The organism is Terriglobus sp. RCC_193 (genome assembly GCF_041355105.1).
Taxonomy (GTDB): domain Bacteria; phylum Acidobacteriota; class Terriglobia; order Terriglobales; family Acidobacteriaceae; genus Terriglobus.
The window spans coordinates 1339302-1454644 of record NZ_JBFUPK010000002.1 but is presented as its reverse complement, the minus strand read 5'-3'; the positions used below and the strand labels follow the sequence as shown (position 1 = coordinate 1454644).

At 58.5% G+C, this 115343-nt stretch carries 102 protein-coding genes and 2 tRNA genes (1 of these 104 only partly in view); 48 read left to right on the top strand and 56 right to left on the bottom strand.

Going from position 1 to position 115343, the window contains the following annotated elements; translation table 11 throughout:
- Positions 1–297 precede the first annotated feature (297 nt).
- Positions 298–777, top strand: a complete 480-nt coding sequence (locus tag AB6729_RS14855) for a GAF domain-containing protein (protein WP_371082409.1) — start codon at positions 298–300, stop codon at positions 775–777.
- Here AB6729_RS14855 and AB6729_RS14850 read toward each other — a convergent pair.
- From AB6729_RS14850 to AB6729_RS14840, 3 genes are all read right to left on the bottom strand, one after another.
- The gene (locus AB6729_RS14850) at positions 762–1049 is read right to left on the bottom strand and encodes a CHY zinc finger protein (RefSeq protein WP_371082408.1); all 288 of its coding nucleotides are present in this window, start codon (positions 1047–1049) and stop codon (positions 762–764) included. The two genes, AB6729_RS14855 and AB6729_RS14850, sit on opposite strands and share 16 nt — an antisense overlap.
- Positions 1050–1143: 94 nt before the next feature.
- Positions 1144–3795 (bottom strand): ADOP family duplicated permease, encoded by a 2652-nt coding sequence (locus AB6729_RS14845; RefSeq protein WP_371082407.1) that lies wholly within the window; start codon positions 3793–3795, stop codon positions 1144–1146.
- Positions 3792–4145, bottom strand: a complete 354-nt coding sequence (locus AB6729_RS14840; RefSeq protein WP_371082406.1) for a PadR family transcriptional regulator — start codon at positions 4143–4145, stop codon at positions 3792–3794. Before AB6729_RS14840 ends, AB6729_RS14845 begins: the two co-directional genes overlap by 4 nt.
- A gap of 448 nt (positions 4146–4593) precedes the next feature.
- On the opposite strand from AB6729_RS14840, the gene AB6729_RS14835 reads away from it, so the two are divergent.
- The 3 genes from AB6729_RS14835 to AB6729_RS14825 all read left to right on the top strand — a co-directional run bounded on the left by AB6729_RS14835 (position 4594) and on the right by AB6729_RS14825 (position 7841).
- Complete coding sequence (locus AB6729_RS14835; RefSeq protein ID WP_371082405.1) at positions 4594–6252, top strand: sensor histidine kinase; 1659 nt, start codon at positions 4594–4596, stop codon at positions 6250–6252.
- Positions 6249–6929: a winged helix-turn-helix domain-containing protein gene (locus AB6729_RS14830; RefSeq protein ID WP_371082404.1), complete on the top strand. Its 681-nt coding sequence runs from the start codon at positions 6249–6251 to the stop codon at positions 6927–6929. Before AB6729_RS14835 ends, AB6729_RS14830 begins: the two co-directional genes overlap by 4 nt.
- A 72-nt stretch (positions 6930–7001) precedes the next feature.
- Positions 7002–7841, top strand: coding sequence for a TIGR03435 family protein (locus AB6729_RS14825; RefSeq protein WP_371082403.1), 840 nt, complete (start codon positions 7002–7004; stop codon positions 7839–7841).
- A gap of 338 nt (positions 7842–8179) precedes the next feature.
- Here the strand turns inward: AB6729_RS14825 and AB6729_RS14820 are convergent, their stop codons facing one another.
- The 8 genes from AB6729_RS14820 to coaD all read right to left on the bottom strand — a co-directional run bounded on the left by AB6729_RS14820 (position 8180) and on the right by coaD (position 15312).
- Positions 8180–8794, bottom strand: coding sequence for a hypothetical protein (locus tag AB6729_RS14820; protein ID WP_371082402.1), 615 nt, complete (start codon positions 8792–8794; stop codon positions 8180–8182).
- A gap of 193 nt (positions 8795–8987) precedes the next feature.
- The gene (locus AB6729_RS14815; RefSeq protein ID WP_371082401.1) at positions 8988–9788 is read right to left on the bottom strand and encodes a hypothetical protein; all 801 of its coding nucleotides are present in this window, start codon (positions 9786–9788) and stop codon (positions 8988–8990) included.
- Positions 9766–10557, bottom strand: a complete 792-nt coding sequence (locus tag AB6729_RS14810) for an ABC transporter permease subunit (protein WP_371082400.1) — start codon at positions 10555–10557, stop codon at positions 9766–9768. The genes AB6729_RS14815 and AB6729_RS14810 overlap by 23 nt, the downstream gene beginning before the upstream one ends.
- Complete coding sequence (locus tag AB6729_RS14805) at positions 10554–11444, bottom strand: ABC transporter ATP-binding protein (protein ID WP_371082399.1); 891 nt, start codon at positions 11442–11444, stop codon at positions 10554–10556. Before AB6729_RS14805 ends, AB6729_RS14810 begins: the two co-directional genes overlap by 4 nt.
- A gap of 2 nt (positions 11445–11446) precedes the next feature.
- Positions 11447–11788, bottom strand: coding sequence for a GntR family transcriptional regulator (locus AB6729_RS14800; RefSeq protein ID WP_371082398.1), 342 nt, complete (start codon positions 11786–11788; stop codon positions 11447–11449).
- 586 nt (positions 11789–12374) lie between these two features.
- Positions 12375–13508, bottom strand: coding sequence for a mannose-1-phosphate guanylyltransferase (locus AB6729_RS14795; RefSeq protein WP_371082397.1), 1134 nt, complete (start codon positions 13506–13508; stop codon positions 12375–12377).
- A gap of 16 nt (positions 13509–13524) precedes the next feature.
- The gene (locus AB6729_RS14790) at positions 13525–14736 is read right to left on the bottom strand and encodes a pyridoxal phosphate-dependent aminotransferase (protein WP_371082396.1); all 1212 of its coding nucleotides are present in this window, start codon (positions 14734–14736) and stop codon (positions 13525–13527) included.
- A gap of 48 nt (positions 14737–14784) precedes the next feature.
- A complete protein-coding gene (gene coaD, locus AB6729_RS14785; protein ID WP_371082395.1) occupies positions 14785–15312 on the bottom strand; it encodes a pantetheine-phosphate adenylyltransferase in 528 nt (175 codons plus the stop codon).
- Positions 15313–15351: 39 nt separating this feature from the next.
- On the opposite strand from coaD, the gene AB6729_RS14780 reads away from it, so the two are divergent.
- Positions 15352–15582 carry a hypothetical protein gene (locus tag AB6729_RS14780; RefSeq protein WP_371082394.1) on the top strand — a complete coding sequence of 77 codons (231 nt, stop codon included), beginning with the start codon at positions 15352–15354 and terminating at the stop codon, positions 15580–15582.
- On the top strand, positions 15579–15869 hold the full coding sequence (locus AB6729_RS14775; protein WP_371082393.1) for a type II toxin-antitoxin system RelE/ParE family toxin: 291 nt from the start codon (positions 15579–15581) through the stop codon (positions 15867–15869). Before AB6729_RS14780 ends, AB6729_RS14775 begins: the two co-directional genes overlap by 4 nt.
- 49 nt (positions 15870–15918) lie before the next feature.
- On the opposite strand, the gene recA is transcribed toward AB6729_RS14775, so the two are convergent.
- Positions 15919–17028 (bottom strand): recombinase RecA, encoded by a 1110-nt coding sequence (gene recA / locus AB6729_RS14770; protein WP_371082392.1) that lies wholly within the window; start codon positions 17026–17028, stop codon positions 15919–15921.
- A 101-nt stretch (positions 17029–17129) separates the two neighbouring features.
- Between recA and AB6729_RS14765 the strand changes: the two genes are divergently transcribed.
- Together AB6729_RS14765 and AB6729_RS14760 are read left to right on the top strand one after the other, a co-directional pair.
- Entirely contained in the window at positions 17130–18581 is a 1452-nt protein-coding gene (locus AB6729_RS14765) for a phosphoglucomutase/phosphomannomutase family protein (RefSeq protein WP_371082391.1), read from the top strand.
- Between the two features lie 3 nt (positions 18582–18584).
- Positions 18585–19253, top strand: a complete 669-nt coding sequence (locus tag AB6729_RS14760) for an HAD-IA family hydrolase (RefSeq protein ID WP_371082390.1) — start codon at positions 18585–18587, stop codon at positions 19251–19253.
- 62 nt (positions 19254–19315) lie between these two features.
- On the opposite strand, the gene kdsB is transcribed toward AB6729_RS14760, so the two are convergent.
- Entirely contained in the window at positions 19316–20059 is a 744-nt protein-coding gene (gene kdsB, locus AB6729_RS14755) for a 3-deoxy-manno-octulosonate cytidylyltransferase (RefSeq protein WP_371082389.1), read from the bottom strand.
- A 119-nt stretch (positions 20060–20178) separates the two neighbouring features.
- Here kdsB and AB6729_RS14750 point away from each other — a divergent pair.
- Positions 20179–20255: transfer RNA gene (locus AB6729_RS14750), tRNA-Met, on the top strand.
- Positions 20256–20295: 40 nt separating this feature from the next.
- A complete protein-coding gene (locus AB6729_RS14745; protein ID WP_371082388.1) occupies positions 20296–21252 on the top strand; it encodes a TIGR00730 family Rossman fold protein in 957 nt (318 codons plus the stop codon).
- A 421-nt stretch (positions 21253–21673) separates the two neighbouring features.
- Here the strand turns inward: AB6729_RS14745 and AB6729_RS14740 are convergent, their stop codons facing one another.
- Complete coding sequence (locus AB6729_RS14740; RefSeq protein WP_371082387.1) at positions 21674–22588, bottom strand: alpha/beta fold hydrolase; 915 nt, start codon at positions 22586–22588, stop codon at positions 21674–21676.
- A gap of 54 nt (positions 22589–22642) precedes the next feature.
- Positions 22643–23164, bottom strand: coding sequence for a hypothetical protein (locus tag AB6729_RS14735; protein ID WP_371082386.1), 522 nt, complete (start codon positions 23162–23164; stop codon positions 22643–22645).
- 47 nt (positions 23165–23211) lie between these two features.
- On the opposite strand from AB6729_RS14735, the gene AB6729_RS14730 reads away from it, so the two are divergent.
- Entirely contained in the window at positions 23212–24393 is a 1182-nt protein-coding gene (locus AB6729_RS14730; protein WP_371082385.1) for a glycosyltransferase, read from the top strand.
- On the opposite strand, the gene AB6729_RS14725 is transcribed toward AB6729_RS14730, so the two are convergent.
- Positions 24390–25508, bottom strand: a complete 1119-nt coding sequence (locus AB6729_RS14725) for a hypothetical protein (protein WP_371082384.1) — start codon at positions 25506–25508, stop codon at positions 24390–24392. The genes AB6729_RS14730 and AB6729_RS14725 overlap by 4 nt on opposite strands.
- Before the next feature lie 86 nt (positions 25509–25594).
- Between AB6729_RS14725 and AB6729_RS14720 the strand changes: the two genes are divergently transcribed.
- Positions 25595–27547 (top strand): ABC-F family ATP-binding cassette domain-containing protein, encoded by a 1953-nt coding sequence (locus tag AB6729_RS14720; RefSeq protein WP_371082383.1) that lies wholly within the window; start codon positions 25595–25597, stop codon positions 27545–27547.
- Here AB6729_RS14720 and AB6729_RS14715 read toward each other — a convergent pair.
- Positions 27544–29343: a TonB-dependent receptor plug domain-containing protein gene (locus AB6729_RS14715; RefSeq protein ID WP_371082382.1), complete on the bottom strand. Its 1800-nt coding sequence runs from the start codon at positions 29341–29343 to the stop codon at positions 27544–27546. The genes AB6729_RS14720 and AB6729_RS14715 overlap by 4 nt on opposite strands.
- Positions 29344–29393: 50 nt before the next feature.
- Between AB6729_RS14715 and AB6729_RS14710 the strand changes: the two genes are divergently transcribed.
- From AB6729_RS14710 to gluQRS, 4 genes are all read left to right on the top strand, one after another.
- On the top strand, positions 29394–30398 hold the full coding sequence (locus AB6729_RS14710) for a lysostaphin resistance A-like protein (RefSeq protein ID WP_371082381.1): 1005 nt from the start codon (positions 29394–29396) through the stop codon (positions 30396–30398).
- 37 nt (positions 30399–30435) lie between these two features.
- Positions 30436–33234, top strand: coding sequence for a phosphoenolpyruvate carboxylase (locus AB6729_RS14705; RefSeq protein WP_371082380.1), 2799 nt, complete (start codon positions 30436–30438; stop codon positions 33232–33234).
- 118 nt (positions 33235–33352) lie between these two features.
- Positions 33353–34252 carry a hypothetical protein gene (locus AB6729_RS14700; protein ID WP_371082379.1) on the top strand — a complete coding sequence of 300 codons (900 nt, stop codon included), beginning with the start codon at positions 33353–33355 and terminating at the stop codon, positions 34250–34252.
- 60 nt (positions 34253–34312) lie between these two features.
- Positions 34313–35161, top strand: a complete 849-nt coding sequence (gene gluQRS, locus AB6729_RS14695) for a tRNA glutamyl-Q(34) synthetase GluQRS (protein ID WP_371082378.1) — start codon at positions 34313–34315, stop codon at positions 35159–35161.
- A 267-nt stretch (positions 35162–35428) separates the two neighbouring features.
- Here gluQRS and AB6729_RS14690 read toward each other — a convergent pair.
- From AB6729_RS14690 to AB6729_RS14680, 3 genes are all read right to left on the bottom strand, one after another.
- Positions 35429–35505 (bottom strand) — tRNA-Pro (locus AB6729_RS14690).
- Between the two features lie 157 nt (positions 35506–35662).
- On the bottom strand, positions 35663–37294 hold the full coding sequence (locus AB6729_RS14685) for a hypothetical protein (protein ID WP_371082377.1): 1632 nt from the start codon (positions 37292–37294) through the stop codon (positions 35663–35665).
- A gap of 139 nt (positions 37295–37433) precedes the next feature.
- Positions 37434–42023 carry an Ig-like domain repeat protein gene (locus AB6729_RS14680; protein WP_371082376.1) on the bottom strand — a complete coding sequence of 1530 codons (4590 nt, stop codon included), beginning with the start codon at positions 42021–42023 and terminating at the stop codon, positions 37434–37436.
- Between the two features lie 392 nt (positions 42024–42415).
- On the opposite strand from AB6729_RS14680, the gene AB6729_RS14675 reads away from it, so the two are divergent.
- The gene (locus tag AB6729_RS14675) at positions 42416–42814 is read left to right on the top strand and encodes a Rid family detoxifying hydrolase (RefSeq protein ID WP_371082375.1); all 399 of its coding nucleotides are present in this window, start codon (positions 42416–42418) and stop codon (positions 42812–42814) included.
- Positions 42815–42887: 73 nt separating this feature from the next.
- The gene (msrB, locus tag AB6729_RS14670; RefSeq protein WP_371082374.1) at positions 42888–43325 is read left to right on the top strand and encodes a peptide-methionine (R)-S-oxide reductase MsrB; all 438 of its coding nucleotides are present in this window, start codon (positions 42888–42890) and stop codon (positions 43323–43325) included.
- A gap of 58 nt (positions 43326–43383) precedes the next feature.
- On the opposite strand, the gene AB6729_RS14665 is transcribed toward msrB, so the two are convergent.
- On the bottom strand, positions 43384–43857 hold the full coding sequence (locus tag AB6729_RS14665; protein WP_371082373.1) for a DinB family protein: 474 nt from the start codon (positions 43855–43857) through the stop codon (positions 43384–43386).
- A gap of 33 nt (positions 43858–43890) precedes the next feature.
- Between AB6729_RS14665 and AB6729_RS14660 the strand changes: the two genes are divergently transcribed.
- Positions 43891–45186, top strand: coding sequence for an ArnT family glycosyltransferase (locus AB6729_RS14660; RefSeq protein ID WP_371082372.1), 1296 nt, complete (start codon positions 43891–43893; stop codon positions 45184–45186).
- Between the two features lie 234 nt (positions 45187–45420).
- Here the strand turns inward: AB6729_RS14660 and AB6729_RS14655 are convergent, their stop codons facing one another.
- Complete coding sequence (locus tag AB6729_RS14655) at positions 45421–45888, bottom strand: GatB/YqeY domain-containing protein (protein ID WP_371082371.1); 468 nt, start codon at positions 45886–45888, stop codon at positions 45421–45423.
- A 96-nt stretch (positions 45889–45984) separates the two neighbouring features.
- Between AB6729_RS14655 and AB6729_RS14650 the strand changes: the two genes are divergently transcribed.
- Positions 45985–47157 carry an alanine--glyoxylate aminotransferase family protein gene (locus tag AB6729_RS14650; protein ID WP_371082370.1) on the top strand — a complete coding sequence of 391 codons (1173 nt, stop codon included), beginning with the start codon at positions 45985–45987 and terminating at the stop codon, positions 47155–47157.
- Between the two features lie 73 nt (positions 47158–47230).
- Here the strand turns inward: AB6729_RS14650 and AB6729_RS14645 are convergent, their stop codons facing one another.
- Both AB6729_RS14645 and AB6729_RS14640 read right to left on the bottom strand, forming a co-directional pair.
- Positions 47231–47662: a GIY-YIG nuclease family protein gene (locus tag AB6729_RS14645; protein WP_371082369.1), complete on the bottom strand. Its 432-nt coding sequence runs from the start codon at positions 47660–47662 to the stop codon at positions 47231–47233.
- Positions 47663–47764: 102 nt separating this feature from the next.
- Entirely contained in the window at positions 47765–48574 is an 810-nt protein-coding gene (locus AB6729_RS14640) for a hypothetical protein (RefSeq protein ID WP_371082368.1), read from the bottom strand.
- 161 nt (positions 48575–48735) lie between these two features.
- Here AB6729_RS14640 and AB6729_RS14635 point away from each other — a divergent pair, with 161 nt between their 5' ends.
- Together AB6729_RS14635 and AB6729_RS14630 are read left to right on the top strand one after the other, a co-directional pair.
- Entirely contained in the window at positions 48736–49632 is an 897-nt protein-coding gene (locus AB6729_RS14635) for a DUF2076 domain-containing protein (protein WP_371082367.1), read from the top strand.
- A 651-nt stretch (positions 49633–50283) separates the two neighbouring features.
- Positions 50284–51168 carry an EamA family transporter gene (locus tag AB6729_RS14630; protein WP_371082366.1) on the top strand — a complete coding sequence of 295 codons (885 nt, stop codon included), beginning with the start codon at positions 50284–50286 and terminating at the stop codon, positions 51166–51168.
- 34 nt (positions 51169–51202) lie between these two features.
- Here AB6729_RS14630 and AB6729_RS14625 read toward each other — a convergent pair whose 3' ends face one another.
- Positions 51203–52948 (bottom strand): oleate hydratase, encoded by a 1746-nt coding sequence (locus AB6729_RS14625; protein ID WP_371082365.1) that lies wholly within the window; start codon positions 52946–52948, stop codon positions 51203–51205.
- 843 nt (positions 52949–53791) lie between these two features.
- Between AB6729_RS14625 and AB6729_RS14620 the strand changes: the two genes are divergently transcribed.
- Positions 53792–54280, top strand: a complete 489-nt coding sequence (locus AB6729_RS14620) for a hypothetical protein (protein WP_371082364.1) — start codon at positions 53792–53794, stop codon at positions 54278–54280.
- A 5-nt stretch (positions 54281–54285) separates the two neighbouring features.
- On the opposite strand, the gene AB6729_RS14615 is transcribed toward AB6729_RS14620, so the two are convergent.
- Positions 54286–55311 (bottom strand): hypothetical protein, encoded by a 1026-nt coding sequence (locus tag AB6729_RS14615; protein ID WP_371082363.1) that lies wholly within the window; start codon positions 55309–55311, stop codon positions 54286–54288.
- Between AB6729_RS14615 and AB6729_RS14610 the strand changes: the two genes are divergently transcribed.
- The 7 genes from AB6729_RS14610 (at position 55310) to AB6729_RS14580 (ending at position 61955) form a co-directional block, all read left to right on the top strand.
- Positions 55310–56002: a response regulator gene (locus AB6729_RS14610; protein ID WP_371082362.1), complete on the top strand. Its 693-nt coding sequence runs from the start codon at positions 55310–55312 to the stop codon at positions 56000–56002. The two genes, AB6729_RS14615 and AB6729_RS14610, sit on opposite strands and share 2 nt — an antisense overlap.
- A gap of 64 nt (positions 56003–56066) precedes the next feature.
- Positions 56067–56765 carry a response regulator gene (locus tag AB6729_RS14605; RefSeq protein WP_371082627.1) on the top strand — a complete coding sequence of 233 codons (699 nt, stop codon included), beginning with the start codon at positions 56067–56069 and terminating at the stop codon, positions 56763–56765.
- Positions 56766–57172: 407 nt separating this feature from the next.
- Positions 57173–58072 (top strand): signal recognition particle-docking protein FtsY, encoded by a 900-nt coding sequence (gene ftsY / locus AB6729_RS14600; protein WP_371082626.1) that lies wholly within the window; start codon positions 57173–57175, stop codon positions 58070–58072.
- A 216-nt stretch (positions 58073–58288) separates the two neighbouring features.
- Positions 58289–58483 carry a hypothetical protein gene (locus AB6729_RS14595; RefSeq protein WP_371082360.1) on the top strand — a complete coding sequence of 65 codons (195 nt, stop codon included), beginning with the start codon at positions 58289–58291 and terminating at the stop codon, positions 58481–58483.
- Between the two features lie 36 nt (positions 58484–58519).
- Complete coding sequence (ribD, locus tag AB6729_RS14590) at positions 58520–59740, top strand: bifunctional diaminohydroxyphosphoribosylaminopyrimidine deaminase/5-amino-6-(5-phosphoribosylamino)uracil reductase RibD (protein ID WP_371082359.1); 1221 nt, start codon at positions 58520–58522, stop codon at positions 59738–59740.
- 9 nt (positions 59741–59749) lie between these two features.
- Positions 59750–60415 carry a riboflavin synthase gene (locus tag AB6729_RS14585; RefSeq protein WP_371082358.1) on the top strand — a complete coding sequence of 222 codons (666 nt, stop codon included), beginning with the start codon at positions 59750–59752 and terminating at the stop codon, positions 60413–60415.
- 49 nt (positions 60416–60464) lie between these two features.
- The gene (locus tag AB6729_RS14580; RefSeq protein WP_371082357.1) at positions 60465–61955 is read left to right on the top strand and encodes an alginate export family protein; all 1491 of its coding nucleotides are present in this window, start codon (positions 60465–60467) and stop codon (positions 61953–61955) included.
- Between the two features lie 13 nt (positions 61956–61968).
- Here the strand turns inward: AB6729_RS14580 and AB6729_RS14575 are convergent, their stop codons facing one another.
- Genes AB6729_RS14575 through AB6729_RS14555 form a run of 5 tightly spaced genes read right to left on the bottom strand, consistent with a single transcriptional unit; the run spans position 61969 to position 65315 of the window.
- Positions 61969–63333, bottom strand: coding sequence for a phosphatase PAP2 family protein (locus tag AB6729_RS14575; protein ID WP_371082356.1), 1365 nt, complete (start codon positions 63331–63333; stop codon positions 61969–61971).
- Between the two features lie 38 nt (positions 63334–63371).
- Positions 63372–64010, bottom strand: coding sequence for a thymidine kinase (locus tag AB6729_RS14570; RefSeq protein WP_371082355.1), 639 nt, complete (start codon positions 64008–64010; stop codon positions 63372–63374).
- A 51-nt stretch (positions 64011–64061) separates the two neighbouring features.
- A complete protein-coding gene (locus AB6729_RS14565) occupies positions 64062–64544 on the bottom strand; it encodes a cupin domain-containing protein (RefSeq protein WP_371082354.1) in 483 nt (160 codons plus the stop codon).
- 21 nt (positions 64545–64565) lie between these two features.
- On the bottom strand, positions 64566–64967 hold the full coding sequence (locus AB6729_RS14560) for a VOC family protein (RefSeq protein WP_371082353.1): 402 nt from the start codon (positions 64965–64967) through the stop codon (positions 64566–64568).
- A 9-nt stretch (positions 64968–64976) separates the two neighbouring features.
- Positions 64977–65315 (bottom strand): YbjQ family protein, encoded by a 339-nt coding sequence (locus AB6729_RS14555; RefSeq protein WP_371082351.1) that lies wholly within the window; start codon positions 65313–65315, stop codon positions 64977–64979.
- A gap of 66 nt (positions 65316–65381) precedes the next feature.
- Between AB6729_RS14555 and AB6729_RS14550 the strand changes: the two genes are divergently transcribed.
- Genes AB6729_RS14550 through AB6729_RS14540 form a run of 3 tightly spaced genes read left to right on the top strand, consistent with a single transcriptional unit; the run spans position 65382 to position 68426 of the window.
- Positions 65382–65717, top strand: coding sequence for a hypothetical protein (locus AB6729_RS14550; protein WP_371082349.1), 336 nt, complete (start codon positions 65382–65384; stop codon positions 65715–65717).
- Positions 65718–65773: 56 nt separating this feature from the next.
- Positions 65774–67924 carry a PQQ-binding-like beta-propeller repeat protein gene (locus tag AB6729_RS14545; protein ID WP_371082348.1) on the top strand — a complete coding sequence of 717 codons (2151 nt, stop codon included), beginning with the start codon at positions 65774–65776 and terminating at the stop codon, positions 67922–67924.
- 52 nt (positions 67925–67976) lie between these two features.
- Positions 67977–68426, top strand: coding sequence for a hypothetical protein (locus AB6729_RS14540; RefSeq protein WP_371082347.1), 450 nt, complete (start codon positions 67977–67979; stop codon positions 68424–68426).
- Between the two features lie 35 nt (positions 68427–68461).
- On the opposite strand, the gene AB6729_RS14535 is transcribed toward AB6729_RS14540, so the two are convergent.
- From AB6729_RS14535 to AB6729_RS14490, 10 genes are all read right to left on the bottom strand, one after another.
- The gene (locus tag AB6729_RS14535) at positions 68462–69889 is read right to left on the bottom strand and encodes a PepSY-associated TM helix domain-containing protein (RefSeq protein WP_371082346.1); all 1428 of its coding nucleotides are present in this window, start codon (positions 69887–69889) and stop codon (positions 68462–68464) included.
- A 73-nt stretch (positions 69890–69962) separates the two neighbouring features.
- On the bottom strand, positions 69963–70349 hold the full coding sequence (locus AB6729_RS14530; protein ID WP_371082345.1) for a DUF2946 family protein: 387 nt from the start codon (positions 70347–70349) through the stop codon (positions 69963–69965).
- Between the two features lie 164 nt (positions 70350–70513).
- On the bottom strand, positions 70514–71959 hold the full coding sequence (locus AB6729_RS14525; RefSeq protein ID WP_371082344.1) for a DEAD/DEAH box helicase: 1446 nt from the start codon (positions 71957–71959) through the stop codon (positions 70514–70516).
- A 1052-nt stretch (positions 71960–73011) separates the two neighbouring features.
- The gene (gene murI, locus AB6729_RS14520; RefSeq protein WP_371082343.1) at positions 73012–73899 is read right to left on the bottom strand and encodes a glutamate racemase; all 888 of its coding nucleotides are present in this window, start codon (positions 73897–73899) and stop codon (positions 73012–73014) included.
- A gap of 219 nt (positions 73900–74118) precedes the next feature.
- Complete coding sequence (locus AB6729_RS14515) at positions 74119–74790, bottom strand: GerMN domain-containing protein (RefSeq protein ID WP_371082342.1); 672 nt, start codon at positions 74788–74790, stop codon at positions 74119–74121.
- On the bottom strand, positions 74787–75593 hold the full coding sequence (locus tag AB6729_RS14510) for an N-acetylmuramoyl-L-alanine amidase (RefSeq protein ID WP_371082341.1): 807 nt from the start codon (positions 75591–75593) through the stop codon (positions 74787–74789). Before AB6729_RS14510 ends, AB6729_RS14515 begins: the two co-directional genes overlap by 4 nt.
- A gap of 332 nt (positions 75594–75925) precedes the next feature.
- A complete protein-coding gene (locus AB6729_RS14505; protein WP_371082340.1) occupies positions 75926–77035 on the bottom strand; it encodes a VWA domain-containing protein in 1110 nt (369 codons plus the stop codon).
- Entirely contained in the window at positions 77019–78050 is a 1032-nt protein-coding gene (locus AB6729_RS14500) for a VWA domain-containing protein (RefSeq protein WP_371082339.1), read from the bottom strand. The genes AB6729_RS14505 and AB6729_RS14500 overlap by 17 nt, the downstream gene beginning before the upstream one ends.
- A 22-nt stretch (positions 78051–78072) precedes the next feature.
- Positions 78073–79404 (bottom strand): hypothetical protein, encoded by a 1332-nt coding sequence (locus AB6729_RS14495; protein WP_371082338.1) that lies wholly within the window; start codon positions 79402–79404, stop codon positions 78073–78075.
- 55 nt (positions 79405–79459) lie between these two features.
- Positions 79460–81034 (bottom strand): DHA2 family efflux MFS transporter permease subunit, encoded by a 1575-nt coding sequence (locus AB6729_RS14490; RefSeq protein WP_371082337.1) that lies wholly within the window; start codon positions 81032–81034, stop codon positions 79460–79462.
- A gap of 137 nt (positions 81035–81171) precedes the next feature.
- Here AB6729_RS14490 and AB6729_RS14485 point away from each other — a divergent pair, with 137 nt between their 5' ends.
- The 3 genes from AB6729_RS14485 to AB6729_RS14475 all read left to right on the top strand — a co-directional run bounded on the left by AB6729_RS14485 (position 81172) and on the right by AB6729_RS14475 (position 85199).
- Positions 81172–82614, top strand: a complete 1443-nt coding sequence (locus AB6729_RS14485; RefSeq protein WP_371082336.1) for a DUF1015 domain-containing protein — start codon at positions 81172–81174, stop codon at positions 82612–82614.
- A 302-nt stretch (positions 82615–82916) separates the two neighbouring features.
- The gene (gene tsaE / locus AB6729_RS14480) at positions 82917–83354 is read left to right on the top strand and encodes a tRNA (adenosine(37)-N6)-threonylcarbamoyltransferase complex ATPase subunit type 1 TsaE (RefSeq protein WP_371082335.1); all 438 of its coding nucleotides are present in this window, start codon (positions 82917–82919) and stop codon (positions 83352–83354) included.
- A 39-nt stretch (positions 83355–83393) separates the two neighbouring features.
- A complete protein-coding gene (locus AB6729_RS14475) occupies positions 83394–85199 on the top strand; it encodes an ABC-F family ATP-binding cassette domain-containing protein (RefSeq protein WP_371082334.1) in 1806 nt (601 codons plus the stop codon).
- Here the strand turns inward: AB6729_RS14475 and AB6729_RS14470 are convergent, their stop codons facing one another.
- The 9 genes from AB6729_RS14470 to AB6729_RS14430 all read right to left on the bottom strand — a co-directional run bounded on the left by AB6729_RS14470 (position 85200) and on the right by AB6729_RS14430 (position 95299).
- On the bottom strand, positions 85200–85415 hold the full coding sequence (locus AB6729_RS14470; protein ID WP_371082333.1) for a hypothetical protein: 216 nt from the start codon (positions 85413–85415) through the stop codon (positions 85200–85202).
- Positions 85412–86680 carry an amidohydrolase family protein gene (locus tag AB6729_RS14465; protein WP_371082332.1) on the bottom strand — a complete coding sequence of 423 codons (1269 nt, stop codon included), beginning with the start codon at positions 86678–86680 and terminating at the stop codon, positions 85412–85414. Before AB6729_RS14465 ends, AB6729_RS14470 begins: the two co-directional genes overlap by 4 nt.
- A gap of 339 nt (positions 86681–87019) precedes the next feature.
- Positions 87020–88132 carry a dGTP triphosphohydrolase gene (gene dgt, locus AB6729_RS14460; protein WP_371082331.1) on the bottom strand — a complete coding sequence of 371 codons (1113 nt, stop codon included), beginning with the start codon at positions 88130–88132 and terminating at the stop codon, positions 87020–87022.
- Between the two features lie 47 nt (positions 88133–88179).
- A complete protein-coding gene (locus AB6729_RS14455) occupies positions 88180–90246 on the bottom strand; it encodes a tetratricopeptide repeat protein (RefSeq protein ID WP_371082330.1) in 2067 nt (688 codons plus the stop codon).
- A 196-nt stretch (positions 90247–90442) separates the two neighbouring features.
- Entirely contained in the window at positions 90443–92023 is a 1581-nt protein-coding gene (gene purH, locus AB6729_RS14450; RefSeq protein WP_371082329.1) for a bifunctional phosphoribosylaminoimidazolecarboxamide formyltransferase/IMP cyclohydrolase, read from the bottom strand.
- On the bottom strand, positions 92016–92369 hold the full coding sequence (locus AB6729_RS14445) for a DUF86 domain-containing protein (protein ID WP_371082328.1): 354 nt from the start codon (positions 92367–92369) through the stop codon (positions 92016–92018). Before AB6729_RS14445 ends, purH begins: the two co-directional genes overlap by 8 nt.
- Positions 92359–92673, bottom strand: a complete 315-nt coding sequence (locus tag AB6729_RS14440; protein WP_371082327.1) for a nucleotidyltransferase family protein — start codon at positions 92671–92673, stop codon at positions 92359–92361. The genes AB6729_RS14445 and AB6729_RS14440 overlap by 11 nt, the downstream gene beginning before the upstream one ends.
- A 29-nt stretch (positions 92674–92702) precedes the next feature.
- The gene (locus AB6729_RS14435) at positions 92703–93608 is read right to left on the bottom strand and encodes a dihydroorotate dehydrogenase (RefSeq protein WP_371082326.1); all 906 of its coding nucleotides are present in this window, start codon (positions 93606–93608) and stop codon (positions 92703–92705) included.
- Between the two features lie 11 nt (positions 93609–93619).
- A complete protein-coding gene (locus AB6729_RS14430) occupies positions 93620–95299 on the bottom strand; it encodes an alkaline phosphatase family protein (RefSeq protein ID WP_371082325.1) in 1680 nt (559 codons plus the stop codon).
- Between the two features lie 565 nt (positions 95300–95864).
- On the opposite strand from AB6729_RS14430, the gene serS reads away from it, so the two are divergent.
- From serS to AB6729_RS14400, 6 genes are all read left to right on the top strand, one after another.
- The gene (gene serS / locus AB6729_RS14425) at positions 95865–97184 is read left to right on the top strand and encodes a serine--tRNA ligase (RefSeq protein WP_371082324.1); all 1320 of its coding nucleotides are present in this window, start codon (positions 95865–95867) and stop codon (positions 97182–97184) included.
- Between the two features lie 4 nt (positions 97185–97188).
- Positions 97189–97569, top strand: a complete 381-nt coding sequence (locus AB6729_RS14420; RefSeq protein ID WP_371082323.1) for a hypothetical protein — start codon at positions 97189–97191, stop codon at positions 97567–97569.
- 169 nt (positions 97570–97738) lie between these two features.
- The gene (locus AB6729_RS14415) at positions 97739–98410 is read left to right on the top strand and encodes an outer membrane lipoprotein carrier protein LolA (protein WP_371082322.1); all 672 of its coding nucleotides are present in this window, start codon (positions 97739–97741) and stop codon (positions 98408–98410) included.
- 129 nt (positions 98411–98539) lie between these two features.
- Positions 98540–99310 carry an RNA polymerase sigma factor gene (locus AB6729_RS14410; RefSeq protein ID WP_371082321.1) on the top strand — a complete coding sequence of 257 codons (771 nt, stop codon included), beginning with the start codon at positions 98540–98542 and terminating at the stop codon, positions 99308–99310.
- A gap of 164 nt (positions 99311–99474) precedes the next feature.
- The gene (locus AB6729_RS14405) at positions 99475–100440 is read left to right on the top strand and encodes a HEAT repeat domain-containing protein (protein ID WP_371082320.1); all 966 of its coding nucleotides are present in this window, start codon (positions 99475–99477) and stop codon (positions 100438–100440) included.
- Positions 100427–101365: a PDZ domain-containing protein gene (locus AB6729_RS14400; protein WP_371082319.1), complete on the top strand. Its 939-nt coding sequence runs from the start codon at positions 100427–100429 to the stop codon at positions 101363–101365. Before AB6729_RS14405 ends, AB6729_RS14400 begins: the two co-directional genes overlap by 14 nt.
- A gap of 187 nt (positions 101366–101552) precedes the next feature.
- Here the strand turns inward: AB6729_RS14400 and AB6729_RS14395 are convergent, their stop codons facing one another.
- Positions 101553–103145, bottom strand: a complete 1593-nt coding sequence (locus AB6729_RS14395; protein ID WP_371082318.1) for a DHA2 family efflux MFS transporter permease subunit — start codon at positions 103143–103145, stop codon at positions 101553–101555.
- 39 nt (positions 103146–103184) lie between these two features.
- Here AB6729_RS14395 and AB6729_RS14390 point away from each other — a divergent pair, with 39 nt between their 5' ends.
- Positions 103185–103682, top strand: coding sequence for a MarR family winged helix-turn-helix transcriptional regulator (locus AB6729_RS14390; protein ID WP_371082317.1), 498 nt, complete (start codon positions 103185–103187; stop codon positions 103680–103682).
- A gap of 34 nt (positions 103683–103716) precedes the next feature.
- Positions 103717–104949 carry a threonine ammonia-lyase gene (locus AB6729_RS14385; RefSeq protein WP_371082316.1) on the top strand — a complete coding sequence of 411 codons (1233 nt, stop codon included), beginning with the start codon at positions 103717–103719 and terminating at the stop codon, positions 104947–104949.
- A 102-nt stretch (positions 104950–105051) separates the two neighbouring features.
- Here the strand turns inward: AB6729_RS14385 and AB6729_RS14380 are convergent, their stop codons facing one another.
- A complete protein-coding gene (locus tag AB6729_RS14380; protein ID WP_371082315.1) occupies positions 105052–105852 on the bottom strand; it encodes an SDR family oxidoreductase in 801 nt (266 codons plus the stop codon).
- Positions 105853–105877: 25 nt separating this feature from the next.
- Positions 105878–106363, bottom strand: a complete 486-nt coding sequence (locus AB6729_RS14375; RefSeq protein ID WP_371082314.1) for a MarR family winged helix-turn-helix transcriptional regulator — start codon at positions 106361–106363, stop codon at positions 105878–105880.
- Positions 106364–106490: 127 nt separating this feature from the next.
- Between AB6729_RS14375 and AB6729_RS14370 the strand changes: the two genes are divergently transcribed.
- From AB6729_RS14370 to AB6729_RS14360, 3 genes are all read left to right on the top strand, one after another.
- The gene (locus AB6729_RS14370; protein WP_371082313.1) at positions 106491–107126 is read left to right on the top strand and encodes an RNA polymerase sigma factor; all 636 of its coding nucleotides are present in this window, start codon (positions 106491–106493) and stop codon (positions 107124–107126) included.
- 129 nt (positions 107127–107255) lie between these two features.
- Positions 107256–108848 (top strand): phosphoglycerate dehydrogenase, encoded by a 1593-nt coding sequence (gene serA, locus AB6729_RS14365; RefSeq protein WP_371082312.1) that lies wholly within the window; start codon positions 107256–107258, stop codon positions 108846–108848.
- Between the two features lie 24 nt (positions 108849–108872).
- Positions 108873–109193, top strand: a complete 321-nt coding sequence (locus AB6729_RS14360; RefSeq protein ID WP_371082311.1) for an FmdB family zinc ribbon protein — start codon at positions 108873–108875, stop codon at positions 109191–109193.
- 215 nt (positions 109194–109408) lie between these two features.
- Here AB6729_RS14360 and AB6729_RS14355 read toward each other — a convergent pair whose 3' ends face one another.
- From AB6729_RS14355 to gatB, 3 genes are all read right to left on the bottom strand, one after another.
- On the bottom strand, positions 109409–109783 hold the full coding sequence (locus AB6729_RS14355) for a DUF6496 domain-containing protein (protein WP_371082310.1): 375 nt from the start codon (positions 109781–109783) through the stop codon (positions 109409–109411).
- 52 nt (positions 109784–109835) lie between these two features.
- The gene (locus AB6729_RS14350) at positions 109836–111323 is read right to left on the bottom strand and encodes a hypothetical protein (RefSeq protein ID WP_371082309.1); all 1488 of its coding nucleotides are present in this window, start codon (positions 111321–111323) and stop codon (positions 109836–109838) included.
- Positions 111324–111574: 251 nt separating this feature from the next.
- Positions 111575–113056, bottom strand: a complete 1482-nt coding sequence (gatB, locus tag AB6729_RS14345; RefSeq protein WP_371082308.1) for an Asp-tRNA(Asn)/Glu-tRNA(Gln) amidotransferase subunit GatB — start codon at positions 113054–113056, stop codon at positions 111575–111577.
- Positions 113057–113380: 324 nt separating this feature from the next.
- On the opposite strand from gatB, the gene mfd reads away from it, so the two are divergent.
- Positions 113381–115343: the 5' portion of a transcription-repair coupling factor gene (gene mfd, locus AB6729_RS14340; RefSeq protein ID WP_371082307.1), read on the top strand. 1664 nt of this gene lie beyond the right edge of the window; 1963 of the gene's 3627 nt are visible here — the first part of the coding sequence; it begins with the start codon at positions 113381–113383; its stop codon lies off the right edge, out of view.

The window sequence follows — 115343 nt, the reverse complement described above, 5'->3', positions numbered from 1 at the left end:
CATTCTGCCCCTGAGCTTGTCGAAGGGGAAGAATCCCAACACATTCTCCCGCGACGACACAGAGTCAAAGTTCCTTCCAACAATCCGCTCCATTCGCGCAAAAGCGGAAATCAGCTCAAAAGCGGAAATTAGCGCAAAAACGCAAAAGCGCAAATCAGGGGAAATCAGCGAAGCTCATACGATTCGAAGAATCGTCATCCTGAGCGAAACGAAGTGAAGTCGAAGGACCTGCATTCTTCTCTGCCCGCTACGACGCACCGGGAACACGAAACAACCACAAGAGCGCACAATAAATCCATGATCCTCTACACCGGCATCCTCGCAGAGATCGCCGCCTTCGCCACCACCGCCCCATCGCTTGAATCCCTGCAGAACTTCATCGTCGACATCATTCCGTCACGCCTGCCCCACTACAACTGGACCGGCTTCTACATGCTCGACCCCAATGACGCGGAGATGCTTGTCCTCGGCCCCTTCCGCGGCGCACCCACGGAACACACACGCATCCCCATCCATCAAGGCATTTGCGGAGCCGCCGTCGCGCAGAATCAGACCGTCATCGTAGACGACGTTCACTCCGACCCGCGTTATCTCGCCTGCTCCATTGAAACCAAATCTGAGATCGTCGTTCCCATCCACGCCCACGGCAAAGTCATCGGTGAAATCGACATCGACAGCCACGACGCCGCAGCCTTCACCGCCGCCGACCGTGACTTCCTCGAAGAATGCGCCACAATCATCGGCAGCTTCATCGAGCGCACTCAAACTTCAAAATAAAAGTGATAGTGGTTCCGGCAACCGGGATTGAACGCAGCCTCACAGCGCGGACACCGGTTGTCGCACTCCATATACTCGTGGATGGTCAACTCATCCCCACACACGCCGCATAGTACGGCACGCGTATCCCACTGCGAACGCGGCCACACCACAATCGCATGACCAGCAACTTCCTCATGGCAATCCTTGCAGGCGAAGTAAACACCGCAGCAAGCCATACGAATCGCAATCACATCGCGCGATGAGTGATAGTGAACGCAGCGAGTCTGCATATCCACCTCAACACCGCGCACCTGCACTCCGAAAACATCCACGCAATCTATCGCAACACATTCACGAAAGATTTGCTTAACCAGAACTTCCTTATTACTCCATCCGCAAAGCCTGCATCGGTTCAATGCGTGAAGCCCGCCACGCAGGCACCAGGCACGCACACATCGCCACCACCAGCAGCGTCGCAACCACACCGAACAGCACCACCGGATCAAGCGGCTTCGTCGCAAACAACATCGTCTGCAACACGCGCGTCACTGCAAAACTCGCCACCATCCCCAGACCAAGCCCGAACAGTGCCGGCTTCATACCATCCAGCAGCATCTGTGTTAGCAACTGCTCGCGCTGCGCACCCAGCGCCATCCGAATGCCAAGCTCCTGCGTCCGCTGCACTGTCAGGTACGACAGCACGCCATACAAACCCACCGAAGCCAGCAACAACGACAACACCGCAAACGCCAGCACCAGCGCAGCACTCAGGCTCTGATTCCCCAGTGACTCGCCGACCACCTGATCCATCGTCCGCACGTCCGCCACCGGCAATCCTGCATCCAGCGCTGCAATCTGCTTCTGCACCGGCAGCGCAAACTGTAGCGAATCATACTGGGTGCGCACTGCCAGCGTTGCTCCACTCATCGTTCCATCCAGCAGCGGGAAGTACATCATCGGTCGCGCTTCCTTACCCACCTGGTAGATCACATCGCCCACCACGCCCACGATCTCGTAATCCGTTGCGTCCGGCTTGCCTTTCAGCGCATGTGCCGCCACATGCAGATGTCTGCTGATCGCATCCTCGCCCGGAAAATAACGATCGGCCAACTGCTTACTCACAATCACCTTGTACGCACGCTCCAACCGATCCTGGTTCGTAAAGAAGCGCCCACGCACCAACGGAATTCCCAACCCCGTGAAGTACCCGGGATCAGCCCATCGCACCAATCCAACTTGTATGGGTGCACCCGCCTGAAGAGGAGGATGCTCCTTCACCGTGAACACAAAGTCGCCCCAGTAACCGGCAGCAGGAACGGTATTCCCCAGCGCAACTCCCTTCACTCCTGGTAACGCACGCACACGCTCCAGCAAAGATTCCTGAAACGAGTTCACCTTCTCAGGCGTGTCATACTGCTTCTCCGGCAGGCTGTAACGAAGCGTCAGCACGTTTTTCGTCACACAACCAACATCCGTCGTCCGCAGCTTCAGAAAGCTCTTGCCCAGCAGTCCCGCCGCTACCAGCAGTACCACCGTAATCGCAATCTCCGCAGTCAGCATCCACTTGCGCAACGCCGTGCGTCCAATGCTGCCGCCTCCCGTGCGCGTGGAACTCTGCATCGCACTCAGCATCGACTTGTCCGTAGACGACAACGCGGGAACCAGCCCTGCCACCAGCGCTGCAACACACACCAGCGCGCAGGCAAAAGCAATCACGGTCCCATCCAGATGAATGCTCTGTACAGTGGGTAGATCCTTCCATGCATGCGCAAGGATCTGGGTTGCCAGCACGGACAACGCCACGCCAAGCGTGCCACCGGCTATGCAGATCAGCACGCTCTCCGTCATCTGTTCGCGGATCAATGCAGCACGCTGCGCACCCAACGCACTGCGAATGGCAACCTCGCGCTGCCGTGCAGCGCCACGCGCCACCAGCAGGTTCGACACATTCAAACAGCCGATCAGCAACATACATGCCACCGCGCCCAGCATCAGTTGCAGCGGCTGTTTCACATCGCCCGTTACATCCTCATGCATGGGTCGCATTTCCACCAGGTCATGCACCGGCTCATCAGGATACGCAAGGTGAAGCTGCATCTGCACCGCCTGCACCTGCGCCACCGCACTCGCCAGCGACACGCCATCCTTCATCCGCGCGATCACCTGGCTCTGGTGGTAGTCGTGGTGTTGCAGTGTCTCTCCCATATCGCCCTGATACGGAACCCACAACACGATCCCGGCATCTGGATACCGAAACCACGACGGCAACACACCCACCACCGTATACGGCTTATCATCCAGGTGAATCTGACGACCCACAATCGCTGCATCGCCGCCAAATCGCCGCTGATACACACTCCACGTCAACATTACTGAAGTGGTGCCCGGCTTGTCCTCTGCCTCTGTGAACCAGCGTCCCACCGCAGGCTGCACACCCAGCACACGCATCAGGTTCCATGATCCTGCGGCAGCACGCACTGACTCCGGTAATTCACCACGCTCGCCTGTCAGGTTGTAACCCGCGCCACGCGTGACGGCCATATCTTCAAAGCCATGCGTCTTCGATCGCCAATCGTAAAAATCCGCGGGAGACACCGGGTTGTATCCCGGCTTGGCAGGAGGCACGCCATCCTTCGTGCGGTCCTCATACAACATCACCAGCTTGTCTGGATCATGAAACGGCAGCGGGCGCAGCAATACCGAACGCGCAATCGTGAACAGGGATGTCGCTGCACCAATGCACAATGCCACCACCAGCACGGCAAGGAACGAAAACCCCGGCGTACGTCGCAGTGTGCGACTCGCGAACTTCACATCACGCGCAAGACTCGTCAACGGTTGAAATGAGTTCTGCGCCCACAACGATTCACGCACCTTCTCCCTGCTGCCCAGCTTCACATGAGCCTGTCGTCGCGCCTCTTCCTCAGACATGCCGCGCGCCACATTGTCCGCCGTCTCCTCATTCAGGAACGACGTCATCTCTTCCTGCAACTCCGCATCGGAACGCTTGCGACGAAAGAACCGGAACCAGCTCATTGCGCACCTCCCTCTTCGCCCATCACCAACCCAATCGCGCGAGTCATCTGCCGCCACCGCGTCACTTCGCGCACCAGTTGCTTACGCCCTTCTGCCGTCATCTTGTAGAACTTCGCCTTGCGATTGTTCTCACTCACACCCCAATACGAAGAAACCCAGCGACGATCCTCCAGCCGATGCAGCGCCGGATACAGCGAGCCCTGTTCCACTTCCAACACATCTTCTGATGTGTGTTCAATCACCTTGGCAATGGTGTGCCCATGCGCATCGCCGCCCACCAGCGTCCGCAGAATCATCATGTCCAGCGTCCCCTTTAACATCTCGCTGTCCACCTGGTTCTTCTTCGCCATCGCCAACTCTCCCCTCGAATTCCTATGGGAATGAATACTACACCACTCGAACTTCTATGGGAATCAATACACCACTCGAATTTCTACGGGAATAAATACACCACTTGAATTTCTACGGAAAAGAGAAAACTGCGGGATCATTTAAAACCGTCGACGCAGTCATTCTGAGCGCAGCGAAGAATCCCAACGAACTCTCGCAGTAGCGAAATTATCGAACCCTCTCAGCCACAACTCCGGGTGCCCCAGGTTCGCGAAGCTAACCTGGGCCGAGCGGCAAAGCCGCTCTCATCGTGCGAAGCACGACCACGCGAAGCGTCGAGAACGGTACGAAGTACTCGGAAGGGCAGGGCTTCAGCCCTGCCGTAAAAGGCCGCGAAGCCAGGGGGTTTAGCCCCTGAGGGAATGCCATCCTTGTGTCTCATCCACCCCATCGCTACAATCCACGTCCATGCACCTTCGTTTCGGCTTTCGGACTCTCATCGCCATCTGCGTTACGCTCGCGATACTCCTCGGCGTCGTCGCATTTGTGCAGTACCGATGGTCAAAACGCGTGCTCACCGCGGATCTACAGCGCGAACGCGAACACCTCGACCTCTCCGCTTCACTCTTTGCCTCGCGTTTTAATCGCAACATCGCAGACGCCGTCAGCTTCCTTCAGAACGACGCGCAAACCGCATGGACCACAAACGCGCCGCTGCCATCTCTTCCGAGGCTGGTAAAAGATCTCTATCTCATCGACGCTTCCGGCGCACGGCCCCGCGTTCTGCACGCCAACAGTTCCGGCACATTCACGGCCGTAGCAACACCCGACTGGATGCATCCCGAAGAATGCACCGCCACCATCTCTCAGCAACCACTCGCCATTACAACGCCTCTGTTTCAACCCGTTGTCGAAAAAACGAAACAAGGTCAAAGCCTATTCCGTATCTCGCGTGCCAACCATTGCTTCATCGCATTACTCGATGAAGACTTCATCAGGACCACGCTCATTCCAAAACTCCTTCCGGAGACCTTCGGCAAATCCTCCATGAACGACTACGATTTCGCCATCGTCCCGCGCCATCGCGACGCACAGCGAATCTACGGCCCGAAGATCACACCGGATTTGCGTAAGCCCTTCTTCGCCGTGTCACTGCGAAACTTTCCTCTCATACCAGGACGTCCAACCAACGCACCAACCCCTCCCGGCAGAATCATCCAGCGCTATCAAATTCAAACCGAAGACCGCGTCGTACCGCGTCTTCCTGCTCTGCCAAACGACGGCATATGGGAATTGCAGATCGCACATCGCGGTCTGCCACTCGCCGCTGCCTTCCGTCACCAGCGTCGACAGGAACTCCTGCTCCTTGTCGCTGCAGAATTTCTTCTCGGCACATCCATCATCCTTCTTGTCCTAAGCGCATATCGCATGCAACGCGCCGCAGAACAACGTATGCAATTCGTCGCGGCCGTCTCGCATGAACTGCGCACTCCCGTTTCGTCCATTTCCATGCTTTCGCGCAATCAGGCTGACGGCCTCGTCTCCGGCACAGACAAGGTCACGCAATACGGCGAACTCATCCATCAGCAATCACGTCGCCTCAGCGAAATGATCGAGCAAACGCTTCAATACGCTGGCATCCACTCCAACCTCGGCACAGCAACACGCGCACCGATCAACATCGCAAACATCATCACCACCGTTCTATCGACACACCACGACGAACTCATGCGCGCACAATTCCAGGTCGAGCAGGGCATCCCCAACAATCTTCCAACGATTCAAGGCGATGCCAACTTACTCCGCATGGCCATCGACAACCTGCTGACAAACGCAATCAAATACGCCGCCAGTGGCCACTGGATCGGCATTCAGGCCGAATACTCCACAAACAAGCACGCAATCCTCATACATATCTCCGACCACGGCCCCGGCATCGAAGCCGCTGATCGCGAACATCTGTTCGAGCCTTTCTACCGCGGCCAGTCTGCTGCGGAAACAAACATCCCCGGCTCCGGTATCGGCCTCAGCCTCGTACGCTCCGCAGCCGAAGCGCACGGTGGTTCCGTCACCGTAGCAAGCACACCCGGACAAGGCAGCACCTTCACTCTGAGAATCCCCGCATGACACGCATCCTCTTCATCGAAGACGAGCACGCCTTCGCCATCGGCCTCATCGACCGCCTGCACGCAGACGCCTATGAAGTGCAATGGGAAAGCAACGGCAACACAGGCCAACAGGCCGCCAGCGCAAACGCCTTTGACCTCATCCTGCTCGACGTTTCACTCCCCGGCAAAAACGGCTTCGACATCTGCCGCGATCTGCGAAAGAGCAACATCACCACGCCCGTGCTCATGCTCACCGCACGTGGCGAAGTCATCGACCGCGTACTCGGCCTCAAACTCGGCGCAGACGACTACGTGCAGAAGAACTGCGAACCCATCGAACTTATGGCACGCATTGAAGCCCTGCTTCGTCGATCGCAACCTTCCGCAACATCACCAGACACCACAATCCTCGGTGACATCCGTATCGACTTCCGTCAACATGAGGTCACACGCGCGGGCACTGCAGTAGCACTCACACCCATCGAATTTCGATTGCTTAAGTACCTTAACCAACATCGCGGCAACATCATCACCCGCGAAGAGCTATTGGAGAACGTCTGGTCCGCAGACGGCAGCATGCTCAGCCGCACCGTCGATGTGCATGTCGCAGGCCTGCGCAAAAAGATCGAAGAAGACCCGCGTTATCCGCGCTTCCTGCTTACGATCAAAGGCGCCGGGTACAAACTCGCCCTCTGACCCCACCGCGCCTTTACATTCCTTACATACAATTTGCACGCCTGACCTGCACATCGCGTCACAATCAGGCTCATGAAATTCCTTTTGGCCCTTCCGCTCGTACTCGTCGCATCGTTCGCAGTGGCAACAGCACAACAGCCCCAGAGCAACCTCTCATTCGAAGTCGCGTCCATCCGCCCCGGCGTTGATGCAGATGCGGAGATGATTGCAATCCGCATGAACGCCGAACGTTCCATGATCCACTACGTCAACGTCTCCCTGCGCGACATGATCCGCGTCGCTTACAACATCAAGGAATTTCAGGTCACCGGCCCGGATTGGATTCGCAACCGGTTCAACATTGAAGCGAAGTACCCTGCCGGAGCCACAGAAGATCAAGTACCAGAGATGTTGCAGTCTCTATTGCGCGACCGCTTCAAACTCCAGTTCCATAGCGAAACAAAAGAACACGCCGTCTTCGCATTGGTCGTCGGCAAGAACGGCCCAAAGCTCAAGCCATCCGAAGTCAAAACAACGGACTACCCCGACAGCCCCAACCGCCGTCCCGGCACACCCGTACGCGGCGACATCCAGATCATGGGCAGCCCCACCGGCATGCACTTGAAAGGCCCCGCCATCACCCTCAGCCGTCTCTGCGAAACGCTCTCCATGTTTGTCGATCAACCCGTCGTAGACCAGACCGGCCTGCAGCAGCGTTACGACATCGACCTCACCTTCATGCCCGACAACATGCGCATGCGTGGTGGCCCCGGCGGCCCAGGCCAGGGAGCCGACGGAGGCGCAGATACACATGAACCACGCATCACTCTCTTCGAAGCAGTGCAGGATCTCGGCCTCAAACTCGAACCACGCAAAGCCCCGCTGCAGATGCTCATCGTCGACCACATCGAAAAAACACCAACGGAAAACTGAATGAGGAACGCGTTGCTATGAAACTAATCCTCGCAACAGCACTGCTACTCTCATTGCCGCCTCACCGAATGCCATACCCCACAGCAGACAGCGACACCACTCACCAAATGTCTCTCGAAGTCGCAGTCCAGAACGTCTCCGTAAAAATCACCTTGCAGAATCCGATCTTCCGATTCGCCGAAAGATATCTATCTCCAGGACCCAACACACAAACGATCTCGCGCACACTATCGCGCGTCTGTCTTTTTATGTTCCATAGCCTCAACGGCCCGCAGACTGAAGTTAGCAACTGCAGCAGGATTCGAATTCGGTCGCATATACAAAGTACCCAGCACCTCTCACGCTTCGGGTGTCTGATCCCGCAGACGAAAGACAATCAACCCCGGCTGCACCTCTTTCGCAGACAACAGATTGAAACCGCCGGTCTGCCTGCGTAACTCCATCTGCGCCTCGGCTGTGGCACCTTCAGCATTGTTCGGCAACGCATCTTCCAGCGCGGAATCATTCGCCTGGTTAAACGCAGCCAACCACCGATACAACAGGTGCCCCGCAGCACTATCCGGAATCAGCCCCGCCTGTTCTCCAAAACGAGGCAGATGCACAATCAACGTCGCATGCACATTGCTGATGCGCCCCTTCCTCGCAGGCACTGGAGCATCCCCCGCATCACCCAGCACAATCGTGTCCACCTGCGAAGGATCGTCATCCTCATCATCGTCCGCATGGGCAGCACTTGAAGGAGCACCACCAGTAGTGCGCGCGGCACTGCCACCTTCGTCATCGCGAAAATGCTTCGCCCTGCCATGCCCCAGCCCCATGCCCACCATCGACAGAACACCGCCGGCAATCATCACAGCCAGCAGCACCGCAGAAGGCCGCATCGGCTGCCGAGCCATCACAGAGAAGCTCGGCACACTACGAGGACGCGACGTTGTAACCACCGGCGGCTGCATAGGGCAATCAACTCCTCCGGCGCGCATCACGGCATCCGCGCCATCATGGCCCAGTGTAGCTGCCGCTCACCACTCCGCCATGCGCGTCAGTCACCAAGGCCAGGAACCTCGTGCTTGCAAGGACCAATCTGGGCATCACGCAAAGGAACCAATCACTTCCCTCAAGCTGACATATGAGGATTAGCGTGGGTCGTCACGCCTCGCGTCTTTTTACAAGTTGGCAGGTGACCCACAATAAAACGGCCGATGCACCGCAACAGGCCGTTAAACCAAGCCACGGTACCGACCAGTTGGATAGTTGGGAAATGGGATCAATGCTTGCTGTTGCACTCATAACCTCAAACACGTTCCAACCTTTGAGCGTATGCGCTTTGTAACTCAGAAATACAACGCTGAGAAGGCAGAGTCCAACGACGGCTGCCGTAAACTCGCCGGTAAATATCTCAGACAGCAGGAGCCCGAATGTGACAACAACCAGGCCAGCTACACCCATCACCCCGCCGAAGAATAAAGCCTGCGACAAAGGATAGGTTTGACCAACGAGTCCCGACGAGACGGAAATCAGAACCGCAGGCAGGACTCCGAGGACGATGGCTTCCAAGCATGTGATGCAAGCCCGGACCAAGAATACATGGGCTTTTTTCATCGGCAATCCCAGGGTGAAGAGGCCAGCGCCAGAGGCCGTTTCACGTGACAGGCCGCCGAGCGTTAGGACGAAAGCGCCCAGAATCCATAGGCCCTGCAGGGCATAGTGAAACAGTCCGCTCCATACATAAGCTGAATAAGCTAAGGGCTTGTCAGGAAAGCGCGTGTTGTATCGGGCAAGGAAGCTTGGGCTGGACGCCACAGCATACGAGACGAGCGCAGCAAGAAGGACGAGCGCCGCCGCGAAGCGACCCCTCGTCTCTCTCCAGTACCTCCAGAAGAGAGCCGTCGTAGGCGATGAGAAGTCGATCTGCACGACTGACGCTTCAGTAATCAATGCGATCTCCATAGGAAGCCGTCAGCAGTAAAAACAATCCGGTTAGTCCCCATGCACACGCCACAGCCACCCACGGAAAGGAACCCCACGTGATTTGCCATGGTCCGGCCATAGCATGCCCCACGTCGAAGTACTGCAACCACGTGGTCGTATGGGAATCGCGCTGATTCTGCATGTAATCCTGCAGCAGTAGATACGGAACGCCGAGAACAACCAGGGTGACGAGCAACGAGGTGTAATTACCCGGCACAAGCGAATAACAAAGGTTCCCCATTGCAATCAAGATCACCCCTGCCGCGACCATAAGAATCGTGTGCAGCATCAGTTGACCCAATGAGTAGTCTTGATGGATGATCTTCGAGCCAACGATGATCACGATCAGTGCGAACAACGCAACGGCGATTGCCTCGATCAACGCCACGGCAAGCCTGGAGAATAACCATCGGCGTCGACTTACCGGAAGCCCCAGGCTGAAGAGGATAGTGCCATTGCTTCTCTCGCGAACCAGCCCTCCGAATGCGAACAGCAACGCAAAGAGCGACCAGACCTGCTGAAGATAGTTGTCGTATAGATAGTGCCAGAGGTACCAGCTGAAATGGTTGATGCCTAATGGCATCCAGGCGAAATGGTAGCCTTTCGGGTCGGACAGTTCGTGCGACCACATCGTTACCAACCACGCGTGCTGCTGAAGATAGAACGTGCAGACAATCGTCACCGCTACCAGTCCCGCGAAAAAGCGCATCCTGGTTTCGATCCACGCTTTATAGAGCAGCATCCTCATGGGCGCACCTTCACCTTCTCAAGAAACACCTCTTTCAACGTCAGAGGCAGGACATCAACACTCCCTGCCCGTAACATCCGAACATGCTCCAGAATCGACTCGACATGGTCACTCGCCACCAAGGTGACTGTACGTCCCTCAATGCGCGCTCTCTCGATGCCAGGCAGTCTGAAGTCACGTTCCTCCATTGGCTCCGGAAAGACCGCTTGGATATGTTTGTACGTCTCTTTCACTTCATCGGTGGGAGCGTCAAGAACTAGTTGACCTCGGTTTATCATCAGAACGTGATCAGCTATCTGCTCCACTTCGCCGATCTGGTGAGATGAAAAGAACACGGTGGTTCCTTGAGCGGCGAGCGACACAACAATCTCGAGCACGTCTTCAATAGCGACCGGATCCAAACCCTCAGTAGGCTCATCAAGGATGAGGAGTTTGCATCCCCGCGCAAAGCCTAAGAGAAGCGCCAACTTTGTACGCATACCCTTTGAAAGCTGCCGGACTTTGCGATCGAGCGGCAATTCAAAGCGATCAAGAAGCTCCTTTTCAAATCGAACATCCCACGTCGGGAAGAAGGCGCGAGTAAAGCGGATCAACTCGGCAACCGTCATGTAGTCATAGAGGCGTTTGTCTTCGGCAACAAAGGCTACCTTCTGGCGGATTTTCAGACTGTCGGCTTCATCGGTAATGGAGTGACCGAAGATACGTCCATGACCGGAAGTCGGGTGAATCATGCCCAGAAGCATCTTGATCGTGGAACTCTTACCCGCACCGTTCTGGCCCAGAAAGGCGCACACAGCTCCTTCTGAGACGGAAAGATTCAGGCCCCGCACAGCCTGATGCGTGCCATAGGTTTTTTGTAGATGCTGCGTTTCGATGACGTAGGCCAAGATTATCTCCTCTGAAACTGATGTGCTAACGCCGCCTCAACCAGGCGACGAATCTCTCCTTCGCGCAGCCCTTGCTCCCTCAGCTTGTCTACGAACTCCTGAGTGAGTTGTTGCGCATCCCGTATTCCGCTCGTCTTTGCCTTTCGCTTACTTTCAGAAACAAACGCGCCGAGGCCGTGACGAATCTCGAGCGCTCCTTCGCTTTCAAGCTCCCTGTAAACCTTGATGATCGTGTTTGGATTAATCACCAACTTCTCAGCAAGGCTGCGAATGCCGGGGAGTTGATCTCCGGGCATGAGGCCACCTGTCTCAATCGCATGGCGAATCTGTTCTTTCAACTGCACGTAGATCGGAATGCCTGAGGCCGGATTGGGTTTTCTAAACACTGTGATAATGATATAGCACAGTGATACTCGGGCAGACAACCATTCAGTGTTAGGGAAGAGTCATGTCCTGATAAACGATAGGGACTGCCCCGAGACTGAGATAACGAAACCAGCTTCGCAAGGCGAAGCTCCAACGCGCAAAGCTCGTCTACTTTGAAGGGGCACGGCTTCAGCCGTGCCGTAAACAATCGCAACCAAGAAAACCGCGCGGCCAAAAAGACAAACAGGAGCATGAAGCAAATCCCGCGCGCCCAAGGAACGATCATGGCTGGCACCAAGCCGAAGGCGTCAGAACACTGTCAAGTCCCTAAACCACCCAACCCCAACAAACCAAAAGAAATAGAGTTGGCAGGTTATTTCCCCCAAACCACTAAAATAGAAACAGAACAGAAAAGGGCCGCGCAAAGCGCGGCCCTAACCCATTTAGAAAGAGGACTTTGCCCTTAACCCCAACAGGCAGACGATTTTACAGCCATCAAAACCCTAACCCCAATCAAAAGACGATTTTAGAAAAACAGGGGGAGGGGGTACCCCTCCCTGCTCTTCAAATCAAATCCAGCCGTTGCCGCTGCGTCAGTTCACTCACCACGCGCCCAACTTCCTGCGAATGCGCCCGCGTCGTAATCAGGATCGCGTCGTCGGTCTCCACCACAACCAGGTCGCTCACACCCAACAACGCAACTGTCTTACCCGGCGAATAGACGTAATTGCCAAACGCCTCCAGGTGCAGCGCCTGGTCGCACTCCACAATATTCCCGTGGCCGCGGCTCACGCCGCCCTTCGCCATGGCATGTTCGTGCAGCGCGGTCCATGAACCCAGATCGTTCCACCCGAAATCAGCAGGCAGGCAATAGATGTTGCTCGCTGCACCCTTCGCGGAACGCGGCTCCAGCACAGCGTAGTCAATGGAGATGTTCTCCACCTTCGGATACTCGGCGGCGAACACTGCCTCAAACTCCGGCGTTCCATACGCTGCGGCAATCGTCTCCAGCGGTCCCGCCACTGCAGGCCGATGCTCGCGGATAGCATTGGCCAGCGTCCGCGCAGACCACAGGAAGATGCCGGCGTTCCAGGCATAGTTTCCGTCCGCCACGAACTCAATAGCGCGGTCGATCTGCGGCTTCTCCGTGAACCGCTGCACGCAGCGCGCCGTCATGCCCAGATCAGTGAACTCACCTGCGACGGTTCCCTGCTTGATGTAGCCATAACCCGTCTCCGGACGCGTCGGCGGCGCACCCAGCACCACAATGTTCTCGCCCGCCGCGGCAATCCGCATTGCTGCACGGATCACCTGCTGGAAGCGCGCATCGTCCGTCACCACGTGGTCCGACGGGAAGACACCCAGGATCGTCTCCGGCGCGGTCCGCTCCACAATCAGGGCCGCCAGCGCGCACGCAGGCGCAGTATTCCGCGCCATCGGCTCGCACAGGATGCGGTCGTGGGGAATCTCCGGCAACTGCTGCCGGATGGTCTCCAACAGCAACCCGTTGGTGATCACCAGGAAGTCATCCGCAGGAGCCAGCGGCAGCAACCGCGTCACCGTCTCCTGGATCATCGTCTCTGTGCCACCGGACAGTGCCAGCACCTGCTTCGCCCGCGACTTCCGCGAGCGCGGCCAGAACCGGGTACCGCTACCACCGGCCAGCACCAGCGGCGTCAGCTTCAGGGGTGTCGTCACGGAGGCGCTCATAGGCTTAGACCAGCCCCGCGAAGAAGGTACGCATCCGCTCAATGCCCTTGTCGATCACGTCAGCCGACGTGGCGTACGAGAACCGCAGATGATGTTCAGTACCAAACGCCTCACCCGGCACGCACACCACATGCGCCTCATTCAGCAGCCGCGACGCCACCTGCGATGAAGTTGCAGCACCCTCGCGTCCAAGGAACGCCGAGATGTTCGGGTAGGCATAGAACGCGCCCTGAGGCACCGTGCAGGTCAGCCCCGGAATAGTGGTAAACCCGGCCAGCAGGCGGTCACGCAGCTTGATGTAGTCCAGCTTCATGTCCTCCACGCACTGCTGCGACGCCGTCAGCGCCGCCACCGACGCGTACTGCACCGGTGTGGACACGTTGCTGGTGCTCTGCGACTGCAGCTTGCCAATGGCAGCAATGATCGCCTTCGGCCCCAGCGCAAACCCTGCACGCCAGCCCGTCATGGCATAGGTCTTTGACAGCGTACCCAACACCACCACGTGCTCCTTGCAGTCCGTGAACGACCCACCGCTCACCGGCTTCCCGATGAAGTTCAGGTAGGTGTAGCACTCGTCCAGCAGCATGTAGATGCCCTTGCGATGCGCCAGGCGAATGATCGCCTCCACATCCTCAGCGCTCATCACCGCACCCGACGGGTTCGACGGTGAGTTCAGGATGATGGCCTTCGTACGACTCGTAATGGCCGCCTCGATCATGGCCGGCGTCACCCGGAAGTTGTCCGCCTCATTGGCCTGCACAAACACCGGCGTACCGCCCGCGAACTGGATGATGTCCTTGTATGACACCCAGTACGGCACCGGCACGATCACTTCGTCCCCATGGTCCACCAGGCACTCGATGGCGTTGAACAGTGCCTGCTTGCCGCCCGTAGCAAAGCAGCACTCCTCCGGCGTATAGCTGGAGCCGAAGTCCTCTGCATGACGGTCCACCACAGCACGACGCACCTCGGGGATACCCGCCACCGCCGTGTACTTCGTGTAGCCCTTTTCAATCGCCTCAATCGCCGCGCGTTTAATGTGTTCCGGCGTCTGAAAATGCGGCTCGCCCGCACCAAAGTCGGCAAGATCAATGCCGCTCTGCTTCAGGCGAAGCGCCTCCGCCGTAATGGCCATCGTGGCCGACACTTCAATGCGGTTGATGCGATCAGAGAAGATCTTCTTCCCGGCGAGGACTTCTGCGGCTGCTGCGCTCATGGCTCCGATTCTAACGGAGCCACACAGACTTTGCCCGAACGAAAGGCACTACACCTCTCCGGGAACCTCACCGCCAAGGGTTGCGGCGCGCACAGAACGCTTCTCCTGCAGCCGCGCTAACACCAGTGGGGGAACCAGTTCGCTGATATCGCCATTGAGCTGATACACACCTTTAATGAGTCGCGACGATACATAGGTGTACTTCTCCGCAGGCATCATGAAGACCGTCTCCAGTGACTTGTCCAGCTTGCGGTTCATCATGGCCATCTGGAACTCGTACTCGTAATCGGAGATGGCACGGATGCCACGCAACACCGCGCTGGCCTGCTTCAGTCGGGCAAAGTCCACCAACAGGCCGTCGAACGTCTCCACGGTGACATTCCCCACGGGAGCCGTCACCTCCCGCAGCATCTCTGCACGTTCTTCCGTGGTGAACAGGGGTGTGCCCTTGCTGCTGTTACGCAACACGGCAACCACCAACTCATCAAAAATCTTCGCCCCACGGCTGATCAGGTCCAGGTGTCCGTTCGTCGGCGGATCGAAGGTGCCGGGGTAGATGGCGCGGATAATTCCCATGACAAAAGAAGCATACCTGAGCAGGAGTAAAATCCCCGCATGGCAACTGTGAGTGTGGAATTGACGGATAGCACCTATCACCGGCTACAGCTTATGGCGGCGGAAGTCGGCCTTCCTGTGGAACAGTTTCTCGATCACATTTCGCAACCCATAGTCGAGTTCACGCAAGACCAGCTTGCGGAAATTGATCTTGGCCTTGCAGATATCGAAGCAGGCCGGTTTGCAGCGGACGAGAAGATGAATGCACTTTTCCGTCGTTTCGGATCATGAACATCGTATGGACTGACCGGGCTAGTACCAAGCTGGAGGCCATTCTGAACGAAATTTCCGCAGAACAACCGAATGCGGCGATGTGGGTAATACGAGAGATTCGACGAACAGCGGAGTTGGTAGCTCTCTGGCCACAAGTTGGGTCAGCTGCTCCTCGCCCCGGAGTGAGAACCTTTCCTGTTCCCGGCACAAAGTATTTGCTCGCCTTTCAGCACAAGGAATCGACTGTTTTCATCGTCTCGATCTTTCATGGTGCACAGAACTGGAAGCGGAAATTCCCACAATAGAGAAAAGGGCCGCAAACGGCGGCCCTTTTCTATGATGACTTTGTAGTGGCTACTTCCGTGAAGGACGAACAGCTTCCTGCGCCTTTGCCTCACCATCCGCAGGCGCTTCCGGGACAGGAGCCGTAGCAGAAGCGCCGATCTTCAACTTAGCGCGCACTTCAGCATCCATGCGCGCGAACACTTCTGGATTGGACTTGAGGAAGTTACGTACATTCTCGCGGCCCTGGCCAATGCGTTCGCCCGCATAGCTGTACCAGGCGCCACTCTTCTCCACTATGTTATTGGCCGCGGCCAGATCCAGCACATCGCCTTCGCGCGAAATGCCTTCGCCGTACAGAATGTCGAACTCGGCTTCGCGGAAGGGTGCGGCAACCTTGTTCTTCACGATCTTGGTTTTGGTGCGCGAACCAACGACGACGTCGCCTTCTTTGACCGCGCCAATGCGGCGTATGTCGATACGAACGGATGAGTAGAACTTCAGCGCGCGACCGCCCGTGGTGGTTTCCGGGTTGCCGAACATGACGCCGATCTTCTCGCGGATCTGGTTGATGAAGATCAAGCAGGTGCGACTCTTCGACACGGTACCGGTCAGCTTACGCAGCGCCTGCGACATCAATCGGGCCTGCAGACCGACGTGCGAATCGCCCATCTCGCCATCAAGTTCCGCCTTGGGAACCAGCGCAGCCACCGAGTCCACGACCAGCACATCAATCGCGCCAGAGCGGACCAGAGCTTCCGTAATTTCCAGCGCCTGCTCGCCATAGTCCGGCTGCGAGATCAGCAGGTTGTCCGTGTCCACGCCCAGCTTGCGCGCATAGACGGGATCAAGCGCGTGTTCCGCGTCGACGAACGCGGCAAGGCCACCGGCCTTCTGCGCCTCGGCAATGATCTGCAGCGTGATGGTTGTTTTACCCGACGATTCCGGGCCGTAAATCTCAACCACGCGGCCGCGCGGCACGCCACCCACACCCAGCGCGGCGTCGAACGAGATCGAGCCGGTGGAGATAACGGAGATAGGAACAATGGCATCCTTTGCGCCCAGGCGCATAATGGAGCCCTTGCCAAACTGCTTTTCAATGCCCGCCAGGGCAAGTTCTACGGCTCTGCTGCGTTCGTCCACGGCCACGCGATCTATCTCCTCAATTTCAGTGAACCTCATCCTAGCACTGGAGGGCGCGCATGGCAAAGAAAAAGCGAAGTAATTCCCGCCAGAAAATATGCCATCTCCCGTAAGGCCGCTAGAATCATCGGGAGCACTTTATGAGCGAGACCACTTCTACCGCCACCTTCTCCAGCCCGGTTAAGTTCGGTACCGACGGCTGGCGCGGCATCATCGCCGACGACTTCACCTACGCCAATGTCCGCATCGCGGTTCGTGCCATTGCCAACTACGTGTTGGCGCACGAAGACGCATCGAAGGGTGTCTGCATTGGCTACGACACACGCTTCGGCTCGCCGCAGTTCGCGCGCGTGGCGGCGCAGGTACTCAGCGAAGCAGGCATCCCCGTGTTGCTGGCAAAGGACATCACCGCCACGCCCGCACTCAGCTACGGTGTGGCCCATCGCAAGGCCGCAGGCGGCATCATGATCACCTCGTCGCACAACCCTGCACAGTGGAATGGTGTGAAGTACAAGGCCAGCTACGGTGGTTCGGGTTCGCCGGGGATTATCAAGAGTATTGAAACCTATCTGGGCAAAGACGTACCCGCGACCGCGACTCCTGCTGCCATTACTGAAGTCGACTTCATGCCCGATTACATTGCAGCCGTAGAAGCGTTCGCCGACCTGCCGTTGATCGCCAAGGCAAAGCAGCGTTTCCTTATCGACAGCATGTTCGGCGCAGGCGCAGGCGTACTGAAAGGCATCTTTGAACGCGCTGGTGTGGACTGCGTGGAGATTCGCGCAGAGCACAATCCACTCTTCCCCGGCATCAACCCCGAACCCATCCTGCCGCACATTGCGCTGACGCAGAAGAAGGTTGTGGAAGAGAAATGCGCCGCTGGCCTGATCACCGACGGTGACGCCGACCGCATTGGCTCTGTCGACGAGCACGGCAACGTAGTCGACGCGCATAAGATCTTCGCCATCCTGCTGTGGTGGCTGCTGGAAAAGAAGAAGTGGCCGGGTGAAGTCACACGCGCCTTCAACACCACCAAGATGCTTGACCGCATCGCCGCGAAATACGGACGCAAACTTCACGAACACGGCATTGGCTTCAAGTACGTCTGCGACCTGATGCTGACGGAAGACATCCTCATTGGTGGTGAAGAGTCTGGCGGCGTTGGCATCAAGAAACACCTGCCGGAGCGCGACGGCATCCTGAACGCGCTGTTGCTCGCGAACGTGATGGCCGAAGAAGGCAAGACGCTCGGCGAGCTGGTCGCCATGCTGCAGAACGAATTCGGCGAGCACCAGTATGGCCGCATCGATATGCACATCGATGACCGCCTGAAGAAGTCAGCCATCGAGCGCGCCTCCAGCGGACTCACGGAAATCGCTGGCTACCGCGTTCTGAAGAGCGAGGACATGGACGGCATCAAGTTCTTCCTCGACAATCCGGAAGCAAAAACTAAACCCAACGCCGCCGAAACATGGCTGCTGCTGCGCGCTTCCGGCACAGAGCCATTACTGCGCGTCTACTGCGAATCCACCTCGCAGAATGCCGTGCAGAAAATCCTTAAAGCAGCAGAACAATTCGTATTGGAGGGCTAACTTTTGGCCAGCGTAGATACCACGGCCAAGGGCCTTCTCTTTGACATGGACGGCGTTCTCATCAGTTCCATCGCATCCGCCACACGATGCTGGAAGCGATGGGCCAAGCTGTACAACGTCCCAAACGCGGACAACTTCGTCCTGCCACACGGTCGCCCCGCGCGCGACATCGTCATCATGCTTCGCCCGGACATTGACCCGGACGAGGGCCTCCGCGTCATCGAAGACATGGAGATTGAAGACGTGGGCGACATTGAAGTGCTGCCCGGCGTGCGTGAATTGCTCGCAAGCCTGCCGCCGGATCGCTGGACAGTGGTAACCTCCTGCACGCGCCGCCTGCTGGAAGCGCGCCTGAGAGCAGCAGGCCTGCCGGAACCGCCCAGACTGGTCTCCGCGGACGACATCACCAAGGGCAAGCCCGATCCCGAACCCTACATTCGCGGTGCAGCAGCGCTTGGTTTCAAGCCGGAAGATTGCATCGTGATTGAGGACGCAGTATCGGGCGTGGAAAGTGGCATCGGCGCTGGTTGCCGCGTGCTTGCCGTGCTCAGTTCCACGCCGCGTGTAGAGCTAAAAGCCGCCACCTGGATTGCACGATCGCTGGCCGTGGTGAAGGTCACTTCCGATGCGGACGGCCTGCAGGTGAAAATTCCGCTGGCAAGAAAGAACTAACAGCAGCAACAAAAACTGAACGCAGCGTCGCGGCGAATCCGCAGCGTCGCGGCGTTCATTCTTTAAGCGCCGAACCGCTCCTGCAGCAAAGCTTCCACGCACGCCACATCTGCCTCGGTATCCACGCCAACGGTGTCAAACTCCACCGCCTCCACATACAGCGCCAACCCGTTTTCCAGCAGGCGCAACTGCTCCAATCGCTCCGTCTGCTCCAGTGGACTGGCCGCCAGCGTTCCGAAACGCAGCAACGCATCCCGGCGATACGCATACAGCCCCAGATGCTTCCAGTACGTGGCCTTGCCTGCCCCATCGCGGTCGTACGGAATGGTGGCACGCGAAAAATACAGCGCACGGCCGTCCGTGGCATGAACCACCTTCACCGCATTCGGATTGTGGATGTTCTCCGGCGCGCAGAGGGTCTTCACCGTGCTGCATTCCACGTGCATGCCACGCGAGAACGGTCGCAGCAGCGCGTCAATGTGTTCCGGCTGCAGCAGCGGCTCATCCCCCTGGATATTCACGTAAATGTCCGCTTCCCGCTCCAGCGCCACGGCACGCATGCGGTCGGTTCCGCTGGGCAGCGCGGCGTCCGTCATCTGCCACTGCCATCCATGCGCCTGGCAAAGCGCCCCCACTTCCTCAGAATCCGTCGCAACGACGATTTCATGCAGTTGCGGGCACCGTTGCGCTGCCTCCACCACCCACTGCAGCATGGGTTTGCCCAGCAATGGGCGCAGCACCTTTCCGGGAAGGCGCGTGGAGGCAAGGCGTGCGGGGATCACTCCCAGAATGCGTATTTCACTCATACGTGCAATTATCCGGACAACGGCAGTTTGAGCCGAAGCCCGACTTCCAGTAAACTACATCGAGTGCCTTGTGCGCGGCTCCCCGCCGCCCCAAACGCAAGGCGCGTCCCACACACCATGGCGGTGTAGCTCAGATGGTTAGAGCGACGGACTCATAACCCGTAGGTCACTGGTTCGATTCCAGTCACCGCCACCAATACCTCTACAACAGTTCCATGGTGCATCCTAGGTAACGGATGACAAACCTTCCCGTTCCCGAAACTCTGTTAGACCAGGCCCCGCTGGCCTACGAAAACGACGACTTCCTGCAAACCCCGGATGCGCGCATCTTCCGCATCCTGGCCGAATACCAGGAACCCATGGCGCGTTTTCGGCGCGAACGCATTCAGGATACTGTGGTCTTCTTCGGCTCTGCGCGGTTCGCCGCACTGGACGTGGCAAACCATGAGATGGAGCTACTGGCAAACTCCTATTCCAACCATCCCGCCCCACCCCATGAGCAGCCCGACAGTTCGCCGGAAGCAAGCGATCTGCAGCGGAAACGCGCCGAAGCCGCAGTGGAGATGGCGCGCTACTACGAAGACGCGCGTAAACTGGCACATCTGCTGACGGACTGGGCGAAGGACCTGCCGGGACGCCGCCATCGTTTCGTGGTATGCAGCGGCGGTGGCCCTGGCATTATGGAAGCTGCCAATCGCGGTGCGTATGAAGCAGGCGGCAAAACCATCGGCCTGAACATCGCACTTCCCTTTGAACAACGGCCCAATCCCTACATCACACCTGCGCTGAACTTCCAGTTCCATTACTTCTTCATGCGCAAGTTCTGGTTTGCTTACCTCGCAAAAGCACTCGTTGTCTTTCCCGGAGGTTTTGGCACGCTGGACGAAATGTTTGAGCTTCTGACGCTGGCGCAGACACACAAGATGGCCAAGGACATGACCATAATCATTTACGGTCGATCGTACTGGCACGGCGTCATCAACCTTGACTTGCTCGCGGAAAAGGGCGCCATCTCTGTCGGCGATACCAACCTCTTCCGCTTTGCCGACACGCCGGAAGAAGCCTTCGCCATTCTGCAAGAAGGTCTGCAGAAATATTGCTCGACATGCGGCCCGGAGGAGCGCGTCCCCGAAGGCCCAGCGCCAAACGCACAGGAAGTTCTGGGGCCAGACATCGCCGCCACACGTGGATAAGGAAACCCAAGGACGACGTTTTCTCATTGTCATTCTGAGCGGAGCGCAAACACATTATCGCTTGCATCTAAGCGAAGCTCGTACGCGCAAAGCGCGTCATCCTGAGCAAAGCGAAGGATCCCGATAGACTCCCAGCGCCCACAACCGCTCGAACTTCCAGCCGCAAAATCCGGGTGCCCCAGGTTCGCGAAGCTAACCTGGGTTCTTCGCGCAAAGCGCGAACCAGCGAAGCTCATACGAACGAAGTTCGTCATCCTGAACGAAGCGAAGCGGAGCTGAAGGACCTGCTTTCTTGTCACTCACTACGATTTCACTGAGAAAGCGCGTCCTCCGACTCCGCACTTCGTGCTCCGCTCAGGATGACGGACTGTAGTGACGCAATCCGTTCATAACAACAGCACACCGCGGCATTCCGAAGAGATTACTTTCCTGCCAGAAAATCTTCTACAGCCTTCACAAACCGCTGCGGCTGTTCCAGTGAAGGCACATGGCCACTCTCATCAATGGTGACCAGCTTCGCCTGCGGTATCGTCTTGGCATACGCCCGCCCCATCGCAATCGGCACCGTCGTATCCTGCGCGCCCCAGATCACCAGCGTAGGAATCGTAATGCTCGAAGCCTTCTCACCCAGAGCTTCTGAACGCACCGCAGGATTACTGCTGAAGGTACTCGTTACAAGGCCATCATTCGCCGCCAGCTTCGTAATGAAACGACGCCGCGCCACGTCTTCCGTAATCAACGACTTGTTATAGAAAACGGCACGCAGCCCGGTGACCACTTCTCCCACCGTGCTTACCGAAAGATGAATACCTGCGCTGGGAGAAAACCCCGTCTCCGGCGCGGAGAATCCGGCAGCATCTTCCAGGATCAATCGCGAAGGCTTCGGCAATGTACTTCCGGAAGTAAGCGACTGTTGTGCATACGCAGCAGCAGTCCATCCACCGAGCGATTCGCCAAGCAGATCAAAATGCGTAATGCCCTGCGTGCGCAGAAACTCTGCAAGAAATTCAACGTAAGTCTGCACACGATAGGCAATCAGCGGTTTGGCGCTTTGTCCCGCACCAATCTGGTCCAGCGCAATCACACGATACTGCTTTTCCAGCAGCGGCAATGACGGGCCAAAGTCCACATCGGCCTGCGAACCATAGCCGTGCAACAGGACCAGCACCGGCTCATCGGCCTTGGCTGTACCCATGTCGTAATAGGCAATCTCCTGGCCGAAGACGCGTGTATGTTTTTGTGCGGGAAGCAGATGGCCAAAGATATCGGCGTTCTGTGCAAAGGCTGCGGAAGATGCAAGGAGGCAGGTTACGAGGCAGAGTGGGGTCTTCATCATGGTGTGGTGGCCGCCTTCATCCGAAGGTCGTCCCTCTTGCAATCAGGTTACACCCTACTCGCGTTGCAACGGTGTAAACAGAAACTGCCCAATCAGCCCTGGAACCAGCAGAAGATCGTGCGCAAACGAACGCCGCTCACCCATCACAAACGCGCCATGACGCATTGCAAACCAGTTAAATCCTGAGGCAAACGACGCAAAAATAAACGAAGCAATCAGCCCCGTACGCACATGCTGCGTACCCATCATGCGATGCACCGATGCCTGCGCCGCCAACAACACCAGTGGGATCACCAGCCACACCACCAACGCCGTTTTCCTGACAGGCTCCGTATGACGCAGCCGCTGGATCACCGCACCCGCCACTCCTGCGGCAAACGTGCCGTACACAAACTCCGTCAGCATGGCTTTTGCCGCGGCATGGTGTGTGCCATGAAGATTTGCGAAAAGGAAAAACAAACTACGCAGAATTGCCGAAAAAGACGCGGCCTTCCAGTTCCATCCGCGCAGCAGCGCAAGCGGATGCCGCAACATCTCTGCCAGCACACGATCAAGCGGGTCGGGAAGGTTCGGCATAGCGGCTCGCAAACAGTCTCTCATGCAGAGGTGCTATGGTGTCGTGCATGGGAACTGGCCCACGAGTTGCATTCTTTCCGGATTCGTTCCACGAGGTAAACGGAGTCGCGCATACCGCACGCAACTTTACCGCCTATGCAAAACGCCGCAATTTACCCATGCTTTGCATCCGCGCCGGCGTGCCGGACGTTCGTGGCAATGCAAGTGTGACTACCGATGGCTCCGTCACCGAAGTGGACCTGCCGCGTAGTTCCTTTAGCATCGCAATGGAAAAGGATCTCAGCTTTGATCCATTGTTCGGTCGATATGCAATCACCATTGCCCGGGAACTGGATCACTTTTGCCCGAATCTCATCCACATCACAGGCCCCAGTGAACTGGGCATCTTCGGCGCATACTTTGCATGGCGCAGAAACATTCCTCTTGCAGCAAGCTGGCACACCAACGTTCATGAATACGCAGCTCGCCGCAGTGCACCGCTGGCAAAGCTGCTGCCGAAGGCGCCGCAATGGATCGAATCCGGCGCACTCCATGCCACATCAAGCTTTTATCGACTGGCAAAAGTTCTCTACGCCCCCAATGAAGAACTATGCACACTGCTGGAACGCAAGACACAACGGGCCTGCCACGTGATGCGCCGCGGCGTGGATACCGAACTGTTTTCCCCGGTGCGAAGAACACGTTCTATCCATGACGGTGGAATGATTCTTGGCTATGTAGGCAGACTCTCCGTTGAGAAGAACGTCGCCCTGCTTCCCCTGCTCCAGCAGGCACTCGATGCCGCGGGAATCAAAGCGCGCTTCTGCATCATCGGACACGGCGGTGAAGAAGCAGCGCTGCGACAAGCATTGCCAGACGCGGATTTCGCAGGCGTATTGCGCGGTGAAGCACTGGCAACGGCCTACGCCAATATGGACCTCTTCGTCTTTCCATCAGAAACCGACACCTTCGGCAACGTAGTGCTGGAAGCGCTGGCCAGCGGCGTACCTGCTGCCGTTACCGACGGTGGAGGCCCAAAGTTCATCGTGATAAATGAAAGCACCGGTATCGTTCGCCCCACATCCGCATGGATCGAAGCCATCGTGCAACTCACGAAGAACCGCGCGCGCCTTCGTTCTATGGGAGAAGCTGCTCGAGCGTATGCCACAGGTTGTTCGTGGGATGCCATCTTCGATGCCGTGCTTGCGGAATATCCACTCACTGCATCAACACAACCACTGACGGCTTAGTGCAGAATCTCCGCCACAATGGCGGCCCCGGGCGGTAGTGTTCCCATCTCCACATTGACCGCGCCCATACCGTGATCGGATCGCATCAGCGGCCGCAGATACACATTGCGAAATCCATTCGACGCCAACGCTGCCGTCAGATGCAGAGTTGCGGGCGTGGTGCCATCGTTTGCTGCCAGCAGCAACGAACCACGAGCTCCCTTCGCTCGCAGAATCCATGCACGCAACGAAGGCTGTGCAGTCGCCAACACCACGACACTCCCGTCGCGCACCACCGCATGCGTATTTCGAAACGCAAGTACTTGCTGCACCGACTCGCGCCCCAAATCCGACGTAAGCAAATGGCTATCCAGAATCGGCGCTCCCGACGCTAACAGCAGCGGGAACAGGCTTCTCACATACGGAACAGCCGCCGGCAACGTTGCAGCCGCAGACTCTGCTTTCTCATCGCTGACAGGCATGGCGGCAATCTCGACAGCGTTCACTGCACCCGTGTGTCGCACTCCGCTCTCAGTATCCTGCGGCGAGAGAATGTGCAGCGTGATGGGATCAGACGACGCAGAGCCGCGCCTGCGTGAGCCAGACGCAACAGCCTGCGCCTCCTGCCCTGCGGTACGCGCCAGCAGTATGCGGTGGCCCGGATAATGATCCAACGATGCACGCAACTGCCGCACCGCATCCATATCGCCGGACCCAAGCGTTCCCAGATCGATTCCCGCCACACCACGGCTCATCCAGAAACGTACTTCACCAGCATTACTGATCGCACGCTGCAACGGCATATGCAGCAACAGGTGCATCCTTCGCGCAGACATCTCACGCAGCAGTGCATCCAGTTCTTCTTCTGTGCCAAAACGCTCTGCATACGGCTGCTTCGCCGTTGGTTCCAGATCCGGCAACAGGATGCTGTCCGCACCCACATCGCTCATGCGGTCCAGCATCTTCACCGCATCGGCAAACGTCACATCCTGCGCACAACGAATCATCGACGCGTGCAGCCACCACGCCTCCGGCGCAATACCATTGCCGCGCCATCCCGCACGCGCCAATTCCTGCGCACGCGCCCCCGCTGCTACCAGCAACGAACTCAGCACAAATTGACGACGACTCACCATGCTGCCTTCCATACTAAGTCGAATTTGCGGAAATCAGCATCCCCATGCCATTCACTGCCCCGCCAACTTGCTGCGACAATAGATACATGCTGCATCTCGCCGACGGGGCCAAGCGCTTTGGCCACAAGCTGTTATTTGAAGGAGCCAACTGGCTCATCACACCGGACGAACGTACCGGTCTCGTCGGTGGTAACGGCACCGGAAAATCAACGCTGCTGAAAATCCTCGCAGGCATCGAACATCTGGATCACGGCCAGCTCAATCGCAGCAAAGGCCTCACCATCGGCTATCTCCCACAGGATGGCCTCGCGCTCCGTGGCCGCACCGTATTCGACGAATGCCTCAGCGTCTTCAAAGCCGCGCAGGACATGGAACACGAGATGGGTGAACTCAGTGACAAGCTGGCCCACTTCGACCCCGCCAGCGCTGAATATGAAACCGCTGCCGACCGTTTCTCCGTAGTCAGCGAAACACTGCAGGCACTCGATCTCTATAACCTGGACGCGCAGGTTGGCGCAGTGCTCGGCGGACTTGGATTTCAGAAAGAAGACTGGCGACGCGACTGTGGCGAATTTTCCGGTGGATGGCAGATGCGCATTGCACTCGCAAAGCTGTTGCTGGAAAAACCCTCGCTTCTGCTGATGGACGAACCCACCAACCACCTCGATCTCGAAAGCCGTAACTGGCTCGAAGAGTATTTAAAGTCCTATCCACGCGCCTTCATCCTCATCTCGCACGACCGCTACTTCCTCGACGTCACCGTGAACAAAATCACGGAGGTGTGGAACAAGCGCGTGTGGTTCTACACCGGTGGCTACGAAAAGTTTGTAAAGCAGAAGACCGAGCGCCGCGAACAACTCGCGCGCGACTACACCTCGCAACGGGAACGCATTGACCAGCTCGAAGCCTTCATCGGCCGCTTTCGCTACCAGGCCACCAAGGCCAAGCAGGTGCAGAGCCGCATCAAAGAACTGGAAAAAATCGAGCGCATTGAAGTTCCTGAAGATGAAGAGACCATCCACTTCACCTTCCCGCAGCCGCCTGCGTCCGGTCGCATCGTGTGCGAGGTTAGTGGGCTCTCCAAGCGCTACGAGCCGAAGCAGATTCTCAGCAACGTGAACTTCACCATCGAACGCGGTGATCGCATTGCGCTCGTAGGCCCGAACGGCGCGGGTAAATCCACACTCATCCGCATGTTGAGCAAACTGGAAGAAACCACCACGGGCGATGTCCGCTATGGCCACAACGTCCTTGCCGACTACTTCGCGCAGGACCAGTACAAGGTGCTGGATCCGCAGGCAAAAATGTTGGAAGACATCGGTGCTGCCGCTCCGAAAATCCCAACAGTGGAACTGCGCAGCCTGCTCGGCGCATTCCTCTTCACCGGCGACGACGTCTTCAAACAACTCGGCGTACTCAGCGGTGGCGAACGCAATCGTTACGCACTCGCGCGCATGTTGGTAAGCCCTGCAAACTTCATCCTGCTGGACGAACCCACCAATCACCTTGACCTTCGTGCAAAGGATGTATTGCTGGAGGCCATTCGCAATTTCACAGGCACGGTGCTGTTCGTCTCGCATGACCGCTACTTCATTGACGGTCTTGCCACACGCGTCTTCGAATGCGAACACGGCGGCGTGCAGGTGTACCCAGGCAATTACGAAGATTACTTATGGCGCAAGAATGGCGGACCGGAACAGATGCAGGCTGCTGCCATTGAAATGCAGAAGGCGCACATCCCTGTCATCGAAACACCTCCACCACCGCCACCTGCTCCCACACCAACTGCGAATGTAAAGAAGCTGAATCCCATCAAGCTGAAACAGATGCAGGACCGCGTACGTTTTGCAGAAGAAGAGATGCCGCGCCTGGAAGACCGCATGACTGCGCTCGAAACGGCAATGGGCAACTTCGTCTCTGCGGAAGAATCGCAGCGGCAGACTGTGGAACTCGCGGATCTACGCAAGCGGCACGAATCACTCATGCTGGAATGGGAAGACCTGTCCACACAACTGGAAGAGCAGGGCGCAGCCGTCTAGCGCCGCGAAAGCTCAATTTCAATGCCTGCAAGAATGCCTCGCCCCGGCATGCGGATGCTTTGAATCTCCGCGTAGCCGGTGTTGTACAGGTTCGTTCCCTGCACATACGGTCGCAAAATTCCGCGGTCGCGTGACACTGCAAAATCCATCGTGCTGTAAGGCGTCTGTCCCACTCGCTGCGTCACGCTGAATGCTGGCCGCAACGCAACTTGCGAACTCGCATGAAGCCAAGCTTCCACACGCGCACGATTCGTTGGGAATTGAAACACAAGCTGTGACTGCTGTCCCTGCAACACATCCTGCGAACCGAAGATCGCAGTCCAGTTCACCCGCAATTGCTGATCGCCCTGCAACCGCATCTGCACAGATGTTTCAACGCCCGTTAAGCGCACCTCAGCAAGATTCTTCGCCTGCCATTTATCCGCAGCGGAGGGTCGCACATAATCAATCGCGTTTTGCTGACGCGCATAGAAACCCGTTACCGACGCAGCGATACGCGTCGATGGATACCAATCCACACCGCCATCAAAATTCCACGCCGTCTCCGGCTTCAGCGAAGGATTACTGATCGTGGTGGGATCGTTGTAATAAAGATTCGTGTAAGTGGGCAGCCTAAAACCATAACCCGCACTGCCACGCAGCTTCCATACCTTGTGCACCAGAAGACTCGCAGCAAACGACGGCGCAGAAACAACGCGGCCTCCACTCAAAACCTCTTCACGCAATCCAATGGAGAAGTTCGCCGCACCACGATGCAAATCTGCATCACCATACAGCGACGTCCGATTGCGCCCATGCTGTCCCAGGCTGTTGCTGTGAATACTGTCTGTATTTTCTTCCGCGCCCACAAATAGCTTGCCCGCGCGTCCCAGCGTGACGGTCTGGCGTAACGCTCCCTGCCAACTGGCATCCACGTGATTGTTCGCGTAATACGCGGGATTTGTACGAATCAAAATATAGTTATCCGCGTGGCGACGGTATGCAACAGCAGCCGTTGTCTTCTCACGGAAAGCCTGCGTGAATCCAAGAAACCATCCCTTGGTTCGTTCCCACGAGTTGTAGTTCCCATAAAACTGGTTCGCGCCAAACGAACGATCACTCCCCGCTAACAGCAGATCCGATTCGCCCAGCGACGATGTCGTGCGGCCTTCCGCACTCGCGCTTTCACTGCGGTAATCACGCCCAGGAATGAAACCGGTTGAGAAATCACGTTCCCCTGCAACGACTACGCTTCGAAGCTGATTTGCAATCGCACCTGTCACTGCCTGCTCATTACCGCCAAAGCTTCCGCCACCTGCGCGCAGCCGCAGTGAACTCTCCTGCGGCTTCCACGTACTCACATGCACCACACCCGCAAGCGCATCCGCTCCATACAGCGTGGAACCCGAACCATGCAGCACTGCAAGACCGCCAACCGCCTGTTGCGGCACTGGCACATCCAGGTTGAAGTGCGAAGCCTGCGCATCGTTAATGCGAAATCCATTCAGCAGCACCAGCGTCTGTTCAAACGTGCCGCCACGGATGCTCACATCGCTCTGCACGCCCATCGCGCCACGTTGCTGAATATCTACCGACGCATCCGAGCGCAAACCGTCTGCAATTTCCTGCAACGAAAGCGACATCGGCTGCGTATCCATCACCTGAACAGAGCGCGCGGTCTGTCCCAGCGTGACAGGCTCGGCCTCACCCACAACGGTAACGGTCTGCTGAATATTTTGTTGTCCGTATGCAGCGGAAGATGCTACAGCAACCAACGTAGAAACCACGGAACCAACACGGCGCAAAGAAACAAACATTCCATCCTGAGTGTAGCTGGCGTATGGTGAAAATCACAGAAGGAGCAAGCATGCAGGACAACCAGAACCCGGATGTACCACCGCGTCACGGTGTGCAGCGAATCTTTTTTGGACACGATGGCCTGCGCGCAGTCTGGTCCATTCTGTTGTTCCTCGTGCTTGCGTTTGCGCTGGGGAGAGCCATATTCGCAGTACTTGGCGGTTACCTTCACCAGCAGCAACTTGTCATCAAAAGCACGGGTGAACTACCGGTAACTTTCACGCTGCTCATGGATAGCGTGCTCTTCGCCGTAGCGGCGCTCGTTGCCTTTCTGATCTCCCGCATTGAAAAACGGAACTTCGGACAATATGGCATCGATGCATTGCGGCCGCACCGCATCCGTCAATTTGCAGTGGGAGCCGTATTCGGCGTTGCCACCATGTGTCTGCTGATGCTGGCGTTGAAGGTGGCCGGTGTCATGACCTTCAACGGCCTGCTGCTGCATGGCACAGACATTGTGAAATGGGGCGCGCTCTGGGCGCTGGCATTTTTCGCCGTGGCACTGGCAGAGGAATATCTCATGCGCGGCTTCCTGCAGTTTCAACTGGCTCGTGGTGTCGCCGCTATCGCCGCACGCATGGGCCATCGCGAAGCCTTATGCAAACGCATCGGCTTCTGGGTCGCGGCGGGATTCTTCTCACTCTTGTTCGGCCTGTTGCATGGCAATAACCCCGGCGAATCACCCATCGGCCTGGTCAGTGCGGGGTTGGTCGGCCTTGTGTTTGCATACAGCCTGTGGCGCACTGGCTCCCTGTGGTGGGCCATCGGCTACCATGCCGCGTGGGATTGGACGCAGTCATTCGTATGGGGAGTGGCGGACAGTGGCGGCGTTTCGCAGCATCGCCTGTTGCTCACACATTCTCAGGGTCCATTGCTGCTGAGTGGTGGCCTTACGGGGCCTGAGGGCAGCGTTCTGGTGCTAGCCGTCATCCTTCTCGTCACAGCCATCGTCGCTCTCACATTGAAGGCCGAGCCCGGTTCTCCCGCAGCAGAATCGAACGTGTCGTCCCTCTGACTTGCTGCAAAGGCAATCTCACTGGTCTACTAGGCACATGGCCGGGTTGTGGCAGGCAAGAAACTGGAGTGAGCGGCTTGCTGAGTTGCAGGCCACTGAGACGGAGTGGAAAGAAGCTCCGCTGCGTCGTGACGTGCGTTCGCTGGGCACACTGCTGGGTGAAGTCCTGCGCGAACAGGTGGGCGACGATCTGTTTGAACAGGTGGAGACGCTGCGCCGTCTGGCCACCGAACGCCGCGAAGCAGAGTTTCAGGGAGACACCGCAAAAGCGAAGTCCGCTCTGCAACAGGCGTTATTGCTCGTCCACCAACTACCGGTCGATCGCGCCTATCAGCTCGCGCGCGCTTTTGGCTTTTACTTCGAACTGATCAATCTCGCAGAGACGAATCATCGCAAGCGCCGCCGTCTTGCCGGTGGATTGAAGCCCGATGCGGAGCCACAGCGAGGCAGCCTCCAGGGCACGCTGCGCCGCATGCGCAAAGCAGGCTATACCGCGGACGAAGCGCTCGCATTCCTGCACGCAATCTGCATCACACCCGTTTTTACCGCACACCCCACAGAGGTCGCGCGTCGTTCCGTCATCTCCAAACGCCGCCGCATCGCCACGTTGCTGGAAGAACTGGATCAGATCCCGCAGACCGCTGAAGCCATTGCGCAGCGTGAAGATTCACTCATGGCAGAAATCACCGGCCTGTGGCAGACAGACGATGTCCGCTTGCAGCGCCCGGCCGTGACCGACGAAGTGCGCATGGGGCTGGACTACTTCCACGACAGCCTCTTTGAAACGCTACCCCTGCTCTATGGCGAAGTCGCAAACGCTCTGCGCCATGAATATGGCCTCGATCTCGCGTTGACGGAACTGCCTACGCTGGTGAATTTCGGTTCGTGGATCGGCGGCGACCGCGACGGCAATCCCTTCGTCACGCCTGAAGTAACGCAGGAAGCACTTGCCATGTCGCGCGAAGTTGTCTGGGAGCACTATCGCAAACGCCTCATCGCGGCAGCGCAGCGCATCTCCTCCTCCACACAGCAGGCCGCGGCAAACCCCGCATTAGAAGCAGCGGCGAACGAATACCTCTCGCAGATGCCCGGCGTTGCGGCTGAGCTTCGTGAACGTTTTCTCTGCGAGCATCTTCGTCTCATGCTGACGTGCATGATGCTGCGCATGGGCGACACCACCACCATCGTCCGCGACGAGCACGAAGTGCTTCCGCTCTATCGCGACGCGCACGAATTTCTGCGTGATCTCCAACTCATTCGCGATTCGCTCGCGGACAATCGCGGCCTGCGCATTGCGGAAGAGATCATCGATCCCCTGATCGTTGAAGTACGCACCTACGGCCTTCATCTGCAGACGCTCGACATCCGCCAGCACGCCAAGGTGCATTCTGAGGCAGTCAAGGAACTCAGCGCTTGGTGCGAAAACGGCTCGCTTCCCGCTGCGCCTTCGCCCATGACGGCCGAGGTCATCGACACCTTCCGCACCGTCGCCGCAGTCAAGCACAACGGCGATCCCATGAGCATCCGACAATACGTCATCAGCGGCGCAACCTCCGCAGACGACGTGCTGAAGACACTGTGGCTCGCCCGCCTCGGCGGCGTCGACGCTGAAAAGTCCGCAAACGATCCCGGCCTACTCATCGCCCCTCTCTTCGAATCCATTGAGGATCTGGAAAACGCGCCGGACATCTGCCGCCAGCTATGGACCAGCGAAGCCTATCGTCCGCTACTGGAAAGCTGGGGACGCAAGCAGGAAGTCATGTTGGGCTACTCCGACTCCAACAAGGACGGCGGCATGATCGCCTCCACATGGAGCATCTGGAAGGCGCATCGCGCACTCTATGACGTGGCACGTGAATGCAACGTGGATCTGCGCCTCTTCCACGGTCGCGGCGGCACCGTAGGCCGCGGCGGGGGCCCCACGCATCGCGCCATCTATGCGCAGCCCATGAACAGCTTCAATGGCGAGCTGCGCATCACCGAACAGGGTGAAGTCCTCAACTTCAAGTACAGCGACGTCGTGCTTGCCGAACGCAGCCTGGAACTGATGATTGCAGCGTCACTCGACGCTCTGGCCCGTCCTGACAGTAAGTCCTGCGGCGGATGCAGCGCGCACCTTACCGGCGTTGTGTTGCCGGAGTGGGAACAGGCAATGGATTCCTTGTCCGCATGGTCGTTCGAGCAATACCGTCAGGACATTCTCGACAACCCTGACACCTTCGACTACTTCCAGCAGGCCACGCCCGTTGCGGAACTGGAACACGCGCGCATCGGCTCGCGTCCGGCCAAGCGCGCCGGCAAACGTACTCTTGCAGACCTCCGCGCCATCCCCTGGGTCTTCGGATGGATGCAGTCGCGCCACACCGTTCCCGCATGGTACGGCGTAGGCTTTGCGCTGGAACGCTTCACGCGCGAACACGCAGACGGTCTGGAACAGTTGCAGCGCATGATGAAGGAGTTCCCACTCTTCCTCGACATGATGCGCAACGTGGAATCCGCCCTTGCCAAGAGCGATTTCGGCATCGCCGAACTGTACGCTTCACTGGTGCAGAATGAAGCCCTCCGCGACCGCGTCTACCCCATGTTGCAGGCAGAGTTCGACCGCACACGCGCCCTGCTGCTGCTGGTCACGCAGCAGGCAGACCTGCTCACGGGCAATCCTGTACTCGCGCGCTCCATTCGCCTGCGCAATCCTTACGTCGATCCCATGAGCTGGATTCAGGTAGAACTCCTTCGCCGCAAACAGGCTGGCGAAGACCAGGAGGGAGACGCGTTGAATCGCGCCATTACTGGTACCATCAACGGCATCTCCGCAGGTTTGCGTAATACCGGATGAAATTCCCACATGGGGGATGCATCGGCAGCATGTCAGTGGTACGGTGAAGCCTGTTCCGCAAAAATCATGAATCCGACAAAGCTGTGAACAATTAAATCTCACAGCTCAGGAGGCCCCTGTGAATCTGGTCCAGCGCTTCGGCCTGGTATGCTCCATTTCTCTGCTTATACCCGCCTTGCATGCCGTGGCACAGGGACACGCTGCGTATGCTCTGGCCCCTGCCATCGTTGGCAGTTCCAGCAGTCTGACCTCGGCAAACGCGCAGGATCAGCAAAACGGCAGCACCATCACCAGCACCGTTCCGCCCACTGCTGAAAAGAAAGGCAAAGGCGGCTACATCCCTACTTCAGAACTATGGAAGCATCCCGGCCTGGGACTGGCCGTAGGCATCAACGGTATCGGTCTGGAGATTGCCGAACCCATCGCGCAGCACTTCAATGTCCGCGCGGGCGGTGGTTACTTTCGCTTTGAAGACACCTTTACCAGCGATGGCGCTCAGGTGGATGCCAGCATGAAGCTTGGCGGTGGCCACGCCAGCCTCGACTACTTTCCCTGGAGCCATCATGGCTTCCATATCAGTCCCCAGTTGTACTTCGGCGTGCAGACCTCCGCAGACGTCACCGTCATTGTGCCCTCTGGACAACAGATCAGCCTGAGCGGCGGCGACTACGTATCCAGCGCAACCGATCCACTTCACGGTTCCGCGGAAGTGAGCGTGCGTAAAGTTGCTCCCGGACTCACCATTGGCTACGGCAACCTTGCCCCGCGGCGTCTCGGCTCGCACTGGTCGTTTCCGGTAGAACTTGGCTTTTATTACCTTGGGCAGCCTGACCTGAAGATCAATTTCTCAGGATCAGCCTGCGATCCATCGCAACCACCCGCCATCGGATGCCAAAAGGTAAATCTCGATGTCGACTTCCAAAAGGATCTGCAACGCTTCACTGCGCGGCAGAACAACAATCTCAGCTATGCATCCTTCTTCCCGGTACTTTCCTTCGGTGTGGGATATCGCTTCTGACGCCTGCAGCCAGACTGAAACAGAAAGGGCTGCCGTGCGCGGCCCTTTTATTCTGAATACATGACCGGCAAGCCCTATCGTGGCAGACTTGCGCCTTCGCCCACCGGGCTTCTGCATCTTGGCCATGCACGCACGTTTCTCATCGCTGCAAAACGCGCCGCAGCCGGAACGCTGATCCTGCGCAACGACGATCTGGACACGCAACGTTCCCGCTCCGAATTTGTCCAAGCCATGCTGGAAGATATTGCCTGGCTCGGCATCCACTGGGCCGAAGGCCCGCAGCCTGACGGCACGGAAACAGGTAGCTTCGGCCCCTATGCGCAAAGCCGGCGTGGCTCACTCTACACAGCCGCCTTCCATCAATTACGCAGGACCGGCTTCCTGTATCCCTGCGTCTGTTCGCGAAAAGACCTCCTCGCCGCACCGCACGCGCCACATGCGGAAGACGAAGACGAGCCAATCTACCCCGGCACCTGCCGTGAAAGAAATCCGCAGTCAGACGAAATTGCCACATGGCGATTCCGTGTAACCGACGGTGAAGAAATTCGCTTTCACGACGCCCTGCTCGGCCCCCAAACATTCGTTGCCGGACACGACTTCGGAGACTTCGTAGTGATGCGCCGCGACGGCGTTCCCAGCTACCAGCTTGCCTGCGTAGTAGACGACGCAGCCATGCAGATCACGGAAGTGGTTCGCGGTCGCGACCTGCTCCGCTCCACCGCAAGGCAGATTCTGCTCCTCCGCGCTCTCGGCCACCCCATCCCGGCCTACGCCCACGTAGAACTCATGCGCAACGAACACGGCGAACGACTGGCCAAACGCGATGCCGCCCGCAGCCTCCGTCATCTCCGCGAATCGGGCCTGGCGCCCGAAGAGGTCCGCAAAATGGCCTTCACAAACATCCCCTGATTGCCAAACGGTTCAAGCCCTGAAGACGCGACGCGATAGGTTAAGCGCCAAAGAAAAGATAGGTTAAGGCCAAAGATAGCTTTAAGGCCAAAGATAGATTTAAGGTCAAAGATAGATTTAAGCGCCAAAGGCGCGACGCGATATTAGCCTGGACCGAAGGCCCAGGTAGGGGCCACCCCTGAGGACCAAGGGCCAAAGGCCCGCCCTATCCCAGGCACACCCAAACAGCAGAAAGGGCTACCCGAAGGTAGCCCTTTCACAAAAAGATGGTCGGGGAGAGAGGATTCGAACCTCCGACCCCCTGGTCCCGAACCAGGTGCTCTACCAGGCTGAGCCACTCCCCGATGCAAGGTGGATCGATTGGCAAAGGAGCCGAGGGGCCTGATCGCCTCAGCAGCCAACCTGCTTAGTGTACCAGAGTTTTGCCGCCCTAACGGCCTACAGAACAAAAGGGAGGGGGCCGAAGCCCCCTCCCTTCCAACCGCACTGCAACGACCCGTTTTACTTCTTTTTCTTCGGCTTCAGCTTCAGCTTCCACAATTTCTTCGACGTCGCGTAAGGCTGACCGGAGCTCTTCACCGACGACTCCTCCACGTTGGTCGTCCCGGTCTGATCGAAGGTCGCGCCCGCCGGAACCAGCGTCTGTGAAACTCGACGTCCCGCGGTATCGCCCGTGCGAAGCTGAATCCGCGACGAATCGATCCCCTTCTCCTGCGTCAGATACAGCTTGGTATTCACACTGCGCTCCGCCGCCACATCCGGAGATTCCGTCCCATCACGCGACCCCACAATCACCAGGTGAGCATCGCTCTGCCGCTGCAGCGACAACGCAATGTCATCCAGGCATCCCTTCGCTTCGTTGTCCACACGCGCTGGCCGCTTCTTGTCCCGATCAAATGCAATCGTGCACAGCGCCTGTGTTTGCGGAGCAGGCGGCAACACTGCCGGAAGCACCTGCACCGTGGTGTTCGATGTTGCTGTCTTGCCCCCATCCTCCCGGACCGTGCAGGTCACGGTAATCGTCCCCGTCGGTGCACCGGAAGTATTCAACGTTGCCGTCGGCCCAACACCGCGAACCGTACCGGCCGATGTTGTGTAGCCATACATCAGTCCACCGTAACTTTCCGGGCTCGGCACCGTCGACGCAATCGCCACGCTATCGCCGGGATGCACCGAATACGGACTCGCCGAACACGTAACCGACAGCGGCGTCAAAACGGCCTTCACCGCAAAGTGCGCATTGCATTCCGCCTGCTGCTCCGGCAACCGCCCCTGTTCCATACGGCCCGTCAACACATAGTTCCCGGGCGCAAGCCCGGTCGTATCGATCTGCACCGTGTCGCCCGTTCCGGACAACTTGCCGCCGTTCGTATGCCATGTGTACGTCGTCTTCTTGTGCGGATTCTGGTGGATGCTCTCGGACTTCCCTGTGATCGGCTCACCGGCATTCACATCGCCCGGCGTAACATCGCATGACATGCCCAGCGCCGCAGGCGGAGTCACATTGCCCAACCGCAGCACCACACCCGCGGAAAGCCGATAGGCATTCATCTTCATCAAGCCACCGTCAAAGCCGCCCGGCAACACCAGCGGACCGTGGTCCACATGATTGAACTCGTAGTCCGCCTGGATCGGACGGATCGCCAGCCGCTCTTGAAACCCAGGCAGCACATAATCCATACCGAGACCGCCCGTTGCACCCCAGCCCCACGCGCACGATTGAAACACCGGCCCACCGGACTTCGCTCCACCCGCGGTGGCATGCACAAACGGAACCACATGACGCATCTGAAAACGCATCACCGGCCCCGCCTGCACCGTGCCCATGCAGACATTGGAGCCGTTCGGGCTGCTCGTACTGAAGGTGCCCTCCGCCTGCACGCCGAGAAACCGATTGAAATAAACGTTCACACCGGCAATTGCACCCGTGTTCACGGGCTGCAGATAAAACTCGTGAATATCGGCCTGCACTGGATGGAAATAAGAGTACGCACCATACAGTTCCACGCGCGAAGTCCTTACCGGCAGGTGGCTCACCGTAGGAAGCGCCTGCGCATCGGCACCCGGAACAAGAAACACGCTGGCACATGCCAGAACAGCAGCGCCAAATTGGCGGAACAAGCGCACTTGCATCAAACCCTTACCTCCACATGCGGAATCGTCATCTTCCGCTGCCCCATAACCGCTCGCGAAGCGAGTCATTCGAGAGTCGGGGCTCGCTCTCTCAAGAAAATTGTTGCGACGCTCTAAAGAACGAACGCCGCAGGTCACACTACGGCGTTCCCACCGCGAGATACACAGTGGTCGAGGCAGGCGCAGGGCCGCCTCCCACACTGGTTCCTGTCACTGTCACAGGATAGATGTGATACGTCGCGTTAGAAGCACCGCAGCCCATCATGCCAGGCAGCCCGACAGACAACAGAAGCAGCAGCAGCCAGTGTTTCCGCCCAAATTTGCGGCGACGCCCGATACCGGCAACCATCATGCCGAGGCCCGTCAGTTGCATCGGGAAGGCAGCCGCTGCGGAAATCACAAGCGCACCCGGCCAGTTCCCCGCGGACGTCGACCGATGATTCGCAGCCACACTCGTATCGGCGGCGGTGGTCGTCGTTGTCACCGTAATCGTCGACGTACTGCCTGCGGTCAGTGCCACGGAAACAGGATTCAACGCGCATGTAGCATCCACCGGAAGGCCGGAACATGTCAGCGCCACCGTCCCTGCAAATCCACCCTGCGATGTCAGCGTCACGGTGAACGTCTTGTTGCCCGGGCCGCGGATGTACTGCGCATCCGGCGTAGATGTCAGCGTGAAGCTGCCCACCGGCACCGTCGTCGTCGCAGTAGCCGTCGCAAAGCTGGAAGCGAAACTCGCATTGCCGGAGTACGCCGCACGAATCGCATGCGACCCCGCCGCCAGCGCGGCCGTTGTCAGGCTCGCGGACCCGCTGGCATCCAGCGTCACCGTACCCAGCAGAACGCCGTCCGCAGTAAACACCACCGTTCCCGTCGGGATCACAGTCGCCGAAGCCACCTTCGCCGTAAACGTCACAGGCACCCCCGCAGCAGCGGAACTGGTTGCCGGTGTCAACGTCGTAGTCGTCGCCACACCGCCCACCGTGAAGCTGCCCGGCGTGTTCGTGATCGTATAACTTGCCGCGGAACTGCCGCTTACCGCTGCCGTAATCGAATTCGGATACGTTCCAATCGGCGTCGAAGCCGTCACCGTCGTGCTGTACGTCAGGACGATCGTCGATCCTACTGCATCGCCATTCACCAGGCCGCTCACGGTGGCCGACCCCGTCAGGTTCGGAACCGCCGCACCATACACTTTCGTCTGGTTCGCAACGCTGACCGTCAACGGCACAGGCGTCACGGTCAGCGTCGCGCTCGCCGTTGCCGCGTTGTAGTTCGCGTCACCTTCATAAGAAACGGTGATGGGATAGCTACCCGCCTGCAGATTCGTTCCCGCTGCCACCATGCACGATGCCGTCGTGGTGGTGAATGTCGCCGTGCACAACGTCTTGCTACCCGTGCGGAACATCACCACTCCCGCTGGCACAGCTCCCGCACCCGGTGCATAAGTCGCGGTCGCGGTATACGCCCCGCCATAAGCTTCCGTTTGTGGATCGGCGCCAAAGCCACTCAACACAGCCTTCGTAATCGTGAAGCTGCCCGGCGTTATGTTGATGGTGTAATTCGCCGGATTCGTCGTACCGTTCGGTGTCGTCGTTGCAACAATGACACCGGTATAAGTCCCCGGAGTCGTCATGGTGGTGATCGGTGTTGAGCCAAAGCCATACGTCACCGTGAAGCTGTCCGAACCCACACCGTTCAGCAGGCCGCTCGGCGTGCCATCCAACACCGGGTTCGGTTGCAGATACACCTTCGACTTGCTGTTGACCACCGCCGTCAAAACGCGCGGTGTCTCTGTCAGCGTCGTCGTCGCATTCTGGTTCGGATAGTTGCCGGTGAAAGTCACACTCACCGGATACGGTGTCGCGCGCACCGGCAGCAGAGTCCCACTCGGCAACGTGCAAGTCGCGGAACCGTTAAAGCTGCCCGTAACAGAGCACGTCACCGTACCATTGATTGTGAACGTCACCGTCCCCTGTGGAGCAGTCCCGCCATTCGTCGCAATGGTGACTGTGCCAACATAAGGACCACCATAATTTTCCGTCTCCGCCGCAGCGGTAAACGCCGTGATCGCCGCAGGCACCACGTTGCCATTCAATTGAATCGTCTGCGGCGACGTCGCCGCATTATTGACAATGGTTGCCGTACCGCTCTGCGTGCCCGTGGCTGTCGGCTCGAAAGTGATTGCGATATCGCAAACAGCGCCCTGCAGCAACACCGAGCCGCAGGTTGATCTCGTAGCGTCGTAGACAAACTTCGGATTACTGATTACCGGCGACCCTGTCGAGATGAGCTGGGCATTCCCGTTGTTCCACAGAATCTGGCTCTGCGTTCTCCCCGATCCCACGGCAACGGTACCGTAATTCACGCTGCCACCAGGGAACGTCACCAAACGCACGCGGCCATTGCCCGTATCCGCAACAAACACTCTGCCATCCGGCGCAGCGGTCACGGCAACAGGAGCATTCAACGCAGCGCTCGACGACACGCTGCCATCGCCACTGTATCCAGCCGAACCATTCCCTGTACCGAACAGCCGTGCTGCATTCTGCGTGGATGTAGCACCAAAGAACAGCGTGTAAACACTGTTCGTTCCCGTATCCGCGATAAAGAGATCACCGGCAGCATCCACATCCAGTCCAGCCGGACTGGACAGCGGAAGACTCAGCGCGCCTGTCACAGAGGAAAAGCTGCTTCCACCACCCGCAATCACATGCAGAATTCCCGAAGCATCGACGCTATACACCAGGTGCGTACCGACATCGGAGAAGTACACCGTCCCGCTCGGTCCCATCGCAACACCGGACGGCGAAGTCAGTTGCACACCCGTTGCAGCCAGTCCCTCTGCAGGTGTCTGCGTTCCACCACCCGCAAGCACCTGCCGTTCGCCACCTGCATAAATTCGAACAATGTCGTTCGCCGTTCCCTGCTCAGCCACCAGCATGTTGCCAAAACCGTCCACGCGCAGTGCCTTCGGTGCAACAATCCCGGTGATGTAGTCACGATTCACGCTTCCATCCACGCCATACCGCTGAATCGACGGCGTGGAAGCTGTGCTTCCTGAACTATCCGCAACATACAAATTGCCAACAGCATCCACTCCCATCGCAACAGGCGATTGCAGGCCCGCTCCCATCGGCACCACCGTGGCCGGAGATCCTGCACCAAGCGGCTCACGCGTAATCTCCCATTGCCCCGCGGTCGGCTTGAAAAGAACAAACAGATTTCCCAGCGAGTCATGAATGACATCCTGGAACGTACCGGAATTGACGAGAAGCGTCCCCGCCTGCCCCGGAAACAACTCCGCCATCACTCCCACGCCCACGCCCTGCAAACCCGCATTCACTGCGGTGGAGGTCGTCAGGTCGGTGATCGTCACCGGAGCATACCGCTTGCCCGCTGCCGTCGGTGTAAACACAATGCCAACGGAACAATAGGTTGGGCGCCCGCCTGCAGACGCCGGAGTCTGCACACCCGTGCATGTATCGGACCCCGAAGCAACGGCATAATCCGTTCCCGGAACCACGGTCAGCGAACTCGCCGTATTGATCTGAAAAGTAAGTGTCTGCTGCGACGACGTCTGACCCACATTCGTCGTCGGGAACAGCGTGCCATTGCGTAACGCGCGCACAATGCTGTTACCAGCATCCGCAACGTAAAGATTGTTGTTGCTATCCTCTGCCAGCGCAACGGGGCCATTCAAAGGCAGCGAACTCGCCGCCGCGCCATCCTGTGTCGCCGCGTACGCTCCGGGCTGCGTATTGGGATTGCCCGCTACCAGCAGCGTTTCCCCGGTGTTCTGGTTGTAGCGAACCACCTGGTTGTTATCCGTCAACGCCACATACATCGCACCCGACTGGCTGAACGCCAGCGCCGAAGGCCCCATCACCGCAGAAGACGAACTGCCGCAGGTACCAAACGCCGACGTGAATGTTCCATTGTTCAGCTTTCGAACGCAGTTGTTTCCCGTATCCGCGATGTAGAGCTGATTCGCAGGGTCAACCGCAATCCCCGCGGCACGGCTCAGTGCAGGAGCCGCACTTACATCAGAACACTGCGACACATTCTGCGACGAAGCCGCGCCCGCCACACGACACACCGATCCATTCGCGCTGCCTGCTGCATAGCGCAACACCTGGTACACGCCAAAGGTCGTATCGCGCAGCAGGATGTAGAGATTGCTATTGCTATCCATCGCCAGCGAAACCGGCGAAGGAGTCGCAGAAGCCGTGCCGTTGTTGCTGCCGCAAGTACCAGCCACCGTTGTTAACTGCGAAATACCCGTCTGCCCTGCGCGCAGCTCGCGAACGCAGTTGTGTCCCGTGTCTGCAATGAAGATGTTCCCCACGGCATCAACGGACACACTCGCTGGCGACAGCAGACCCTGCGTATACGAAGGAGCCGCATTGCTCGATGCATTACAGGTATCCGATCCGCTGGAGCCTGCAAGACCCGCAATCGTCGTCACCATGTGCAACGACGTGGTATCCACGCGGCGCACGCAGTTGTTGCTGCTGTCTGCCAGGATCAGGTTGCCGCTGGCATCAAACGCCATGCCCGAGGGCATATTCAACGCCACCGTTGTCGCTGGCCCACTGTCGGAGTTAAACCCCCGATTGTTCGTGCCAATGCCCGCGTAACGCACAGCATTCGGCACCAGCGCCACACTCTGGGCCACCGCTTCGCTCACCGCAAAGACAGCAGACAACAACAGCAGAAAGATACACATAACCCGGATCTTCGGGCTGAAACGGCTTGCACACATGACCTGTTCCTTCTTGATAACTGCAACGGGAACTCATGCCGGAGTCCGGTCCAAAAAGGAAAGGGGGCGCGAAACCACTCGAAGGCGCAACGAACCGGCAGAGAAAGATACAAACAGGAACCGCCAGCTTCCCGACGATCCCGAATACTGCAAATATTTATTTCGCTTACAGATCAAATTTGTAAGTCGATGGCAACGGACCAAAACTTTAAACATCGTTCCGGTGCAATTACGCCATTTCTTGAAAGTAGCTGACGCAGCGGTCTTTGTGCAGAAAAATTGCGATCTGAGATTCGTTTTTCTCCACTCGGTTTGTTTATGGGAAACGAACAACTCGCACGGATATGATCGTTACCATGACAAAGACAGCCATCTCCGCTTCCGGCGCACCTGCAGCCATAGGCCCATACTCACAGGCGATTCGCTCAGGCGATCTCCTCTTCGCCTCCGGACAGGTTGGCTTTGACCCCGTCACCGGCCTGGTCGTTGAGGGCGGTATGCTTGCCCAGACTGAACGTGTACTCGCAAACATTGAAGCTGTACTTACGGCTTCCGGGCTTGGCTTTGCCGACGTCGTCAAAACCACCGTCTTCCTGAAAAACATGGATGACTTCGCCACCATGAATGCAGCCTATGCAAAGCGTTTCGCGCCAGAGGGTGCCACCCCGCCGGCTCGCTCCACCATTGAAGTGGCGCGCCTGCCCAAAGACGCGCTCGTGGAAATCGAAATCATCGCACGATTCCCCGCAAACTAGCACTTTCCCGGGCCGTCTCACCATGGTTCGTGAGCACCCCGGAAAGCGTCTAATACAACGGGAGAAGAACCTCATGATAGAAAATCTGAAAGCTGATGCCACCGTTCCCCACGGTCCTCGCGTACAGAAGACGGAAGAGGAATGGCGGCAGCTCCTGACTCCGGAACAGTTCCACGTTCTGCGTGAAAAGGGTACGGAACGCGCCTTCACCGGCGTGCTTTATGACAATCACGAAGATGGCGTCTACCACTGTGGCGCCTGCGACGCTCCACTCTTCAAGAGCGACACAAAATTCGACAGCGGCTCCGGCTGGCCCAGCTTCTTTGAGCCGGTTTCGCCGGACGCCATCGAGGCCATTGAAGACGACAGCCACGGTATGCGTCGTGTGGAAGTCGTCTGCGCCAACTGCGGATCGCACCTGGGACACGTCTTCCCCGACGGCCCAAACCCCACAGGCCTGCGTTACTGCATCAACTCCGCATCGCTGAACTTCGACGCAGACCCGAGTTAACGCGTCACAATCACAAAAGGAAAAGGCCGGCTTCCGCCGGCCCTTTTCTTTTCTGCAATCACGGACAACGATGCTCCTTCAATCGCACGATGTGGTTCCGATCGTGCCCTGCAATCATCTCCAGCAATTCCGACAGCGGAAACGTGCCACGCTCCGGATGCGTCAACAGGTTCCCAAGCTCGCCGGGCGCGACCGTATTCAATACCGCCAGGTTCCATTCGCGCAGCGTAAAAAACGTTCGCAGACTCAACTCCGCCGAATACATCGCATAGCGCTCGGCCCAAACATCCTGATCGAACGGCGCCACTGCCGCGCCCGGCTTTTCCAGCGTGTGTCGTATACGCCACGCCCACACCAACTCGCAGTCCGCCAGATGTGCCAGAATCTCGCGCACACTCCATTTGCCCGGCGCAGTCGGCGCATCCATCTGCTCCGTTGTCATGCCGCCAAGCAGCGATTGCAGCTCCGCGGGCGTGGACTTCATGATCTCTACCGCATCGCGGCCATCCAGGTAACTCGCATAGGGGTTCATGCGAACACTGTATCGCGCGTTAAGGTAATTGAGGTGACCGAAGTTCAATCCAAAGCCACATCAAACGACCGCCGCGCCCTCTGGCAGATCTTCACCGCTGCCTTCATCGTGCGCGTGCTGTACATCCTGCTGGCCCACACCTTCAAAGTGCGCCCCAGCGACGACCACTTTGAATTTGGCTGGGAGATGGGCCGCATCGGCCGCGCCCTCGCCACCGGCCACGGCTACGCCGATCCCTTCACCGGTCACACAGGCCCCACGGCATGGGTTCCACCCGGCTACACGCTGCTGGTCGGCGGCGTCTTCCGCATCTTCGGTGTCTATTCGAAACTCTCCGCCTTCGTTCTGCTCACGTTCAACTCCCTGCTCTCCGCGCTCACCGCTGTCTTCTGCTATGAGATCGGCCTGCGATGCTTCAACCGCCGCGTCGCCCTGTGGAGCGGCTGGCTCTGGGCGCTCTACCCTGCCGCCATGCAATACGCCGTTCGCTGGATCTGGGAGATGACCACCACCACCTGCATCTTCACCGCGCTGTTCGTCCTCACACTGCGCATGCGCGGCGTCGGCGACCAGAAACAATACGAACAGACATGGCAACAGTGGGCGGCATTCGGCCTGCTCTGGGGCGTACTCGCTATGGTCAATCCATCACCGCTCATCATGCTGCCGGTGATGGCGCTCTACATCCTGGCCGCGCCCTTCTTCTCATCCACAATACTCAAAGTGCGAATCGGCAAAGCAACCCTCGCTGCCGTGCTCTTCCTCGCCGTTATCGCCCCCTGGACTGCACGCAACTACGCCGTCTTCCACCGCTTCATCCCCTTGCGTGACAACTTCGGCGCGGAAAACTACGAAGGCAACTCCGACTGGTCCACCGGCTTCCCCTGGGGCCGCACCGTACCGCTGGAAAACCATCAGATCCTCGCTGAATACGCACGCATGGGCGAACCCGCATGGGCCGCCGACCGCGCCGCAAAAGCCAACGCATGGATCAAGGCGCACCCCGGCCGCTTCGCGAAACTCAGCATGAAACGCGCATGGATGTACTGGATGGGCGTACCCAAAAGCGTAGAAGAAGCAGGCATCCTCGAATACCTCCGCCTGATGAGCTTCCAGTTCCTCTCACTCTGCGGCATCCTCGGTGCGGCGCTCGCAGTGCGGCGCAGGAAACCCGCCGCATGGGTCTTCCTCTCAGCATTCCTCCTGCTCCCACTGCCCTACTACCTGGTCACTGTACAGGCCCGCTTCCGCCACACACTGGAGCCGCTCATCTGCATCCTCGGCGTCTACCTCTTCCAAAGCGCAACCCACCGCAAGACCGTTGCATAACTCTTCAACAAATCCAGCGAAGCTCGTACGGTTGAAGACCGTCATCCTGAGCGAAACGAAGTGAAGCCAAAGGACCTGCTTTCTTCTCAGCCTTCTACAACGCATCGGCAGCCCAAACGAATCAGCAGCCACGAAACCGGGTGCCCCAGGTTCGCGAAGCTAACCTGGGTATCGCACATAAGTGCGATCAAACGAACGAAGTTCGTCTCCGCTCACAAGCACCATACGAAGTACCTACTTCGCCAGCTCTTCCTTCACAATCGAACTCACCAGCTTGTTATCCACGTGCAAACCATCCGCCATGATGCGTTGCTGCACCACGCGCATCGCAGGCCCCATATCCTTCGGCCCCGGCTTCACGCCATCATTCGCCATGGTGTGCAGCGCACCCTGCACCACCGCGCGAATCTCCTCTTCGCTGGCGGTCTGCGGCATGTATGCCTCCAGCATCTTGATCTCGTCCAGTTCCTTCTGCGCCAGTTCCGGACGATTTCCCTTCGCAAACTGCTCCGCAGCGTCCTTCCGCTGCTTCACCATGGTCTGCAACACGACCAGCTCTTCGGATTCCGTCAACGCGCTGCGCTTATCGATCTCCTTGCTCTTCAACGCGGACTTCACCATGCGCAGCGTCTCCGTGCGAAAGCTGTCCCTCGCCTTCATCGCTTCAATGATGTCTTTGCCGATCTTCTCTCCGATAGCCATCGCTCAAACCTTCTTTCAACAAGAGTTTACTGCCGATCAGCAAAAGAAATCGCGGGCTGGCTGACTCTCTGAAGTCTGACTCGCTAAACTAGAAGCATGATCCGCAAAACACGCCTGTTCACGCCCGGTCCGACGCCCCTGCTTCCCGCTGCACAGTTTGCCATGGCAGCCGCGGACATCCACCACCGCACGCCCGAGTTCCGCGCCCTGTATTCGCGCGTCCTCGCCCAGTTGAAGGACTTCGTCGGCACCAAGAACGACGTCATCATCCTCTCCTCGTCCGGCACCGGCGCCATGGAAGCGTCCGTCTCCAACCTGACCTCGCCCGGCGACCGCGTCCTGGTCCTCACCGCAGGCAAGTTCGGCGAGCGCTGGACGGCTCTTGCCAAGGCCTTCGGCTGCTCCGTCGACGTCATCAGCAAGCCCTACGGCCAGACCTTCGACCTGAACGAAGTCAAGGAAGCCCTCAAGCTGGAGACCCGCGCCGTCTTCATGCAGGCCAGCGAAACCTCCACCGGCACCAGCCACGACGTGGAAGGCGTTGCCAAACTTCTGAAGGAAGCCAACAGCGAAGCTCTGCTCATCGTCGATGCCATCACCGGCCTTGGCACCACGCCGCTCGACATGGACGCATGGGGAGTCGACGTACTCGTCGGCGGATCGCAGAAGGCCGTCATGATCCCCCCGGGTCTCAGCTATCTCGCCGTCAGCGAACGCGCATGGGAGCGCATGGAAGGCACGTACAATCCGCGCTACTACTTCGACCTCCGCAAGGAGCGCAAGAACGCAAAGAACGGCGAAAGCGCCTACACCCCCGCTGTCGCTCTCATCGCCGCACTCGGAGCCGCGCTGGACTACATCGCAGGTCAGGCAGACGGCGATCTCGCCGCAGGCCGCGCCAAGCTGGTCGACAACGCACAGGTCATCGCCAAGATGACGCGTGAAGCCTGCGTCGCCCTCGGCTTCAAGCTCTTCTCCACCTCGCCATCGCCCGCCGCCACCGCGGTACTGGCGCCGGAAGGAGTGGATTCGGGCGTCATCGTGAAGGCCCTGAAGACACGCTTCGGAGCCATCATCACCAACGGCCAGGGCGAAATGAAGGGCCAGCTCTTCCGCATCGCCCACCTCGGCTTCTTTGACTTCCTGGACACCATGGCGCTGCTCGCAGCACTGGAGCAGGTCGCAGTCACTGACCTGAAGCTGCCCAACGTCCAGTTCGGCACCGCGCTCATCCCGGCACAAAAGGTCTTCGCCGAAGCTGCGAAATAACCCACTCAGGAAAGACACAAGAGCCCAGCGAAAGCTGGGCTCTTGTGTTTCTCCTGTATCTCTCTTGGAAGGGTCATTCTGAGCGAAGCGAAGAATCCCGACGAGTTTTCCTGGACAACAACCCCTCCCGCTTTCTCGTACGAAGCTCCGAAGTGCCAAACGCCCAGTCCTCAACAGCCCGGTCTGTCTCCGCCATACTCTGCTTCGGTCCAACAGAAGGCCATCCCCAGGTCGCAGCAAGGTCTTTGAACTCCGGATTCATCGTCCGAATCAAATCGAGCTTCTTCTGACGCGTCTTCCCTTTTAGAGATTTCTCGCGATCAATCGCACTACGGATATCGTCGAACAACTCGTAATACAACAACCGGTGACAGCCGTATCGCGTGGTGAACTGCGATCCTTCACCGCGCTTATGTTCGAGGACTCGCTTCGACAGGTCACTTGTCACACCAATGTAAAGTGTTCCCGAATCACTCCCCAGAATGTAGACGAAGCCCTGCGGCATGAACTCTCCGGCAAAAAGCAATCAACAGCATTGAAAGGATAGGCCTCGTCGGGATTCTTCGCTTTGCTCAGAATGACAACCAACGCAACACACAAGAATCCACTAATGCTTCTCCTGCAAAGCCTCCGCCGAATCCGCCTTCACATCAAACAAACGGCAACCCTCCGTGATCTGGTGAAAGCGATAGCTCGGATGCATAAACAACCCCACACGCGCATCGCCCGAACCCCAAACCTCCTGCACCAGCCAAACACCATCATTGCGCGGAGCCGTAATAATGTGCAGCAGAAAACCCTTATGAATATTGGCCAGAAGCCCGCCTGCCAGTTTCACATCGCGCACGCCATGCACATTCGTATCCTGCACATGCCCTGTGGCTTCGTCCACGGCAATGGTGCCTTCCATCGCCTGCACAGCCTTCTCGATCATGCCGCTGGCCTTCGCCTGTGGGTTGCCCACGCCATCAAACAGAATCGTAGGCCGACCGTTAATCATCACGCGCCGTTCGTTCGTTAGCTTAATTAATTTGACAATCTGTGCCTGCGAAATTCCCATCTCATTGGGCTTCCCCGCCTCTGCATCCGCAATCTGTTTCTTGACCTTGTCGATCTCTTTCTTTGCGTCATGTTCGCTCAGCGGTTTGCCGTTATGCGTGACCGTCTGCGTAATCTGCCGCTGCTTCACAAAGAAGATTTCGCGCTCATCCGCATCCACCTTTTTTTGATTACCCTTGCCATCCAGCTCAATCGTCTCCGTGCGAATGCGGCACAGGTAACGCTCGCGTTGCGCCTCGGTGGCTTTGTTCACCTCCAGCGCCCGCATGCGCAGACTCTCCATATCAGGCAGCGGCTTGTTCGTCTGGGAGGGAGCGGCCATCGCCGCCAGAAATGCCAGGGGAAGGACTTTACGCATGGAAATCATCATCGCATCCGTAAGACGTCCCGGAATGAAAATGGAACTGCGAAATCAATCCGCGCGTACCCTGTCACTAGAAGGACAACTTTCCGTGGGCACCAGCGTCCATTGGAATGGTTGCGGTGACGGACGCCAGCGTCCGGCCCGGAAAGGCAGCAATGACACAGCAGGAAGAGCAACTCCTCAACGGCCTCATCGAACGTGTGAACTCTACCCAGCTTCAAACCAAGGACACCGACGCGGAACGCCTGCTCCAGACGCGTTTCAGCCAGAATCCCGACGCGCTCTACATCCTCTGCCAGACGGTGCTGGTGCAGCAGTTCGCCATGGAGAAATCACAGACGGACCTGCAGGCCGCGCGCGAGGAAATCGAGCGCCTCAGGCAATCCGGCAGCGGCGAAAAGCACGGCAGCTTCCTCGGCAACCTCTTTGGCCTCAACAAAGAAGAACCCCAGCAGGCACCGCCGCCCGCGCAATACAACAACCCCACAGGCACCAGCGCAGGCAACGCCAGCTACGCCCCCGTACGTAACGCTCCGCCGGCCTACACACAGCCCACGGGCTACTACCCGCCGCAGCCGGGCTATCCCCCACCACCGCCGCAGGCATACCCCGGCTATCCGCTACAGGGTGGCTATTACGCCGGTGGATACCCCGCGCCCCCTATGGGCGGAGGCATGTTCGGTGGTGGTGGCGGCTTCCTTCAGGGAGCCATGCAGACCGCCGCTGGCGTCGTCGCAGGCGAGATGGCCTTCCGCGCCCTGGAAGACGTCTTCTCCAGCGGCCATGAACGCGGCTTCACCGGCGGCGAAACCGTAAACAACTACTACGACAACGCCGGCGACCGCGACACAGGCGGCGGCTTCGGCGACCGTCTCGCCCAGGCCGACGGCTACGGCAGCAACATCTCCTCCGACATCGAAGACCGTCGCGGCGAATCCCAGGGCTTCTTCGACAGCGGCGACAACAGCGGCTCCGACGCCTTCGCGGACGACTCCAGCAACTTCGATGACAGCAGCAGCGACTTCAGCGGAAACGACGACAACGGCTTCTAACCATCAACGCAACGGGTGCACCAGGTTCGCCTAATGAACCTGGGCATCGCGCGGCTTTTCGAGAACGTTACACGCCGGGTGCCCCACGTCTCGATTCTGAGACGTGGGCCATCGCGCAGCATTTCGAGAACCGTACGAAGTACCGCGATCCAACGCACACAAGTGCATCCCCCAGCGAAGCTCAAACGGTCGAAGACCGTCATCCTGAGCAAAACGAAGTGAAGTCGACCGTCATCCAGCGAAGCTCATACGATTCGAAGAATCGTCATCCTGAGCGAAACGAAGTGAAGCCGAAGGACCTGCATTCCCTCAACCCTCTACAACGCACCAGGAAACCCCAACAAACCACCAACCAAAGAACCGGGTGCCCCAGGTTCGCGAAGCTAACCTGGGCCGAGCAGCAAAGCTGCTCCATTCACGCGAAAGCGTGAACCAGTGAAGCTCCCACCGGGCAAAGACAGTCATTCTGAGCGCAGCGAAGAATCCCGACGAACCCTCATCCTGCCAAGACCCCACAAGCTTCCAGCCACCAAACCCAAACCAGCTTCGCAAGGCGAAGCCCAAACGACCGAAGGTCGTCCCCTCTCGGAACGAGCAGAGTGAAAGCCTATCGTAAGGCCCCATCAAAAACCCGTAAGGGTAACATTAAGTATGACCTTCCTCGGGGCAAACGCGGCCTTCGGACTGCTTGCCGCAGCCCTGTGGGGTGGTGGCGACTTCGCCGGCTCCATCGCCGTCCGTCGCGTGGGCAGCACCGTCCGCGGAGCCCTGCTGGTCGTTTTCATCGGCCATCTTCTCAGCCTCACCGTCGTCGCCACCCTGGCCGCCCTCCACGGCGATCCCTTCCCCACCGGCGCCGCCCTGTGGTGGGGCATCGGCGGAGGCGTCATCGCAGCCGTCTCGCTGGTGGCCTTTTACATCGCACTCTCGACCGGACACATGGGCTCAGCAGCCGCCGTCAGCGGACTCCTCTGCGCCATCGTCCCCGCCGTCGTCTCCGCCTTCCTCGACGGCGCACCCGGCCTGCTCCGCCTCATCGGCTTCCTGCTCGCCGGAACGGCCATCTGGATGATCGCCTCATCCAACGACCCCACGCACACCGCCTCACAACAGGCAATGGCGCTTTCCATCCTCGGCGGCATCGGCTTCGGCATGTACTTCGTAGCTCTGAAATTCGCAGGGCAATCCGGCGTCCTGTGGGGCATGGCCTCAGCCCGTATCGGCTCGTCCACCACCGCCCTGGCCATATTGCTCCTGCTTCTGCTGTTGCCGTTCCGCGAAAAAGGCCGTCCCGATCCACGCCACGCAAAGACACTGCTCTACATACTCGGAGGCTCGCTCCTGGACACCGGTGGCAATCTCAGCTACCTGACCGCCACCCGCATGGGACGCCTCGACGTCGCCGCGGTACTGGCCTCCATCTATCCCGCCGGAACCATCCTGCTCGCAGCCTGGCTATTGCACGAAAAAGCCTCTCGCCGCCAACGCCTTGGCATGCTCCTCGCCTTACCCGCAGTAGCCCTCATCACCCTGTAGTTCCGACGAACATTCGTCCGCAGAACGTCTGACGTCAGATCACTCCGTACTCTTCCAGCAGCCTGCCGACGATCGTTTTCTCGACATACTTTTTCGCGAAGAAAGGAATCGATAACTTCTCGCGATCGCGAAGGAAGGCTGTCGATTTAATCAGTTCGCGCACATCGTAGATCGAACCAAACACCTCGGGCACGCCGCGATCGATATTCAACAACTGGTACACCGCTTCCATGCCCGTGCGTACCGAATACTCCGTGGTAAAGATGCAGTCACGCGTCGACTCCGCAAACTGTCCGATGAAGGCAAAGTTCTTCACGCCATCCGGCACCACCTTCGGGCGATCGGTGCCATTCCGTGTCAGGAAAAAAGCCGTGATGAACGGCATCATGCAGGGCCGGGTAATCGCACCATCTGCAGCCATCTGGTCAATCTCATCCACCGGCACGCCAAGGTGAAAGAGCCACTCCTTCGTGATCTCCTCGCCGGTACAGTCGCGCATCGGCTTCTTCACGTAATCGCCTGGCCGGTCTGTGAACAACGCATAGAACCACACCACCGTCTGGTCTTCCGGTTGTTTCGCGAAGTGCGGTTGCCGATTCACCGTCCAGCTCAGTAGCCACGACGAATCGCGCACACTCACAATCCCGCCCGTAACCACCTTGCCCGAGCGTGTCGGTCGCTTCGCGATCTTCTCAATGTAAGCCGGAATCCGTTGATCCAGTGTCGTGATCGAGGCCGATGCCCACTGCGACTCCTCAGGCCGCATGCAGAACTTATCCGGCCTGCCAAACGACGGATCCTGCGCAGCAATGTTGCGCCACAGATGCCAGCTTCCTCCATCGTGCACAATGGGATCGAACTTTGCCGCAGTGTGATGATCGCCCCACTCCGAGTTCTCAACAAGCGATCCATTCGTGACGAAGACAAGTTCATTCTCCGTCAGATCCACTCCGCCAACCTTACCCTCGCGAATCCATTCAATGCGCCGCGCCACTTTCTTCTCCGGCGCAATGTCAAACACAACATTCATCACCTGCGTGTCGAACTGCACCTTCACACCCTGCTTCTGCAGCCATGTGATCAGCGGCAGCACCAGCGATTCGTACTGGTTATATTTGGTGAACTTCAACACGCTGAAGTCGGGCAGCCCTTGAATGGCATGAATGAAGCGCTGCACATACAGCTTCATCTCCAGCGCACTATGCCACTCCTCAAACGCGAACATCGTGCGCCAGTACAGCCAGAAGTTCGACGCGAAGAAATCTTTGCTGAACACGTCGTTAATACGCTTCTCATACATCTGCTCCGGCAGCGCCAGCACCAGTTCGATAATCTCCTTGCGAGCTTTGCCCGTCAGGGTAAAGTCCATGCCGGTCCTGGCATCTTTCCCCTGCTCAACGGTTGCGCGCTCCAGCGAAAAATTTGGATCGTCCTTGTTGAGCCAGTAAAACTCATCCAGCACAGAAGCGCCTTCGATCTCCAGCGAAGGAATCGAGCGATAAAGATCCCACAGACACTCGAAATGCGCTTCCATCTCGCGGCCACCACGGATCAGCCATCCCGTCTGCGCATCGCCCGCACCATCCAGTGCACCACCACTCATCTTCGACGCTTCCAGAATCGTGATGCGCGCGCCATCCATCTGCCCATCGCGGATCAGAAATGCCGCAGCCGCCAGCGAAGACAGCCCGCCACCCACCAGGTATGCCGACTTTTCATCCACACCCGCAGGCTTCCGCGGACGAGCAAATGCCTCATAATTTCCCTTGCTGTAATACACAGAGAGTCTCCTTCGCAGTCAGTAGAAGCACTTATCTTCGCAGTCGGAGAAGCACTTATTCAGATGCAGCAGTTGCACCGCAATTCGATAGAACGCATACACGTCAATGCGGCAGCCTGTTAGATGCAAAGATCAGAAGCAGTTTCATGGTCGCGGTGTAAAAAAGAAATTCACTCTTGGCAAGCAGACATACGCTCAAAGACCATCCCCAGCGAATCTCCAACGGCCAAAGACCGTCACCCAGCGAAGCTCATACAGTCGCAGACCGTCATCCTGAACGAAGCGAAGCGGAGCTGAAGGACCTGCATTCCTCCACACCCTCTACAACGCATCAGGAAACCCAAAACCAACCACCAGCCAAAGAACCGGGTGCCCCCGGTTCGCGAAGCTAACCTGAGCAGAGCAGCAAAGCTGCTCCATTCGTGCGAAAGCGTGACCAGCAAGCTCCAACGGTCAAAGACTATCCCCAGCGAAGCTCAATGGTTGAAAGACTCCGAGCAAAGCTCATACGGTCGAAAGACCGTCATTCTGAGCGCAGCGAAGAATCCCGACGAACCCTCATCCTGCCAAAGCCCCCACAAGCCGCTTCCAGCCACCCACCAAACCAGCTTCGCAAAAGCGAAGCTCCAACGCGCAAAAGCGCGTCTTCTTTGAAGGGGCACAGCTTCAGCCGTGCCATAAAAACCCAAACCAAGAAAACCGCGCGGCCAAAAAGACAAACAGGAGTATGAAGCAAGCCCCGCGCGCCCACGGAACGACCATGGCTGGCACTACAGGCGTCGAGAACAGTACGAAGTACAGAAGTTCTGAATCGTTTCAGAATGCTGGTACGATTGCTGCGCTATGCGATTCGTTTCCACCGCGCTCCTGATCTTCCTTGCCGCTCCTCTTCTCCGTGCGCAGGGTCGCGGCGGTGACGACGACCACAAACCCGTGAACGACACCGCGACCATCCATTACACCTGCGCCGTCGACGGCACACAGGTCGTCTCCGACAGTGATTCCGGCCAGCACTACACAGACACATCGCCCAAGGTGAAGTACATCCTGCCCATTGAAGGCGCACGCGCACGTGGCGAATGGAACGAGGTGGAGCGCCTCGCACAGCTCTCCATCGTGGCCGCTCCCAAGTGCTACACACCCTACTTCAACCACGCACAGTACCTCATGCACCAGTGCAGGTTGCCCGAGGCAAAGACCGCTCTGGAAGTGTTCCTCCAAAAGGCGGAACACGCGCCGGGATATGAGCAGTACGTGATCGTGGCCAGGAACGCGATGGAGACGCTCGACAGCGGACGCGACCCAACCGGCTGCACGGCGCCGCCGAAGTAGGCGGCTTACTTCCGCCGCAGCTCCACGATGGCAAACGCCATCACCGCCAGCGACCCCAGTACGATCACCAGCATCACCGCAGTGCGCACACCGGCACTCACCCGCAATACGGGCGCGGACGCCTGCTGCGGCTGGTAAGCCGGATTCGGCGACATCGGCCCCATCGCAGCCAGCAAAGGCTGTGCGCTAGGCCGGAAGCGCAGCGCATAGTCATAGTGCGGAGGAACCGCCGTCGCATTCCCCAGCAACATATGTACCGGCGACATGGACCGCGGCAGGTAGCAGATCTCCCGTCGCCGCATCTCCAGCACAATGGCCTGCGGCGCGCCATCATGGTCGACGACTCGCACCAGGACGTCCGCAGGTTCCTGCAGGTTGGCGCCAATGGTGAACGGCACAACCGGCTTTGCCGCCGACAGCACGGTACGTAACTCCTCTGCCTGTCCCAGGTTCATGCGGGCCGACGCGCGTAGCTCCACTGTCGCCTCTGATTTGGGCGCAGGCACAATCCGCACCCGCTCCACCGGCACATGCGCCGACAGCAGGGTCTCGTTGTAGTAGGTATCCGGCACATTCCCTGTCTGCAACCCGGCGATACCTGCCGTGGGCTGCGGCAGCAGGCGGATGGTCTGCACCGGCTCGTAGAGGGCACGGTCGTCCGCAGGTGGCGCAGCGGCATCGCCCACGCGGGTGTCGAAGCTCACGTCCATGGCATACGGCAGTTCCTGCCCGTCCTGCACCAGCCGCACATCCCGCAACCCCGGCGCGGCATGGGCATACAGGTCGGCATCCACCACCACACACTGCTCAGCCATGGGAGTGGCGGCAGGCGGCAACAGTACCCGCTGCCACCGCGCAGCCGTCCCATCCACCGGGCTTGACACCGACTCCCCGGGAACAGACCCGTCCTGCGCCGTCACCACACCCACCACCCCCATCGCAAAAACAGCGACAAACAAACCGGCAATGGCAACGGAGAACTTCATCACACTCGATTCAGCCGATTGTAGAACCCTGTAGAGTGCTTGCATGGAACGCCTTCTCCTGATTGACGATGACGAGACCACAAGGGAAGTGCTGACCCTATTACTCGCCGCAGAAGGATGGACGGTAACCGAAGCCGCCAGCGGCGACGAAGCCCTCGCACTGGCACCGTCCATCGCACCCGAAGTCATCCTGAGCGACCTCCAGATGCCCGGCCTGTGCGGCGAAGAACTAGCCTCCCATCTACGTTCCGCCTACCCCAACAAGCCCATCCTGCTGGCCATGACCGCCACGTCAAAGGGCAACATCACGGGCTACGACGCACTCCTGACCAAGCCCTTCGACCCTGCCGAAGTCCGCCGCATCTCCGACACCCCGGCACCCCCCGCACCACAAGACCACGCCATCGACCCGGACACCTTCCAGCGTATGCGGAAGGCCATGCCCACACCCCAGCTCCGCTCCCTCTACGACTTCGCCCTCACCGACGCCGAGCAGCGGGTATACCGCATGGAGGCGGCCACCGCCGCCAACGACCCCACCACCCTCCGCAGGGAAGCCCACGCCCTGAAGGGCTCCTGCGGCATGATCGGTGCCACCCGTCTGCGCACATTAGCATCCACGGTAGAAGACGCCGGATTGGCGAGTTCGATGCCACCCCCCGCCTTTCCGGAATTTCTTCGGGAAATCAATCATGTACGCCGTATGCTGGAGGAGCTTCTTTTGCGCGACTTTTAGCGCCATCAGAGAAAGCACGGCGATAACCGTTGGAGACAGGGCTTTGCAGAAGAACGCATCCGGCGTGAATAGCAGTTCGCAGACGAGTTCCCGTTCCGGCAATTCCAGCATTCGGCTGGTGGTTGCGGACGATCATCCCGTAGTCCGATTCGGCGTGAAGAACATGCTGATGACAGACCCGGGCTTTGAAGTGGTGGCAGAAGCCGAAGACGGCGAAGATGCTATTACTCAAACCCTGGAACATGAGCCGGATATCCTGCTGCTGGATCTGCAGATGCCCAAGCTGCCGGGCCTGGAAGCCATGCGGGCGATCATGTCGAAGTCACCCCGGGTCAAGATCATCCTGCTGACCAGCACCATCTCCACACAACAGGTCATTGAAGCACTCCAGATTGGCGCGCGCGGCATTGTGCTGAAGGACTCCGTTGCGGGCGATCTGAGTGAAGCCATCCGTGCCGTAGCCAGCGGCGATTACTGGATTGGCGGCGAGCGCGTCGTGAACCTGTTGCAGGCTTTGCATGGCCTGATGATGCAGGCCTCCGCTGCACCTGAGAAGAAGACCTTCGGCCTGACACCACGTGAACTGGAAGTGGTGCAGTGCATCGTGGAAGGCTGCTCCAACAAGGACATCGCGAAGCAGTTCACCATCAGCGAAGAGACTGTAAAACGGCACCTCTCGAACACGTTCGACAAGACCGGTGTTTCCACTCGACTGGAACTGGCGTTGTTCGCTATCTCGCACAAGCTGGTGGAACCGGTTTAGCTCACCCGCCCAAGGGTCGTAGACTGGTAGGGATGCCGATTTCGCTTTTCAACTCGGACGACAAGCCGAGAAAGCCAAGTTTCTTTGAACGTGTCCGCTCTGCTGTAACCGGCGAGAGCTCTGAATCTGCCGCGTCTGCTCAGGAAGTGCCTTCCACCAGCGTGGAAATTGCAGCTCCGCAAAATGCGTTCGAGTTGCAGGAGCACAAGAACACAGAAATACTGCCGGTCGAAGTTCCAAACCAAATCGCGAAAGAAACCATCGAACGCGCTCCTGAACCACAGGTAGTGACACCTGCCTTCATCACCACGCCTGATACCCAACGCAACGAATTCGTCCTGAAGCCGATGACTTCCGCGTTTTCATTCGGTGGCTATGCCAGCGAAGCAGAAGAAGACGCCAGCTTCATGGGCAAAATGCGCGATGCGGTGGAACGCACACGTTCGCAGCTGGGAGCCGGACTGGACAACGTTCTGGCGATGGGCCGCACTGTCGATGAAGACACGCTGGATGAACTGGAAGCCGTTCTGCTGACTGCGGACATTGGTGCCACAACTACCAGTGAGATCATGCGCAATCTACGTCAGCGAGCGTTGCGCGAAAAGGCCACCACGGATGAATTGAAGCAGATGCTGAAGGAAGAGCTTCGCGCCATCCTCGACTCTGTGGCACAGCCGACGAATCATCCAAAGCAAGCGCCCGAAGTCATCATGATGGTGGGTGTAAACGGAACCGGCAAGACCACCACCAGCGGCAAGCTGGCTGCGCTGTACGGCACGCATGGACGCAAAGCTCTGCTCTGCGCTGCAGACACCTTTCGTGCTGCGGCAATTGAGCAATTGGAAGTGTGGGCGCAGCGTTCTGGCGTGGACATCATCAAGACGAAGCAGGGCGGTGATCCGTCCGCCGCGCTGTATGACTCGCTGACTGCGGGTAAGGCTCGCGGTGCAGACATTGTCATCGTCGATACCGCCGGACGTCTGCACAACAAGGCTGGCCTGATGGCCGAGTTGGACAAGATGCGCCGCACTGCGCAGAAGCTTGTGCCGGGCGCTCCGCATCAGGTCTTTCTCGTACTCGATGCAACGACCGGACAAAACGGCATGCAGCAGGCACGACTATTTACTGAGAGTGCGGGAGTTACTGGTATTGTGCTGACAAAACTCGACGGCACAGCGAAGGGCGGTATCGTCATCGCCATCGCACGTGAGCTCAAGCTGCCAGTCGTCTTTGCCGGCGTCGGTGAAAAGATGGAAGATATCCTTCCCTTCAACAGCGACGCATTTCTTGATTCTCTGCTGGGGTAACGCATAGCTCCTTTCACCATCAGCCTTCAGGTGCATCATGTCTCGCGTGATCTGCAATTCCTGACAGAAACACTCGCGACGCAGCCGGTCTTCTGCATGACCGCTGGCCAGCAGGTCGGGAGTTCCGTCCGAAAAACAAGCGTATGGCACGCTCCGCTTTTCCAGGGCTCTACTCAGCCGCATTTCGATCAGGCACTGGAAGCTTTGCTCCATTTCGTGAAAGAGCATGAAGCAACGCTCGCAGAATTTTCAGGTGAAGACGGGCTGCTGGAGATGATCTTCACCTTCAAGGTGGATGCATCCTCTGCGACGGCAGGAGACCTGGCCCATACGGTGAATCTCCATCCATTCCTGCTGTACGAACTGTCCTCGCGGCAGATTGGCGTGAAGGTGCAGACGGCCTACGCATAAGCGTCGTTCCGCCGTGCGATAGCATCACATGCACAGATGCCTTTCTCTGCCACAGACAAAGCCCACATGCAGCGCGCTCTGGAACTTGCGCGTGCAACGTTGGGGCTTGCCTCACCGAACCCTCAAGTGGGCTGCGTCATTGCGCATGGCAATGAGATCGTAGGCGAAGGTGCTCATCGTTATGACCTGCGCGACCACGCAGAAATCGTTGCCATGAAACAGGCGGGTGAACGTGTCCGTGGCGCAACGGCATACGTGACACTGGAGCCATGTTCGCACCATGGACGCACGGGGCCATGTGCCAACGCACTGCTGGATGCGGGCATTGCGCGAGTGGTAGCAGCGACGCTGGACCCGAATCCGCTGGTCGCAGGCAAAGGCATGGCAATTCTTGAGAACGGTGGCGTCCTTGCGGAACATGGCCTGCTGCATCGCGAAGCGCGCCGCATGAACGATGCTTTTGCACGACACATTATTACCGGCATGCCACTGGTCACATTGAAGTCTGCATTAAGTGTGGACGGTATGCTGGCTCCGTTGCCTGTGCAACGCACCGCGAATGCTCCTTTCTGGCTCACCGGCACAGCCGCTCGCGAAGAAGTACATCGCTTCCGTCACGCTAGCGATGCGATCCTTACCGGCATTGGCACGGTGCTGGCGGACGATCCCATGATGACCGACCGCAGCAATCTGCAACGCCGCAGGCGTCTGTTGCGTGTGGTGCTGGACACACATTGCCGTTTGCCATTGTCGTCACGGCTTGCAGAAAGCGCGAATGACGACCTGATTGTTTTCTGCGCGAAGAATGCGCCGAATGATCGCCAACGCGCGCTGCGTCAGCGTGGCGTCACTGTGGAGACCATTCCTACACTGACGCCCGCCCAGCGCGGCACACAAGGACGCAGACTGGAACTGGATCTGCGAGCTGTGCTCAAGAGGCTCGGAGACATGGACATTCTTAGTGTTTTGCTGGAAAGTGGCCCAGGATTGAATGGCGCGTTCCTGAATGCAGGACTGGTAGATAAAGCCGTGCTGTTCTTCTCAGAAACAGAACTCGGCGGCAACGCAGTTCCGTTTGCTTCGCATGGACCCACGGCGTTCGGCTTGATTGAGCAACTCTCCGATATCGATCGCTGTGACTTTGTAAGCGACCTAAGTAACGGCGCACGACAGGTAGACGCATGTGTGCGCGGTACACTGCACGATCCGTGGGCGGAAACGTTTGCGCTCACACCCACTTCCGCTGTGAGTCGTTAAGATAGATATATGTTCACAGGGCTGATTGCAGAGACGGGCACCGTAGTTTCGCTGGAGAAAAAGGTTGGCGTCACACGCATTCATGTGGCAGCACCGACATTGGCGAAGCAGCTTGGCACAGGCGATTCGATCGCCGTCTCTGGCGTATGCCTGACGGCGCTCAACATCACGCCGGAGAGCTTTGAGGCGGACCTGTTGGAAGAGACCATCCGTCGCACGTCGCTGACACATCTTGCATCGGGAAGCCGTGTGAACCTGGAGCTGCCAACGCCGGCGGGAACACCGCTGGGCGGCCATGTCGTTCAGGGACACGTAGATGGCGTGGGATATCTGCTATCGCTAACAGCAGTGACGTCCGATGCAGACTACACCGACTGGACGCTGAAGATCGCCGCGCCTGCTGCGCTGTCGCCGTACATCGTGGAAAAGGGATCCATTGCCATCAACGGCATCTCGCTCACGGTGGCAAAGGTGGAACCCGCAGCCGACGGCGCCAAAGAAGTGACAGTCGCCCTCATTCCACACACTTACGCGGTAACGAATATCCACACGCTGCAGCCGGGCGACCCAGTGAACCTGGAAGTGGATGTGCTGGCAAAATATGCCGAAGAACGTGCGAAAAAGACAGCTGCTGAGTCGATTACCGAACGCTCACTGATCGCTGCGGGCTTCTGAGTAGATTTTCTGCATTCAGGAGGGCAATCGCCTGCGTAACCTGTTCTTGATGACGCTACGACTCCCCGCTCTTGTCTCGTCCGCATTGTTTTTCTTCGCAGCCCCGGTCTCTGAAGCGCAGATTCCTTCACCTGACATTTCCAAGCCCACACCGCTGACCGTAAGCGTGTGGGATCGCCAGCGCGTGAACGTAACGCAATGGTTTTCTGCCACACCCAATGCAGAACAATACGCCCACGTAGACAGCCTGTTGCGCATCGCATTGCAGCAGCGCATCAAACGCATCGACTGGACAGCCGAGCTTTCACAAAGCAGCGAACTGTGGCTGCCGGACGATGCAGTATCACCCGTGCCTGCACAGGGACATCTTGGTCTGGGTGGCACCTACTACGCCCACAACGGCAATAATCGTTTTCCTGCTGCCGCTTCGTTCAAGCAGGGCTGGCTGCGCTATCACTTCGCACATGACTCCAACACCATTCGCGTGGGCCGCTTCGAATTCACAGATGGCACCGAGATCAAGCCCACTGATAAGTCGCTGCAATGGTTGCAGGCAAACCGCATCTCGCAAAGGCTGATCGGCTCCTTTGGTTTCTCCAATGGCCAGCGCTCTCTTGATGGCGTGGAAGTAAAGGTAAACAAGGGTTCATGGGATGTCACGGCGATGGGCGCACGCGCCGTGCAAGGCGTGTTCAACATGAATGCCAATCCGGAACTCGATGTGGATGCGCAATATCTGGCATGGTCGCGCACAGCTGCGAAGCAGCATGTACTGGTGCGCGCATTTGCCATTGGCTATCACGACGGCCGTACCGGCGTTACAAAAGTAGACAACCGTTCGCAAGCCGCGCGTACAGCAGACCACAACAACATTCGCATCGGTTCCTATGGAACCAGCATGATCGCGGCAGTTCCTGTTTCAAAGAATGTGAAGCTCGACGGCCTGTTCTGGGGTGTTCTGCAAAACGGACGATGGGGCGTACAGGATCATCGCGCCGGAGCTGTAGCACTGGAAGGCGGCGTGCAATTTACACAGGTAAAGTCATCGCCGTGGATTCGTGGAGGATTTCTGCGCGCCACCGGCGATGAAAACCCTAATGACAACACGCACAATACGTACTTCCAGGTGCTGCCCACACCGCGCAACTACGCACGCTTCCCCTTCTTCAACATGATGAATTCGAAAGAAGCATTTGTGCAGTTGATGGACAAACCAACGCCGAAGCTGGACATTCGCACAGACCTTCACTTCCTTGGCCTGACCAGTCGCAATGATCTGTGGTACCTGGGCGGAGGGCCGCTGGATAAAACCACCTTTGGCTACACGGGACGTCCCGCAAATGGGAACAACAGCCTGGCCACGCTGTATGACATCAGCGCCGATTACCAGGTAACAGCGCGCCTCGCACTTACTGCCTATTACGCCCACGTGTGGGGCAAAGACGTGGTGCGTGCCATCTATCCCGTAAACACGCACGCGCAGTTCGGCTTTATCGAAATGAACTATCGATTCAGTCTGCCGCTACAACACAGTCATTAGTGTTCGGAACTATCTATTTCGTTCCGGCACGGGACTTCGTCAGCACAGCGGCACGCACTGCTGCTTCATAAAGGTTGATGCGGGAATAAAGGCCGAAGGCAGAACCATCATCCAGGAAACCTCCACCTGGGCCTTCGGTCTCTGTCAGAATCTGGTCTGCCTCTGCCAACGTCAACGACGGATAAGCCACCGTGAGCAGATAACCCGCCTCCGGTGCAATCTTGCCCACATCTTCCATCTTCGCAGCAGTCTCCGGATAAACCACCGGCAGGCCATACGTCTGCGTCACCGCATAAAAGGCGGAGACTGCCGCTGCATCGCTGTAACGGCTGGTATCTTCCGCGGCGCATTCCGCAACGCTCTTGCCGCAGGCACTTTCCAGCACCTTCGCCATATCGGCTTTTGCTTGTTCAATCGCTCTGCGAAATCCAGTGGAATTCTTATATGCAGGATCTTCCGCCAGCAGATGTGCCGTGTCATAGAGAGCAAGCGTGCGGCCACCCAGCACATCCATCGCATAATGCGCGCCAACAATGATGCGGCTGTTGCCATACTCTGCACCGCGCGCAATCATCTGCGGATAACGTTCCGGTACCAATAACCCAAGCACCAGCACCGCCGTATAGCCATATGTGGTGTGACCGCTGGGATAAGAAGGGCTATTGGTCAGGTCCATCACCGGGCCGCGTGTATAGACAGTGTTATCCGTGACCAGGTTGAAATAATCGCGGCCCACAATGCGACGGAACTCCGGCTCTGTTTGAAACGGACGCGAGTTGCCATAGGAATCGGCATTAGGGCTTCCCGCGGGCAGATGGTACGCACGTCCAAACGGATCGGTCACACCATTCGCTGCATGCATGGCGTCCGCAGCAAGCCCTGTAGCTGCAGTCTTGCCGTCCGTGGTGCCGTTAGCAAAGAAGAACTTCGCCACCGCGGAATGCGTACCGCTGGTGGTAAGCGCAAGTGTGAGCACGCGTGTGATGCTCTCAGATGCCACAGTGAAATGCGAACGATCGATGTAATGCGCACGCGCCACATAAGCAGAGCCAAGTGCTGTGCCCAGAGCGTCGGCAAACTGCGTCGCATTCGCTGAAGTAATCGCGGCATCGCGTAATGCAAGTTGACGCTGCTCCTCTGTTGGCAGCAGTGTGGGCTGCGGAATAGCGCCTGTCTGGATGCCGCCAGTCACGGTCAGGTTCGCGCTCAGTGCCGCCTGTCCCGCTGCTGTTTTGTGAAGCGTCGTCACCGGAGACAAGCCGCGGAGCGCTGTGTCATTGGGCGACTGGGCAACAGCAGTAGCGCATGCAATGGAAAGCGATGCGATCGTTACAAAGCGAAACAGACCTGTAGCAATCCGACCAGAACAATTCAGCATGACAAACGGCTCCCTCGCTCCATGGTAGCCGCAGAAGCTTACATCTCGGTGACAACAGGCAAATCCATCTGTTCTGCGGGCTCTTCCACGTACGGCTGAAAATGCGCACGGCAGCGTGCTTCATACAGGCCGACTGCACCCACCACAACCAGCTCCTGTGAATGGCCAAGCCGCTGCGTGTGAATGGCGGGCTGACCGCACACCATGCACACAGCATTCAGCTTTGTGACTTTGTCCGCTAAGGCCATCAGGTTTGGCACGGGGCCAAAAGGCTCATTGGCAAAGGTGGTATCCAGCCCTGCAAGAATCACGCGCTTGCCCAGGTTGATCAACTCCATGGTGAGCGGCAGAATGCCTTCATCAAAGAACTGCACCTCATCCAACCCAATAACCTCGACGCGATCCACCAGACCGTTCGCAAAAAGCTCTTCGCGTAACCGATCGGAATTCGGTGTCACTACAGAGGCTTCGTGCGTCTGCTCGGAATGCGATGCAATGGCCGTGCGGTGATAGCGAAGATCAATATCCGGTTTGAAGCAGCCCACACGCTGCTTTGCAATACGCGCGCGTTTCAGCCGCCGGATAAGCTCTTCGCTCTTGCCGGAAAACATGGGTCCAACGATCACTTCCAGCACACCCGGCGTGGCCGGGCAGGGAGAACTGGTTTCAGCCTGCATTGGCCTATCGTACCGGCAAGCGGCTTGTGAAAAATCGGGTGAAAATCTTCGCTACTTCGCCCGCACCTTCACCACGAAATAACGGAGGGTGCTGCCCGGTTTCAAAATCATCTGATGTGGCACACCCGGCTCAATACGGATGGCGTCACCTGCATGAAACGGCTGATGCTTACCGCCGCTCACGCCGTCGCCGCGTTTTTCTCCAGGCGCGGTGTCCTTGCCGTTCACCAGCGTGCCGCCGGTCACCACTTCTGCCTCGCCTTCCAGTCCAATCAGAACATCGGCAAAGTCATGGTGCCATTCTCCCAAACCGCTTTTCACGCGCACGGCAAGCTGTTCCGCACCATCCGGACGTGTCAGCAGAACTTTGAACGCAATGCCATCTTTCGACGCAAGCGCCTGCTTCAGCAGATCGTCGCCCGTGCTGCGGAGTGTGGTGGCGGTAATCATTTCACTGGGCGGCGTGGATGTCTGCGCGACGAGTGGCGATGCAATCACAGCAAGCGCAAACACAGCGCCGAAAAGATACTTCATTTTCAAACTCCCGTTTTCAACTTATGACGATGCATGATCTGCAAGCGGCTGCCAGAGTTCCACACGATTACCCTCAGGGTCAACAATCCATGCGAAACGTCCGTAGCTTGCATCGTCGCGGTGCGGATCAATCTCCACACCGGCTGCCTTCAACTTGTCCAGCAGAGCATCCATATCGTCCACGCGATAGTTGATCATCACGGCCTGACGGCTGCCCTTGCCAAAGTAGTCCGTGGTTTCTTTGAAGGCGCTCCACGCGGTCATGCCGGTGCCTTTGGGAACCTCATCGGTCCACATAAACGTGATGCCGTGATCCGTCAGCGGAAGGCCAAGGTGTTTGTGATACCAGTCAGTCAACGCCTTCGGATCACGAGCCCGCAGAAAGACGCCGCCAATGCCAGTGACTCTGCCTGTTGAAGCCATGAGTGTCTCCTAGGAAAGTGGTTCCACAACAACTGCAGTGCCATACGCCAGCACTTCCGTCACGCCCTGCATCACTTCATTTGCATCGTAACGAAAGGCGACGACAGCATTCGCTCCCATAGCGACGGCATGTTCTTCCATGCGCAGCAGAGCATCCTGCCGTGTGCGTTCGCAAAGATTGGTGAACAGTGTAATGTCGCCGCCCACCAGCGTCTGCAGACTGGCGCCGATAGTCCCGAACACGGAACGCGACCGCACTACGATACCCCGCACCAGCCCAAGGCTGCGGACAATGCGATACCCCGGAAGCTCAAGAGCGGTAGTGACGAAAGCCGGATGAAGTGGCACGTGGAGTCCTCTCTGATTTGCACCGCAATTGTAGAGCAAGCGCATGATAGCGTAGTGGGTACGCGTATGAAATCCCCTGCGGCTCATCTTCGAAAGCATCACGTTGTCTCGGCGCTGGCGGTGTCCGGCATCGTTCTGCTGGGTTGCGCCAGCAAGGTGCAGATACAGGTACCGGCAAACTTTCACGGTCATGTGCACATCGTCTGCACCGGTATGACAAAAGATGTTTCCTCGAAGATTCTGGTGGATAACAGCGGCGCGGCGCAGGTAAATGATTGCCCGCTTCGGCAGACAGATGCCGTGGTGACACAGGCTGGTGCTGCCACTCCGATCAACACGGCGATCATGTGGACCACCACAGGCGACGGCCTGGTGCGCGAAATTAATTTCGACATTCGCTAACGGTCAAAGGCAAAATTCCCGGAAGTTTGAATCGGCAGACTACAATTCTGCCCTCCATGAAATCTCTTTCCTCATTGCTGCGAACTGGTGCAACTGCCTCCCTGGCCTGTGTCTTCCTCCTGCCGCGCACGGTTTCCGTGCATGCCTCCAGCGATCCGCAATCAACTGACTGGAACGTGTATGGCGGCAACAAGTCTGGCCAGCGCTATTCGCCACTGACGCAGATCAACCGCACCAACGTGAAGCAGCTTCGTGTGGCATGGACGTTTGACACAGGCGAATCGCTGGCAGGATTGCAGACACATCCCTTGATCGCCCAGGGAAGGATGTTCGTCTACTCACCAGAACAGATCGTATTCGGTCTGGATGCAGCCACGGGAAAGCAATTATGGAAGTTTGATTCCGGCATCCGCACTGGCCAGCCCGCGCGCGGATTTGCTTACTGGAAGAGTCCTGATGGAGCTCACGACATCCTCTTTGCGCAGACACTATATGCCATTTGTGCGCTGGATCCCGTCACTGGAAACCCCATACCCTCCTTCGGGAAGGATGGCCATATTGATCTTCGCAATGACTTAGGCCCCGAATCGCCACAGGGCACTGTCGCTATCACCACACCGGGAACCATCTACAAAGACGTCCTGATCGCTGGCTTTCGCACCGGCGAAACGGAACCGTCGCCCCACGGAGACATTCGCGCTTACAACATCCACACCGGCGCGCTGGTATGGAGCTTTCACACCATTCCGCATCCCGGTGAGCCAGGCTACGAAACATGGCCAAAAGACGCGTGGAAATACACCGGCGGCGCAAACAATTGGACCGGCGGCGTGTTGGATGAAGCGCGTGGCATTTTCTATGCACCCACCGGTTCGGCAGTCAGCGACTTCTACGGCGCGGATCGTGTTGGCAACGATCTCTATGCAAACTCGCTGCTGGCACTCGACGCAGCCACAGGCAAACTGTTGTGGCACTTTCAGGCCGTGCATCATGACATGTGGGATCGCGATTTCCCCTCGCCGCCGGTGCTGTTGACGCTGCATCGCAATGGCAAATCCGTTGACGCGGTGGCCCAGGTGACAAAGAACGGGCAAGTCTTCGTCTTTGACCGTGTCACAGGCAAGCCGCTGTTTCCAATCGAAGAGAAATCGTTCCCGGCAAGCACTGTTCCGGGTGAGGTCGCATCACCGACGCAGCCCCTGTCCACGGCGATTGTGCCTTTCGCACGACAGCGTTTAACAGGAGAAATGCTGACCACGCGCACACCGGAAGCGCATGCATGGGCTGCTGAAAAATTCCGCACGCTCATCAGCGACGGTCAGTTCATTCCCTTCCGCGTGGATCAGGAAACCGTTGTCTTTCCCGGCTTCGACGGTGGCGCAGAGTGGGGCGGTGAAGCAGTAGATCCCCACACTGGCGTGCTCTACATCAATGCGAACGATGTGGCCTGGACAGGCGGCCTGACCGCCGTAAAGAGTGGCGAAAGCGCTGGTGCGACGCTCTACAACGCACAATGCGCCGTATGCCACGGAACCGACCGTAAAGGACAGGCAAACGTTTTCCCATCACTGATTGAAGCGACCAACAAGCTCTCTACGCAACAGATGACAGACGTCATCCACAACGGTCGCGGACGGATGCCAGGCTTCTCCAACCTCATAGGCGATTCCCAAAACTCACTCCTCGCCTATGTACGCAGCAGCGACCTTTCCCAAACAGACCGTAGCGACAAGCAGGAAGCAGCATCCGGTAACGACAGGAATGCAGCGCCACCCGCGAAGTATCGCTTCACCGGATATCACAAATTCCTTGACCCCGATGGCTATCCCGCAATCCAGCCACCGTGGGGAACGCTGAATGCGCTCGACCTGAACACGGGCAAATACCTGTGGCGCGTGCCTCTGGGCGAATATCCGGAACTGGCAGCGAAGGGCATGAAAAACACTGGCAGCGAAAACTACGGCGGCCCCGTGCTAACCGCCAGTGGCCTGCTGTTTATTGGCGCAACCAGCTTTGACAACAAGCTGCACTGCTTCGATGCCAGAACCGGCAAGGCCGTTTGGGAATACACCATGGACTACGCAGGCAACGCCACACCGGCCATATACATGGTCCATGGCAAGCAGTACGTGGTGATTGCAAGCAGCAGCGCACGCAACCTCAAGGCGAAACACGGCACAAAGTACGTCGCGTTTGCCCTGCCATAAATCATCGGCCAGGATTTGCCGATGCTTCCGTTGCGGTGTCATGCTGGTAGGCATGAAGCGTCTCGTCATTACCGCGATCGCCCTCCTGCTGTCCGTATCCGCCGTGGCGCAGGACAACGGCTACTGGAAGGCCACCAGCAACACGGCGCGTTCCGTGACCGGCGACATCATGCTCTCCGGTGAGCGGTTGTCCATCTACTTTCAACCCTTCACCATTGCAGACCTGCGCGAACTGACTACGGAAGAGGTGGCCGCAGTATTCAACTTTGATACCGCCGACGGCGTACATGGCAAGCTGTACCGCCTGAGCATCGCAGGCGATCGCAAGTTCCTGCACAAGAACACGCTGTGCGGAGCGGAAGAGACGCAGTACATGGCAACCGCAGTGCAGGGCAAGACCATGCAGGTAGCCTTCTTCTCCGGCAGCAAAATGCCAAGCCTGAAGCCAGAGGACCTGAACAACTCCTCTACGCTCTGCGGCACTTACACCTATTCGAAGTAGCGGAAGGCTGGAGAGTTATTCTCCAGCCCTTCCACTTATGCGATAGCAGCCAATCCAAGCCAGCGGCTAACTGCGGGAACGCGCGATAGAACCGTCCATTCCAGCAGCAGCACCGCAATCAAAGAAAACGCCATCGCTGGCAGATAGGCGGCAAGCGCAAGCACCACCGCAGCCAGTGCAAAGCTCCATCGTGGACGGACCAGCGGCACCGGCGCACCCAGCACGCCGACATGTCGCCGCCTCCACCACAGAACAATCGCACTCGTACTCAACAGAACCAATCCCATCGCCGTAACCAATCCCAGCAGTTGATTCATCAGGCCAAAGAGCTGGCCTTCATGCGCTGCAATGCCCGTACCGACAAGCCGGTCAAGAATCATGCCCTGGCTAAAGTTCTTCCGGCTGACAATAGTTCCCGTTTCTGCGTTTACCTGCAACACATCGCGTAACCTGCGGTTCTGCGCGTCAGACTTGATCGTCCATGTACCGCCAGCCTTCATGGCCGGCATGATCTCTACCGGCGCAGCCAGATGCAGTGTTGCCGCCACCGGAACGAGCAAGTTGAAGGGCTGGTATGCGTTGTCCTCCATCGTCATGCCGCTCATGCTTCCCATGTCGTGCCCCATATGACCGGAATGCTCCATACCGGGCATATCGTCCATGGAACTGCTCAGGCTATTGCCGTTCTGTGCCATGCGATCATTCAAGGTATCAGCGCGGCTCGTCATCCAATCCTGCCTGGCAACGGATGTACCTGTAACTTGCCTGACCTTCTTGAAGTAACCACCCCAGCCTTTCGCCCAGGGCAGACCGGTGAGAATGAGGAACAACGCGAAGGCCGAAACCCAGACGCCGGTCACTGCATGGAGATCCCGCCAGAAGATGCGGCTGCCATTGCGCGTACGTATCCACAGAACGCCGGCAAGCTTCTCCGTCTGTCGCGGCCACCAGAGATACAAGCCGGTAAGCAACAGCACGATGGCCCACGATGCGGCCAGCTCCACCAGGTACGAACCTGGAGTTCCGGCCAGCAGCTCGCCGTGAAGGTGTGAGATTACTGTCATCAATCGGCGGTCTTCACTGATCGTATGCAGGATGGCAAGCGTCTGCGGGTTCACGTAGACGCGATACTCCTTCTTGCCGATGCCCACAATCACGCGCACTGCTGCATCATCACCTGGCGGCAGCTCGTAGTAGTGCAACGTCGATCCGGGAACCGCGATGACAGCAGCGCGAGCAATCTGCTCCGGTGTAGCGCGCGGACCGGTGAGATGTAGATGGTTATAAGACCGATCCATCCAGCGTTCGATCTGCGGCTTGAACAGATAGATAGAGCCTGTGATCGATAGCCAGATAACAAGAGGGATGCAGAAGATGCCGGCGTAGAAATGCCAGCGCCAGATGGTGCGATACAAACGGCGATCCTGTTCGTTGACAGGAGCGTTCGCAGCAGAGGTTGCCATGAAAGGTTTCCTTCCTTCGATGTAAGCGGAGACGAAGCATCTGCTGCAGTCCAAGCGGCAGAACTCGACAGCGTTACCGAGCAAGGAAAGAAGGAGGGCCGCGTTTTCCGCGGGCTCGATCATGCGCAATGCGCTGGCTGACTTCTGCCTGCGCAACAATCGTCGACTGCGCTTGCAGAGCCGTGAACAGCAACGGCGACGAAGGAGACGCAAGCAGGTTGGTTACATTGCCCAGGCTAAGGACGGCCGGGCAGCAGGGGCACTTCTCCTGCACTACGGAAACATGCCGGTGGTCTGTTGGCTGCGAGTCCTGTTCCGCCATCTGCGTGCAGTGATGCATGCCAGCGCGACGGCAGCACGCAGGCAGCGAAGCATCACTTCGCGGAGTGAGCGCGAAGAGCGACGATGCCAACGGCAAGCCGAAGACAACCAACAGCAGGATGGCGAAAAGCTTACGCAATACCGTTATGGAAGCACAGGCGCGACGCTACTGCAACGCAAAGTCCAAAGGGACGCCCGAAGGCGTCCCTTTTTGCATGGAGAGAACAAAGGCTGGTTTACGAGCAAGTGATGCGATCGTCGCCGCCCTTTGCAATGGGTCCACGCGAAACGAGTGTTTTACCTTTACCGACGGCGGCGGCGGAAACCGCCACCACCACCTTTGCCTGCGTTGCCGCCATTACGGCTGTTGCCGTTGCCACGGCCCGCATGACTGCGGCCCTGCGGTACGGGTGCGTCCTCAAGACTGGTGCCCTGCTGGTTGGTCTTCCATGCGCGGGTCTCCAGTTGCATCAGGTCGCCAACGTTGTTCAGGTCAAGCGGCGCGTTGCGCTCTTCCTTGGCCAGGTTCTTATCGGCTTCGCGCCAGATGAAGCTGACCTTCAGTTCACGCTCGATGCGACGTGCATCACTGCGCTCCTGCGGCATAACGAACGTAGTCGCCAGGCCTTCCTTGCCTGCTCGGCCAGTACGGCCGATGCGGTGGACGAAGTCCTCGCTGGCATTGGGCAGATCATAGTTCACCACGTGAGCAATGTGCGAGATATCAATACCGCGCGCAGCTACGTCTGTTGCGACGAGGATGCGGCTCTTGCCGGTAGCGAACGCCTTGAGAGCTGACGTGCGCTGGGACTGGGAGCGGTCGCCGTGGATGATGCTGGCGGTATAGCCCAGCTTCTCCAGCTTGCGGCCAATGCGATCCGCACCGTGCTTGGTGCGGCTGAAGACCAGGAAGGTTCCCTCCTGCTCGTTCAGCATCTGGTCCAACAGGCCCAGCTTCTGGTCCTGCATCACGGTGTAGGCGCGGAGCTCGACGCGTTCGTTGGGCTTCGACGTGGTGCCGATCTCGATGCGAACAGGCTTCTGCACGTAGTCGCGCACGATCTCCGCGATATTGGCGTCGAGCGTGGCGGAATAGCACATGGTCTGGCGGGTCTTCGGCAGTGCGCCGACGATGCGGCGGATGGCCGGAAGGAAGCCCATGTCCAACATGCGATCCACTTCGTCAAGTACGAGCATCTCAACGTTGCGGATGCTGATCTCGCCGCGCTTCAGGTAGTCCTCAAGACGACCGGGCGTGGCAACGACCAGGCGTGGACCACGGCGGAGAGCATCAAGCTGTGCGCCTTCGCTGAGACCGCCGCAAACCAGCACGGCGTCATTCTTCTGGCCGGGCATGAGCTTGGCATAGTTGTCGAGCACCTGCATGGCCAGCTCGCGCGTGGGCAGCAGGATGAGGGCGCGGATAGGCTTGCTCTGGCGCTTGCCGCCCTTGCCGTCCTGCGCGGGTACGGCAAGCGGGGCCGCATCCATGCGCTCGATCATCGGGACGAGGAAGCTGAGGGTCTTGCCGGTGCCGGTGGCGGCGGTGGCGAGCACGTCACGGCCTTCCAGCGCGGGAGCAATCGCCTTTGCCTGCACGGGCGTGGGCGTGACGTAGCCTGCCGCAGCGAGGCGGTCCTGCAAACGCTGGGAGAGGTTGAAGTCGGTGAAGCGGGGGGAAGAAGTGGTGGTTTCAGTGGAGGTGGCCGGAGCGTTCTGCTCGGCGACTGCGGAATTGCCAGTGTTCAAGTGGAGTCTTTCTCTGTCTGTATGCGGCGGCGCCCTCGTTCAGTGCGGACGGCCTGCCTGCCAGTTCGTTGTAGTGATGCAGGTGTGTTTTCACTCCTTAGGCGTGGAGCGGAACACTATGGATCGATTCGATCAGCATTGGTTTGATAGGCCTTTGCTGCTGCACGGCGAGATCGTTATCCCTGCTGCTCCGGTCTGGTAAACGCCTGATGCGTCTATCTCTCGAGAGTCCAGGTGATCTTCTAAGCCAGAGCAACCAACGCTTCCCTCTCATTTGTTCAAGGGATGGCATACAGCGGTGGGACAGAACATCGCGGTCTCTGGCCAGCCCCAATCCACTTCGGGCCGTTCCCTGCGACGTACAGAGCAGAATCACTCTGTGGAAATTGTAGCACAGGTGATGGGTACCCCTCCTCCCCCTCCCTCTTGTTTTCTAAAATCTTCTTTTGATTGTGGTTACGGTTTTGGTGGCTGTAAAATCGTCTGCCTGTTGGGGTTAGGGGCAAAATCGTCTTTCTAAATGGGTTAGGGCCGCGCTTGGCGCGGCCCTTTTCTCTTCTGTTTCTATTTTAGTGGTTTGGTGGAAATAACATGCCAGATCTATTTCTTTTGGTTTGTTGGGTTTGGAGGTTTGGGGGCTTGACAGGTACTTCGTACCGTTCTCGACGCCTTCGGCGTGGTGCCAGCCATGGCCGTTCCGTGGGCGCGCGGGGTTTGATTTATGCTCCTGTTTGTCTTTTTGGCCGCGCGGTTTTCTTGGTTTGGGTTTCTTATGGCACGGCTGAAGTCGTGCCCCTTCAAAGAAGACGCGCTTTGCGCGTTGGAGCTTCGCCTTGCGAAGCTGGGTTTGGGGTTGGTGGCTGGAAGCTTGTGGCGGTCTTGGCGGAAGGAGAGTTCGTCGGGATTCTTAGCCTGCGCTCAGAATGACGGTCTTCGACCGTTGGAGCTTCGCTGGTTGCGCTTTCGTCGAATGAGGCGGCCTTGCCGCTTTCCCACGTCTCAGAATCGAGACATGGGGCACCCAGTTTCCTTTGGCGGCTTCGCTTGGGTCGTCAGTCTTCGAGGGTGATGAGTTCTACGGTGGGGATTTCGCGACCGAGGAAGCGGGGAGCGAATCGCTGGAACTTGGCGGCAGCGTCTGTGGCGAGGAAGTGCAGGTGGGGTTCCGCGTCGCTGTGCACTGCTGCGGTGGGTACCAGGGTGGGTTCTCCGGTGGCGGGAGTAGCTCCGGAAGACTCAGGCACCGCTGCCGAAGGAAGCAGCGTTGCGGTGTGGCGGGCAGTGGCTTCCGCGGAATCGACGATAGGAATGTTGTCATCGAGTTTGGCGATTTCTCTTTGCAGCAGCGGCCGCAGCAACGGGTAATGCGTGCAGCCGAGGACGATGGCCAGCGGTGGATGCAGTGCAGCGGCGAGAGCTTCCTTCAGGTAGACGTCTGCGATCTGCTCCGTGATGGGGCCGTCGGTCCAGCCTTCTTCCACCAGCGGGACGAAGAGGGGACAGGGCTTTTCTACAGCTTGAAGACCGCGTGCGGCGCAGGCCTCGGCGTAGGCGTGGGAGTTGCAGGTGCCTTCCGTGGCCAGCACCAGAACCGTGGAGCCGGGAGGGACGATGGCTGCAGCAGCGTCAGCACCCGGGCCGACAACGCCGACGAGCGGCACGGGCGCGTTGTCCTGGAGCGATGGCAGGGCGAGCGCGGAGGCAGTATTGCAGGCGATGACCACGAGTTCCGCGCCGCGGCTGACGAGTTCGCGGATGGCCGCGCGGGTGTAGCGTGTGATGGCGGCCTGTGATTTGGAGCCGTAAGGCAGATGGGCCGTGTCGCCGAGGTAGAGGAAGTCTGCGCCCGGCAGGTGATGCAGGAGTTCGCGCAGCACGGTGAGGCCACCAAAGCCGGAATCGAAGACGCCGATGAGTGGGCGCTTTGCTTGCGTGGTCATTGCCATCCTTTGAAAGATCGCGCTTGGCACGATACCCAGGTTGGCTTCGCGAACCTGGGGCACCCAGTTTTGGGTTCTCCCGATGAAGCGTAGTGAGAGGAGAAGAATGCAGGTCCTTCGGCTTCGCTCAGGATGACGAACTTCGTTCGTGGGAGCTTCGCTTTGCGCGATACCCAGGTTAGCTTCGCGAACCTGGGGCACCCGGAGTTCGTCCAGTAGCTAGTCATGTGTGGCCGTTTGCACGGGGGCGGTGATGGCAGCGTCTGCGTCGAAGATGCGGTCGAATTCCACGCTGCCAGCGAGGGTGTCGCGCGGTTTGCCGTCTACGAGAAACTTCACCTTCGTGATCTCCGGCAGGTTGGCGCGCAGGGTGCCAACGATGGACTGGATGGTGAGCGTTTCCGAGGTGATACCGGCGGGATGGCCGTCAACCCAGGAGGAACGCAGGTTCACCACGGCGAGTTCACCGTTGGCCTGTGTCAGCGGGTCGGCCTGCGCTTCTTTTGTGAGCGAGGCGCGCTGCGGTGCGGAGCCGAGCGGGAGCGGTACGAGGAAGACGTCGTCGACCGCGATGCCGCCGTCGAGAGGATGCGTGGAGCGCGGCAGCGAGTATTCCGCCAGCAGATGCTCGACAAGTGCGCGTGCGCGGACGGCGGCGGTCTGCGGCAATGCGATGGAGCGCGTGGTGGGCGTGAGGGTGAAGTCGGAGTCGTCTGCGAGGTCCAGTGTGACCTGTTCTGAGGCCGAATAGACGGGCGCTTCAAGGGGTGTGTGGTCGGCGTTCTTTACATCCGCGAAGTTCTTGCGGTGCATGTACACGAGGAAGATGGCCATGAAGACGGACGTGCTTAACAACACGATGAACAGGATGCGCTGGTAACGAGGGATCATTGCGCGGCTCCTGCGGGTTTGGGTGTTGCTGGTTTTGGCTGCGACGGCGCTACCGGTTTTGGAGTGGGCTGGGCCGCCGGTTTTGGCGGTGCCGGGGTTGCTGGCCTGGGTGTTGCCTGCGGTGCCGCTGCGGGGGTTGTGGGTTCTGGTTTGGGTGGCGCGGGCGGTGTCATGCTACCAATCTTGTTGCGCCAGAAGAGGAGCACCCCTGCGATGGTGTCGGCTACCCGGTTTTGATACGGCGGATCGTCGGCTGCGGTGCCGTCTTTCTGCGGCCCCATTTCAATGGCGACGGCGGGGCACTGCATATTATCCAGCGGGCGCATCCATGTGGTTCCGCTGGCGATGGGGATGCGGGTACGGTCGAAGGCTTCTCGCAGGCCGCTGGCCAGTGCCTGCGAACGTGCCGCATAGGCAGATTGCGCTTCGTCCCAGACGACGGGCGCGGCGGGGTCAACCGTGGGCGGCTGCGGCAGGGTGGTGGTAAAGAGATGTACGCCGTTGCCGGTGCTGGAGGCGTAGAGCAGGATGCAAGCGATGGGATGTGTGGTGTTGGCGAGCGCGGCACGCTGGTCGTTGGTTGTGTCCACATCGGAATCGCGGGTCAACTGCACGGCGAAGCCGCGGGCGCGCAGGAGATTGCCAAGACGCTGCGCCACCTGCAGGGTGACCTGCTTTTCTTCGACACGGTCTGCGATGTGCGAGCCGCCTTTGGAGCCTCCGCGTGCGGGATCGATGAGCACGAATGGCTGCTGCGCGGCGGCGCTGAGTGTGAGCAGGAGAGATGGGATGAGCAGCTTCACGTCGATGGCTATGTGATTGTAGCTGGTGGCTGTTGCGCTGCCTGAGAGGGAAGATTCCCCTCAGGGGCTAAAGCCCCTTCTTCAATTGCAACCGATACGGCAGGGCTGAAGCCCTGCCCTTCCGAATGAGGCACTCTGTGCGTGGGAGCTTCGCTGGTTCGTGCTTTGCACGAATACCCAGGTTAGCTTCGCGAACCTGGGGCACCCGGTTTTGTGGCCGGATGGGAATTGGCAGCTGTGGAAAGTGAGAATCCATCGGGATTCTTCGCTCCGCTCAGAATGACGGTCTTCGACCGTTTGAGCTTCGCTTTGATGCCTGAATTTCGACTTCCTTATTTGGCATTTTCCGGTTTCAGGCCGGGTGTGGGGCCGGTGGGCTGGGAGCCCTTGGGGAAGTAGCCGCTGCGGGTGCGGACCGTGAGTTTGCCGAAGCCTTTGGCCTGCGCGGTGACATGGATCGTGCGGTAACCACCGAGGCGCGCCGGTTTGGTGGAGCTGTAGGAGATGGTGTACTGCTGGCGGATGTCCGCGGCAACCTGCGCGGCGATGGCATCCACGTCTTCAAGCTTCTTGGGGAAGTAGGCGACACCACCGGTCTGCTCTGCGAGCGTTTCCAGAACACGGCGAGCGTGACGGCTTTCGCGCTTGTCTTCGTCGGGGCCGAAGAGCAGGCCCACCGCGTAGATCACGGGGCCATCGAGTTCCTGCACGCGGCGGATGGTTTCTTCCAGGGTGGAGGACGATGCGTTGTCATCGCCGTCGGTGATGAGCAGGATGACCTGCTTGGGTTCTTTGGCGTTGCGTGAGAGATAGTCTGCGGAGGCGATGACGGCGTCGTACAGTGCCGTGCCGCCGCTGGCTTTGACGTAGTTCAGGCCATCTTCCAGCTTCTTGATGTCGTGAGTGAAATCGGCGTCGATGTAGGGGTCGAAGGAGAAGTCGACGAGGAAGGCTTCGTCCCTGGGGTTCGACAGTTTAATGAGGTCGAGCGAGGCTTTGCCGACGGCTGTGCGCTTGTCATACATGGAGCCTGACGAGTCGATGAGAAGGCCCAGGGAGACGGGCAGATCCTCATGGCGCAGGCTGGCTACGGTCTGCTGGACGCCGTCCTCGTACACGGTGAAGGCGGAGGGTGGGAGCGTCTGCACGGAGCGGCCGCTGCCGTCGACGACACTGGCGTTGAGGCGGACCTCACCGACCTCAGTATGCAGCGTATAGGTGCCGCCAGCGCGCTGAATCTGGTCCGTGGAGGGCTGCTGCCCTGCGGCATCTGCACCGGCGGCTGCGGGAGCTGCCTCGGGATCGGGCGAGGGGACGGGGTCACGATCGACCGAGAGAGACGGAGCCGAGGGCGCAGGGGCTTGCTGCGCAGCAAGCACGGGGAGAATCGTCAGAGAGATTGCGAACGAAAGTGGTGCAAAAAAGTTAATCCGACGGTGCATAGTAACCCTGGCGATTGTGTACGGAGAGCTGTGGCAATCCGGGTGGCGGATTCAGCTTCACCTTCAGCTTACGCCAGTTGCCATCGTGATGAAGGTCCGTAGGTTTGTATCCGATGACGTATTCGTTCCGCAGCTCGGCGGAGATGCGTGACGCGATATCGCCCAGTTCTGCTACATCTGTGACGTGAAACAGGCGTCCACCGGTTTGATCGCACATATCCATTAACAGCGCGGGGCCGTTGCGTTCTTCTTCGGTTGGCGCGTTTTGTTCAAAGATGCCGATGGCGTACATCTGCACGTCGCTTTCGCGGACGGCCTTGCGGAGTTCGCCTTCGGTGTAGCGCGAACGGTTGTCGCCGCCGTCGGAGATGACGAGCAGCGCCTTGCGTTCGTATTTCGCGTCTTTCAGCTTGTCCAGTCCGAGATAGACGGCATCAATGAGCGCGGTGCGGTTCTGCGGCTTGAGCATGACCATGCGGGCATCCACGTCGTCGACATTGTTGGTGTAGTCGACAACGATGTTCGGGCGGTCATTGAAAGCGACTACAAAGAACTCGTCCTGCGGGTTGCTGGTGCGCATGAACTCGCTGAGGGCGCGGCGGGAGCGCGTGTACTTGTTGTTCATGCTGCCGCTGAGATCAAAGATGATGCCGATGGAGATGGGCGCGTCGTCTGTGGAGAAGGTGCGGATGGTCTGCGGCTGGTTGTTCTCGTAAACGTAGAAGTTTTCGCGTTCCAGGCCGGTGACGAGGCGGTTCTGATCGTCGGTGACGGTCATGGGGACGAGAACGAGGTTCGCTTCAACGCGCAGGGTGGCGCCGGGCCGGAGCGCGCCCCTGGCTGTGACGTCTTTCCCTGTGATGACTTCGCCCGCAGGTGGTTTGGGCGGCTCTGGCTTAGTGGGGGTGTGGGGGTTCTGCAACGGATTTTCCTGCGCACGCAGTGTCCTGGCTGCAAGGAAAAGCAGCAGGAAGAAGAACAATGACGCAACGACATTACGGCCGCGTGTTGACATTAGATCGCCTTTGGCTGTCCCTTTACAGCATTTGGCAAACCGTCTCGTTCTCTCTTGGACGGCTTTGGCCCGCAGAGGTTTTCTGCTCCTCCGTGGGAAGACGATTGTACGCGATGGAGTTGCCACCGTTATCGCAGGATTTTTCAGGCATGTTGGCGGATGTGGTGACGAACAGTTGCCATGCTCCGGCGATGTAGAGCGCCGTCGTAATGCAGCCGACGAGAGGCTTCCACACGGCTGCGTCGTTGCCGGAGAGGAACTGCAGCGCGAGGAAGAAGAGGAGAAACTCAACGGTGATGTGTGGTTGCCGACTCTTCCATGCGCTGAGACGCCATGCGATGAGCGCCAGGGGCAGTGTCAGCGGCGCGACGTCGTATTCCTTGATGCGTGGGTTCAGCAGCACCACGCCCAGCAGCAGGACGGGCGCCCATTGTTCAAGGGAAATGTCTCCTTTGCCGTAGCGTTTTGCGAGGAAGAAGAGGGACAGCAGAAGCGGGATGGCGTACGCGATGTAAAAGAAGGTGCTGGCCGCGGTGTAGGCCCGGTGATGTGCGTAAAGCCATTCGCCCAATAAGCCCGCGGGGCTCAGCCCGAAGTCGTGGTTGTATTCAAACTGCAGCGAGACGGCGCGGAGGTAATTGAGAAATTCACCGGGCCACAGGAATCGTTGTATGGAAAAAAATAACAAACCTACGCATGCGGCGGCGCTTGCGGGGAGCCACTGTTTTCGCGCCGAAAATACAGGGATGCAAAGCAGTGTGAGTAATGGCGCTTTAATGCAGGAAGCAGCGATAACCGCGAGATAAAACGGCCACCATATACCGCGTTGCCAACCGAGCCATGCAAGCAGGAGGATGATGCCGTAGAGGATGTACGCGAGGTTGCCGCTGAGGATCACGTTGTTACTTAACAATCCTGGGAAGTGCATGGCGAGGGGCGCCATGAGAAGCATTGCGGCGTGTTCGCTGCTGCGAAAGAAACGCGTTCCCACCCACACCATCAGCAGAACTGCGGATGCGTAGACAGCCCAGTAGATGCTGCCTGAAACATTGAGTGGAAGATGTGACACCAACCGCACTACCGGCAGCGTGATGGGTGAGTACACATAGGTGTACGGCGGCATGATGGTTGGATCGCTGGCCTGCGGCGAGGCATGGAACGCCTGCTGCACGGCGATGCCGTCGGCATAGGGATCGTGTCCGGCGCGGAGCGAATGAATGGCATTCGCATACACATGAAGATCCCATCCCCACCTGGATTTACCGCTGAGGACAAGTGCGGGAAGACTGACGATGGCTCCGATCCAGAAAAGAACGGCAAGAATACGGATCACTCGCAGACCGGCAAATTTCATGACTTTTTTGGACGCTGCTGCGACGACGCGCGTTTACCCACCAGGCGAACGGAAACTAATGCACAGCGCCTTCGGGCGCCTTTTCACCACTCTTTGGCTTGCTTAACAGAAAGGCAAGAAAGAACATACCAGCGGTGATCCACGACAACATGCGATAGACATCGGCATAGCCCATGACCGCGGCCTGCTGATTCAACTGCTGATAAATGTTGGCCTGTGCGGCGTATTGCCCCTGTGCCTGACCTGCACCCATGCCGATAAAACTACCGATCTGCTGGATGCTCTGATTGAACTGATCGTTGGCGTAGTTCATGTAGTTCTGCAGGCGTGCTTCGTGAAACAACGTGCGGTTGGTGACCTGCGCTCCGGAAAGCGCGATGAGAATGGAGCCGCCGATGTTACGTGCGAAGTTGATGAGGCCGCTGACCTGATTCGAAGCTTCGCGCGGCAGGCCCACATATGCCGCATTGGTAATGGCGATGAAGCAGAACGGGATGGGCATGACCTGGATCACGCGCAGGAATGAGTTCTGGCCAAAGCTGATGCCCAACGTGATGTGGTTGGACACGTACCAGTAAGCGCACGCGAAAAAGACGAAGGCACAGGCGACTAACGTTCGCGCGGGAAGTTTGTCGGAAAGAATGCCGGCAATGGGCGCACAGACCAGCAGAACGCATCCACCTGCCGTGAGTGCGAGGCCGGCGGTAGTGGCGTCGTAACCGAGCAGCTGCTGCGTGAACTGTGGTTGCAACACCGTTCCTGCGTTGAGGATGCCACCGACCAACAACATGAGAAAGCAGCAGATGGAGAAGTTTCGGAAACGGAAGAGACGCAGGTTCATGATGGGATTTTTTGCGCGCAGTTCCCACCAGATGAGCGCGATCATACCGAAGACGAACATGGCCGCGAAGGTGCGGATAAAGTTGGAGGCAAACCAATCGTTCTCCTCGCCCTTGTCTAACGCGATCTGCAAGCCCGCCATGGCGATGGTGAGGAACGCCAAGCCGATGTAGTCGACCGTCAGCAGGTTTTTCCGATCGCCCTTAATCCACGGCGGGTCGTCCACGAGGCGCGATACGAGCACGAAAGCGAGGATGCCGACGGGGATGTTGATGTAAAAGATCCAGCGCCAGGAGTAGTTATCAGTAATCCAACCGCCGAGGGTGGGACCGATGGAAGGCGCGAGCACCGCGACCAACGCATAGAGCGAAAATGCCGTTCCGCGTTGTTTGGGATCGAACGAATCGGCCATGATGGCCTGCGCCATGGGTTGGAGACCGCCGCCGCCCGCACCCTGTAATACGCGGAAAAGCAGCAGCAAAGGCAGCGATGGAGCGATGCCGCAGAGAAAGCTGGCGATGGTAAAGATGGTGATACAGAGCAGGAAAAAGTTTTTTCGACCGAAGACGCTGGAGGCCCATCCGCCCAGCGGAAGGACGATGGCGTTGGCCACCAGATAGCTGGTAAGCACCCATGTTCCCTGGTCCTGGCTGGCGGCCAGGGAGCCGGAAATGTGGGGCAATGCCACGTTGGCAATGGAGGTATCCAGCACCTCCATGAAGGCGGCCAGCGCCACGGTACCGGCGATCAGCCAGGGATTGACCCGCGGTTTCCACTGTTCGTGCGCCATCGTCAAGAGTAGATGCAGAAAGTTTTTCCGGAGTATTCACGGCATTTGTGGCCACGCCGAAAGAGGGGAAGATTTCCGGCCCGATAGAATGGAGTGGCACCGAATTATCGCAAGGAGCACCCTCCTCAAAGGCACGCATGCGTATTTATCCTTTTCGCGCTCTCCGTTACAACACGCAAAAAGTACAGCTGGAAGACGTGGTTACACAGCCGTACGACAAGATTTCGCCTGCCATGCAGGAGGCGTATTACGAGAAAAGCCCCTACAACCTGATCCGGGTGATCCTGGGCAAGCGCTTCCCTGCCGATACCGAGACGGAGAATGTGTACAGCCGCGCTGCGAAGACGCTGCAGGACTGGCGCAAGGAAGCCGTGCTGGTGGAAGAGCGCGAGCCTGCACTGTTTGGCTATGCGCAGCGCTACACCGTTCCCGGCACCAACGAAGTGCGCGAGCGCCGCGGCCTGATCTGCCTGGGACATCTGTACGACTACGCCGAGCAGGTGGTGTATCGCCACGAACAGACGCTGGCCAAGCCGAAGAGCGATCGTCTGAGCCTGTTCAAGGCAACGCGTGCCTATTGTGAACAGATTTACATGCTGTACAGCGATCCTTCGTTCACGGTGGAGAGCCTGGTGTTTGGCAATCGTTCCGGCGAACCGACGATTGCGGCGGATGAGACCGTGACCGATGAATATGGCGTGGTTCATTCCGTATGGAAGGTGACCGATCCGCATGTGTTGAACCTGCTGGTGGGTGCGCTGTCAGATAAGAAGCTGATCATTGCCGACGGGCACCATCGCTATGAAACGTCGACCGCGTATGCACGCGAACGCGCCGCAGAACTGGGCGTGCCGGACACGACGCGCGAACACGACCGCAGCGAAAAAGCTGTTGGCAATGCCGATGAATCGCCGTCGAACGATGCGGACCTGAAGGTGGGACCGCAGTTGCCGGTGCCTCCGTTCCCGGAAGCCGCGATGATGATGACGCTGGTGAACACCGATGCTCCCGGCATCACGATTCTGCCGACGCACCGCATTGTGTACGGGCTGAAGGACTTCTCATCGCAGGCGTTTCTGGATAAGGCTGCGGAGTTCTTCGATGTCAGCAAGGTGGAAGCGAAGGCCGTGGCTGCGGGCTCGGATGCGGAAGGCGTTGAGTCTGCCGCAGAGCGTCTTGCACCGCTGACTGCAACGGAAGGTGTTGCGTTTCTTGCCGTGATGGCGGATGGCACGTGGCTGCTGAAGGCAAAGAAGGATGCCGTGGAGGGTGCGCTGCAGCATGTACCGCCGCGTCAGCGTGTGATGGATGTGGTGCAGTTGCATTCGCTGGTGCTGGAGCAGTTGCTGGAGCTGACACCGGAGAGCATTCGTCAGCAGGAGAATCTTCGCTATCTGCGCAGTGCGGAAGATGCAGCGGCACAGGTTTCGCGTGGCGAGGCGGACATTGCATTCCTGATCAAGCCCGTAACGCTGGACCAGATGAAGGAAGTGTCGCTGGGCGGTGAGGTAATGCCGCAGAAGTCGACCGACTTCTATCCGAAGCTGCTGAGCGGACTTGCTTTCTACGCATTGGACTAGTTTTTGGAACGCTGAGTGCGCGGGGTATCAGGGGATTTTTACTACTTCGCGAAAATCTCTGATACTTCGTCATCCTGAGCGAAACGAAGCATAGCGGAGTGAAGTCGAAGGACCTGCATTCTTCTGTGCATCCTGGAATGCTTCGTTGAGAAGTTTTTCTGTTTCCCGGAAACATTCTCGTGTGGGAAAGAAATGCAGGTCCTTCAGCTCCGCTGCGCTCCGTTCAGGATGACGCGCTTTGCGCGTACGAGCTTCGCCCTGGACGCAGCTTTTTTGTGAACGACGCTGGAAAGTGAACGCAGATGATTGAAAAACGGCTGAAAACACGCAGCGTGAATGGCACGATGGCGCTGGCGCAGAACATCATGGAACTGATGTTGCCTGCGCCGCGCCTCGTGATTCTGAAGGGCGACCTGGGCGCGGGTAAGACCACGCTGGTCAAAGGCATTGCACAGTGCATTGGCGCGAATGCGGAAGATGTAACCAGCCCCACGTTCACGCTAGTGCATGAGTATCAAGGCACGAAGCTGAAGCTGTATCACCTGGATCTGTATCGTCTTGAGAGAGATGAGGAGTTGCTCTCACTCGGCATCGAGGAGATGGAAGCCGATCCGAATGCGCTGGTGCTGGTGGAGTGGGGCGATAAGTTTCCGTCGCTGATGCAGCGGGCACGCGGGCAGGTGGTGATTCAGCCGGGTGATGAGCCGGATGAACGCTGGTTCTTTGTGCAGATGCTGTAAGAGCGCGTCATTGCCGCATAAAACCGATAAACTAGAACGATGCCGCCGATTCTTAACGCGCAATCTGTTTCGAAGCGCTATGGCGCTCGTGTCCTCTTCCAGAATGTTTCGCTTGTGGTTTCGGATGGCGAACGGCTTGGGCTGGTGGGACCCAATGGCGCGGGTAAATCGACACTGTTGAACATTCTTGCCGGACGCGAAGACCCTGATACCGGTGATGTGGCTGTGCGCAAACGGGCGCGTGTGGGTGTGATTCACCAGATCAGCGAGTTCCCTGCCGGCATGACGGTGCGCGGCATTCTGGAGCGTGCGTTAGTGGATGGCAACGTGCCGGAAAACGAGCATGAACAGCGGCTGCGCGAACTGATGGGCCGGACCGGATTTCCTGACGAAGATGCGGAAGCGCGTAGCCTGTCGGGGGGCTGGCGCAAGCGTCTGGCCATCTGCGAAGGCGTCATCGTTGAGCCTGACGTATTGCTCCTGGACGAGCCGACTAACCATCTTGATCTGGGGGGCATTGAGTGGCTGGAAGATTTGCTCAACTACACCCCGAGCGCGTGCGTGATTATTTCGCACGACCGCTTCTTTCTGGAAGCTGTGAGCAACGAAACGGCAGAGTTGAACCGTGTGTATCCTGACGGCATCTTCCGCGTGCATGGTGCGTATTCCGAGTTTCTGGAAGAGCGCGCGCTGTACCTGGCAGCACAGGCCAAACAAACGGAAAGCCTGAAGAACCAGGTGAAGACGGAGATTGAGTGGTTGCGGCGTGGACCGAAGGCGCGCACCACCAAGAGCAAGGCGCGCATTGATAAGGCGCACGAGATGATTGGCGAACTGGCGGACCGCAACTCTCGTGCGCAGAGGTCTTCTGCCAACATTGATTTTGTTGCCACGGATCGTCAGACGAAGCGGCTGATTGAAGCAGAGAATGTGTCGCTGGAGCTGGGCGGCAGGACGATTGTTAACCATCTGAACTATGTGATGACGGCGCGTACGCGCGTTGGCCTGGTGGGGCCGAACGGCAGCGGTAAGACGACGATTCTGCGTTTGTTGACCGGCGATCTGGAGCCGACGACCGGCACCATCAAACGCGCGCATCAGTTGCGCGTGGTGTATTTCTCGCAGGCGCGTGAGATTGATACGAAGCTGACGCTGCGGCAGGCGCTTTCGCCCGAGGGCGACTCCGTAGTCCACAATGGGCAGCAGATTCATGTGGCCAGCTGGGCTGCGCGTTTCCTGTTTACCGGTGAACAGTTGAATCAGCCGGTGGAACGGTTGAGCGGCGGCGAACGTGCGCGTGTGCTGATTGCGCGGCTGATGCTGCAACCTGCGGACCTGCTGCTGCTGGATGAGCCGACGAACGATCTGGATATTCCGACGCTGGAGATCCTGGAAGAGAGTCTGCTGGAGTATCCCGGTGCGCTGGTGCTGGTGACGCATGATCGCTACATGCTGAATCGCGTAGCCACAACTGTTCTGGGACTGGATGGCAAGGGCAACACGGAACAGTTTGCCGACTTTGCGCAGTGGGAAGACTGGATGAATGCGAAGCCGGTTGCGGCTGCACCGGTTGCAGAAGTTGCGAAGGTCGCAGAACCCGTCGAGGCCGCTCCTGCTGCGAAGAAGAAGCTGAGCTTCAATGAACAGCGCGAATGGGACACGCTGGAAGATCGCATTGCGACTGTGGAAGCACGTGTTGCAGCTGCGGAGCTTATGCTGGCAACCCCTGCCGTTGCAGTCGATGCCGCCGCGCTGCAGAATGCGCTGCTGGAACAGACGAATGCGAAGGGTGAGCTGGCGGAGCTGTATGCACGATGGGAAGTGCTGGCCGAACGCACAATGTAATCAGCGCCAGTCGGCGGGGTCTTCTGAGTTACGGCGGATGGAGCGGTAGACAGTCCGGTGGCAGATAACGCAGCGCCACGGGTAGCGATGGAAGAATGGCATGATGTGCGTTTTTAGAAAGCCTTCGCGGAGGACGCGCTCAAAGCGGTCGCTGCCACAACGAGTGCAGATCTGCTTTCCGTTCTGGTCGTAACGTGCACGACTGAAGAGACTCATCGTTTGATCAGCTCACCGTTTTTCATAACGAACTGCACATGTTCGAGTGCGGTGATGTCCTTGATGGGATCGCCGGGAACCGCAATGACATCGGCAAAGAAACCGGGCTTCAACTGACCGATGCTGTTTTCCCAGTCGAGAAGTTTTGCGCCGTTGATCAGGTCTGCGCGAAGTACGTCCGCAGGATTCATACCGTACTTCACCATGAGTTCCATCTCGCGCGCCTGCGTGCCGTGTGGGAACGGGCCTACGTCAGAACCGACGGCGAAGGGTACGCCTGCAGCGAGTTGCTTCTTGAATTCAGCCGCATGAAAAGCCTCGCTTTCGCGACGGCGCTGCGCGGCAGTGGGTGATTCCGCATGTTCTGCGAAGTATTCGCTGATGGCAAAGGTGGGCACGGCGAAGATGCCCTTCTCCTTCATCTGCTTCATGGTTTCAGGCGAGAGGTAATCCGCGTGATCGACCGATGCAACGCCTGCGGCCACCGCGTAGCCAGTGCCGGGTTCTGCTGTGGCGTGGACGGCAACGCGGCTGCCGGTGCGCTTTGTTTCTGACACGGCTGCTGCGAGTTGTTCCTGCGTGTATTGATATGGCGAGGTGAAGACGTCGTCGTGGAGGCTGTCGCGTCCCGTTTCGTACATCTTGGTGAAATCCGCGCCCTGCTTGCGCTGTTCGCGGATGACGCGCAGAACTTCGTCTGTGTTGTCCGCGCGGTCGGCGTTGCTTAACAGATGCTGCTCAGGGTTCTTGCCGCTGTTGTCTTCGTGGCCGCCGGTGATGTCGATGGCGTTGCAGGACACACGCATGCGCGGGCCGGGAATGAGTCCGTGATTGATGGCGTTGCGCACCGCGACGTCGGCGCATCCTGCGCCTTCCGTTCCCATATCACGTTCAGCGGTGAAGCCTGCAAGGAGGTCGTGCTTTGCGGCGTCGGCTGCGATGAGTGTGCGCTCCGGGACGCTTTCATCGACGGTTTGATTTGCTTCGTTGCCGACGTGGAGAAAGAGATGCGTGTGCGCATCGATGAGGCCGGGCATTAACGTGGTGTCGCCAAGGTCAATGACTTCTGCACCTGCGGGATGGGTGACGTGCGTTCCCGCTTCCTTGATTTTGTTGCCTTCCACGAGGACTTCGCCGGGAGAGAGTGTCTTCCCTGCTGTTACGTCGAGGATGCGTGCCGCGTGAAGCACCACGGAATGCTGCGACTGCTGCGCGAGAAGTGCCGCAGGAGAGAGCAGGGCGAAGGCTAGAGATGCGATCTTCATGCTTGTTTTGGCAGCATACCGGAGGTGGCAGCAGTTTGCTATGACAGTTTCTGCGTGGGACAGCTGCCCTTGATCTCTTCCGAACGATATCCGTGACCAGGATGGGAAAGCAGGTCCCCTTCGCTTCGCTCGAGGGGCATGCTTCGGCTTCGGCTTCGCTCAGGATGACGACCTTACGGTCGTTTGAGCTTCGCTTTGCGAAGCTGGTGTGGGTCTGTGGCTGAAAGGGATGGACGGTATGGGCGCAGTAAAGTGGGTCGGGATTCTTCGCTTCGCTCAGAATGACGGCGCGGGTATCCAATACGCCAGCGCGGACACTGCAATCCGGCTCAGCCTCGCCTAGCGGCGGAGTTTGGAGACCATCCAGAACTGCTGCAGGATGTAGTTGTCTGTCATGCCTGCGATGTAATCGGCGACGGTACGCGGCAGGCCGTCGACGGCGCTTTCTTCCACGTAGCTGGCGGGCATGCGTGAAGGGTCCTGCATGTAGAAGTGGAAGAGCGTGGTGACCACGTGGTCTGCCTTGGCGTGTTCTGCTTCGAGAAAGTCGCAGGTGTAGAGCTTGCCGTAGAGATACGCCTTTTCTTCCTGCCGCTGTGCTTCCATGACAGGAGAAAAGGTAGCGACACGCTCCGGGCAGTTGCGCACATCGTCGAGCGAACGCAGGCGATGCTGCATGACGTTGGCTGCGGTGGTTTCGATGAGGTCGGAGGTGAGTTCGTTCTGCATGACCTGCAGCGCCTCGTGAAAATGAAACTTCTGCGAGACGCCGGGATGGATCTCCTGCACCTTTTCGTAAGCGCGGCCCATGATGCCGATGTTGGCACAGATGTGTTCGATCTCAAGCAGGCCACTCTCTACGCCGTCATCCAGATCGGCGGTGAGGTAAGCGATTTCATCGGCGAGATCGATCACCTGCGCTTCGAGTGGCGGGCGCTGATCGAGGAAGTACGGCTGCAGCGCGGGATAGTCGATGATGCTGTAATCGCGCGAGTGTTTCACGATGCCTTCGCGTACGCCGAGTGTGAGATTCAACCCGCGGTGCGCAGCGTACCAATCTTCAAAGTGTTCCACGATGCGGAGGGCGTGCAGATTGTGATCGAAGCGCAGACCGTGTTTCCGCAGGCACTGATCCAGCGCGCGTTCGCCCGCGTGGCCAAAGGGCGGATGGCCGATGTCATGAACGAGCGCGAGGGTTTCGACGAGTTCTTCATTCAGGCCGAGTGAGCGCGCCACTTCACGCGCGATCTGCACGACTTCAATAGTGTGGGTGAGACGTGAACGGAAGTGATCGGATTCGCGGCTGGTGAAAACCTGTGTTTTGCCTGCGAGGCGACGGAAAGCGCGCGCCTGCACGACACGTTCGCGGTCGCGTTCGAAGCCCGGTGCGCGAAGCTCCGCGGTTTCTGACCACTCGCGCTGTAGAAGCGGCTGCTCTGCTGTGCCGCGCACGCTGCACGCGCGCAGGTCGTAGCAGGCGTCAATTGGAGCGACCGTGCCTACGGCATCACCTTCGTTCCCGCTGCGTTCTTAGCGAGCTTTACCTTTGCAGAATCCAGACGCTTGTGCAGATTGCTGACGTCGTCCGGTTCGATATCCGCAGGCAGCGAGCGGCTGTATTCCACCAGCGCACGTTCCCACTGTGCCACGGCGGGCTTCAGCTTGTTCTGCTTCTCCAGCGCCTGACCCAGATGATCGTGCACGGTAGGGTCCGTGGCGTTGCGTTCCACAGCCTTCTGCAGCAGATTCTCGGCCATGGCGTATTCGCCCATTTTGAAGTAGACCCAGCCCTCGGTGTCGAGATAAGCATAGTTCTGCGGATCAAGCTCGACGGCCTTCTTCACCATAGTGAGTGCTTCCGGCAGTTTCACACCGCGTTCCGCGAACATGTATGCGAGATAGTTGAGCGTCTGCGCATTGTTGGGGTCCACGTCGAGCGATTTGCGGAACCATGTCTCCGCTTCGTCTTTCTTGTTCTGCTTGTCGTCAATGGTGCCGCGCAGGAACCAGAGGTAGAGCTTGTCTTCGTTGCGTGTGGAGAGCGGTTCAGCCTTGTCCAGCGCGGCGTTCGCATCATCGTACTTGCGCAGACGAAGATATGCCTGCGCCAGCGTGAGGTAAGTGATGCGGTCGTCCGGGCCCTTGCCGTTCAACTGTTTCTTGAGCAGCGCAATGCCTTCCTCCGCCTTGCCGGTGTCGGCAAGCTGGCCTGCCCAGAGCATCTGCGCATCACGATCGGCCGGCATTGCCTTGGCGGCTGCGGCGGCGACTGCTTCTGCCTTGTCCCACTGATGCGCGTCGCGATAGGCATCGACTGCGCCGCCCACGCCGCGCGATTTGAACTCGCCGCCAAGAGCCGTCATCTGCTTGTAGGTATCCACGGCCAGGTCGATCTTGTTCTCTTCGCGATAGAGCGTGGCGAGACGGTCGAGGAAGATGGCGCGGTTGTTGCGTTCACCATCGGTGTAGCTGTTGTCTGACTTTGCCGTGGTCTGCAGAACACCCTTCAGCGCGGTCTCCGCGTCGGCGTAACGACCGAGAGCGTCATAGAGCAGAGCTTCGTTGAAGATGAGTTCTTCATTGTCTGGAATGGAGGCTTTCGCCTTCTGCAGCGTGGCGAGAGCAGTGTCGTAATGGCCCTGGCGACGCTGGATTTCCGATATCTTGATGTGGGTCTGCGCGTCCTGCGGTTCGGCAGCGAGGATGTCGTTGTATACCTTCAACGCGTCATCCAGCTTGTCCTGCGCGAGCAGCGCGTTCGCAAGACCGTGCATGGCGTCCATGTTGTCGCCTTCGCTGTCCAGCGCGCGCTGATAGGCTGCGGCGGCTTCTTTCGGCTTGTGCAACTGGTCGTAGCTGGCGCCGATGGCGAGTTCGATGCGTGCGGTGCGGTCTTCTACCGGGAGAGCAGAAAGCGTGTTGACCACGCGCTGCGTGTCACCCTGTTCACTGTAGAGGCGAGCGAGGTTCAACAGCGATTCTTCTGTACCGCCGTCGAGTGTCTGCGCTGCTTTGAACTGCTCTTCGGCTTTCACCGAATCATGGCTTACCTCGTACAACTGGCCCAACAGGAGATGGTTTTCCGCGACGTTGGGTTCAAGTTTGACGAGCATCTCGTATTCCGCGCGTGCAAGTTCAACCATCTGTTGCTGCTGCGGACCCTGCGCGTCGCCGAGGGAACGGTAATAGATGCGACCGAGGAGGCGATGTGCTTCCAGGTCGTCATTGTTCTTCTTCACCTGGTCCTGCGCTACCTGAACAGCTTCGCGGATGCGGCCCAGCTTGAAGTACAGGCTGGCGAGTCCGTCCTGCAGATAGGTGGAGGAGGGATCAGCGTCCAGCGCAAGCTTGTACTGTTCGATGGCCTGCGTGGCGTAGTCGCTGCGACCCTGCGTGGTGGCAAGGTCTTCATAGATGTGCGCCAGACCATAGTGGTAATAAGCCGCACTGGGGCCTGAGGCATCCTGCGATGCTGTAACCGGGGGCAGCGGCGCGGGAGCGTTCGCGTTCTTCTGGGCAGACAGCGGCGCCGCGGACACAAGGAGTGCCGCAGCGGCCAGAGGCATCCAGCGGGCTACGCTTCGAGAAGCAAGCCGCCGGAGGGAAGACAAATAAACAGCGTTCTGCGGACCAATCATCAGAAGAACCAATCCTTCTGCCCGGCGTCCGCTCGCTCGCGCGACCAGGCTTGCAACAGATGTGTGCTAGCAGGTTAGACGAAGACGGAGCTCCGGTGGATGCGTACCTGCAGATACAGACACCTCAGCCGTGACGGAAGTGTCGCATTCCGGTGAAAATCATTGCAATCCCCAATTTGTCTGCTGCTTCAATGACTTCATTGTCACGCACGCTGCCGCCCGGCTGAATGATGGCGGTTGCGCCAGCCTGAGCCACGGTTTCCAGGCCGTCGGCGAAGGGGAAGAAAGCGTCTGATGCAGCGACCGTGCCGGTGAGCGGAAGAACTGCCTTCTGCGCGCCAAACTTTGCTGCGTCGACACGGCTCATCTGACCTGCGCCGATGCCCACAGACTGGCCGTGGCGCTCGTGTGTGCGAGCGTAGACGATGGCATTTGATTTCACGTACTTGCAGACCGTCCACGCGAACTTCAGGGCGGTCAGTTCTTCCGGTGTGGGCTGGCGCCTGGTGACGACTTTCAGTTCCACGTCAGCCAGCGAGCCGCGATCCGCGTCCTGAAGGAGCATACCGCCGGAAATCTGCTTGAGCGCGATCCTGGCCGGGGCGGGATCAATTTCGATGAGGCGAAGGTTTTTCTTCCTGGCGAAGACTTCGACCGCTTCCGCCGTGAATTTAGGAGCCACGATGGCTTCCACGAAGAGCCTGGCGATTTCCTCTGCCGCGTCTGCGCCCACTTCGCGGTTGATACCGATCACGCCTCCGAAGGCAGAGATGGGGTCTGCGGCAAGCGCGTTGCGGTAGGCGTCGGCTACGGTGTCGCCTGTGGCTACGCCGCAGGGGTTGGTGTGCTTGATGATGGCGACGGCAGGTTCGGTGAACTCGCTGGCGAGATCCCAGCAGGCGTCGAGATCGACCAGGTTATTGAAGGAGAGTTCCTTGCCCTGGAGCTGCTTCGCGTTGGCGATGCCCTTGTCCGTGCCGTCGGTGTAGACGGCGGCTTTCTGGTGCGGGTTCTCGCCGTAGCGGAGCGTGCCCTTCAGAGACAGGTTCAGGCGGAGGGCCTTGGGCAACACGTCTTCGAAGGTCGCGGGCTGCTCGTGCGTGCCGTCCGGCTCGGGGAGCTTTTCCAGCGCGTTGGCAATGGCGGTGTCATACGCCGCAGTGGTGGCGAAGGCTGCCTTGGCGAGACGCCACTTAGTGGGCAGAGAGAGCGAGCCGCCGTTGGCTTCCATCTCGTCGGCGATAGCGGCGTAGTCTGCCGCGTCGGTGACAATAGCTACGTCCTGATAGTTCTTGGCCGCGCTGCGCACCATGCTGGGGCCGCCGATGTCGATGTTTTCGACGATTTCCGCCAGTTTGACGCCGGGCCTGGAGGCGGTCTTCTCAAAGGCATAGAGATTGACCACGACCATGTCGATGGGCTGGATGGCGTGCTCGTTCACCGCGGCGACGTGCTCGGCGTTGGAACGGATGTGCAGGATGCCACCGTGGACCTTGGGATGCAGCGTCTTCACGCGGCCATCGAGCATCTCCGGGAAGCCGGTCAGGTCGCTGATATCGCTGACGGAGAGGCCGCCGTCACGCAGCATCTTTGCAGTGCCACCGGTGGAGACCAGTTCCACACCCTGCGCGTTGAGGCGCTTTGCAAAGTCCAGAAGTCCTGTCTTGTCCGTAACGCTCAGCAGCGCTCGTGTGATCTTACTCATTACTTTCCAACCCATCTATTTCGTTTTGTACTGCTGCAATTAGTCCTGCAAGCTGCGTGCTTACCGCATGCCAGACAAGAGTGCCGTCAATGTCACCATATTCATGAACGATGATGTTTCGCATACCGATGATTCGGCTGGCATGGGGCAGCTTATTCAGCAAGGACAGATCCGTATTGCGGATTTGAACCAGGCCTTCACCGATAATTTCAATACAACGCTCAACGGCCCGTTGCGTACGGCCATCACTCAAATACTGCTGCTCTGTGTAGCCATCAATGTACGACGTAAGCTCTGCCGCAGCCTTACGTACTGCATCAAGAAACGCAATACACTCATGCTGCATAGAGCAACTCCTTTTCACGCTCTACGTGGCGGAGAATGTATGGGTTCTTGATCCAGGTTTCCCCCACCACATCGACCGGACGTTTCAGTAACTCTTCCAGAGCTTCTTTCAGATCGGTGTATTCCCCTGCCCATGCCTTCGAAGCCTCGGGGAGGAACTGCACCAGAAAATCAATATCGCTGGTCTCAGGGTTGAAGTCATCCCGCAGCACCGAGCCGAAGACGAGAAGGCGCGCGACGCCGTGCTCGCGGCAGATGGCTGCTATCTGTTCGCGGCGCGATTCGATCTCGTGACGGCCGTTCATAGCAATAGTTTAGCAAGTGGATACAGGCGCTACGTGCGCAGACCGCCCGTTAAATCGGCTGTGTTGGCCACTCCGTTGGCGGCGCACCAGTGCTCGAGGCCGGTGCTGATCTTCTCTACGGCGCGTGGGTCGGCGTAGCTGGCGGTGCCTACTTCCACTGCGGTCGCGCCTGCCAGGAGGAACTCCACCGCGTCTTCCGGCTTCACGATACCGCCCATGCCTACGATGGGGATATTAACGGAGCGCGCTACCTCCCACACCATACGCACCGCGATGGGCTTGATGGCGGGGCCGCTGAGGCCCCCGGTGACGTTGGCGATCTTCGGTTTGCGTGTTTTCACGTCGATAGCCAGTGAGAGGAAGGTGTTCACGAGCGATACCGCGTCGGCACCTGCCGCCTGAGCCACGCGCGCCATGCCGCCGATGTTGGTGACGTTGGGTGAGAGCTTCACCATCAGCGGCCGTTTCGAGATGACCCTGCATTGGTGCACCAGGTCGCCGAGTGAGTCGGGGTCTGTGCCGAAGACCATGCCGCCGTGTTTCGTGTTGGGGCAGCTTGCGTTCAGCTCGTACATGGCGATGCCTTCGGCGTCGTTCAGGCGCTCGATGACGCCAAGGCAATCTTCGATGGTGTAGCCGAAAACATTGGCAATGCAGACCACGCCGGGCATGCGGCGGATGCCGGGAAGCTTGTCCTTAAGGAAGGCGTCGACGCCGATGTTCTGCAGTCCGATGGCGTTCATCATGCCAGAGGAAGTTTCGATGATACGGGGCGCCTTGTTGCCGTCCATGGGGTGGAGGGAAAGACCCTTGGTGACGAAAGCGCCGATCTTTGCGAGGTCGAGGATTTCCTCAAATTCCACGCCATAACCGAAGGTGCCACTGGCGGCGATGACCGGCGATCGCATGGATACGCCGGCCACCTCTACCGTCATGTTTGGCTTGCTCACTTCTTCAGTGTAGTGGCTGGCACCGTGGTCCGTTCCGGTTTCAACGCTTCCGTGCGCACCGTTCCTACCGCTGCGGACGGGCGGTTGATGCGCAGCAGCGAGGCAAACGTGGCTGCAATGTCCACGGGTTGCACCATGTTGTGATACGTACCAGGAACGAAGGCTGCGCCGTAGAAGTCCAGCGGCACGTGGCGGTCGTATGAGTTCTGCGAGTAGTGCGTGGTTCCGGTTTCCGAGCCGTAATACTGGTACGCGCCGAAGTTCAGATGCACTGCCCAGCGGACGACCGGTGAGTAGCTGTGCAGTTCTCGGCGACCCTGGTCCGTGTTGGGCACGTCGCCACGGCGAAGCTGCGATGCGGTGTAGACGTACTGCACGCGCATGGGTTCGGGCAGGCGTCCGCCGACGGCTCCGGCGTGCTGCGCGGTGTCGCGGGGCTGGCTGGCGAAGTAGTCAAAGACGGCCTTGGCGGTGGCTTCCTCTGCCTGATCTTCGGCGATGCCCTGCGCCTCAAACGGTTCGGGGTCAATTTGTAGCCAGGGCGATTCACCGCCGAGGACGTACTTCACGTTGCCCTTGGGCTTGAACTTGTCGTGCAGGGCTTTTTCCACGAAGTCATACAGCGGCCTGGTGGCGATGCCGCGTGCGGGCATGCCCATGCCAACTGCCGCGTTGACGCTGGCGGAAACGCCGTGGTCGCCGGTCAGGGAGACGAAGACGTTCTTCAGGCCAACGGTCTGGTCGATCCACGTAAAGAAGCGGTCGAGTTCTACGTCTGTGCCGTCGATCAGCGCGCGCTGGTGGCCTTCGTCCGGGCCGTAACGGTGACCGGCAATGTCCGTGGACGAGATGGAGATGGTGATGAGGTCAGTGACGCCGTCCGGGTTGTGGCCGAGGTGCTCGTTCTGGATGAGCGCCTTGGCGAAGTCAAGCTGATAGGCCACGCCCTGCTGTGTTGCGCCGACCTTCTCGTAAAAGCTGCCGTCCGGGATGTTGGAGGCGGCACGCGCCCTGGCGACTTCGTCACCGCTGTTGAAGGCTTCCACCCACGCCGGGAGCTGATTCGTCCAGTAGGTGGAGGTGATCCAGCGACCGGATTCGTGATCGGTCCAGAAGGCTCCCCGGGTGGCGTGGCCGCTGGTGAGGATGGCTGCGCGATCTTTCAGCGAGACACCGAAGACGCGGGCCTTGCCGCTGGTTGCCAGGACAAGTTCGTCACCCAGAGTGGAGGCCACCTGGAAGTGCGGCGAGGCTCCGGGAGACATCTTTGCGCCGGGGGCTTCACCCACAAGGGTGTAGCGGTCGTCGTCAATGGACTGGACGGAGCGAATCTTGCCGTCGGGGCCTTTCTCATACCAGTCGTTGACGGGGATGCCGTGGCCGTCGGTATAGGCGCCGGTGCCAATGGTGGAGTGGCCGGGGCCGGTGACGAGGTTCGCGTAGTCGTAATAGCAGTCGGTGTAATGCACGCCCTGTTTCAGGAACAGGTTCCAGCCGTTCTTTGCCTTGAAGTCGGTGCGCCAGCGGTCCAGATAGTCGCCGCGGAGCTGGTCGAAGACGAGTTCCACGACGAGTTTGGGCGAGCCGGTGTACGCCTGTGCGTGGAGCGTGGGCACGGCTGCAGACGCAAGGGCAGCAACGAGCAGAGAGGCAGCAAAAGATCGGAACGAACGCATGCAGACATGGTACTGCGATGAGTGCGGCGAATCCTTACAGGATTCTGACAATTGCGTCAGGCAAGAGGTTTGGGCCAGCCTTGCGCGTGGCCACCCGGAGCATTAGTAGTGAGCAGAGAAGAATGCAGGTCCTTCGTTTCGCTCAGGATGATGGCCTTCGGCCGTTGGAGCTTCGCTGGGAACACATTTTCGTGCCTTGAAGCTTCGCTGGACGCACTTGGTGCGTTAGATCGCTCCTTTGGAGCGATACCCAGGTTAGCTTCGCGAACCTGGGGCACCCGGTTTTTTGGCTGGTGGTTTGTTGGGGTTTCCTGGTGCGTTGTAGAGGGTGTGTAGGAATGCAGGTCCTTCGGCTTCGCTCAGGATGACGGCCTTCGGCCGTTGGAGCTTCGCTTTGCGAAGCTGGTTTTGCGAAGCTGGTTTGGTTCTGTGGCAGAAAACTTTGAACTGTTGTGCTCATTGAAAAGTCGTTGGGATTCTTCGCTTCGCTCAGAATGACACTCATTCAAGACAGTGGGAATATGGCGGATGCCCTAAAGCGCCCGGAACCGATACCATAGAGGACATGCTTGATCTTGCATACGTCCGGGGCAATCTCCCGGAGGTGGAAGCCGCGCTTCGCCGCCGTAACGCCGACCCCGCCGCCCTGTTGGGCGATTTTGCCGCCATCGACTCCGCCCGCCGCGAAGCCATTACTGCCGTGGAGCAGTTGAAGGCGAAGCGTAACCGCCTGTCGGAAAAGATTGGCAAGCTGAAACGCACAGGTGGCGATGCCACCGCGCTGACCGAGGAAGTCCGCGCACTGCGCGAAGAATCCGAGTCGCTGGAAGCCACAGCCACCGCGCACGACGCGAAGCTGCGCGCCATTCTTGAGGCCATCCCCAACATTCCCGATGCCAGCGTTCCCGATGGCAAGGATGAAACCGGCAACAAGCTGGAAAAGACGTGGGGTGAACCGAAGACGTTGGCCCATGCGAAGCCGCACTGGGAGATTGGCGAGTCGCTGGGCGTGCTGGACTTTCAGCGTGCCGCGAAGATTTCCGGCAGCCGTTTTGTGGTGCAGGTGGGTGCGGGTGCGCGGCTGGAACGCGCTCTGGCCAACTTCATGCTGGACCTGCACATCAACGAGCACGGCTACACGGAAGTGATGCCGCCGGTGATGGTGAATTCACAAAGCCTGTTTGGTACGGGCCAGTTGCCGAAGTTTGCGGAAGACCTGTTCCATTGCGATGACAAGGGCGCGTATGTTGCCGGAGAGTTACAGGACAACGATCACTGGCTGATTCCGACCGCAGAAGTGCCGGTGACGAACCTGTATCGCGACGAGACGATTGAGCTGAATCCGACCATCAGCTACTGCGCCTACACGCCATGCTTCCGCAGCGAGGCGGGCAGCTATGGGCGCGATGTGCGCGGCATGATTCGCCAGCACCAGTTTCAGAAAGTCGAACTTGTAAAGTTCACCACGCCGGACAACAGCATGGCCGAACTGGAGAAACTGACGCTGCATGCTGAGGCGGTTCTGGAGAAGCTGGGACTTCCCTATCGGCGTATGCTGCTTTGCACGGGCGATATGGGTTTTGGGTCGATGAAGACCTACGATCTGGAAGTGTGGCTGCCGAGCCAGAACACCTATCGCGAGATTTCTTCGTGCAGCAACATGGGCAGCTTCCAGGCGCGGCGCGCGAACATCCGCTATCGTCCTGCAGGGCAGAAGAAGACGGAGTATGTGCACACGCTGAATGGCAGCGGTCTGGCCGTGGGACGCACGTATCTGGCAATTCTGGAAAACTATCTACAGGAAGATGGCTCTGTCCGTGTGCCGGATGTGCTGGTGCCGTACATGGGCGGATTGACCGTAATTACCAAGCAGGCAGGGCTATAAAACGATGCTGAAGACACTGCGCAGCTACCTGTTCTGGACGTACGAACGCGGCAGCTTTCACTATGACGTGATGGTGACGCTGATTCTGCTGTTCATCTTTGTGTCGCCCCATGTGATCAACTTCCGCGACCGGCCGGTGTACAACCTGCCGTCGCAGATTATGGTGCAGAACGACGGCACGGGCAGCATCACCTACGAGGTGAAAGCAGCCGACGTGCAGCAGAGCCTGCAGCATGTCTCCAGCAACGATCCGGAAAAACGTATGCGCAGGGCACTGCGACGGCTGATTGAGCCGATTGCGGGGGATGTCCTGATCGAACGCTATGAGCCCGTCGCTGGCGCGGATGGGCAGACTACGGCGTACCGCGTCTGGGCGCATCGCTAGGTTTTCGCAAGAAAGCCTGACGCGGTTTTCGCGGGACCAACATTGTCGGGATTCTTCCCCTTCGACAAGCTCAGGGTCAGAATGACAGCACAGAACAATCCAGATACGGACGCAGCCATCCCGCTCAAACCTGTGTCTAATGAATTGGTTTGAGGGACACAGGAGTAAGATGACCTTTTTCGCACGTACAACTGTCGCAGCCGCCATTGTTCTGAGCACTTTCACTGCCGCGCATGCGGCCAATGATCCGGCACTGGATAAGACATTGCGCGCTCTGGATACTGCCTCCACGAAGTTCCAGAGCGCCGAGGCCGACCTGCGCTGGGACCAGTTTGAAAAAGTGGTGCGCGAAACGACCTCGCAGTTCGGTTCCATCTACTTCATTCGCAAGTCCGGCTATACAGAGACGGGAGCACTGCTTTCGCCAAAGGCAGGCTCGCCGCCTACGAAGTATCTGCACTTTGCCAATGGCAAGGGCGATATGTACGACACCATTTCCAAGAAGTCCACGCCCTTCAACGCCGGGCAGGACAAGGCTCGTGCGGAGAGCTTCCTAACGCTGGGTTTTGGCGGCAGTGGCAAGGACCTGGAGAAGGCGTGGACGATCACGCAGCAGGGCACTGAGACGGTGGACGGCGTGCCCACCGCGAAGCTGGACCTGGTACCGAAAGACGCGTCTGTGGCGAACATGTTTACGCACATCACGATCTGGGTGGATACAACGCGCGGCGTCTCGCTGAAGCAGCTTTCGTATACGCCCGAGGGCGACACGCGTACGGCGTATTACACGAACATCCGCTACAACACGAAGGTGGATACGAAAAAGTACGCGAAGAAGTAGCGTTTTTCGAATTTGACGTCCTGAATCGGCATAGCGGACGCTGTGCCGATTTTCTTGCTACTAACCTTTTCCACTGGCGCTGGTCTATCACTACAAGATCGATCTTCTGGCTTCCGGAGTCAGCGCACGATGGGTACACAGATTGTTGGCAGTGGTTTGGCGGCGGGTACTTTGAGCGACCCGACCGTAGGAAGTGTCTTCAACACGGGCGGTGCAATCGGACCGGGCGTGGTCGCGGTAGAATCGCCAGCAGTGGCGAAAGTAGCGGCAGGTCGGGCAGGACGAGCGGCGCTGACACCGGCGCAGATGGAAGCGCGGGCACAGCAGCGTCTGGAAGATGACGAGCTGATCCGGCAGGCCCAAAAAGGCCAGCGTGGCGCGTTTGACCAGCTTGTGCGGCGATACGACGGCGCGGTATTGCGGCTGGCGCTGCATATGCTGGGAAATGAACAAGATGCGCAGGACGTGCATCAGGAAGCGTTCCTGAAGGCATACCGCCATCTACAGAATTTTCGGTTTGAGTGCTCGTTTTATACGTGGCTGTACCGGATTGTGACGAACCTTTGCCTGGACGCGCTGCGTCGGCGTAAGAGCCGCCGCGAAGATCCGAGCATCGTCACCGACAGTTCGGGCGACACGATTGACCTGATGAGCAGCGTGAGTGACGACCGCGCCGGGGCCAACCCGGATCTGGAGTTGCGACGCAACACTTTGAACCTGCGCATTCAGGAAGCGCTGGATCAACTGACTCCGCGCGAGCGGACGGTGTTTGAACTGAAGCACTACCAGGGCCTGAAGCTTCGCGCCATTGGCGAGATGCTGCAGACCACGGAAGAGACGGCGAAGAACACACTCTTCCGAGCAACACGCAAGCTGCGCGCCAATCTGGCAGACGCATAAAAAGCACCAAGAACGCACAAGCGTTCCGCGGCACGACGCAGCAGCACCCCACCGGCAAAGTCCGGGGGCCAATCAGACGGCAGGCGATAACGTTCTCGAAACGTTACGACCGGTCGCCGCAAGCAGCAATTTTCAGGAAGCCATACACAAGGAACACAAGCGTCATGAAGTGCGATGAGGTAAAAGACCAACTGATTCTGCTGGCTTACGACGAGATCCCCGAAGAGGATCACGCGGAGCTTCAGCTGCATCTGCGGAATTGTAGCGATTGCCAGGCCGAGGCGGATGCCATGGCCGAGCTGACCACTCTTCTTGCCGAGCAGACCCGACCCGAGATTCCCGCCAACCTGCTGGCCGCCAGCCGACTGCGACTGGACGAAGCTCTGGACGAAGCAGCCCAGAGCACGTGGCGGATGCGCCTGCGAAACAGCCTGGTGGGTACATGGCAGCATCTGTATGCCGCGCCCGCTTTGGCGACTCTGCTGGTGGGCGTTGGGTTTCTAAGCGGCAACCTGCTCACACGTTATCAACTGGCCACCGCCCCGATTCCGCAGCCCGCCGTGGTCTCCATGAACGATGCGGAAGGTGGCGTGAGCAATATCAGCGGCATTCTTCCCCTGCCCGATGCCGACCGCGTGGAAGTTCGTTATAACCGCGTGGTTCCCATGACCATTCAGGGCCGTCTGGATGATCCGCAGGTGCGTCAACTGCTGACGCTGGCGGCGCAGAAGGGCCTGAACAATGACGTGCGCGAAACCAGCGTGGACCTGCTGGCGAAGGAATGTGTCGCGGGCCATCGTTGCGAACACGGTGATGGAGACCGGACCGGCGTGCGGGATGCGCTGCTGGTAAGCCTTCGCTATGACAAAAGTCCCTCAGTTCGTCTGCGCGCACTGGAAGGTCTGCAGCGCTTTATTGGCGAAGACCTGCGCGTGCGCGATGCCGTGCTGGAAAGCCTGATGCACGATTCCAGTGCCGATGTGCGCACACACGCCATTGCGATGCTGGAACCGGTAGAAGGCGATACCAGCGTACGGCAGGTGCTGCACACGGTTTCCACGCAGGACGATAACCCCTACATCCGCAATGCATCGATGCAGGCGCTGGGTAACATCGATGGCATTCAGTAACCTGGCTGCGGCCGCGATTTTCCTCTCGTTGCTTGCGGCCCCGGTTGCACAAGCGCAGCAGGTGCTGGTGTCTTCATTGGAAACTCCACCCATGTATGGCGGCGGAGCCGGTGGTCACAGCACACCTGCGCAGGGTTACCTGGGCATCATGTTTCATGATGTTTCGGATGCCACGTACAACTCGCAACACCTGAAAGACAAACGCGGCGCAGAGATCGTGATGGTAGACCACGATGGTCCTGCCGGTAAGGCTGGTCTGCGCGAACACGATGTGGTGTTGAGCCTGAATGGCACGGCTGTTGAGGGCGAAGAGCAACTGCGCAAGTTGCTGCACGATCTGCAGCCGAGCAAAACGATTTCGCTTACCGTCTGGCGCGACGGTATGGAACGTTCTGTATCCGCTACGCTTTCGACTCGCGAAGAAGTGGATCGTCAGGCACGGTTGCAACGCTGGACTGTGCCCAATCCCGATGAAAGTGCGGCTTCTACGGAACCTGCTCCTCCACCGGCAGCGCCGAAGAGTAGCGGCGTCTTCGGTCGCTCGTTTATGTCGGGACATCTGTTACCGCTGTTGCCGATTTACACCGGCGCTACCGTGGACACCATGGGGGCACAGCTTGCGGATTACTTTGGCGTGAAGGATGGCAACGGCCTGCTGGTGCACGCAGTGGAAAGCAACAGCCCAGCTGCCGCTGCGGGACTACATGCAGGCGATGTGATTACGCGCATGAACGGCAACCGCGTGAATACCGAGAAGGACTGGACGCGCGCGCTGCATGAGGGCAAAGGCAAGCCCATCACCATGACCGTTGTACGCGATCGTAAGGAACAGACCCTGACGATGGTGTCCGACGGAAAGAAACGCAGCGAAGTCTCCGAACCGAAATTTGGCGCGGAGAGCGGACCAATGCTCATGATGCGGTAAGCCGCTTCTGATCCATTTGTCGCCGTCATTCTTCGTTTCGCTCAGGATGACGGCGATTTCACACTTCATCGGAATGTCCCAAAGTTCCTTGTGAGAAAGCCCAGAACGATAGTGGTGCGACGAAGCTCCGTGGGGATTCTTCGTCGCTATGCTCCTCAGAATGACGGCATAGATAGCACGATATGGCTCAGTGACCGGCCATCTGTTCCGGGTCCACCTTGGCGTTCTTGGGCGGCAGACGCATGAGCCACACCAGTGGCGACAGTGCCATGACCACCCATGCAAGCATGGCGAAGGCGTTCTTGTAGGCGATCATGGTGGCCTGCTGCGCCATCTGCCCGAAGGCAGATGCCATAGCCAGCGGTTGTGCCTGCGCATAGGTCATGTGTGTGGCCGCGGCGAAGCGGCTGATGTAGGCCTGCAAGGCGTAGCTGCCTGCCGTGATATTTGCGCCCAGGTTGCTCATGTGCACCTGCGCCGAACGCGCCAGGTACGTAGTAAGCAAGGCTGTTCCCGCCGATCCGCCGATGTTTCGAGCGAAGTTCGACAGGGACGAAATCTGGTTGCTCTTTTCGCGCGGCACACCCACGTAATTCAGCGTGGAGATGGGGATGAAGATAAACGGCAAGCCGATGACCTGCAACATGCGCCACAGTGTGACCGTTCCGAATGAACTGTAAAGATCAAGTCGTGTGAGGTTGTACAGCCCCGCAGCGACGGCGAGATAGCCGAGCATCACCGTTAGGCGTGGATCACCCTTGCCCAGCGTCCTGCCTGCAACCGCCATCATCACCATCATGACCAGGCCGGCAGGACTGAGCACTTTACCTGCGAGTTCTGCGGTGTAACCAAGCATGGTTTGTAGATACTGCGGGATGAGCACGGTTGACCCGAACAGCACCATGCCGAGCACCAGTTGCAGGAAGACAGCGGTGCCGAAATTACGGTTCTTCAGCAGCTTCAAATCCACAATGGGGTCAGGATGACGCCATTCCCAGAAGACAAAGAAGACGAGGATGATGACGGCGAGCGCCGTGGTGAGCTGAATCTCACCGGAGCCGAACCAGTCCTTTTCCTGGCCCTTATCCAGTGTGAACTCCAGCAGACCTACGCCGAGGGCAACACTGATGAGGCCGATGAAGTCCACGGGGTCTCGACGCTTGGTGCGCGCCACCAGTTCTGGTGGGTCCTCAACCATGCGGTTCGACAGGTACAGCGACAACAGGCCGAACGGCAGGTTGATGAAGAAGATCCAGTGCCAGTTGTAGTTGTCGGTAAGCCAACCGCCCAATGTGGGGCCGATGGCGGGCGCAACGACGACCGCCGCGCCGTACATGGCGAATGCCTGACCGCGCTTTTCAATGGGGAAAGTGTCGGCCAGGATGGCCTGTTCGCTGGGCGCCAAACCACCACCGCCCAGGCCCTGAAGAATCCGCGCAAGGATGAGGAATGGCAGCGTGGGAGCAATGCCGCAGAGCAGCGAGCACACCGTGAACATGACCACACAGGTCATGTAAAAACGCTTACGCCCGATGCGGTTGGAGATCCATCCGGAGATGGGAAGAATCACGGCCGATGCGACCAGATAGCTGGTGAGCACCCATGTCGCCTCTTCCTGCGAAGCGCCTACGGAGCCTGCGATGTGCGGCAGGGCCACGTTCGCAATGGAGGTATCCAGAACCTCCATAAAGGTGGCTATGGTCACCGTCATGGCTACCAGCCACGGGTTGTGCTTCGGTTTCCATACCGCTTCGTGATGAGTTATGGTCGTTGCAGCCATATCAGAATACTGATATAGAGTATCAGGGGACTGATACGGATGCGGAAATCGAAACAGGAAAATCGCGACGATGCCGCAAAAGCCATTTCGCTGACCATGAAGCGGCTGATGACGAACATGCGCCTGCTGCTGGAAGCCGAGTTGGAGTCAGACGGCATGACCCTGGCGCAACTCCGCATGTTAAACGCTGTGCATGAAGAATCGGATATTTCCTCCGCAGAGCTGGCCCGCACCTGCTACATCACCCCGCAAAGTATGCAGAGTCTTGTGGTGCGCGCAGAGCGCGAAGGCTGGATCAAGCGCTCGCCTTCTCCCAGGAATCGCCGCATCCTCACTACCGTCCTCACGCCCAAAGGGAAAAAGGCGTACGAACGCGCCATTGAGCTTTGGGCAGTGCTCAGCCACGATATGTGGGCGGAAACAAAGCTGGAGCAGATGCAGGAGTTAAATGCCGTATTGAGCGCTGCCGTGGATCGCCTGCAACCGCGGCTGGACGACCTGCACCAACGCCAGTCCGCCAAGCGAAAATCCGCCTGAATCAGCGCTTTCCGGTAGTCTGAATGGCAGAGCCATGCCAGCCACAGAGACTGATCTCGCCATCACACTTGCCGACGTAGAGGCCGCACGGGAACGCGTACGCGACGCCGTGTATTACACGCCCTGCGCCTTTTCACACACACTGACGGAACTGACCGGACAACAGGTTCACCTGAAACTGGAAAATCTGCAGATGACCGGCGCGTTCAAAGAGCGGGGTGCGCTGAACCGCATCTCGCTGCTGACGCCGGAACAATCGCAGCGCGGCGTGATTGCCGCATCAGCCGGAAACCATGCGCAGGGTGTGGCGTATCACGCGACGCGTCGGGGTATTCGTTCCACCATCGTGATGCCCGAACCAACGCCGATGGTGAAGGTGAACGCCACACGGCGGTTTGGCGCGAACGTGATTCTGCACGGGCCGAACTATGATGCCGCCTACGCCGAAGCTCGCAGGCTATGCGATGCCGAGGGGCTTACCTTCATTCATCCCTTCGATGATCCAGAAGTCATCGCCGGTCAAGGCACGATTGGCCTGGAGCTGCTGGAGCAGGTGGATGGGCTGGAAGCTGTGATCGTCCCCATTGGCGGTGGCGGCCTGATTGGCGGCATTGCCTGCGCGGTGAAGTCGCGCAACCCGAACATTCGCGTGGTGGGTGTGCAGACGTCGCGGCTGCCCAGCATGAAGGCCGCTGTGGAAGCGGGCCATCCCGTCACAATTGATGCTGCGACCACCATTGGCGACGGCATTGCCGTGCGCCGTAGCGGCGACATTACCCTGCCGCTGGTGCAGCGGTATGTGGATGAGATTGTCACGGTGGATGAAGACGAGATTGCTGCTGCGATCCTCGTCCTGCTGGAACGCGAAAAGACACTGGCCGAGGGTGCCGGTGCTGCTGCGCTGGCTGCGCTGCTGCAGAAACGAACGTCGCTGAAGAATGCGAAAACTGCCGTTCTGGTGGGCGGCGGCAATATCGACGTCACCCTGCTGAGCCGCATTATTGAACGCGGTCTGGTACAGGATGGACGTTTGATCCGGCTGCGTATTCACTTGCTGGATCGTGCGGGTGCTCTGCAGGACCTGACCACGCTGATTGCGAAACATGGCGTGAATATCGTCGATACGCTCTATAACCGCGCCTATTACGGCGTGAACCTGGGCGATACGACCATTGACATCACCATGGAAACGCGCGGACGTGACCAGGTGGAAGAGTTGCTGAATGCGTTGACCGAGGGTGGCTATCGCCACTCGCGGGTGCTGTAGGGTACTTCGTACCGTTCTCGACGCCTTCGGCGTGATGACAAACGAAAAGGGATGCGATCCGGTCGCATCCCTTTTTCTGTTTCGTGATGACTTTGCTGCGGATCAGAGGTTCAGCTTCTTGAAGACGGAGTCCGGGATGGCACGGACGACGGCCATGATGGGGCGCCACTTGGCGGGGACGTACATGACGCCGCCTTCACCCTTGGCAATTGCATTGGCAATGTCCTTTGCCACGGCGTTTACATCGGCGAACTTCTCGCTGCCGGGCATGCTCGCCGTCATGGCTGTCTTTACCGGGCCGGGCTTGATGGTGAGGACCGCCACCCCCTCGCGGTCGATGCGGTTGCGCAGGCCGTCGACGAAAGCTGTCAGACCGGCTTTAGACGCGCCGTAGACATAATTGCTCTTGCGTCCACGGTCACCTGCGACCGATGACAGAACCGCCAGCGTGCCGCGCCCCTGCTTCAGGCAGAAGTTAGCCAGCCATGTGAGCATGCTGACCGGGGCTGTGAGATTGGTGTGCAGAATCTGTTCGGCGTGGGCCACATCCGTCTCGGCTTTGGGTTGTTCGCCCAGAATGCCGAAGGCAAGATACGCCACGTCCAGACCACCGAGTTGGGTGATGGCATGGGCCAGCAGGCCGGGATGGTCTTCGAGACGATCCAGATCGGCGGCAGCGATATCGACGAACGCCGCTCCACGAACACGGAGATCGCCCGCCATGGCGCGTAGTTTTTCTTCAGAACGGCCTACAAGGAAGATGTTGGCTCCCTCTGAGGCCCAGATGCGGCAGGTGGCTTCCGCGATGCCGCTGGTGGCACCTAAAACCAGGTAACGCTTGGGGTTATGCGAAAGATCACGCGGCGGCAGGGGTGTTTCCAATGCGATTGTCGTCTCGGCCATCGTTTGTCGTTCCTCAAAGAGGAGACTAACAAACGTCCTTGGCAGGCGGGTTATAGCCAGCCTTTCGCAGCAGCGCGATGAGGGTCTGCTGCTCGTCCCGGCCAAGCTTTTGCATCAATAATTTGCTGGCTTCCAGATGAACGTCCAACATGCGCTGGCTGAGGCGCTGCCCCGCAGGTGTGAGATGGACGCGCACGATGCGGCGGTCTTCCTCAGAGCGCTGGCGCATGACCTGTTTCTTTTCCACAAGGCGATTTACCAGGCTGGTGGCAGTGCTGAGCGGGATATCCATGAAGTCTGCCAGTTCTGACATGAGCGCGGGGCCACGCTGGTTGAGCCAGCCCAATGCGCGGCCTTCCTGCGGCGTGGTCCTGATCTTCTGCAGTGAACGCGAACCCGGGGCCATCGACATCTGCCGGAACATGCCATACAGGGCGATCAGGAACTCCATGGGAGTCTTGTCTTCAACGGGCGGTGTTTTCGGCGTGCGCGACATCTCTTGGCTCAGCATAAGCGCACTTCTCCCCGCTTGAAAAGGTTCGATGCCGTAATGACACAAAATTTTCCAAAATAATACGGAACCGGGATACTTCGATTGTCGTACTATTGAAAAATCGAAGTACCGGAGTTGCTTCGCCATGGCCCAAACGGAAACAACCCTTTCCCCCGCCGAAATCCTTACCGAACGCCGCCGCATTGCCACAGGTCTCCGCCTCCAGGATCCGGAGCTGCTGCACGAATTGATTGACCGCTACAAACACCGCCTGTTGCGCTACCTGTGCAGCCTGACCGGCCGCACCGATCTGGCCGAAGACCTGTTCCAGGAAACGTGGATTCGCGTGCTGGAGCGTGGTCACCTGTATGACGACCGTGGCGACTTTGACGCCTGGCTGTTTACCGTGGCCCGCAACCGCGCGCTGGACCATTTCCGGCGCCGCAGCACGGTTTCCCTGGACGAGATGATGCATCCGGACGATGAAGGTTCCGCCGCATTTGACCCGCCCGCGGCCGATCTGTCGCCGCTGGAGGCCTTCCGGCTGGCCGAACAGGCCTGCCTGCTGCATGCCACGATGGACCGCCTGCAACCCATTCATCGGGAGGTGCTGCAGATGCATTTTTACGAGGACCTGACGATGCGCGAGATTGCCGAAAAGACCGGTATTCACATGCCGACGGTGAAATCCCGGCTGTATCGGGCGATTGGATTTTTTGAGCAGTTTTTGCGGGAGGCGCTGACAGGCAGCGGTGTGCCAGCAACCGCTGCATTGCACTAAATATGCGTGTCCTTCGGACAGGACGGAACGGTTGGCTACAATGAAGGGGAACCTGTTCCATTCCGGACCGGCTATTTTCACCGTGTCCATGCGTCGTTCCGTCCATCCAAGAAGGAAAATATTGCAGCGATGAAGATCGTACTTGCCGAGAAGGTTTCGCCCGCCACCCTAGCCGTCTTCCAGGAGGAACCAAGCTGGAAGGTTGTCACCGCAGACAAGATCACCAACCTGGAAGCTGAATTGGCCGATGCGGATGCGCTGGTTGTCCGCTCTGCCGTGCAGGTGACGGCGGAACTGCTGGAGCATGCGCCGAAATTGCGTGTGATTGGCCGCGCTGGTGTGGGCGTGGACAACATCGATGCGGACGCTGCCACCAAGCGGGGCATTGTGGTGATGAACACGCCCGGCGCGAATGCCGTGGCCGTGGCTGAGCTGACGCTGGGCCTGATGATCACCATGGCGCGCCAGATCCCCAAGGCAAACGCCGCACTGCACAACGGCAAGTGGGAAAAGAAGTCGCTGCAGGGCACCGAACTGCGCGGCAAGACGCTGGGCATTGTGGGTCTGGGCCGCATTGGCCTGGAAGTGGCTCGCCGTGCACGCGCTTTCGGTATGGACCTGATCGGGTATGACCCATTTGTTGCGCCGGTGATTGCACGCGAAAACGGTGTGACGCTGGTCGACATTGACACCATCTTCAAGGGCAGCGACTACCTGACACTGCACGTGGGTCTGACGCCGCAGACGGAAGGCCTGATCAACAAGCACTCCATCGCCATCATGAAGAAGGGCATCCGCATTGTGAACTGCGCACGCGGTGAACTGATTGTGGATGACGCGCTGGCAGAGGGTCTGCAGGACGGCACCGTGGGCGGCGCTGCACTGGATGTTTTCCGGCAGGAGCCGCTGAAGGAATCGCCCTACTTCGGCATCAACAACATCATCCTGACGCCGCATCTGGGCGGATCGACGGACGAGGCACAGGAAGCCATCGGCATCCAGTTGGCTGAGCAGGTGAGCGCGTATCTGAAGGATGGCGTGGTGCAGAACGCGGTCAACGTGCCGTCGCTGTCGCGTGAAGAATACGTTGAAGTGGCGCCGTACATTGATCTGGCGCATCGACTGGGCACCTTCCTGGGACTTGCTACGCCCGGCAACCTGGAGAACATGGACATTGCCTATGCTGGCCGCATTGCCAGCGGCAAGACCGACCTGATTCGCAATGCCGTCATCAGCGGCGTGCTGAATGATTCGGACGTGAACAACATCAACGCGACCGCGATTGCCAACGAACGCGGCATCCGCGTACAGGAAGACAAGAAGGAATTCGCCAGCGGTGGTGCGGGTTCGGTGCTGAAGCTGACGCTGCACTCGGCCGAGGGCGATGCATCAGCCTCCGCCACTGTGCTGCACGGCAATGCTCCGCGCCTGTTGTCGCTGGATGGCATTGACATTGAAGCGCCGCTGACCGGCACGCTGCTGGTCTTCCGCAATCATGATGTGCCGGGCGTCATTGGCCGCATTGGCACCGTGATTGGCGAACACGGCGTGAACATTGCCAACTTCGCCCTGGGCCGCAGCGTTCGTTCGCAGCGTGTGCCGCAGGGACAGGCCATGGCCGTGGTGCAGATTGAAGCGTCGCCGGAGAAGGTTTCGGAACTCATCACTGCGCTGCGCAAGGTGGACGCGATTGCCAGCGTTCGCACCGTAGAACTCTCGTAAGGCATTTCAGGAAAGGAGTCACCGATGCCACTGTACGAATACCAATGTCAGAACTGCAGCCGCACGTTCGAAAAGCGGCAGAAGTTCTCTGATCCGGAATTGACCGAATGCCCGCACTGCAGCGGCAAGCTGGAAAAACTGATCTCTGCACCGGCGGTGCAGTTCAAGGGCGGCGGGTGGTATGCCGACCTTTACTCGTCGTCGAAGGGTGCGAAGAAATCCAGTGGAGACACGGGGGCGGCGGCAACCACCACCACCGCGTCGGACTCTTCTTCGTCGAGCAGCAATGCGCCTGCTTCTGCTCCATCGCCTGCGCCTTCCACGAGCAGCAGCACAACAAAGTAATCGCCACGAAGGCTGTCATTTCTGAGCGAAGCGAAGAATCCCGAACACAGCTTCGCCCTGCAAGACCATTGAAGGTTTCTTGCAGGGAAACCTGGCGCTTCGTTTCCAGAAGGAAGCATCGTCGGGATTCTTCATCGCAATGCTCCTCAGAATGACAGGTAAAGAACAGAAGGCCGCAGGTAAATATCTGCGGCCTTCTTAATTTGAAGCAGACGTTACTTCTTCTTTGCCGGGACCTTCTTGCCTGCCTTGCGCGCTTCGCTGAGGCCAATGGCAATGGCCTGCTTGCGGCTGGTCACTTTCTTACCGCTGCGACCGCTCTTCAGCGTGCCCTTTTTCATTTCGCGCATTTCCCTATGCACCTTCTTGCCGGCAGCGGGCGAATACTTGCGTGTGCTGCTCTTCTTCGCGGCTTTCTTTGCCGTAGACTTCTTCGCGGCAGTCTTCTTTGCAGACGTTTTCTTGCTTGCTGTCTTCTTTGCCGGAGCTTTTTTCGTTGCGGACTTCTTCACGGACGACTTCTTTGCCGTGGTCTTCTTTGCGGGGGATTTCTTCGTTGCAGATTTCTTGCTTGCCTTTTTCGTTGCCATAATCACTTCTCCCTGACTGCGGTAGTACATTTCGTGCGGTGACTCTGCTGCGTTAGCGATTGGCGCTGCGCCTTCTGCGCAGTACCCACAAGACCAATCCTGTTGCAGCGACAATGCCCAGGATTGTCATCTGTTCGCCGGTGAGCACGACACGACGATCGAGCGTTCCGTTCTGCCACGCGTCATAGCTCCGCTGCACATCGTCGCGCAGACCGGGAACGGTGAGTGAGGCATAGTCCGTTGTGGGGAGCGATCCGAAGATGCGCGCTGGATCGGGTGGCGTGCCGCCCGTGTCTTTCGGTACAGCCTCCATCAGTTTCGTAATCTCTGCATCCGGCTGATCGTGGAATAGCTCAGTCTGTGCCGTGCTGGGAAAGAGTGTGGTCTTTCCTGTCATCTTGAACTCAATCGCATTCACTACATCCTGGCAAACGCCCAGTGTGTAATAGCCACCGAACGGCAACTGCGCATGGGCTGCGTGGAGATACGCGTAGGCACGCAGCATGTTACCTGTCAGCCGTGTGACTTCAACTGCATCTGCATCGTGATATTCATGCGCGTGGTGCCCCATTACCCACGGTTGATTCTGTTCGTCATTCGTACGAAATTCCGCACGACCGTCGATGCCGAAATAGAACGCGACGTTTGCATTGATCTTCGGTCCGTTGATGATCCACTCGTACTCAGCGTGTGCTACGGGGATCAGCAGGCGGTGCTTCTTTTGCCACCAGTGATCGCGCGGTACCAGCAACTGGCTGTCGAGGAAGAATGGCATTTCGACATCTTTGCCGTTGTAGTGGAAGTGGCCGAAGTTTGCGAAGTAACGAGCATTGGCAACGGTCACGGTATGCCCCGTGGCCACGAGCGCCTGCACCAGTTCCTGCGGCGTGTGCGCGGTGTTCTGCTGTAGCGTGACAGTAAACGGAGCCGTATCGCGATAGCCATTCAGCGAGAGCCGGTTCATCACCTCGGCCAGACGCGCGCTTTCACTGTGCATCGGCGCAATCTTCGGATCGGGGCCGTCTCCATGCGTTACGCCCGCCAGCAAAGGCGTAATGTCTGCCTGAAATCCGGGGCGATCACTCGGCGCATCGAGCGACTCTGTCTGCGATTGATGCAGGTTGTATGGACCGATGTTCACGCCGGCGGCAACGTCATAGGGCTGGTCGTCCGTTTTGATCAGGCGGCTTCCGACATCCACGGTTTGCGTGACGTGATGAATCGTCCATCCTGGAAAGCGATCCAGACCGGTCCAGTCCTTACCCAGAATCATCTGTCGCAGTGTGTCAAAGAGTTTCGGTGTCAGATACGCACCGTTCTTGCCGCCCTTGTTCAGATAATTCAAGAGCTGATCCGTGAAGCCTGGCTGGGCCGAAAGCTCGCGCATCATTTGCGAAAGCGCAACCGTGTTTGGCGGCAATGCTGCCTGATCGTTGGCGATGTTCCGCGCAACATCTGCCTTCGTCGCACATCCGGCGAGAAGCAAGAGAGTGGAGAGACGGAAAACGTTCCATGCGCGCATGCAACTAATACGATGCACCAGAACATTGCTGAGGTGACCCAGGCATGCACCAGAAAATACAACGGGCAGAGCACAGCTCTCCCTATCCCTCCGCTGTCATTCTGAGCGCAGCGAAGAATCCCAACGACACTCGATCCTCGCAATGCAGTCGAAAGTTCCGCGCAAAAGACAGAAGCTGCATCGCAGGGATGCAGCTTCGTCGGGATTCTTCGTCGCTATGCTCCTCAGAATGACGGTGCCCGCCGGAACGAGCAGGAAGCATCGGAGGACTAGGCTTCGTTCAGCTTCTTCACGACCAGTTCATTCAACAGAGCGGGATTTGCCTGGCCTTTCGACAGACGCATGACCTGTCCTACGAAGAACGCGCTCACCGTTGTCTTACCGCCCTTGTATTGCTCCACCTGCTTCGGGTTCGCGGCGATGACTTCGTCGATCATCGTTTCAATCGCGCCGGAATCGCTGATCTGCTGCGGCTTTTCACGATCGTAGACCGTGGCGAAGTCTTCGTTCTTCTCAAAACTGATATCGAAGAGACCCTTCAACTGCTTGGAAGAAAGCTTGCCTTCTTCGAGAAGATCCGCGGCCTGCACGATGCCCTTCATGGAGACAGGCGACTGCGAAAGTTCAAGGCCAGCGGCATTAAGACGTCCGATCAACTCGCCGAGCAGGAGGTTTGCAACGCGCTTCGGACTCTTCGCTGTCTTTGCCGCAGCTTCAAAAGTGTCGGCAAAGGTACGGTCCGATGCGAATGTCGCCGCATCCTGTACGGTGAGATCGTATTCCGCGATCAGACGAGCGCGCTTGGCTTCTGGTAGCTCCGGCAGGTTCTGCAGGATGGCTTCCTTCCATGCACTGTCTACGATCAACGCAGGAAGATCGGGCTCAGGGAAATAGCGGTAGTCATGCGCGGCTTCCTTGCTGCGCATGGAGTACGTGCGGCCTTCTGCGGAGTTATACAGACGCGACTCCTGCACGACACGCGCGCCACTCTCCACCACTTCCACCTGCCGCTCAATCTCGTAGTGGATGGCGTCGCGGATGAAGCGGAAGCTGTTGACGTTCTTCACCTCGGCCTTGGTGCCGTACTCAGCCGCGCCCTTCAGCATGACGGAGACGTTGGCATCGCAACGCAGCGAACCCTCTTCCATGTTGCAGTCAGAGACGCCGGTGTAGAGAAGGATTTCCTTCAGCTTGGTGAGGTACTCGTAGGCTTCTTCCGGCGTGCGCAGATCAGGCTCGCTGACGATCTCCACCAGTGGCGTGCCGCAGCGGTTGAGGTCGATGTAGGTGCGGTTCGCGCTGTCGGCGAATCCGTCGTGGATGCTCTTGCCCGCGTCCTCTTCCATGTGCAGACGCGTGATGCCGATGCGGCGCGTGCCACCCTTGCCGTCACTGACGTCCAGCCATCCATTCTCCGCAATCGGCTTATCGAACTGCGAAATCTGGTAGCCCTTGGGCGAATCGGGATAGAAGTAGTTCTTGCGCGCGAAGATGCTCTCTTCATTAATGGTCAGGTTCAGCGCACGCGACGCCAGCACGGCATACTCCACCGCCTGCCGGTTGAGCACAGGCAGTGCGCCGGGCAGGCCCAGGCATACGGGGCAGACGTGCGTGTTGGGTTCGCCACCGTACTTGTTGATGCAGCCGCAGAAGGCTTTCGTCTGCGTCAGCAACTGTACGTGGACCTCCAACCCGATCACGGGCTGGTACTTAGCGAGAACCTCAGGAGAAACACCGGCAACGAGCGACATATTTATCTTCCATTCTAGCGAAGGCGGATGGCGGACCGTTTCGGGAATCGGCTACGGGCCTATGTGATAGACCATCCGTCCTGAATTTGCGATGAAGTATTTGCCATCCGGTGACCACGTGGCACCTCCCAGAGTGCATCCGTCTGAAAAACCTGCTGGCATTGCGATCACTCACGCGTTAGATCCACCATGGGCTGTGCAGCGGCTGGAGCGACGCCCACTGTGCAACCGCTATGGCTGTAAGAATTCCCCTTGGAGTTGCCTGCCTCCACGGCACAACCTGACACTACTTTCCGGACGACGGCAGACTACACTGAAAAGGCAATGATTCTCCCCTTTGTTCGCGAAATGATCGCGGATCTGGAACACACGGAACCGTTTGAGCGCCTGCGCCGCCATCTGTCCGGCGGCTCCGGGCGACGCCGCGTCTCGGGACTGACGGCGACAGCCCGCGCCATTTATCTGCCGCTGATGATTCGCGCCAGCAATGCTCCGGCGCTGGTTCTGGTCAGCGACAACAAGGCTGCGGAAGCGCTTCATGCGCAACTGAATGCCACCTGCGAGTTGACCGGCGCGCTGAAGTGCGAAGAGATTCTTCGACTGCCCGCGCATGACGTTCTTCCATTTGAGAATCTGTCACCGCACGCAGAAATTGCAGAGCAGCGAGCAAGTACCTTATGGAAGATCTGCACCGGCGCAGCGCGCGTGGTGATTGCGCCGCTGGAAGCCGCGTGCATGATCCTGTTTGGTCGCGATTACTATGCGGCACTCACCCTTGAGTTGAAGCGCGGCGAAGAACACGACACCACCATGCTGCTGGAACATCTGCTGACGGTGGGTTACACGCGCGTGGATGTGGTGGAAATGCCCGGACAGGTGACGCTGCGTGGCGGCATCATGGATGTGTATTCGCCAGAGATGGATCGGCCTGTTCGCATTGATTTCTTTGGCGACGAGATTGAGTCCATGCGCAAGTTTGATCCGGAGACACAGCGCTCCTCATCGCCCGTGGATGAAATCACGCTGCTGCCGTTGACAGAAACTCCAGTCACAGAAAAACTGCTGGGCGCAGTGCATGCGCGACTTGTGCGCGGCGGTGCTGCAGGCGCGGAACTGGAAGGCGGCGATGAACCGCGCGAAATCGTATCAAGCGTAGGGAATGTGTCGGTTTTTCCGGGATGGGAGTTCTTTGCGCCCGTTGCAGGTGCGGCTAGTACATTGCTGGACCTGATGGGACCGAAGACGCGCATCTACGTGGAAGAGCCCGCCATGGTGAAGAACCAGGGCGAACGCTGGTGGAACAAGATTGAACAGCGTCATGATCGCAGCGGCATTGGCAATCTTGTAAAGCCGGGCGATATTTATATCTCGCCGTGGGATCTTGAGGATCGTATTCGCCGCTATCCCGGCGTGGAGCTGGATCAGCTTGGCGCTGTCGATATTCTGGATGTGGACACGTCTTCGCAGGCAGAGATTGAATTTGCATCGCGTCCTACGATGCGTTTTCACGGCTCCATTCCTGCTTTCACGGAACATCTGAAATCGCTGCAGCAGGCCGATGCACGTGTGATGATTGCCGCACCGAATCAGGGCGAAGTGGAACGCCTTGCGAGCCTGTTGCAGGAATACGGACTGGCGTATCGCATTGGTTCGCGTGTGCAGCAACAGAGCGGTTCCGCGACAGTGTACGAAGAGAGCAGCTATCTCACCGGCGACATTCGCACGCCTGTTATTGTGCGCACGCCGCTCGCTGCTGGCGTGCAGTTTCTTGATCTGGATAAAGCAACTGCCCGGCAGCTCATCATCTTCGGCGCGCAGGACCTGAACGATGAAGCAGACGTACATGCACGCCCTGTGCAGCGTAAATCAAAGACTGCGGCTTTCATCAGCGATTTCCGCGATCTCACCGTGGGCGACTACGTCGTTCATGTGGAGCACGGCATCGCGAAGTACATGGGCCTGCGCACCATTGATCAGGAAGGCGCGCCGCTGGAGCTAATGATCCTGGAGTTTGCCGATGAGGCAAAGCTCTATGTGCCGCTGACGCGTCTTGATCTGATTCAGAAGTACCGCAGCAGTGAAGCCGGGCCAGCACCAGAGCTGAACAAACTGGGCGGGCAGGCATGGGCCAAGACCAAGGCTCGCGTGAAGAAGGCCATGCAGGACATGACGGAGGAGTTGCTGAAGCTATATGCGCAGCGGCAGGCCGCCATGGGTTTTTCCTACACACCGGACACGCAGATGATGCGCGAGTTTGAAGATGCCTTCGACTATAACGAGACCGATG

Coding starts and splice junctions, on each gene's coding strand:
- AB6729_RS14415 (WP_371082322.1), top strand. CDS start 97,739: ATGACCTTTTTCGCACGTACAACTGTCGCAGCCGCCATTGTTCTGAGC.
- AB6729_RS14355 (WP_371082310.1), bottom strand. CDS start 109,783: ATGGCAACGAAAAAGGCAAGCAAGAAATCTGCAACGAAGAAATCCCCC.
- AB6729_RS14445 (WP_371082328.1), bottom strand. CDS start 92,369: ATGCAGCATGAGTGTATTGCGTTTCTTGATGCAGTACGTAAGGCTGCG.
- AB6729_RS14630 (WP_371082366.1), top strand. CDS start 50,284: ATGACCTTCCTCGGGGCAAACGCGGCCTTCGGACTGCTTGCCGCAGCC.
- ribD (WP_371082359.1), top strand. CDS start 58,520: ATGCCTTTCTCTGCCACAGACAAAGCCCACATGCAGCGCGCTCTGGAA.
- AB6729_RS14720 (WP_371082383.1), top strand. CDS start 25,595: ATGCTGCATCTCGCCGACGGGGCCAAGCGCTTTGGCCACAAGCTGTTA.
- AB6729_RS14675 (WP_371082375.1), top strand. CDS start 42,416: ATGACAAAGACAGCCATCTCCGCTTCCGGCGCACCTGCAGCCATAGGC.
- AB6729_RS14360 (WP_371082311.1), top strand. CDS start 108,873: ATGCCACTGTACGAATACCAATGTCAGAACTGCAGCCGCACGTTCGAA.
- serA (WP_371082312.1), top strand. CDS start 107,256: ATGAAGATCGTACTTGCCGAGAAGGTTTCGCCCGCCACCCTAGCCGTC.
- AB6729_RS14835 (WP_371082405.1), top strand. CDS start 4,594: ATGCACCTTCGTTTCGGCTTTCGGACTCTCATCGCCATCTGCGTTACG.
- gluQRS (WP_371082378.1), top strand. CDS start 34,313: ATGACCGGCAAGCCCTATCGTGGCAGACTTGCGCCTTCGCCCACCGGG.
- AB6729_RS14610 (WP_371082362.1), top strand. CDS start 55,310: ATGGAACGCCTTCTCCTGATTGACGATGACGAGACCACAAGGGAAGTG.
- AB6729_RS14560 (WP_371082353.1), bottom strand. CDS start 64,967: ATGGCTTCAACAGGCAGAGTCACTGGCATTGGCGGCGTCTTTCTGCGG.
- AB6729_RS14640 (WP_371082368.1), bottom strand. CDS start 48,574: ATGCGTAAAGTCCTTCCCCTGGCATTTCTGGCGGCGATGGCCGCTCCC.
- AB6729_RS14820 (WP_371082402.1), bottom strand. CDS start 8,794: ATGCAGCCGCCGGTGGTTACAACGTCGCGTCCTCGTAGTGTGCCGAGC.
- ftsY (WP_371082626.1), top strand. CDS start 57,173: ATGGGCAAAATGCGCGATGCGGTGGAACGCACACGTTCGCAGCTGGGA.
- AB6729_RS14615 (WP_371082363.1), bottom strand. CDS start 55,311: ATGCAAGCACTCTACAGGGTTCTACAATCGGCTGAATCGAGTGTGATG.
- AB6729_RS14490 (WP_371082337.1), bottom strand. CDS start 81,034: ATGGCGCACGAACAGTGGAAACCGCGGGTCAATCCCTGGCTGATCGCC.
- AB6729_RS14685 (WP_371082377.1), bottom strand. CDS start 37,294: ATGCAAGTGCGCTTGTTCCGCCAATTTGGCGCTGCTGTTCTGGCATGT.
- AB6729_RS14815 (WP_371082401.1), bottom strand. CDS start 9,788: ATGGAGATCGCATTGATTACTGAAGCGTCAGTCGTGCAGATCGACTTC.
- AB6729_RS14435 (WP_371082326.1), bottom strand. CDS start 93,608: ATGACGGTAGAGGTGGCCGGCGTATCCATGCGATCGCCGGTCATCGCC.
- AB6729_RS14575 (WP_371082356.1), bottom strand. CDS start 63,333: ATGCTGAATTGTTCTGGTCGGATTGCTACAGGTCTGTTTCGCTTTGTA.
- AB6729_RS14515 (WP_371082342.1), bottom strand. CDS start 74,790: ATGATCCCTCGTTACCAGCGCATCCTGTTCATCGTGTTGTTAAGCACG.
- AB6729_RS14680 (WP_371082376.1), bottom strand. CDS start 42,023: ATGTGTATCTTTCTGCTGTTGTTGTCTGCTGTCTTTGCGGTGAGCGAA.
- AB6729_RS14780 (WP_371082394.1), top strand. CDS start 15,352: ATGGCAACTGTGAGTGTGGAATTGACGGATAGCACCTATCACCGGCTA.
- AB6729_RS14580 (WP_371082357.1), top strand. CDS start 60,465: ATGACGCTACGACTCCCCGCTCTTGTCTCGTCCGCATTGTTTTTCTTC.
- AB6729_RS14465 (WP_371082332.1), bottom strand. CDS start 86,680: ATGAAGATCGCATCTCTAGCCTTCGCCCTGCTCTCTCCTGCGGCACTT.
- AB6729_RS14620 (WP_371082364.1), top strand. CDS start 53,792: ATGCGATTCGTTTCCACCGCGCTCCTGATCTTCCTTGCCGCTCCTCTT.
- AB6729_RS14775 (WP_371082393.1), top strand. CDS start 15,579: ATGAACATCGTATGGACTGACCGGGCTAGTACCAAGCTGGAGGCCATT.
- AB6729_RS14565 (WP_371082354.1), bottom strand. CDS start 64,544: ATGAAGTATCTTTTCGGCGCTGTGTTTGCGCTTGCTGTGATTGCATCG.
- AB6729_RS14850 (WP_371082408.1), bottom strand. CDS start 1,049: ATGCAGACTCGCTGCGTTCACTATCACTCATCGCGCGATGTGATTGCG.
- AB6729_RS14410 (WP_371082321.1), top strand. CDS start 98,540: ATGGGTACACAGATTGTTGGCAGTGGTTTGGCGGCGGGTACTTTGAGC.
- recA (WP_371082392.1), bottom strand. CDS start 17,028: ATGAGGTTCACTGAAATTGAGGAGATAGATCGCGTGGCCGTGGACGAA.
- AB6729_RS14825 (WP_371082403.1), top strand. CDS start 7,002: ATGAAATTCCTTTTGGCCCTTCCGCTCGTACTCGTCGCATCGTTCGCA.
- AB6729_RS14505 (WP_371082340.1), bottom strand. CDS start 77,035: ATGCACCGTCGGATTAACTTTTTTGCACCACTTTCGTTCGCAATCTCT.
- AB6729_RS14550 (WP_371082349.1), top strand. CDS start 65,382: ATGAAATCCCCTGCGGCTCATCTTCGAAAGCATCACGTTGTCTCGGCG.
- serS (WP_371082324.1), top strand. CDS start 95,865: ATGCTTGATCTTGCATACGTCCGGGGCAATCTCCCGGAGGTGGAAGCC.
- AB6729_RS14705 (WP_371082380.1), top strand. CDS start 30,436: ATGGCCGGGTTGTGGCAGGCAAGAAACTGGAGTGAGCGGCTTGCTGAG.
- AB6729_RS14655 (WP_371082371.1), bottom strand. CDS start 45,888: ATGGCTATCGGAGAGAAGATCGGCAAAGACATCATTGAAGCGATGAAG.
- AB6729_RS14830 (WP_371082404.1), top strand. CDS start 6,249: ATGACACGCATCCTCTTCATCGAAGACGAGCACGCCTTCGCCATCGGC.
- AB6729_RS14730 (WP_371082385.1), top strand. CDS start 23,212: ATGGGAACTGGCCCACGAGTTGCATTCTTTCCGGATTCGTTCCACGAG.
- AB6729_RS14475 (WP_371082334.1), top strand. CDS start 83,394: ATGCCGCCGATTCTTAACGCGCAATCTGTTTCGAAGCGCTATGGCGCT.
- AB6729_RS14405 (WP_371082320.1), top strand. CDS start 99,475: ATGAAGTGCGATGAGGTAAAAGACCAACTGATTCTGCTGGCTTACGAC.
- kdsB (WP_371082389.1), bottom strand. CDS start 20,059: ATGAGTGAAATACGCATTCTGGGAGTGATCCCCGCACGCCTTGCCTCC.
- AB6729_RS14390 (WP_371082317.1), top strand. CDS start 103,185: ATGCGGAAATCGAAACAGGAAAATCGCGACGATGCCGCAAAAGCCATT.
- AB6729_RS14540 (WP_371082347.1), top strand. CDS start 67,977: ATGAAGCGTCTCGTCATTACCGCGATCGCCCTCCTGCTGTCCGTATCC.
- AB6729_RS14665 (WP_371082373.1), bottom strand. CDS start 43,857: ATGAACCCCTATGCGAGTTACCTGGATGGCCGCGATGCGGTAGAGATC.
- AB6729_RS14380 (WP_371082315.1), bottom strand. CDS start 105,852: ATGGCCGAGACGACAATCGCATTGGAAACACCCCTGCCGCCGCGTGAT.
- AB6729_RS14420 (WP_371082323.1), top strand. CDS start 97,189: ATGCTGAAGACACTGCGCAGCTACCTGTTCTGGACGTACGAACGCGGC.
- AB6729_RS14485 (WP_371082336.1), top strand. CDS start 81,172: ATGCGTATTTATCCTTTTCGCGCTCTCCGTTACAACACGCAAAAAGTA.
- AB6729_RS14545 (WP_371082348.1), top strand. CDS start 65,774: ATGAAATCTCTTTCCTCATTGCTGCGAACTGGTGCAACTGCCTCCCTG.
- AB6729_RS14740 (WP_371082387.1), bottom strand. CDS start 22,588: ATGATGAAGACCCCACTCTGCCTCGTAACCTGCCTCCTTGCATCTTCC.
- AB6729_RS14790 (WP_371082396.1), bottom strand. CDS start 14,736: ATGAGCGCAGCAGCCGCAGAAGTCCTCGCCGGGAAGAAGATCTTCTCT.
- AB6729_RS14635 (WP_371082367.1), top strand. CDS start 48,736: ATGACACAGCAGGAAGAGCAACTCCTCAACGGCCTCATCGAACGTGTG.
- coaD (WP_371082395.1), bottom strand. CDS start 15,312: ATGGGAATTATCCGCGCCATCTACCCCGGCACCTTCGATCCGCCGACG.
- AB6729_RS14585 (WP_371082358.1), top strand. CDS start 59,750: ATGTTCACAGGGCTGATTGCAGAGACGGGCACCGTAGTTTCGCTGGAG.
- purH (WP_371082329.1), bottom strand. CDS start 92,023: ATGAGTAAGATCACACGAGCGCTGCTGAGCGTTACGGACAAGACAGGA.
- AB6729_RS14715 (WP_371082382.1), bottom strand. CDS start 29,343: ATGTTTGTTTCTTTGCGCCGTGTTGGTTCCGTGGTTTCTACGTTGGTT.
- AB6729_RS14470 (WP_371082333.1), bottom strand. CDS start 85,415: ATGAGTCTCTTCAGTCGTGCACGTTACGACCAGAACGGAAAGCAGATC.
- murI (WP_371082343.1), bottom strand. CDS start 73,899: ATGACCACGCAAGCAAAGCGCCCACTCATCGGCGTCTTCGATTCCGGC.
- AB6729_RS14735 (WP_371082386.1), bottom strand. CDS start 23,164: ATGCCGAACCTTCCCGACCCGCTTGATCGTGTGCTGGCAGAGATGTTG.
- AB6729_RS14440 (WP_371082327.1), bottom strand. CDS start 92,673: ATGAACGGCCGTCACGAGATCGAATCGCGCCGCGAACAGATAGCAGCC.
- AB6729_RS14845 (WP_371082407.1), bottom strand. CDS start 3,795: ATGAGCTGGTTCCGGTTCTTTCGTCGCAAGCGTTCCGATGCGGAGTTG.
- AB6729_RS14765 (WP_371082391.1), top strand. CDS start 17,130: ATGAGCGAGACCACTTCTACCGCCACCTTCTCCAGCCCGGTTAAGTTC.
- AB6729_RS14840 (WP_371082406.1), bottom strand. CDS start 4,145: ATGGCGAAGAAGAACCAGGTGGACAGCGAGATGTTAAAGGGGACGCTG.
- AB6729_RS14810 (WP_371082400.1), bottom strand. CDS start 10,557: ATGAGGATGCTGCTCTATAAAGCGTGGATCGAAACCAGGATGCGCTTT.
- msrB (WP_371082374.1), top strand. CDS start 42,888: ATGATAGAAAATCTGAAAGCTGATGCCACCGTTCCCCACGGTCCTCGC.
- AB6729_RS14455 (WP_371082330.1), bottom strand. CDS start 90,246: ATGCCTCTGGCCGCTGCGGCACTCCTTGTGTCCGCGGCGCCGCTGTCT.
- AB6729_RS14375 (WP_371082314.1), bottom strand. CDS start 106,363: ATGCTGAGCCAAGAGATGTCGCGCACGCCGAAAACACCGCCCGTTGAA.
- AB6729_RS14370 (WP_371082313.1), top strand. CDS start 106,491: ATGGCCCAAACGGAAACAACCCTTTCCCCCGCCGAAATCCTTACCGAA.
- gatB (WP_371082308.1), bottom strand. CDS start 113,056: ATGTCGCTCGTTGCCGGTGTTTCTCCTGAGGTTCTCGCTAAGTACCAG.
- AB6729_RS14535 (WP_371082346.1), bottom strand. CDS start 69,889: ATGGCAACCTCTGCTGCGAACGCTCCTGTCAACGAACAGGATCGCCGT.
- AB6729_RS14395 (WP_371082318.1), bottom strand. CDS start 103,145: ATGGCTGCAACGACCATAACTCATCACGAAGCGGTATGGAAACCGAAG.
- AB6729_RS14745 (WP_371082388.1), top strand. CDS start 20,296: ATGACAAACCTTCCCGTTCCCGAAACTCTGTTAGACCAGGCCCCGCTG.
- AB6729_RS14495 (WP_371082338.1), bottom strand. CDS start 79,404: ATGAAATTTGCCGGTCTGCGAGTGATCCGTATTCTTGCCGTTCTTTTC.
- AB6729_RS14855 (WP_371082409.1), top strand. CDS start 298: ATGATCCTCTACACCGGCATCCTCGCAGAGATCGCCGCCTTCGCCACC.
- AB6729_RS14430 (WP_371082325.1), bottom strand. CDS start 95,299: ATGCGTTCGTTCCGATCTTTTGCTGCCTCTCTGCTCGTTGCTGCCCTT.
- AB6729_RS14710 (WP_371082381.1), top strand. CDS start 29,394: ATGCAGGACAACCAGAACCCGGATGTACCACCGCGTCACGGTGTGCAG.
- AB6729_RS14500 (WP_371082339.1), bottom strand. CDS start 78,050: ATGTCAACACGCGGCCGTAATGTCGTTGCGTCATTGTTCTTCTTCCTG.
- AB6729_RS14385 (WP_371082316.1), top strand. CDS start 103,717: ATGCCAGCCACAGAGACTGATCTCGCCATCACACTTGCCGACGTAGAG.
- tsaE (WP_371082335.1), top strand. CDS start 82,917: ATGATTGAAAAACGGCTGAAAACACGCAGCGTGAATGGCACGATGGCG.
- AB6729_RS14650 (WP_371082370.1), top strand. CDS start 45,985: ATGATCCGCAAAACACGCCTGTTCACGCCCGGTCCGACGCCCCTGCTT.
- AB6729_RS14645 (WP_371082369.1), bottom strand. CDS start 47,662: ATGCCGCAGGGCTTCGTCTACATTCTGGGGAGTGATTCGGGAACACTT.
- AB6729_RS14725 (WP_371082384.1), bottom strand. CDS start 25,508: ATGGTGAGTCGTCGTCAATTTGTGCTGAGTTCGTTGCTGGTAGCAGCG.
- AB6729_RS14570 (WP_371082355.1), bottom strand. CDS start 64,010: ATGCAGGCTGAAACCAGTTCTCCCTGCCCGGCCACGCCGGGTGTGCTG.
- AB6729_RS14400 (WP_371082319.1), top strand. CDS start 100,427: ATGGCATTCAGTAACCTGGCTGCGGCCGCGATTTTCCTCTCGTTGCTT.